This is a genomic window from Thiohalophilus sp. (assembly GCF_034521165.1).
GTDB lineage: Bacteria > Pseudomonadota > Gammaproteobacteria > UBA6429 > Thiohalophilaceae > Thiohalophilus.
Genome location: NZ_JAXHMV010000002.1, coordinates 284,123 through 399,465, shown reverse-complemented (window position 1 = coordinate 399,465; position 115,343 = coordinate 284,123). Strand labels below are relative to the sequence as shown.

Sequence of the window (115,343 nt, the reverse complement as noted above, 5' to 3'; positions counted from 1 at the left end):
AATCCGAAGAGCGGCTCAGAGCATTATATGGATCATCGTCTACTGTTGGCACGATGTTAGTATAGTCTGAGCCACCATATACGCTGGAAGCACGTGGATAGATATAACGGGCAGAGAGCTTGATATATTCTTCGGGCATGACTTCAAAATGCATGGAACCCGAATCGTCGAGCAGATAAGTAATGTTGGGTTTGATCTGTCCCCCCAGGGTCAGGGGAATGTCGGCGATATCGACGGTGGCCGAATGAGCCGGCATCGCCAGCATGAGCATTGAAGTGGTTGCCGTCATTAGCAGGGTTTTGCGTGCAATGCCGGCCATGTTCTTGCAGATGGATAGAATGTATTTGTGCGTAGCTGTAAACATGATTATCTCCGGACTGTTGCCTGTAAAATGACGATGGCAGTGCTACTGCCACCAATCCCGCGGGCCGTGACACGGTAATTTTCAGCATTTTGTGGCGTTCCGGCTTCCAGGCTGCCGTCTGCCGGGGTGGCCGGCATTTCTTCCACATAATAGGCCGGCTGTTCATGGACTTTCGGGATTGTGTTGCTGACCTGTATGACAGCAGTGTTACTGCTCCAGTCGATTGTTTGCCAGAGGGTGGAGTCCGTTTCGTAATAGCCATTGGTATTATTAAAGGGCGGCAGGGATATTACCTTGATTTGCTGCTCGGCCTCGCGCAGGGCGGATTCGGCTGCATAAAAAGCCAGTTGCAAATCGCGCATATTCCCGGCCATTCGCTCATCCAGCGTGGTGTTGCGCATACCACTGACACCCAGAAGGGTAATGACGACCAGTAACATCAGGCTGACAATGAGCACCACGCCCTGCTGCCTGCAAGGTGGATTAGGCTGTATGGCGTCTTGATTTTGTGCATTGACTGTCATCGTTATTGGACCCGATTTCTGATGGTGGTGGTGAAGCGAAAATCACGCTGAAGGCGATTGTCAGTCAGGCTTGCCCCGTTATAGTTATAAGTAATCGGCTGTTCGGTGACACCATCTTGCATTGACCGCGTGAATAGCGTGGTGTTCACAGTTACCACCCCTTCCCAGTTGCCGACGTCAGTTTCTGAAACATAGCGATTTGATACACCATCTCCGTTGGTATCCACCCCGTAGAGAATATCCATATCATAAACCCCTTCGACCAGTTCCTCGGTGACAAAGCTGTCCCCCACGAGGCGACGACGGAACAGCGCCGGCTCATTGTCGGGATTGAAGCCGATGTAATAGACCATGGCTGTCATCTTGTACATGCTGGAGCCGGGCCCATAAGTATTGTTCAGTTTTGGCGTTTTATTGAGATTGGCAGCGTGTGCAATATTTACCGTTCCGGTGCTGCCGGGGCTGTTGGTCACGCCATGTATATCCGCATTGGCGCAGTCCGAAAGTAGCACGACATCGTTCTGCTGTATCTGACATTGCGAGTTATCCGCAATTTTATACTGAGCGCTGGTCTGGTTATGATCGAGGATGTCGCCGCCGGGGCAACTACTGGCCCGTTGAATAAAAACAACATCTGTGCCCTGTACGACGTCACTGGATGTGAGATCGAAATTGCCAAGATCGGTTGGAAAGGTGGTGTCGTAGGTATAGCCTATGATTGAATTGGTGCCATCAAAATTGGCGACTGAATTGTCGACGTCGTCACTTGTTTTCGTGACATCCACATTGTTGGTCAAATTAACATTGTTAGCACTGGCACAGCCCATATATCCGGCCATTCGAATGTCCTTGACCAGAAACTCCATGCCAAAACGTCCGGTTTCCTGCACATTAGAGGAGGCTTGCAACAGACGATAAGAGTCCCGGTTACCAAGAAAGACCTGCGCCACTCCGCCGAGTATGATCAGGCTGATAACGGCGGCAACCATAATCTCAATCAGAGTGAAGCCCTGTTGCTGTTTGTATGAAATTGTCTTCATATTGATTTCACATCGTTGTCGTAATAGAGAAGGAGGTCAGCTTATCTGCTGCGGCCGCTTCGGAACGATTATCCTCCCACTGGATGGTAACGGTAATCTCGGTACTATTAAGCTCAATGGAACCATCGCCCTTGGGTAGCTTGCCGGTCATGCCCAGCGCCTGACAGGAAGCATGGCTGTTCCAGTCGCCCAGACTGCATTTCCACTGGTTGACATCGTATTGTGCCAGTTGCGTTATACTGCAATTGGAGCCGCTTCCCCGACAGTCTGTTGCTGTCGGGGCGTCGGTCAGATTGGTATCGTAATCACCATTGAGGGCACTGTCGCGATTGGCACGCATCCGGTCGATAATGTCATAGGCCAGTATTGACGCCTGTGAGCGTTCATAAGCACTGTTATTGTTACGCAGCGCTGATAGCTGTAACCCAGCCAGGCCGAGGAAACCAATGGCCAGGATTAAAACAGTGACCAGGACCTCGATTAATGTAATGCCGGATTGTTTATCTCGCGTCAGCATATGAAAATTTTTTCCTGAAATTGATACATCATGGGCATGCGACATCATCTATGCTGACCCGCCCGGTACTGGTGATGGTGATCTGTCGTCCATTTTCTCCAGTTCGATCATCACACAGTATTAGCGTGTCACCGTTGTCAATCATCCCCGTTGCCTGGTACTGATAACTGCCTAGATCATTGCTGCTGTCCAGCGTCAGGGTCGCATCCAGACCGTCTGACTCGAAGAGCACATCGCCTCCCGAGTTTGTCACTTTCCAACCTGGACCCCATTCATTGCCGCTGTCGGAGTCATCGGCGGCGGTGATATTGATGACATCACCGCGTTTTACTGCTTCGCTTCGGGCGACGTTTAATGTTGAAATAAACTCGTTCGTCTGGGTACTCAGACGATTGCTTTTGATCATCTGGGTGAAACTCGGGGTAGCCAGGGCGAGCATGATGCTCAAAACCCCCAGAGTGATCACCAACTCGGTAATTGTGAAACCATTGTGTGTTTTCATATGTGAGTTTTAGCTCATTCTTTTCCAGATATCAGTGACTTATGGATAAACGTGTCAAAATTCCTGATAAGCGGTTATCCCGGTGCATCAGGTGTGAACGCAATCACATGACTGTTTCGTCGTCAGGACTTGCCTGATCGGTGGCATAATACCGGATTTGGTGGATGACAGGGTGTACGCCATCACGGGAGAGGGAATGTACGAGGTGATTATCATCGGCGGCGGGCTGCTGGGCATGCTGTCGGCCCGGGAGCTGGCGCGGGCCGGGCGCAGTGTTGCCCTGTTCGATCGGGGCCAAACCGGCCGCGAGTCGACCTGGGCCGGCGGCGGGATTCTCTCGCCGCTGTATCCGTGGCGGTTTGACGATGCCGTGAACGCGCTGGCCCGCTGGGGGCAGCCGCGCTACGCGGATTTTGCCGAGCAATTGCGGCAGGAGAGCGGCATCGATCCCGAGTACGAGCCCAGCGGGCTGCTGATTCTCGACAGCGACGAGCGCGAAGTGGCCCTGGCCTGGGCGCGGGACTGGGGAGTGAATCTACAGGTGCTCAGCAGGGAGGCGATCCGCGATGTGGAGCCGCAGTTGGTCAATCCGCCGGAACAGGCCCTGTGGCTCCCCGAAGTCGGCCAGTTGCGCAATCCGCGGCTGGGTCGCGCGGCGCGCGGCAGTCTCGATGCCCTGGGCGTGGCGGTGTACGAGCAACAGCCGGTGGAGGAATTGCTGATCGAGGCCGGCCGCTGCCGGGGCGTGGTCAGTGGCGGGACGGCTTTCCACGCGGAGCAGGTGGTCATCGCCGGCGGGGCCTGGAGTGCCGGCTTGCTGCAGTCGTTGGGTATCGCCTTGCCGGTGAGGCCGGTACGGGGGCAGATGATCCTCTACCGGGGCGAACCGGGGGCGTTGCGGCGTATCGTGCTCAGCCAGGATCGCTATATCATCCCGCGCCGGGACGGCCGGGTGCTGGTGGGCAGCACCATTGAGGAGGTGGGTTTCGACAAGTCGACTACCGACGAGGCCCTGGCAACCCTGCGCGAGGCGGGCGAACGGCTGATGCCGGCACTGGCCGACTGGCCCCTCGAACACCAGTGGGCCGGCCTGCGCCCCGGTTCCCCCAACGGCATTCCTTATATATGTGAGGTACCCGGCGTCGCGGGGCTCTATCTCAACACCGGCCATTTTCGCAACGGCGTGGTCCTCGGGCTCGCCTCGGCCCGACTGCTGGCGGATTTGATGCTGGGACGGGAACCCATCGTCCCGCCGGGGCCTTATGCGCCCGCGGCGGGAGGGCCGAGGGACGAGTAACGAGGGACGAGGTAACGCGCCGGTTTCAGCTGCTAATCTCCCCATGCAATTCACCACGAAGACCCGAAGCCGCGAAGTCGTTATTTATTGACCCTTCGAGTCTTCGTGCCTTCGTGGTTTACCTCGTTACTCGTCCCTCGGCCCTCGTCACTGTTTTGTCTATATCCCTGAATTCTCAGCGGTTTTGTTCCTGGCGATTGCGCAGAGGCTAGACTTCGTCTAAAAGTGTGGTCTATACTTGGCCCATGATGGATAAAAAACCGACACATTCGCTCAGTGATGCCGAGGTGAGCAGCCAGTTGCGGGCGCACGGTGTGACGCCCACCCAGCAACGGGTCGATATTGCCCGCATTCTGTTTGCCCAGCCGCAACACCTGTCGGCCGAGCAGGTGCTGTCCGTCGTCAACTGTGACGGTCAGGTGGTCTCCAAGGCGACCATCTATAACACGCTCAACCTGTTTGCCCGCAAGGGGCTGGTGCGCGAGGTGATCGTCGATCCGAGCAAGGTGTTTTACGACTCCAACGTCAGCGACCACCATCATTTCTATAACGTCGATTCCGGCGAGTTGATGGACATCGACTCGCAAGAGCTCAAACTGGATCAGCTGCCAACGCTGCCCGACGGGACCGAAGCCGACGGCGTGGATATCATCATCCGGGTCCGTAGTCGGGCCTGAAACCCCCTTCCCGCCGGTGTAGCTCAGTCGGTAGAGCAACGCATTCGTAATGCGCAGGTCGGGGGTTCGACTCCTCTCACCGGCACCATCTTCCGGGCAGAATTTCACACTTTTGATGTCAATCCGAATACGCTGAAATATCCTTTCATGACCCGGCGAGTTCGATCTGCCTGGATAACGTGAACTTCCCCCGGTTTAACGGATAGTGATTTTCTGCTGCTTCAAGCTATGACAGTCAAACTCAATCAAAAAACAGTGCCGGGCTGATATTAAAGCGCGGGGATAACAATTGAATGTACCGGATGGTCAACTGGCGCTCGCCTGAGAGGATTTTCGAGATCAGGGTCGCCGATTTCCGGGAAGTCGGTCAGTTTCAGTCCATGCTGTGCGATCAACACTCGCAGCGTGGCAATGCTGGCGCTACCTTCTTGCACGCTGTCCAGGAACTGATGGATATCCGGCTGCCGGTTTTCGTATTCTTCCACGGCATGCGCAAGACTTGAGATGATGGAATTAATGACATCATTGGGATCATCCTCGGCCAGCTGCATCAAGGCATCGATATAACCCAGCACTTCTTGATACTTTTCTTCGTTATCAACGTGCATTAACGGTTTTGCGGCTTGTGCGACGTCACAAACACGGTCTATAAATGCGGCCTGATTCATTACAACTCACCCTTGCGGTATCGTTCGGTCAACTTGTCATAGTCGGCGTGCGAGACGATATGTTTGACATAAACCATGCCAGGCGTTCAGGCGGACTCCTCGGCTGCCGCCCTGGTTCCGGGCCGGGCGGGGTTGCCATAAACCGCGCCCACGCAACGTAAAATCCCGTAGTTGAACTCACCCTCGAGGGCATCGAAGACATCCTTGAGTCGGCCGCTGGCGCCGGCCAGATCGAACGCCGCGCGGATGGTGTTCAGTTGTTCTTCGCTGAGTCTGATGACGTCGTGCAGTTGCACGTCGCCCTGTTCCAGGGCGCGGGCGAAGTGGGTGTAGATGGTGCTTTCGGTCAGGCCGCGCTGGCGGGCGATTTCGGCGGCGTCGTGGCCCTCGCGCAGCAGGCGCAGGGTTTCGTCCACGGTGTCGGATCGCTCGCTCGGTGGGTTGCGATGTTGCGCCAGCAGATCCAGCACCGCCTGGCCGTAGGCGGCGATCTTGCGCTCGCCCAGGCCGGCGATGTCAGCCAGTTGTTCCAGGGTTTGCGGTCGCCGTTCGACCAGTTCCATTAGCGTGGCGTCGTGGAACACGACGTAGGGCGGCACGCCCTGGGTTTCGGCCAGTTGCCGGCGCAGGGCGCGCAGGGCTTCGAACAGTTGTTTGTCGGGATCGCTGGCCGGTTCGCTGCCGCCCCGTGCGGCGCGGCGTTTACGCGTGGATTTTTGTTCGACACGCAAGTGCAGGCTCTGTTCGCCACGCAGTAACGGCCGGCAGCTCTCGGCCAGGCGCAGACTGCCGTGGCCGCCGACATCGACCTGCAGATAACCGAGCGCGATGAGCTGGCGGAAGATGCCGCGCCATTCGGTGACATTGCGTTCCTTGCCGGCGCCGAACAGCTGGAGTTGATCGTGGCCGTGGCGTTCGATGCGGGGATCGCTTTTGCCCAGCAGGATATCGATCTGGTAGGTCACGCCGAAGCGCTGGCCGGTGCGATAGACGCAGGAAAGGGCCTTGCGCGCGGTCTCGGTGGCATCCACCGTTTGCGGCGGGGTGAGGCAGGTGTCGCAGTTGCCGCAGGGTTCGTCGCGGGGTTCGTCGAAATAGCGCAACAGCGCCTGGCGGCGGCAGGCGGTGGTTTCGCACAGGCCGAGCATGGCTTCGAGTTTGTGCCGTTCGATCCGCTTGCGCGCCTCGTTGGCCTCGGACTGCTCGACCATCTGGCGCAGGGTGATCACATCCTCCAGCCCGTAGGCCATCCAGGCATCGGCGGGCAGGCCGTCGCGTCCGGCGCGGCCAGTCTCCTGATAATAAGCTTCGATACTCTTTGGCAGATTCAGATGCGCGACAAAGCGCACATCCGGTTTGTCGATGCCCATACCAAAGGCGATGGTAGCGACGATGATCACCGCCTCCTCGTTTTGAAAGCGGTGCTGGTGATGCTGACGTAACTCACTGCCGAGCCCGGCATGATAGGGCAGCGCGGTCAGGCCCCGATTGCCGAGCCATTCGGCGGTGGCCTCGACCTTCTTGCGGCTCAGGCAATAGACAATGCCCGATTGACCGGGATGCTGTTCCTGGATAAACCGCAACAGTTCCTCACGGGCATTGCCGCGCTGATTGATGCGATAGCGGATATTGGGTCGATCGAAACTGCTGATGAACTGCCTTGCCTGTTGCAGTTGCAGGCGGCTGACGATCTCCTGGCGGGTCAGCTCATCGGCGGTAGCGGTCAGGGCGATGCGCGGAATGGTGGGATAGCGTTCGGCCAGCAAGGATAACTGGATGTATTCGGGCCGAAAGTCATGACCCCATTGCGACACACAATGCGCCTCGTCGATGGCGAACAGCGCCAGCGGAGTCTGATCGAGTCGGGCCAGAAAGCGCTCGGTCAGCAGCCGTTCGGGCGCGACATACACCAGATCCAGTTCCCCGCGTTGCATCTGCGCCTCGACCCGGGCGGCCTCTTCCGCGCTCAGGCTGGAGTTGACATAGGCCGCGCACACCCCGGCCTGGGTTAATGCCGCGACCTGATCCTGCATCAGGGCGATGAGCGGGGAGACGATAATACCCACCCCGGGACGGGCGATGGCCGGGATCTGGTAACAGAGGGATTTACCCCCGCCGGTGGGCATCAGCACCAGTGCATCGCGCCCCGCAATCAGGGTCTCGATGACCTCGTCCTGCGGCGGGCGAAACTGTTCGTAGCCGAAGATCGTCCTGAGTATGTCGGCCGGGTCGTCCATGTTGTCCGTATTTGTTGTTTGCGGGGTGGATGACATTTTGCCACTCGCCCCGGAGGACCACAAGGTCCTCCCGGGCTCAGGGCCGAGTGACGAGGGACGAGGAAAAATATGTGGTTCCCTTCGTAACTCGTCCCTCGTCACTCGGCCCTGCCGGTGCGGCTGCACCGGTCAGGTGTAGGCCGGACATAGTGCAACGGTGTCCGGCAATCCAGGTGTGCCCGATACCGCTTTGCTATATCGGACCTACGATCCCGTAAAGAACAAATCATGTTCCATGGATTGCAGGTGCGCCTTTGGCGCGACAGGTCGTGTAACCGGCGAGGTCTGTCGCGGCGCAGCCGCTCCTACAGAGTTTTGCGAGGTCGGGTAAGGAGTAGGCCGGACATAGTGTAGCGGTGTCCGGCAATTCGGATGGTGCCCGATACCGCTTTGCTATATCGGGCCTACGCCTGCCGGTTCGTCGGGGGATAAGAGCAAAACCACCAAGACACGAAGACACCAGGGTAAAAATTACTCTTTGTGTCCTGGTGGTTAAGGGGTTTCCTGGCCCGCCGATAGGGGCGGAATTTTTTGCTATCGTCATCCCGGTACCGGCTTGCTCCGGCACACGCTCCGGCGGGGATCCGGTCTTTCCGATCACGGCACGCATCCCTGGATTCCGGCTTTTGCCGGAATGACAATCTACCCAGAAGGTAGGCCGGACATAGTGTAAAGGTGTCCGGCAATTCGGATGGTACCCGATACCGCTTTTCTATATCGGACCTGCGATCCCGTAAAGAACAAATCATGTTTCGTGGATTGCAGGTGCGCCTTTGGCGCGACAGGTCGTGTAACCGGCGAGGTCTGTCGCGGCGCAGCCGCTCCTACAGAGTTTTGTGAGGTCGGATAAGGAGTAGGCCGGACATGTAACGGTGTCCGGCAATTCGGATGGTGCCCGATACCGCTTTGCTATATCGGGCCTACGCCAGCCGGTTCGTCGGGGGATAAGAGCAAAACCACCAAGACACGAAGACACCAGGGTAAAAATTACTCTTTGTGTCCTGGTGGTTAAGGGGTTTCCTCGTCCCTCGTTACTCGTCCCCCGGCCCTGGCGGCGCGACCGCGCCAGCCAATGGATCGTCTTCTTCTCCGCACAAGGGCAGATCGGGATGCCGCCGGTCGGCGTTGAGCTGGCGGCGGATACCTTGCAACGCCGAGCGCAATCCTTCTTCCAGAACCGGGTGGTAATAGGGCAGTTGCAGCGCGGTTTCGACATCGAGGTTTTGCTGGATCAGCCAGGCCAGTTCGTGGGCGAGGTGTTCGGCGCCGGGGATGGCCATTTGCGCGCCGAGCAATTGGCCGTTGGCATCGGCATAGACCCGCAACAGGCCGTGATCCTGAGCCAGGATCAGCGCGCGACCCTGATCGCTGAAATCGGCTTCACCGATCAGGGCATCGTCGGGGAGTTCGTCAAAGCCGACACCGACCTGGGCGATCTGCGGTTCGGTGAAGACGATGCCCAGCGCGGTGCGCCGTTGCAGGCACTCGGTGTCGGGATGCAGGGCGTGGTACACGGCAATCCGTCCCTCGTCGGCGGCTTCGTGCATCAGCGGCCGGATGCCGTTGACGTCGCCGGCGAAATAGACCGGCGTGTCGCCCGCGCGCAGGCGTTGCGGATCGATCGCCGGCAGGCCGTTGTCCTGCAGGGGCAGGCCCAGGGCGTCGAGGTTCAGATCCTCGATATTGGGCCGGCGGCCGACGGCGGCCAGCAGGGCGTCGAATTCATACTGCTGTTCGCCAAAGCTGAGTAACACGCCGCTGTTCGTCGCTTCGACCTCGACATCGTGCCCGGTATGCAGGGTCATCGATTGACCGAGTGCCTCGAAGGCGGTCTGGTTGACGGGCTCATCGTCCAGTCCCGCCACACGGTCGTCACGGCCGAAGGCATGGACCTCGACACCGAGCCAGGCCAGCGCCTGCCCCAGTTCGGTGCCGATGGCACCCAGCCCCACCACCGCCAGGCGTTTGGGCAGGGTCTCAAGATCAAAGATCGTGTCGCTGGTGATGAGTCGCTCGCCCAGTGCCTGCCAGGGTTCGGGGGCGACCGGGCGGGTGCCGGTGGCGACGATAATGGTATCGGCGCTGAGCTGCCGACCGTCCACTTCCAGGGTATCGGGAGCAATAAAGCGGGGCTGGCCTTCTATGTAACGCTCGCCCAGTTTCTCGACCAGGTTGATCGGGCCGCGGGTGAAACGATCCCGCAGGCGGCGGACATATTGCATCACCGCCGCGCCGTCGGGGACCGGCGGCGTATCCCGGGTTAATCCGCGTTCGGCCAGGCGACGCCCGGTATGAAACTCCCTGGCCACCTGCAACAGCACCTTGGAGGGCATGCAGCCGACCCGGGCGCAGGTGGTGCCCAGCGGACCGGGATCAATGAGCAGCAGTTGATCGGTATGGCGGCTGGCTTCCTTCCAGGCCACCAGCCCGGCGGTGCCGGCGCCGAGGATGATCAGGCGATAATGTTCGGCCATGGGATTTCCACTTATATAATGGTGTCATCCGATAGTAACGGGATGCGAGGCCCGGAACAATCCGGCGGGCGGCTCTGTTACACTTCGCCCATGCTGAACTTCTCCCATCTTTCCCTGCGCCGCGGCAAGCACGAGCTGTTGCACGATGTCACCTGCACCGTACAGGCGGGCCAGAAAGTGGGCATTACCGGCGCCAACGGCGTCGGCAAGTCCAGCCTGTTCGCGCTGATTTTAAACGAGTTGCAGCCGGATGCCGGCGAATTCTCCCTGCCGCCGAACACGGTCATCGCCCATGTCGCCCAGGAGATGCCGGCGACGGACAAAAGCGCGCTGGAGTATGTCATCGACGGCGATACCCGTCTGCGCGAGATCGAACAGCAGATCCGCGACGCCGAACAGCAGAACCGCGGCGAACAACTGGCCCGGTTGCACAGTGAACTGGAACATATCGACGGCTACAGCGCCGCCAGTCGTGCCGGCAAGTTAATGCACGGGCTGGGTTTTTCCGCCGAACAGGAATCGGTGCCGGTGCGCGAATTTTCCGGCGGCTGGCGCATGCGCCTGAACCTGGCCCAGGCGCTGATGTGCCGCTCGGATCTGTTGTTGCTCGATGAGCCGACCAACCATCTGGATCTGGAAGCCGTGGTCTGGCTGGAAGAGTGGTTGCGTGCCTATCCCGGCACGTTGTTGCTGATCTCCCACGATCGCGATTTTCTGGATCGGGTGACCACCCACATCGCGCATATCGAGCAACAGAGAATGACGCTGTATACGGGCAACTACTCCGCTTTTGAAGTCCTGCGCGCGCAGCACCTGGCCAACCAGCAATCGGCGTATGAAAAACAGCAACGCGAAATCGCCCATATCCAGAAATTTATCGATCGCTTCCGGGTGCAGGCCAACAAGGCGCGCCAGGCGCAAAGCCGGATCAAGGCGCTGGAGCGCATGGAGGTGATCAGCCAGGCGCACGTCGACTCGCCTTTTCATTTCCGGTTCTACAATCCCGACCAGTTACCCAACCCGTTATTGCAACTGGATGAAGTCGATATCGGTTATGCACAGGAACCGGTACTGAACCAGGTTAAGCTGACCATCGCCCCGGGGGATCGCATCGGCTTGCTGGGTTACAACGGGGCCGGCAAGTCGACCCTGATCAAGTCACTGGCCGGGGAATTGAAGCCGCTTGGCGGTGACACGACACCCGCCAAAGGACTGGAGGTGGGTTATTTTGCCCAGCATCAGCTGGAGCAACTGGATCCGCAGGCCAGCCCCTTGCTGCATTTGCAACGGATCGATCCGAAGGCGAGTGAACAGGCCCTGCGCAATTATCTGGGCGGTTTCGGCTTTGGCAACGAGATGGCCCTGTCGCCGGTGGCGCCGTTCTCCGGCGGGGAAAAATCGCGCCTGGTGCTGGCCATGCTGGTTTATCAAAAACCCAATTTGTTATTACTCGACGAGCCCACCAACCACCTGGATCTGGAAATGCGTCATGCCCTGACCCTGGCGTTGCAGGAATTCGACGGCGCCATGGTGGTGGTCTCGCATGATCGCTATCTGCTGCGCAGTGTCGCCGATACCCTGCTGCTGGTCGCTGATGGCAAGGTGTCATCCTTTGACGGCGATCTGGACGATTATCGCCAGTGGGTACAGGAACAGGAAAAAGCCTTCGCGGCGAATTCCCGCGGCAAAACCGCGCCCGGGCTTAACAAAAAACAACAACGCCAGCAGGCCGCGGAACAACGTCGCCAGATACAGCCGCTACGTAACAAAATCAAGAAACTCGAGCAGCGGCTGGATATCCTGGCCAAACGTCAGGAAGAATTACATGTCGAGCTGGCTGATAACAGCCTGTATGAAGAGCAAAATAAAGCCGAACTGCAGGAACTGCTCGCCAAACAGGCCGATCTGCAACAGCAACAACAGGCCACCGAGGCCGAGTGGCTGGAAGTCACCGAACAAATTGAGGCGTTCGAGCCGCTATAAAGATTCACCACGAAGACACCAAGACACGAAGAAGTAATTATGAAAAACATGATTCCCGGGTGTCTTGGTGGCGAAAGGTTCTCTGTACAAGGCAGGCCGGACAGAACAACACGGTGTCCGGCAATTCGGGGGCGGTGCCCGATACCGCGTTGCTATATTGGGCCTACGAAGAAAATCGATTCCATTGATTGTAGGAGCGCCTCTGGCGCGCGACAGGTTGTGCCGACAGTGAGGTCTATCGCGGCGCAGCCGCTCCTACAGCGCTTGATGGGTCGGTAAGGTAGGCCGGACATAGCCAGGCGGTGTCCGGCAATCCGGAGGTGTGCCCGATACCGCTTTGCTATATCGGGCCTATGATTGGAAAGAAAATCCATTCCATTGATTGTAGGAGCGCCTCTGGCGCGACAGGTTGTGCCGACGGTGAGGTCTATCGCGGCGCAGCCGCTCCTACAGCGCTTGATGGGTCGGTAAGGTAGGCCGGACAGAGCAATGCGCTGTCCGGCAATCCGGGGGTGTGCCCGATACCGCGGAGTTTATGCCCGCAGGGTGCTATATCGGGCCGACGATTGGAAAGAAAAAATCGGTTCCATTGATTGTAAGAACGCCTCTGGCGCGACAGGTTGTGCCGGCCGTGAAGTCTATCGCGGCGCAGCCGCTCCTACCTCATCGTTTCACTGCCAACTCAGCACTCAGCACTCAGCAGTATCTCAGGGTTTACCCTGAGAATATAATGGTGTCAGGGATTGCAGGAAAGAAGAATTGTTATATGATTAGGGTGGAAAATAACCGCTGCTCGGACACGGAGGCCGGCACCTGTCGACATAACAGAACCGACGCGATGCTGTTTACAACAAAATCCAAAACCGACAAACCGGCGCCTGACCTCGACAGCAGCCAGTTTGGCTATTTCGGTAATCTTACCCGGCCTTACAGGGATGCCGAGCGCAAGGACCTCGACAGGGAGCGTTATCTGCAGACGCTGACCAATTACCAGCGGGCGCCGGTGCGGCTGCTGGAAGAAGCTGTGCGCATCCAGGCCAATCTCAACCGTCTGAAAATGAAACCGGAAAAACGCGAGCAGCTGACCCAGGCGGTACTGGGGCAGGTTTATCCGGTGGTGGCCATGTGGTATGAGAAATTCCAGGCGGAGCAAAGCAGCCTGCCGGAGAGTAACGAACGGCGTAATGCGCTGGAATCCAGTATCAGGGCCGTTGACCAGGTGGCGATCAGTTACAAATTGCTGTTTCACGCCGATTACAGTGCCAGCCCGTCAACGTTCGCGCGTAACCAACAGCCACTGTATGCCCGGGGCCTGCGGATTATCGAGCTGCTGCGGTTGATTCAGCGGCTAAAGGCCCTGCGTTATCAGAAGATGAGTAAAACCGACTGGCTGGATGTCAATCAGGTGTTTTTCTCCATGTTGTTGCACAACGCCGTGAACGAACAGCTGGATCTGCTGGGTACGGTCGGGGTCCGAAGCCGGCAGGAGAAATCTGAGCGCAGCAATGCCCCGAAGGGTTCCATGCAGGAGATTTATCTGTCTATCCAGTTGTTTGGGTTGCTGGAAACCAACAGCTGGCCGACCGGCATGTTGTATGTTCCCGACGCCTATCTTGCCAGCCTCGGCTCGGAGAGTTTTCAGATCAAGGCCGACAATCGCGACCCGTTGCAACCGGGCACGCTGGTGACTTATCTGCATAGCAACGGTCCTCCGCAGTTTCAGCGCCGGGAGGATATTGGTGGCCCGAGCATTCTGATCGACTATACCGGTTTATATAACACCCTGGTCAGGGAACACGAGACCATTGGCAAGATGAAGTTTCTCGGTAATTATGATCCCGGAAAACTCAGCAAACCCTTGCAGGCAGTCAAAGAAGAGGAACGCCTGCCGGTACTCGAATCGATGCTGATCGGACTTCGGCAGCGGAGCCGACAGCAAAAACGTCATCGGGTGCATACCTATGATGCGCTGCGGGTCTACTTCGGGCGTGATGAGGTGATGCGCCTGCTGCGCGATATCTCTTCAAGGGATCTGCAGAGAATCCTGGATTCCCGCCAGTTCGTCGACAAGCTGGCACGTCAGTCTTCGCTGCTGGCCGAAGATGATAAATCACACATGATTACCCAGTGGGCCATGATTAATTTCAGTTCGGGGGGGCTGTTGATTGGCACCGAAGAGACGGCGTTCAGTACACCGATTAAAATCGGCCAGCTGGTGGCGTTCGGTCCGGTCGATGCCGAGTTGCACCGGGTGACTCTCGGATATATCAATCGTTTGCATCGTACCGATGATCACCGGGTGGAGGTGGCTATCGTTCGCCTCTCCACACATGCCGAGGTGGTTGTGATCCAGAACGAGCAGGATCTCCAGGAAAAGTCCGGTCATGCGGCCATCCTGGTCAAGGATCTGGATAATCAGTGGAAACTCATCGTCAGTCCGGGTCTGGAGATAAAAAGCGGTGATCCGCTCAAATTGATCCGTAACGACGGCATACGCTTGCCTGTCAGGCTGGGTGAAGTCTGGCTGGTAAAAAAAGAATTCATGCAATACGAACTGCGCTCGCCGGGATTGAAATGAGTACTGAGTTCTTAGTTCTTAGAACTTAGAACTTAGAACTTAGAACTTAGAACTTAGAACTTAGAACTTAGAACTAATTTTCTTTGATTCGCATCGACAGATCCACGGCCTGAACATCCTTGGTCAGGGCGCCGACGGAGATGAAATCGACGCCGGTTTCAGCAACCTCGCGAATATTGTCAAAGGTGATACCACCGGAAGCTTCCAGTCTGGCCCGGCCGCTATTGAGCGTGACGGCCTGTTTGAGTGTCCTGAGACTCATGTTGTCGAGCAGGATGCGCTCGACACCGGCCTGCAGTGCCTGGTCGAGCTGTTTTAGGTTTTCGATTTCCACTTCGACCTCAAGTTTCGGTGACAGGCGCCGGGCGGTTTTCACCGCGTCGAGTATGGAGCCGGCGGCGGTAATGTGGTTCTCCTTGATCAACACCATGTCATACAGCCCGATGCGATGGTTGCTGCCGCCACCGCAACTGACTGCGTATTTTTGTGCCAGGCGCAGTCCCGGCAGGGTTTTACGGGTATCGAGCACCTGCGCGCCGGTCCCGGTAATGCGGTCCACATAACGGCGGGTAGTGGTGGCGGTGCCGGAGAGGGTTTGTAAAAAGTTGAGCGCGGTTCGCTCGCCGGTGACCACCGGGCGCACCGGCCCCTGTAATTCGCAAATTATCTGATCCTCTTCAATACGGTCACCGTCGGCACACTGCCAGCGGATCCCGACAGAGGGGTCGAGCTGCCGAAAGACCTCCTCGAACCAGTCACAGCCGGCGATCACGGCATTCTGTCGACTGATCACGGTTGCATTGATCGGTTTATCCTCGGGCAACAACGCCGCCGTGACATCACCGCTGCCGATATCCTCGGTCAGGGCCTGTTCGACCTGTTGTTGAATCAGTTGCAAAGAGACAGCAAAGGGCATAAACGGCCTTTATTGGGTGTCGGCAAAGCCGATGATAATGTTGCGCAACTCACGGTTGAGTCGTTCATTGAGGTTGTCCAGTGCCCGTTGACGGGCCAGCAAGGGACGACTGGCGGCTTGCTTGACTTCCCAGCGATGGCTGCCCTGCACGGTGTCATCACTCAGCGAGGTCAAGACGATCTGCAAGGTGCCATGAATCCAGTGCCAGTTCTGCTCGGGAAACGTCGACAGGTCAAGATAGGCATCGAGTCGGAAGTTGGCATTGTCACTGACCTGACTGAAACCGGCTTCGGCCAGGGCCCCGTCAATGAGAACCGCTAATTGTCCGCTGGAATCTTGCCGGATACGGGGCTGGATGCGGATGCGCTGGGCCAGTTCGTGGCGATCCTGCAGCAGCTGGCCGAGATCATAGCGGTTACGCACCCCGACACCGGCCGGATCGATGACCTGTAATTGCCGCTGCAGGGCACGACGTTGCAACAGGGTCTCCACCGCCCGGTTGGCCTCGCCCAGTTGGCGCAGAATATTGTCTTGCTGGCGGGCTGCGTCGATGGCGCCGGCCGTCAGGCTGTCCAGATGCTGGATCTCTTCGCGTAACTGTTGCCCCGCCCTGAGTCGATCCAGCACGGCGAGGGCATAATGATGGCCGGTGTCGGGATCCTGCCAGATCTCAGCGATTTCGATATGCGACAGGGTCTGATCGGTCCGGGTGCTGATCTGGCGTGAGACGGCGGATTCCAGGCTGGCCCGGGTCTGCTTGCCGCTGCCCGTGGTGCGGCTGTACTCGGTAATATCCTGGCTCTGTTCGCTGATGCTGACTTCAAATACCTTGGCCAGATCGGCCCGGGCCCGATCCCGGGCGACGGCGGCGTGATCGGCTTCACCGCGACCGATCAGATACTGTTCGGCGGGCCAGGCCGGGCTGTTGCCGCTGATCCATGCCGGCTTGCCCGAGTCCGCATCCGGCGAGGCACACCCGCCGAGCACAGCGAGCAGTATTGTGAGGATAAAAGGATAAATCACACGGGCAGGGTTATGCATATTAACGCCTCGTTGTTGAATAAGCCGGGAACCACAAATAGGAGAGATACTGCTTGCCGCCAGGGCTCAGATTGACCCGCCCCAGTTGCCGGCTGTGCGTTACCTGGCCGCTCATGCCGATCAGCTCCAGGCTCACATTATAGTCTCCTGGCGGGAGTGTGACACGTGCCATCTGGATCTCGCCGGGCAAGGTGAGCCAGCTGCGCGTATCGGCCTGCTCGGAGACGACGCCGGCGATATTCATCAACAGTCCGGCCAGGCCGTCGTTTTCACCGGCCTGGCGCGACATCTTGTATTTGACCACCGCCCGCGCCAGTGCCCGGGCGGTAATCGCGGACATATTCTCCTGCAGGGTTCGCAGGGCAATGGCGCTGATATCTTCCATCGGTTCGGTACGAGTCCGTTGTCCGGCAACCACGACCCGGGCATGACTCAGATGACTGTGGCGCGGTTCATACACGGGCAGGGCAAAATGGACCAGATAACCGGTGGTGGGGTCCACCTGGGCGATACGCTGCGAGCGTTTGATCGGTGCCAGATCCTTGTGAAACAGGACGATCAACTCGCTCTGTTCGCGGTCGCGTTGCCGATCCTCGACGTCAAAGCGCGCCTGGTACTCATTGTATTCTTCGGTCAGGCCCAGTTGCCGACTGACACGTAGCAGATCCTGTTTAAGTATACGGGGGACGTTGATACCGTAGACTTTCTGATGTTCCAGATAAGCGTTGTAGGCCTTGCGCCAGGCGATCATGGCATTGTCGATCTCGCCCAGTTGCTCGTAAATCAGCCCGGTGAGATAGCGGACAAAGGGGTCGATGCTCAATATGGAGTCGGGATCGGCTTCCTGGAGCTGACGCAGGCGCACATCGATCTGCAATGCCTCCACCCGCGCCGCGTCCACCTGATTCTGTAACAGATAGTTGATGGCCGCGTAGACATGCAGCATCAGTTGTTCCAGGGATGAGCCGGTGTAGGTTCGGGTGCCGTCGTTAATGAAAAAGGCCGCGCTTTCCTCACTGATGCTGGTGGCCTGGTATTGTTCGATAACGTTCTTGGCCTGTTCGAACTCGTCATTGCTGGCGGCATAGTCGCCGAGCATGTGCAGCAGCATGGCCCGGTTCAGATGATAGAGCACCCGGTTGCGTTCGGGATGGTGTTGCTTATCCAGTGCAGCCAGGGCGGCGGCGGGATCCTGGCTGGCAAGGGTCTGGATTTCCTGCTCGAAGTGGCGGCTGTAACTGGCGCAGCCGGCCTGCAGCAAAAGCAGAACGCCGGCCAATAGACAGCCGGCGTACTGGAGTGGGCGCTGTAACACGCGCGAAAACATGGGTCAGCCCTGACCGCGTCATTTAAAACCGCAGTTTGCTGTTGACGACCTCTTTTTTGATCTTCTTTTGACCGACCCAGACCTTGCGGTTGTCCGTCAGACTGATCAGGGTGAGATCCACCTGGTAATAACGCACCTGGGTGCGGCCTTCCATGTCGATGATAGTATTGATCTGGCCGCTGAGCATGTAATCGGCACCGTATTCCTGACCCATGGCCTTGCGGGTTTCGGCGCTGGCGTGAATATCCTGATCCAGGCGTTCGTCGCGGATATCCTGACGTTCATCGCGCGAGGCGACGAACGTCACGCGTCCCGAGTTGGTCAGCTCACGCTGGATGTCATTGACGAAGGTATTGGTGTTGATGTGTTCGTGGCTCAGGTTACGCACGCTGCCGACGATGACTACCGGCTGTTTGCCGGTGCGGCGTTTGAAATCATCCACCCAGGGGCGCGCCAACATGTCGCTGATCATTTCTTCGGAGACCAGACGTGAGTCGGTGTCGTTCCAGGCGCCGCTGAGATCGCGCACCTCGTCTGCTTCCAGTCGCTCGACTCTGGTGCCGCAACCGGTCAATCCCGCCACCAGTGTCATACCGGCAAGTAAAAGTGAAAGGGTTCGAATCGTGCGATACGGCATGCTCAGTTCTCCTGCGCCAGATTATCGAAAATATTACCGCCCTGATCGCTGATATAGCGTTTCAGATCGGCGTTCATGTTATTGACCTTCTCCAGCGTGTCCTGCATCTGTTCCATATCCAGTTCGGCAATGGACCAGACATCGCCGCTTTCTTCATCTTTCCAGCGGCCGATGATTTTTACGCCGGTGAGGTTCACTTTGGTCAGGTTATCGATTTGCCGCGAGACGGTTTGCCGGTTTACCGAGCGGCCGGCACTGGCGGCGTGATCGCTGTAATCGCGGCTGACCACATCCATGTAAGAGCTGAGGATCCGCGCCACCTCGGCCCGGGCCCGGTTGTCGGCGGTGGACAGTTGCAGGGCGTTGTCACCCATCGGCGGGGCGTGACCGACTCCGTGAAACAGACGCCCGTCACGATCATTCAGATACTGGGTGCCTTCGTTGACCCAGTCGGGGGCGTCGCGTATGCCCAGATCGCTTTCCACCTGGGTCTTGCCGCCGCAGGCCGCCAGCCCCACGACGAGGCTGAGGAGCAATCCCTGTTTCAGGAGCTGCAATTTGTTCATAGGTTGATCTCCTTGTCGATAGGTGCCACAGCAGGCCGGGTTCATGCTTTCATTCTAGCGTGTTCAGCCCGGCATGCGACTGAAATAATCGTCGGACAGTTTTTTCGCCAGCCCGGCCAGCAGGATCAGACTGATCAGATTGGGCGCGGCCATCAGAATATTGGCGATATCGGCAAAGTTCCAGACCAGTTGCAGCGGCACATAGGCACCGACCACCACCAGCACGGTAAATACAATACGATAGGGCAGTATCGCCCGTTCACCAAACAGGAACTCGGCGCTGCGATCGCCGTAATAGGACCAGGCGATCATGGTCGAATAGGCGAAAAAGACCAGCCCGATGCCGACCACCCAGCTGCCGATCGTGCCCAGCCCCTGTTCGAAGGCGTAGGCCGACAGGGCGGCGCCTTCCAGCCCGTCGGGACGGGCATCGCCCCAGGCGCCCATGATCACGATCACCAGCGCGGTCATGGTGCAGATGACAATGGTATCGATAAACGGCCCCATCATTGCCACCAGTCCCTCGCGGGCCGGCTCACTGGTGCGTGCCGCGGCATGGGCCATGGGGGCGGAGCCCAGCCCCGCCTCGTTGGAGAAGACACCGCGTGCCACCCCGTACTGAATGGCCGCGCCGATGGCACCGCCGCCGGCGGCCCAGGGATTCAACGCCAGATTGAAGATGGTGGCAAAGGCCGCGGGAATTTTATCGAGGTGCAAAAACAGCACCAGCAAGGCCGCACCGCAATAGAAAACGGCCATAAACGGCACGATACGCGAAGTGACGCGGGCGATGCGTTTGATTCCGCCGATGATCACCAGGCCGACCAGAATGGCGATGATGACGCCGATCCCGAGCCGGTAGTCGATGATCCCGGGAAAGACATAGGCCAGCCCGTCCACCACCGAATTGGCCTGCACCATGTTGCCGATGCCGAACGAGGCGATCAGGGTGAAGGCAGCAAACAGGACCGCCAGGGTTTTGAAGTTCAGGCCGTACAGCAGGGTATACATTGGCCCGCCGGAGACCGTGCCGTCGGGGTGAAAACGGCGAAACTTGAGCGCCAGCGAGCAGGAGGCAAATTTGGTCGCCATGCCCACCAGCGCGGTGATCCACATCCAGAACACCGCGCCGGGGCCGCCGAAGGCAATGGCGGTGGCCACCCCGGCGATATTGCCAGTCCCGACGGTCGCCGACAGGGCGGTGGACAGCGCCTGAAAGTGGGTGACCTCGCCGGGATCCACCGGTTTGTCGTATTTGCCGCGAATGATGCCCCAAGAGTGTTTGAAGCCGCGGATTTGTACAAAACGCAGTCGAATCGTCAGATAGAGGCCGGTGCCCACCAGCAGGACGATCGAGGGAATGCCCCAGGCATATCCCGACACGATGCCGGTCCACTCGGTCAATCGGGCCAACAGGTTATCCATGCGGTGTCTCCCGTGATTATTGTTTTATTGGCTCAGGACAGGGGGTGAATCCGCCTCTGATATTAACAGCCCGCGGACAATGGTGTAATGTAAAGCGCACAAATTTGCCCTGTCCGGGACAAACATCGCCCGCTACAGGACTCAGGAAGGACAACGGATTATCCCATGCAGATCGATCCCCATACCGGGCTGCTACAGGGCGCGCGCCAGTGCCCCTCGCCCAATTACAATGCCCGGCCCGATCCCGGGGATATCTCCCTGCTGGTGATTCATGGCATCAGCCTGCCGCCACAGCAGTTTGGCGGGGATGCCATTGACCGTTTTTTCACCAACTGCCTGGATCCGGCCCAGCATCCCTATTTTCGGGAAATCTGCGATCTGCAGGTATCCGCGCATCTGCTGATACGCCGTAACGGCGAGCTGGTCCAGTACGTCCCCTTTGGCGAGCGGGCCTGGCACGCCGGCGATTCACAATTTGCCGGGCGGACCAATTGCAACGATTTTTCCATCGGCATCGAACTGGAAGGCAGCGATGAACTGCCCTACGAGCCCGTTCAGTATCAACAGCTGCAGGCGGTAACCCGCCTGGTGCAACAGGCCTATCCGGCGATCACCCGCGAGCGGATCGTCGGCCACTGCGATATCGCCCCGGGACGCAAGACCGATCCCGGCCCGGCGTTCGACTGGGCGCGTCTGATGGCGGCGTTATAGCGTGCCACAAAGCTTGATATTTACACCTTTTATATAGACACTTGGCATCATGAATCTGATAAGTATATTACTGGCACTGGCGGTGGAGTTCTTCTACAAGCCGGTGTCCGACCTGCGCCGTTTCGACTGGTTCGATCGCTACCACGAAACCCTCTATCACAAACTCGAGGGCCAGCCCCTGCGCGACGGACCGGTGGGCGTGATCCTGCTGATCGGGCTGGTGGCACTGGCAGTCTGGATCGTACTGGCGGCACTGGGCGCCCTGACCGGCCTGCTGGCCTTTTTATTCGGACTGGTGGTGCTGATTTTTACCCTGGGTCCGCGCGATCTGGACGCGGATGTTCAGCCGGTGCTGGATGCCCTGGAACGGGACGATCCCGAAGCGGCCATGCTGTGTGCCCGCCAGCTGGGTGACGAGACGGAAATCACCGCCGAATCCACCGCCGAGCTGGTCCAGCAGGTGCGCGATCGGATTCTGGTGGAGGCCAACACGCGGATGTTCGGCGTGCTGTTCTGGTTTTTGATTCTCGGGCCGATCGGGGCGGTACTGTTTCGACTCAGTTGTCATGTCCGTCAGCAAGCCTCGGTCACGGACGAGTATCGCAATGCCAGCCGCGATCTGTATCAGATTCTCGCCTGGATACCCGCCCGGCTCACCGTATTGTGTTATGCCCTGGCCGGCAATTTTGTCGACACCCTCAGTCGCTGGCAGAGCCCCAAAGACCTCTGGGAACAGGATAGCGACACCTTCTTGATTGTCAGCGGTAACGGGGCGATACAGGGTGAATATACCGGGTCCGACGATGAAGCCGCGATCAATATTGCCCCGGCTCAACATGCGCTGGCACTGGTCAAACGGGCGCTGGTCGTCTGGGTGGTTCTGCTCGCGTTGTTGACCCTGATGGGTCTGATTTTCTGATTCCTGTTCCAACCCATGCAGCAATTAATCCTCGGCGGTATCCGTTCCGGTAAAAGTCGCTATGCCCAGCAATTGGCCCAGGACAGCGGCAAACCGGTCACCCTGATTGCAACGGCCACGGCCGGCGATGCCGAGATGGCCGAGCGCATTCGACGTCATCAACAGGAGCGTCCCGCCAACTGGCAGGTCATTGAAGAGCCGCTGGCGCTGGGCGAGGCCCTGCACAACAGCGATGATCCCGAAGCGATCATGCTGATCGACTGTCTGACCCTGTGGCTGACCAACCTGTTACTCGATAGCGATCCGCAACGGCTGGAACAGGAACAGAACAAACTGCTGGCCTGCCTGCCCTCAATGCAGGCCGATCTGTTGCTGGTCAGTAACGAAGTGGGTCAGGGCATCATTCCCGCCGATCCGCTGTCGCGCCGCTTTGCCGACGAGACCGGCCGCCTGCATCAGCGTCTCGCCCGGGTGTGTGATCGGGTGACGCTGATCACCGCCGGATTGCCGCAAATACTCAAAGGATAAGTTATGCCCTCACCCTGGTGGCAACAGCCCGTGCAGGCGATCGATGAAAATGCATGCCACGCCGCGCAGCAACGTCAGAGCCAGCTGACCAAACCGCCCGGTTCACTGGGTAAACTGGAATCCCTGGCAATCCAACTGGCCGGCCTGCAGGCGAATGCCACGCCCGTGATCCAACAGTGCTGGGTGGCGGTCTTTGCCGCCGATCACGGCATCGCCCATCAGGGCGTATCCGCCTTTCCGCAGATCGTCACCACCGAGATGGTGCGCAACTTCGCCCGTGGCGGTGCCGCGATCAGCGTCCTGGCAGCGCAACAGAACGCCCGGCTGGAAGTGGTCAATGTCGGCACCGCCCACGATCCCGGTGAACTGCCGGGGGTGGTCGACCAGCGCATTGGCGAAGGCACGGCCGACTTCAGTCAGCAACCGGCCATGACACAGCAACAGGCCGAGCAGGCACTGAAGGCGGGCCGCGATTCGGTACAACGCGCGCTGGAAGACGGAAGCCAGATCTATATCGGTGGGGAGATGGGCATTGCCAACACCACCTCGGCCGCGGCGCTGGGCTGTGTATTGTTGCAGCAACCGGCCCGGGAACTGGTCGGCCCGGGCACCGGGCTGGACGATAGCGGGGTCCGGCACAAGGCAGCAGTAATCGACGCGGCCATCGTCCGACACGCGCTCGATCCCGATGATGTACAGCAGGTGCTCCGCTGTTTCGGCGGCTTTGAAATCGCGGCTCTGAGCGGGGCGTTTATGCATGCCGCCCAGCGTGGCCTGCCGGTACTGGTGGACGGGTTTATCTGCAGTGTCGCGGCGCTGATCGCCGAGCGATTGTTACCCGGAAGCAAGCAATGGTTTATCTACAGCCACCGCTCCGCCGAGCCCGGTCATCGGGCGATCCTGGATGCGCTGGGGGCCGAGCCGTTACTCGATCTCGGCATGCGCCTGGGCGAGGGCAGCGGGGCGGCCGTGGCCCTGTCACTCCTGCGCCATGCCTGCGCGTTGCATAACAACATGGCCACATTCGAAGAGGCGGCGGTTTCAAACAAAGAGGCAGGTGACGGGTGATTGTCGTGCCTCTTCTCTGGTTTTTTGGAAATTAACGCAGAGGCAGAAAAATAATTTTGAATTTTTAATGTTGAATGCTGAATTAACATCAATGCTGGATATTTCCGAAGTTGCGTAGATCAGGTTGCGCACAGCGCTACCTGACAACCTCGCTATTCGCAGGGTGTCACGCAGGCTACCGCTGAGTACGAAAATTCAAAATTAAACATTCAACATTAAAAATTTATAACCAAACCCTGGCGTCCTCTGTGGTAAAAAACGAACTTGATTATGGCTGAAAAATCTGTAGTAACAACGGTTGACCTGCTGCGCCACGGCGAGCCGGTGGGCGGCAAGCGTTATCGCGGGCAGATCGATGATCCGTTAAGCGAGCTGGGCTGGCGGCAGATGCGCGAGGCGGTGGCCGATCACTGCCCCTGGGATCGCATTGTGACTTCCAGTTTATGCCGATGTCATGACTTTGCCCGGGAGCTGGCCGAACGTCATAGTTTGCCGCTGCGGACGGAACCGCGATTGATGGAGATCGGCTTCGGTGAATGGGAAGGGCGTAGCGCCGAAGAGTTGATGGCCGAGGATCAACAGCGGTTGTTCCGTTTCTGGTCCGATCCGCTTAACAACACGCCGCCCGGCGCCGAGACCCTGCACGAGTTCGAGCAGAGGGTGACAGGCGCCTGGGAAGACCTGTTGCAACAACATGCTGGCGAACATCTGCTGGTGGTCGGGCATGCCGGGATGATTCGGATGATCCTGCGTCATGTGCTGGATATGCCGTTGTCGAGCATGTTTCGTTTGCGCGTGGATCTGGCCGGGATTACCCGTATCGAGATCGAATCCCACCAGGGTCAACAACTGCCCCGGCTGATCTTCCACGGCGGCCAGCTCAAATGAGCGCGCTGCAGGCCCTGATCACCGCGCTGCAATTGCTCACGCGTATTCCCCTGCGTCTGCCCCGATATTCTACCGCCAATCAGGCGGCGGTCGCCGGCTGGTCGGTGCTGTTCTATCCCGTGGTGGGATTGCTGATCGGAGGCCTGTTGCTACTGGTGTGGTGGCTGCTGCAGGTTGTCGCAAACAGCGAGGTGTCTTTGCTGCTGGCCGGGTTACTGTTGTTGTGCTGGGTGAGCATCACCGGCGCCCTGCATCTGGACGGGCTGGCCGACAGCGCCGATGCCTGGCTGGGCGGGTTCGGCGATCGCGAACGGACCCTGGCGATCATGAAAGACCCTTACGCCGGACCGGCCGGGGTAACGGCGATCGTCGTGATCCTGCTGCTCAAATTCGCCGCGCTGGGTGAGATGACCTGGGCATTCTGGCCGCAGTTGCTGGTCATTCCGGTGCTGGCACGCTTGCAGGTGATGTTGCTATTTCTGACCACGTCCTATGTTCGCTCCGGCGGCATGGGCTCGGCGGCCACCGAACACCTGCCGCGTAAGACAGCGTGGGTGTGGCTGCTCTTGATCGCCGCTGCCGTGATCGTTTTTATCGACACAGGCTGGGTATTGATCATCGGTACGGTCGTGGTCTTTATCGTGTTGCGCGCGATCATGCAACAGCGGCTCGGCGGCACCACCGGCGATACCGCCGGGGCCCTGATCGAAATTACCGAAGCGGTGTTGCTGTGTGTAATAGTTCTGAGTTCTGAGTTCTGAGTTCTGAGATGAGTTGGCAGTTGGCAGTCATCAGTTGGCAGAAAAACAAGGCTAGAGCTTCGCGCAACCTACAGTATTGGTCAGATCAACAATGTTGCCTCTTCTTGGAAGTTAATGGAAATAACGCAAAGGGCGCAAAGACGCAAAGACGCAAAGACGCAAAGAACGCAGAGAAAACAGATTTTATATTAACTCAATGGTAAACCAGGCACTGCATATATGCCATAAGGAAAATCATTTCTCACAAACAAATCGACATAAAGAATTAGTATCCTCCGCGTCCTTTGCGTCTTTGCGTTCTCCGCGTTAATTTCCAGTAACCTCGAAAAGTGGCACCTGCCGAATTATTCCTCGAGCCCGATGATGGCCAAAAGCTTCGGCATATCCAGGTGCTGTTCGAGTGTGGCGGCGAGTCGGTCGATGGCCGTTTCCTGCAGTTGTTGATAGTCCGGTTGTGGTTCCGATTGCCGGGCAAGTCCGGCCCATTCCAGCAGGGCCTGGCAGGCCCGGGGTTCGTCGAACAGGCCGTGTAAATAGGTGCCCATGACGTTGTTATCGTTCGAGATGGCCCCGTCGTGGCGATCGTCGAGGATCACGGCCGGTGATTCGCAGGCGGGGCCTTGCGTGTGGCCCATATGAATTTCATAACCGCTGACCGGCGCATCGGTGAATGCCAATCGGCCTCGCACATTATGCAATTGTTTGACCGGTTCCAGGGCGGTCTCCATGGACAGATAACCGAGTCCGGTCGTCGAACCGGGCGGCCCTTCCAGTCCCTGCGGATCGTGTAGCTGCTCGCCCAGCATCTGAAAGCCGCCGCAGATGCCGATCAGCTTGCCGCCGTAACGCAGATGGCGGGCGATGGCGGCGTCCCAGCCGTGCTCGCTCAGCCACTGGCGATCGGCGCGCACGTTCTTGCTGCCGGGCAGGAGGATCAGATCCGCCGCCGGGATCGGATCGCCTTCGCCGATATAGCGAAAGTTGATACGCGGGTCCACGCGCAGGGGATTGAAGTCGGTGTGGTTGCTGATCCGCGGCAGCAACGGGACGATCACCTCAAAAGGCCGGTCAGTGTCGCACTGCTGTTCAAGATTCAGGCTGTCCTCGGCGTCGATCTGCAGATTCATCAGATAGGGAATCACCCCCAGCACCGGGATGCCGGTCTCCCGCTCCAGCCAGTCGAGGCCCGGTTGCAGCAGGCTGACGTCGCCGCGAAAGCGGTTGATGATAAAGCCCCTGATTCGTTCGCGTTCGGTGGGGCTGAGCAGTTGCACGGTACCGACCAGCTGGGCGAAGACGCCGCCGCGATCGATATCGGCCACCAGCACTACCGGGCAGTCCACCGCCTCGGCGAAGCCCATGTTGGCGATATCGTGCTCGCGCAGATTGATTTCGGCGGGGCTGCCGGCGCCCTCGACAAATAACAGCTCATACTGGTCCGCCAGCCGCTGCCAGGAGTCCAGCATCGCGGTTTTCGCGGTCTGTTTGTATTGGTGGTATTCTACCGCGTCCATGTTTCCCAGCGCCCGGCCCTGAATGATGATCTGCGCCCCGGTGTCGCTGGCGGGTTTGATCAGTACCGGGTTCATGTCCGTGTGCGGGGCCAGCCGCGCGGCCTGCGCCTGCACCGCCTGGGCCCGGCCGATCTCGCCGCCGTCCGCGGAGACCGCGCTGTTGAGCGCCATATTCTGTGGCTTGAACGGCGCGACGCGCTGGCCGCGATTGGCAAACAGCCGGCACAGGCCGGTGACCATGATGCTTTTGCCGGCATCGGAGGTGGTGCCCTGGATCATCAGGGCGCGAGAGGTTCTCAAAATAACATCCGGTATCCAGTGAAACGAATCCGCTATTTTAATACAGAATGCCCCCCTGCCGGGTTACAAACCCGATGCTGAGCATCGCGATCGTGCTGGCGGCCGTAATGCTGGACCAGTGGCTGGGCGATCCCCGGCGTTATCATCCGCTGGCCGGGTTTGGTCGCCTGGTTCTCTGGTTGGAAGCCCGGGTTTACGGGCCACCTTCGGTGAGTGCCGCGCGGCGGCGCTGGCGCGGCCTGCTCGGTTGGCTGTTGCTGGTGGCGCCGCCGGTGGGGCTGACCGCCTGGCTGGTGATGGTTCTGCCGCTGTGGGGCGGGGCCGTGCTCGAGTTGCTGTTGCTTTATCTGGCCCTGGGCGGCCGCTCGCTGGCGCAACATGCGCGGCGGGTCGCCCGCAAGCTGGAGCAGGCGGATCTGGACGGGGCGCGCCACGCCGTGGCGATGCTGGTCAGTCGGGATACCGCCACACTGGATGCCTCGCAGATCAGCGCCGCCACGGTGGAGTCGGTGCTGGAGAACGGCAATGACGCGGTGTTCGCCACCCTGTTCTGGTTCCTGCTGCTCGGCGCGCCGGGAGTAGTGCTCTTCCGGCTGGCCAACACCCTGGACGCGATGTGGGGCTACCGCAACGACCGCTACCGGGATTTCGGCACCCTGGCGGCGCGCCTGGACGATGGGCTGAACTGGCTGCCGGCGCGGCTGACTGCCCTGAGCTATGCCCTGCTGGGCCACACTCGCCAGGCCCTGCGCTGCTGGCGGACCCAGGCGCCGCACTGGGAAGGCATCAATCCCGGGGTGGTGATGGCCAGCGGCGCCGGGGCGCTGAACCGGACGCTGGGGGGACCGGTCAATTATCATGGTGCGCTGCGCGAGCGGCCGCCGCTGGGCGCCGGCCCCCCTGCCAGGGTGGGTGATATCCCCCGGGCGGTGCGTCTCGTACAATACACGCTGATTTTATGGCTGGTGATCATCGCGATCGCAGGAGGTCTGTTTGCCACAACATGGGGGTAATCTGCTGGAAGCGGCACGCCGTTACGGGCGGGCGCCGGAGGCGTGGCTGGATCTGTCGACCGGGATCAATCCCGGGGCGTATCCCGTGCCGTCGCTGCCGCCCCGGGTCTGGCAGCAGTTGCCCCAGCAGGACGATGGCCTGATCGACGTCGCTCTCGATTATTACGCTGCCCCCGCGCTGCTGCCGGTGGCCGGCTCACAGCAGGCCATCCAGCTGTTGCCGGGCCTGCGCGCCCCCGGCCGCGTCGGGGTGCTCTCTCCCAGCTACAACGAACACGCGTATCGCTGGCAGCAGGGCGGCCATACGCTGGTACCACTGCGCCTGAATACCCACGGAGATACCCTCGAGGACAGCATCGATTCGCAGATCGACTCCCAGATCGACTCGGTGGATGTGCTGGTGGTGGTCAATCCCAATAACCCCACCGGCCACCGCTTTGGGCCCGAACAACTGCTCGACTGGCACCGGCGCCTGCAGGCCCGCGGCGGCTGGCTGGTGGTGGACGAGGCCTTTATCGATGCGACGCCCGAACAGAGTCTGGCTGCCCACAGCCACTTGCCGGGGCTGGTCGTGCTGCGTTCGATCGGCAAGTTCTTCGGCCTGCCCGGGCTACGCGGGGGCTTCGTGCTGGCCGAGACCGGGCTGCTCGCGGCACTGTCCGAGCGGCTAGGCCCCTGGGCCGTTGCCGGCCCGGCCCGCTTCATCATGCAGACGGCGCTGGCGGATGACACCTGGCAGCAGCGGATGCGCGAGCAACTGCCCCGGGCCAGCGAACGACTGGTGCACTTGCTCAGCGAATACGGTTTGCCGGTCGGCGGTCATTCGGCGCTGTTTGCCTGGTTGCCGACATCGACGGCACACGCGCTGCACGAGCAGCTGGCCCATGCAGGGATCTGGAGCCGCTATTTTGACCCGGCCGCCGGCGGTCCCGGTCTGCGGTTGGGGTTGCCGGGCGAGGAGGCCGACTGGCAGCGACTCGGGATCGCGCTGGCACAAATTCATCAATCGAAATGCAACCAGGCGGTGCAGGCATGAAATATCGTTGGATCGCAACAGGCTGGCTCTGTCTGCTCGCCGGGCTGGCGAGCGCCGGGACCCTCAGCGTCACTGATTATACCGGGCAGAAGATCCAGCTGGATCAGCCGGCCCGGCGCATCGTCAGCCTGGCGCCGCACATTACCGAGTTGCTGTTCAGCATCGGCGCCGGCGAGCGCGTGGTGGGGGCGGTTAATTACAGCGACTATCCGGAGGCGGCCAACGCTATTCCGCGCGTGGGCGGCTACAACGCGGTGGATCTGGAGCGCATCGTGGCCCTGGAGCCGGATCTCGTCGTTGGCTGGCAAAGCGGCAATAACCCGGCTGATCTGGAAAAGCTGCGCCGCTTCGATCTGCCGCTGTTCATCAATGAGCCCCGCCGCCTGAGGGATATTCCCGATACCCTGCGGCGCCTGGCGATATTGACCGGTAATCAACAACAAGCCGAGACGGTGATCGTCGAGTTCAAGAATCGCCTCGAACATTTGCAGCGTTTCCGCGACCGGCAACCGGTCAAAGTCTTTTACCAGATCTGGGATCGGCCGCTGATGACGGTCAATGATGAACACCTGATCGGCGATGTGATCCGTTTGTGCGGCGGACATAATGTCTTCGGCGAGACGGTCAGTCTGACCCCGCAGGTGTCGGAAGAGTCGGTGATCGCAAAGGCGCCGCAGGCGATCGTCATCGGTGGCATGGGCGAGCAACATGCCGAATGGATCGAGCGCTGGCAGCGCTGGAAATCGATTCCGGCGGTGGCGCACGATCACCTCTTTATGATCCAGCCCGATCATCTGCAACGCCACACCGTGCGCATCCTGCAGGGTGCCGACACCCTGTGTGGCCAGCTGCAACAGGTTCGCGATGCACAAAAGTAGTGCCCGAAAAGTAAAGAATTCCCGTTTTGTGACGCTAACCCTGTATAGGGAAAACCCTGAGTTTGTAGTAGTTTTAAGTTTTTATGTAATGAGTTGATTGATAAGCAGTATTCAAGAGAAGGCCTCGTATGAAAAAGAATTATCCCGTCACCAACGTTGAAAAGGAATACAGCGAAGACCTCCGGATTATTACGACCACTAATACAAAGGGTATTATCACTTACGCCAATGACGGGTTTGTCGAGGTCAGTGGTTTCTCGCGCGAAGAGCTGGTAGGCAAAAACCACAATATGGTGCGCCACCCCGACATGCCGCCGGCAGCGTTCGAGGATATGTGGGAGACCATCAAGGCCGGCAAGCAGTGGATGGGGATTATCAAAAACCGCTGCAAAAACGGCGACCATTACTGGGTTCAGGCCCATGTCACGCCGGTATACAGCCATGGCGAGATGAAAGGCTACCAGTCGGTGCGGATCTTGCCCAAACGGGAGTGGATCCAGCGCGCCGAGCAGGTCTACGCGCGGCTCAATGCCGGCAAAAAGCCGTTTTCCTGGACAATGAAACTGGCCTGTGCCGCACGACGGACCGGCAAATATCTGTTGATCCTGTTGCCGCTGGTGATCGCCGCCGGTCTGCTGGGCCAACTGGCCTGGCCCTACCTGCTGGGCGGCATGTTAGCCTCTCTGCCGGTGGCCGCGTTGCTGGCCAACGTCGAGGGGCGCATTATGAACAAGCGGTCCCGGCTGGCCCGGGAGGTGTTTGATAATCCGCTGGCCCAATGGATCTTCACCGGTCGGCTCAGCGGGGTCGGTGTCTACGAACTGGGGCTGATCACCCAGCAGGCGATGCTGCGCACCATCCTGGGCACGGTCGAAGATTCGGCCATTAATCTCGGAGATGTGGCCAATGACAATGCCGGCGTGGTGGAACAGACCCGCCAGGGTGTGCAGCGCCAGCGGGACGAGATCGATCAGGTGGCCACGGCCATGAATGAAATGGCGGCCACGGTACAGGAAGTGGCCCAGAACACCCAGAGCGCCATGAACGCCGCCAACGAAGCGACCGAACAGGCCCGTTCCGGCGCGTTGACCGTGACCGAGGCGATCGGGGTGATCGAGAATCTCTCGGCAAGCGTCAAGCAGGCCCAGGAAGTGATCCAGAAACTCTCCGAAGACAGTACCTCCATCGGTAGTGTGCTGGAAGTGATTACCGGCATAGCCGAGCAGACCAATCTGCTGGCGCTTAATGCCGCGATCGAGGCGGCCCGGGCCGGCGAACAGGGCCGCGGGTTTGCTGTGGTGGCCGATGAAGTCCGGACCCTGGCACAACGGACCCAGGAGTCCACCAAAGAGATTCATGCGATCGTCGAACGTATTCAGGGCGGCGTGCAGCACGTGGTCAACGAAATGGGCGAGGTGACCGAAAAGGCCGAGCATGGGGTCGAGCAGGTGGAAGGGTCTGCCATGGCGCTGTCGGAGATTTCCGGCGCAGTGAACTCCATCAACGACATGAACACCCAGATTGCCAGTTCCGCCGAGGAACAGAGCGCGGTGGCCGAGGAGATCAACCGCAACATCATCAACATTAACCAGGTCTCACAGGAGACCGCCGACGGCGCCGCGGTTACCGCAGAAAGCAGCCAGCGCCTCTCCGAGATGGTCGCGGAGCTGCGCTCCATGGTGCATCAGTTCAGTAAATAATAAATAACAGGGACGAGTAACGAGGCGCTTTGAATTTCTGGATCGTAGGAGCGGCTGCGCCGCGATAGATCTTCGCCAGCCGCACGGTCCATCGCGCCGAAGGCGCTCCTACAGAGTTCGATTACAGGTTTTTCCTCGTCCCTCGTTACTGCGTCCGCAGGCCGCTCTGGATTTCCCGTAGTTTGGGCACGTTGAGGTCGGCTTCGTCGGCGAACTTGATGGCCCGGGCCAGGCGTTTGGGCGCGCTGCGGCCGGTGCACTGGTGGTGCAGGTCGCCCTCGATCGCCTCGACCATGCCCTCGATCAATTTTTCCCGCTCCAGGTGATGACCGACCAGCCAGGCCTGGATATCCATCACTTCATCCGCGACATGGCGGGCCAGGTCCCGGTGTTGTTCCCACAGTTGTGCCACATCGCCGCCGGTGATTAAGCCGGCGATATTGGTGGTGAGGATGTAGACATTCTTGCGCACCAGCTCGAACTCTATTGCTTCGGGCGTAGCGACTTCCCAGGTCGGAATCTCGAGCGTCCCCAGGGCATTTTCCAGCAGCGGCGCCTGCGGGCCGTAGGTGGGAGAGGGGATCAGCACCTTGTAGTCCTGGCCTTTTTTCTTTTCGAACCAGACAGAGATCACCGTGGGGTTGGCGATGTCGTGCTGCTTCCAGTCACCCGGCAGCAGTTCGTTTTGCAGCAGGCCGAGATGATTTTTCCAGGCATCTGGCAGGCCCTCGAGTGTGGGGTGCAGATCGTCCTCGCCGACGGAGACCAGCACCAGGCGGGGATCGGGCACCGCGGCGGCGATCCTGTCCATGTCCGAGTGGCGGGTGACCGGGAAGACCGGGTGGCCCAGGCGCAACAGGCCGCGGGTAAATACGCCGCCCATCTCTCCGATGCCGACGACAATAACAGGATCATTCATGAGACAGATTCCTTGATTAGATTCCGGGTATAGAACAGCAATGGGTCATTGTAACGATCCGCCGGACGGGTGCGCCAGCGGCGGAGGGGTTTGAGGGCTGGCAGTTTGGCTGCGGGTGGTTAAAATGGCTGCAAGGCTGCCGCTATATAAAATAGAGATAAGCAGGCAGGTCGTTGGGTTCTGTCCGACATATCGGGCGTGAATGGACCGGGGCCGGGACAGGAATCAGTATCCGGTCTATCGTCCACAACGCTGTATTAAAATAATACTTTACTGGCGGTCAGATTTGCAGGATACGCGTTTAATCAAACTCCCCTCCCTTGGCGGCTCGGCCCTGCGGGTTGCGATCTATTACGGGATCTTCGGGGTTCTCTGGATTCTGTTCAGTGACTGGTTTGTGCGGCTGATTGCCGTGGATATCGAGGCCTATCACACCCTGCAAAGCGCCAAGGGGCTGATCTTCGTCGGCCTGTCGGTGACACTGATTTTTGGTCTGATCTATCGCGAGAATCTGCGCACCCGCCTCGCGGTGGGAAAACTGGCGGAGGAACGCCGTCGACTGGCCGGCATCCTGGAAGGGACCCGGGCCGGAACCTGGGAATGGCACATCCCCAGTGGCCATACAGTGTTCAACGAGCGCTGGGCCGGGTTGATCGGGTATACCCTCGAGGAACTGGCACCCCTCTCTATCGAAACCTGGATGCAACATACCCATCCCGATGATTTGCGTCGAGTTAATGAACTGTTGCAACGCCATTTCGACGGTCAGCTGGCCTATTTCGAGTGTGAATATCGCATGCGTCACAAGGACGGCCACTGGGTGTGGATCCTGGATCGGGGGCGCCTGATCGAACGCACGCCGGACGGCAAGCCGTTGTTGATGCTGGGAACCCACATCGATATCAGCCGGCGCAAGGAGTCCGAGACCGAAATACAGCGCATGAACCGGCTCTACGCCACTCTCAGTGAAACCAACCAGGCGATCGTCAGGGTCACCGAACAGAATGTGTTGTTCCAGCGGATCTGTGATATCGCCGTGGAACATGGCGGTTTCAGCCTGGCCTGGATTGGCCTGCCCAACCCGGAAGATGATCGTGTCGAGATCGCCGCGGCGAGCGGCCAGACCGGTTATCTGGAAGGCATTCGTATTGTGACCGAACCCGATCAACCCGAAGGGCATGGCCCGACCGCGCAGGCCTATCGAAGCGGCGAGCGTCGGGTGATCAATGATTTTGCCCGGCATCCGGTGACCCGGCCCTGGCACGAACAGGCCGCCCGGTTCAATATCCGGGCTTCGGGCGCCTTCCCCCTGCGCCGGAATGGGCAGATATTTGGTGTATTGAATATCTATGCCCGGGAGACCGATTTTTTCCAGTCCAAGGAGATCGAACTGCTTGAAGAGATGGCGGCGGATATCGGATTCGGCGTGGAAAATTATTGGCGAGTGATCGAACTGGCCGCCAGCGAGGCGCGCTTTCATGCCATTGCCGACGGTATTACCGATGCCATTATCATGGCCAATCCAAAACGGGAGATTCAATGGTGCAACCCGGGATTTGTGCAGATATTCGGCTATACGCTGGATGAGCTGCAGGGATGGCAAATCGGTATCATCTATGCCAATTCAGACGAATATGAGCGCCAGGGACAACTGCGTTATAACCAGGAGGCTGCCGATCACGGAGAACGTTTTGAGGTTACTTACCAGCGTAAAAGCGGCGAGACATTTATCGGTGAAACGATCGGGACCGCACTGAGGGATGCGGCCGATGAATTGATCGGTTATGTCGCTGTGATTCGGGATGTGACCGAACAACGTAAAACCGAAGATCAATTGCGAATTGCCGCGGCTGCCTTCGAGGTGGAAAACGGCATCATGATCACGGATCGGGAACTGCGCATCGAGCGGGTGAACCGGGCCTTCACCCGAATTACCGGTTACGAACCCGATGAGGTGATCGGCGAGGGTCCCGGGATTCTGCAATCCGGTCAGCACAGCAAAGCGTTTTACCGAAAAATGTGGCAGAAAATCACCGCAGAGGGCTTCTGGGAAGGCGAGATCTGGAACCGCAAAAAGGATGGCGAGATCTTTCCCGAGTGGTTGACTATCAGCGTGGTGCGGAACGAACGTGGTGAAGTGACCCATTATATCGCCTCATTTTCGGATATTACCGAACGCAAGGCCGCCGAACAGCGTATTCATCAGCTGGCTTTTTTTGATCCCCTGACGCAGCTGGCCAACCGGCGATTGTTTATTGACCGGGTTGAACACGCACACCTGACCAGCGAGCGCAGTAACCAGTACGGTGCGATTCTGATGCTCGACATGGATCATTTTAAAGTACTCAATGACACCCAGGGTCATCATTCGGGCGATCAACTCTTGATTGAAGTGGGACGTCGCCTGGAAACAAAGGTGCGGGACGCCGATACGGTGGCCCGGATCGGGGGGGATGAATTCGTCGTATTGCTCGAAAGTCTTGGTAGCGACAATGACGTGGCGGTCAATATCGCCAGCGAGATTGCCGATAAGATACAGCACACCTTGGCTCAACCTTATAAGCTGGATGAGGTTGACGACTACCGCATTACACCGAGCGTGGGGGTTGTCCTGTTCCATGGCCAGGAAACGAGTGTTGAGGAATTACTCAAGCAGGCGGATGTCGCGCTTTACGAGGCCAAGGCGGCCGGGCGTAACACGGCGCGGTTTTTTAATCCGGACATGCAGGACAAGGTGAACGAGCGGGCGCGTCTCGAAGGTGCCCTGTCCAAGGCACTGGAGCAGGATGAGTTTATACTCCACTATCAGCCGCAGATGGACCGGGACAGCTATCTTGTCGGTGCCGAAGCCCTGCTGCGCTGGAAGCCCAGAGGGAGCGATAGCCTGGTCTCGCCCGCCGGGTTTATTCCGCTGGCTGAGGAGAGCGGGCTGATCGTGCCGATCGGTTACTGGGTGCTGGAAACCGCCTGTCGGCAACTTTATCAGTGGCAGCAACAGCGTCCCGGGACAACGTTTAATCTGGCCGTGAACATCAGCGCCCGGCAATTCCATCAGTCTGATTTTGTTGCGCGTTTGCAGGAGATTATCGCATCGACCGGTGCCAATCCCACGGGGTTGAAACTGGAGCTGACCGAAAGCGTGGTGCTGGACGATATTGGTTATGTCATTGAGCGCCTGCAGGGGCTGCAGGAACTGGGCATCGGGACTTCGATGGATGACTTTGGTACCGGTTATTCCTCGCTCTCTTATCTCAAACGCTTGCCCTTTGAGCAGCTCAAGATCGATACCTCTTTTGTGCAGGATGTTGCCCATTCGAGTAACGACTCGGCGATCGTTCGGGCCATTATCGCCATGGGGCATTCCCTGGGCTTGCAAATCGTGGCCGAAGGGGTCGAGACCGAGGAGCAAAAAGCCTATCTGCACAACTATGAGTGCGATCTGTATCAGGGCTACCTGTTTGGCCGGCCTGTGTCGGTCGAGGAGTTTGAGAAAGCATATTTTTGAGTACCAGCACTGCTTTTCCTTCACTGTGCGCTAATCCAGGCCCCCTTTAGACGACTTGATCCTCATCAAGGCGGACTTCCCGGCCGACACGGTCTGATACTCCACTGTTGATCCGGATCGGATTTTGGTCTAAAACCTACTACTATTATCCGGGGTATTCAGCCGAATAAGAATTTAAAAAGCCTTCTGGTATTCCGCCAGGATTAAAAAACAACTTGCAAAAAAGGGAGGGGATCGAATGTCGGGTGAATTGGTATTTGCCTTGCTGTGCGCGGCAGGGGCGATCGGTTATGGGATATTTTCCATTTTTCGAATACTCGCGTTGCCCGCGGGTAGCGCGGAGGTGCAGAAGATCGCCCTGGCCATCCAGGAAGGGGCCGCGGCCTACCTCAAACGACAGTACATCACCATCGGTGTCGTTGGTGTGCTGCTGCTGGTTGTCATGTGGTTTGCGCTCGGCGGAATGAGTGCGCTGGGTTTCGCCATCGGCGCTGTCTTTTCTGGCCTGGCGGGTTTTATCGGCATGCATGTTTCGGTGCGGGCCAACTCGCGCACGGCTGAAGCCGCCAAATCCGGTGTCAATGCCGGTTTACAAGTGGCCTTTCGCGGCGGGGCGGTGACCGGCCTGCTGGTAGTTGGCCTGGGATTGCTCGGGGTCGCCGGGTTTTACGCCTTGCTGGAATTTCTGGCCGGAGAAGGGCAAATCGGCCTGGCGCCGTTGATCGGCCTGGCGTTTGGCGGTTCATTGATCTCGATCTTTGCCCGTCTGGGCGGTGGCATCTTTACCAAGGGCGCCGATGTGGGCGCCGATCTGGTCGGCAAGGTCGAGGCGGGAATCCCCGAGGATGATCCGCGCAACCCGGCGGTGATTGCCGATAACGTCGGTGACAATGTCGGCGATTGTGCCGGCATGGCGGCGGATCTGTTCGAAACCTACGCGGTCACTATTATCGCCACGATGATTCTCGGCAGTTACTGGATGGGCGGCGACAGCCTGCAGGCCACCCTCTACCCGCTGGTCATCGGGGGTGTTTCGATCATCGCTTCCATTATCGGTACCTGGCTGGTACGGGTGCGCGAGGGCGGCAAGGTAATGAATGGTCTTTATAAAGGACTGATTACGGCCGGCATACTTGCGGGGATCGCGTTTTATCCGGTCACCGAAATGATGTTTCCCGGTAGCAGTCAGGAGACGATCAATGGCCTCTATAGCGCGGCACTGGTCGGACTGGGTGTGACCGGGATGTTGGTGCTGATTACCGAATACTACACCGGCACGGACTTTTCCCCCGTACGGCGGGTCGCCGAAGCCTCGGAAACCGGTCACGCGACTAACATTATCGCCGGACTGGCCTTGTCAATGCGATCCACCGCCGGACCGGTACTGGTGGTTTGCCTGGGTATTTTCCTGGCACACTATTTTGCCGGACTTTACGGCATCGCCATCGCCGCCACCTCCATGCTGTCAATGACCGGCATCATCGTGGCGCTGGATGCCTACGGGCCGATCACCGACAATGCCGGTGGCCTGGCGGAAATGTCCGATATGGACGAGAACGTCCGCAAGGTCACCGATGAGCTGGATGCGGTCGGTAACACGACCAAGGCGGTCACCAAAGGCTATGCCATCGGCTCCGCCGGGCTGGCCGCGCTGGTGCTGTTTGCCGATTTCACTCGCGAGCTGTCACATTTCAACGGTGGCGGCATGGCGTTTGATCTCTCCAGCCACAAGGTGATCATCGGACTGTTCATCGGCGGGCTGGTCCCGTATCTGTTCGGTGCCCTGGCGATGGAAGCGGTCGGACGTGCCGCTGGCGCAGTGGTCGTGGACGTGCGTCGCCAGTTCAAGGAGATGCCGGGAATCATGGACGGCACCCAGAAACCGGACTACTCGCTGACCGTGGACATGCTGACCACCGCGGCAATCAAGGAGATGGTTCTGCCCTCATTGCTACCGGTGCTGGTGCCCATCGCGGTCGGCTTTCTGCTCGGCCCGCAGGCGCTGGGAGGCCTGCTGGTGGGTTCCATCGTTACCGGTCTGTTTGTCGCCATCTCCATGACCACCGGTGGTGGCGCCTGGGATAACGCCAAAAAGTTTATCGAGGATGGTAATCATGGCGGCAAGGGATCCGAGGCGCACAAAGCCTCGGTGACCGGCGATACGGTCGGTGATCCCTACAAGGACACCGCCGGGCCGGCGATCAACCCGCTGATCAAGATCATCAACATCGTGGCGTTGTTGATCGTGCCGTTGATCTGAGGAGATAAGGATCTGAGGAGATAAGGAACTGATGAGAAGGGTATGCAGGTAATATCACACTTTTATAGTTCACTGTGAATAACGCGGAGGACGCAGAGGCGCAAAGACGCAGAGAAATAAAGGAAAATTGATTCTGACTAATAGCAGGAACAATCATGATCGTATTCTGCGGCTCAGTGCCTCTGCGAGCTCCGTGTTATAAATTCATCTTTCGCAAAGAATATGTGACGTGGATGGTTCAAGAAGGAATCCAGGCTGTCCCTGATATCTGTTTGGGCCAGTGCGTGGCTGCTTGACACTCTGGTCAGCCTGTTTTAGTTTGGCGGCGTTGCTTTCAGGTGTCCCTGGGTGTTCTGATCCGGGGATGAAACGGGAAGCCGGTGCGTTCCTGACTACCACGGTTGATGAACCATTCCGGCGCTGCCCCCGCAACGGTAGGTGAGTTACGGCGGATCATCCAGCCACTATCCTGCTTAATGTATCGCGCGCGAAATACGCGCATCTTGGCATTAACAGTATGGGAAGGCGATCCGCCCGGGCCTTGTATCCGGCCCGCTCGCAAGCCCGGAGACCGGCCTGAAGTGAATGGTTGGTATTGCGGAGGGCGATGCGACGGCCGGCAGATCATTGACGCTGTTTCCGTCTGAATCACATTCTCCGCTGAACTTGTTATTACTGATACGCGTGGTTTGACGCGAGCGGAGGAAACTTCATGGCTTTTTGTCCCGCACTTTTCATTGCGGCACCGGCTTCCGGACAGGGTAAGACCACGGTGACGGCCGCTCTGGCGAGACATTACCGGGATCGGGGAAATCAGGTCCGGGTGTTCAAGTGTGGACCGGATTTTCTTGATCCCATGATCCTGGAATACGCTTCAGGGGCACCGGTCTATCAACTCGATCTCTGGATGGGCGGGGAGCAACACTGTCGTCAACTTTTGCACGATGCGGCAAAAGAAACCGATCTGATCCTGATCGAAGGGGTGATGGGTCTGTTCGATGGCGAACCGTCCAGCGCCGATCTGGCTATCCTGTTCAATATACCGGTACTTGCGATCATCGATGGCAGCGCCATGGCCCAGACGTTTGGCGCCATCGCGCATGGGCTGTCAACGTATCGCGACGATCTGCCGTTTGCCGGGGTCTTTGCCAATCGGGTGGCGGGTGAGCGCCATTACCAGATGCTCGCCGAGAGTCTGCCGGACGGGATGACCGCCTACGGCTGGCTGGCGCGTGACACCGAACTTGCATTGCCGGAACGCCACCTTGGTCTGGTGCAGGCCATCGAGGTGGGCGATCTGGAATCACGCATTGCCCGGGCTGCCGCCGCACTTGGCGAGATGAATATCCCGTTACCGCCTGCGGTTGAAATTACCGCCCCGGCCCAGGTCTCACTTGAGCCGTTATTGAAGGGCCGGCGTATCGCCGTGGCAAAGGATATGTCTTTTGCCTTTCTCTATCGCGCCAATCTCGAACTTTTACAAACACTCGGCGCCCAACTTGAATTTTTCTCGCCGCTTGATGACAAAGTCGTTCCTGACGCCGATGCCCTGTATCTGCCCGGGGGATACCCCGAGTTACACCTTGAACAACTGGCATCCAATAGCGCCATGAAAAACGCCATTCAGGCATTTCATGATAGTGGCAAGGCCATTGTCGCCGAATGCGGCGGGATGCTGTATCTGCTGGAGTCGCTGACCGATGTCGAAGGTGAACGGGCGGATATGCTGGGCTTGTTGCCGGGGCAGGCCACTATGCAGAAGAAACTGGCCAACCTGGGCCTTCACCATGTCGAATTACCCGAAGGCAGATTACGTGGACATACGTTCCATTATTCACAGGTGGAAAGTTCGCTTGCTCCCGTTGCCTGGAGTGAGGGGCAACGTGCCGGGCGCCGCGGTGAGCCGGTCTATCGCGAGGGCAATCTGGTCGCTTCCTATTTTCACTTCTACTTTCCCTCCAACCCTCACGCCGTCGCGAAACTGTTTGCACCGTCGCTTTAATACTCTTGCAGTCGTAGGCCCGATAAAGCGCAGCGGTATCGGGCAACACCGCCAATTGCCGGACACCGCGTTGCTATGTCCGGCCTACCACTGCGAGAGATAAGCTTTTTTTAATTAACTTACCTTCGTGTCCTTTGTGGTTTGAAGTAGTATTAATCCGCTGACCAGTGGTTTTCGAAAACGAGATCATCCAGGCTGGCGCGTTGCGCCCAGTTTTCCTGTTCCAGCATGGGCTTGTCATAGAATGCTTTTACATGGCCCAGGCAGAGTATGGCGACAGGCTCCGCCCCCTCGGGGATATTTAACAGCCGTGCCAGCGCGTCGGGATCGAACAGCGACACCCAGCCCAGGCCCAGCCCTTCGGCCCGGGCGGCCAGCCACAGGTTCTGAATGGCGCAGGCGGCCGAGGCGAGATCCATGTGCGGCATGGTGCGCCGGCCAAATACATGCTTCTCGCGCCGGTCCATCAGCGACACCACCAGCAACTCGCCGCAATCGAGAATACCTTCGACCTTGAGCCGCATGAATTCTTCCTGCCGCTTGCCGAGCGCCTCGGCAGTGGCGATTCGTTCCTGTTCGACCAGTTGATGAATGCGTTGTCGGAGATTGTGGTCGGTAATGCGAATAAAGCGCCACGGCTGCATATAACCCACGCTGGGAGCATGGTGCGCCGCCTGCAGCAACTGTTGTAATAAAACCGGATCGATCGGTGCCGGGACAAAATGGCGCATGTCGCGGCGTTCTTCTATCACGCGATAAACCGCGTCGATCTCCGCTTGTGAATAGCGATGCGAACGGTCCATTATAGTTCGACGCCCTGCTGGGCGCGGATCCCGGCCTTGAAGGCGTGCTTGATCTCTTTCATTTCCGTCACCGTATCGGCGATCTCGATCAGTTCCGGTTTCGCGCCGCGGCCGGTGAGGATGACGTGTTGCATGGCCGGTTTGTTGGCCAGCGCGTCAATTACTTCATCCATCGGGATATATTTGTATTTGAGGGCGATGTTGATCTCGTCCAGCAGTATCAGGTTGATCTCGGGATCGCGTAACATTGCCAGCGCTTTTTGCCAGGCATGGTAGGCCATCTCGGTATCCCGCTCCCGATCCCGGGTCTCCCAGGTGAAGCCTTCTCCCATGACATGATATTGCACCTCGGGAAAACGACGGAAAAAAGTCTCCTCGCCGGTGGAAAAGCTGCCCTTGATAAATTGCACCACACCAACCCGCATGTCGTGGCCCAGGGCGCGCGCCAGCATGCCGAAGCCCGCGCTGCTTTTGCCCTTGCCGTTGCCGGTATGTACCAGGATCAGGCCCTTGTCCTGGTCAGCCCGGGCGACTTTCTCGTCCACCACGGCTTTTTTACGTTCCATGCGCCGTTGATAACGTTGTTCTGCGGTTTCTTCATTGCTCATGTTCTTCTCCAATCAAAATCAGCTTGCCGGTTTTGCGATCGCGATAGACTTTGCCGACGGACTCATAGCCGGCGCCGGCTTCACCGGCGACGCTCGGCATCTCCGGTATCTCTTTGCCCTGTTCAATGGTTTGACCGCCGGCCCGGGTATAATCGGCCAGGCCGTCCTGGCTGGCGGCCAGCGCGGCGATCAGCCCGCAGGCGAAGACCAGCATAATATCCACCAGATTGGCCAGCGGGCCCAGCGGCTCCTGATCCGGCGGATCGAAGCGGCTGCTGTCGAGGCGATGTCGGGACTCTCCGTGCATAGTGGTCTCCTCCTTATACCGCGCTGGGGATGGGGGTCTGCGTGCGGATTAACAGGATACTCATGCGTTGACCTCATTGCGGGTTTGTGGATTGCGGGATGCCAGGGTGTCGAGAAGCTGGTCGTACCAGCGGCGGCGCAGGCGGCCCAGGACAAAACCGGCGATGCCGACCAGCAAACCCAGGACAGTCGTATCAAAGGCGACGGTGACGGCGCGGGCCAGGGTCTGCAGATCCCCCTGGCCGAGCGCCGCCAGTCCCGGGCCCAGGGGGATCAGCGTGCCCATCAGGCCGAGCATGGGACCGATACGGGCCAGCAGATCGGCCCGTTCGATCCGTCGGCGTCCCTGTGCGGCGCTGCGATCAGGATTGTTCTGTTGCAACAGTTTATTCAACCCGCCGAAACGTTCGCTCAGGGCGATACCGCTCTCCCACAGGGCGGCCAACACCACGAACAGCAGGCAATAGATGACCGGTTGTAACAACCAGTCCACGGCATAATGCATCATCTGAATGGATTGTTGGGTAAACATACTCATCGACCTCGGTTTGTTGTCAGCCGGCGCCCCGACAAATAACGCTCATACAGGGCACCGCCGGTAATGATCAGCAGGGCAATGGCCAGGATCAGCCACTTTTCCTTGCCCGGTTCATGGGGTTCGGACGGTTTCGCTTCGCTCTCACTGGCGGGCGATTCGGTTTGCGTCGTGCTGGATTCAGGTTTGATTTCACTGATGGTGGTGGTCACGGTGTCCGGTTTAGCCGGCTGTTGAGGGCCGGCGGCCGCCGCCAGCACGTTTTCGAACGTCCGGCGGGTCGGTTCGTCCAGCAGGGGCTTGATCCCCTGCAGCATGGGATGGTCCGGTCGGGTATGCCCGCTGCCGGGCAGGCCGTGGCGGTTGACCAGTTGCGCAAAGGCCCGGGCCAGTTCCTGTCGCGTCTGCGCGTCGACCTCCCAGAATTCCTTGTGCGCGGCGACCAGCATGATCGCCAGCATGTTGGTTTTCACATGCACGTTCCGGCCCTGTTCCAGAAACTCGTCCAGGCCAAGTTGGTGACGATCGTCGATGTAGACCTCTTTGACCTCATCCCAGACCCAGGACTTGATGATCTCCGGGTTGGTGACCTGCCAGCCCCACAGGTATTCCATAAATTCACTGCCCATGGTCCGCGCCCCGGCATAGTCGTGTTGCATCAATGCCTTGAGCCAGACGGGATTGAGAAACCGGCCGCGCAGTTCCTGCAACAGGGCGCTGTCCAGGGGCTGGATACCGGCATTGTTTGGATCGGCGTGCTGGATGACGTGATTATCCGGTGCCGCGCCGGCGGTGTGTTCCACCGCCATGCTCAGGCCGCCGAGATAATCAAAGGCATCGTTGTTATCCATCAGGCCGTACAGGTTGCTGGCGCGGCCGAGATAGGTGTGCCGGACCTTGCCCAATGATGCCCTGAAGCTGTCATGGGCGGGCAGGCCGTCAAGATCGGCGCCGTAGGCATGCCCCATGCGATGGATATAGGTCTGGCTCAGTTGCCGCCGATCCGACCAGGCGCCGGAACGCTCGGCGAGCCGGTTTACGCCGGCACCGTAGGATCCCGGCGCATCGCCGAACAGGCGCAATGACGCCAGTCGGCCGGCCAGTGCCGCGTTTTTATTCTTATTAATAAGCGCCTGTGCCTGCTGGACCCAGTTGGCGGCGACGTGATTTTGGGCCAGGGATTCGTTGCCGGGATCGCGCTCGTCGCCCAGCGGGGCCAGCGCATGCTGCAGGGCCTCGGCCAGTTGCGGATGCTCGCGGCGGATGGTTTCGCTGGCGCCATCCAGGGCCAGCAGTACCGCCTTGTCCAGCCAGACCAGCAGGTTGCCGTAGAGATCGCGAAACAGGCCCGAGGTAGTGAACACCATATCATGACGCTGGCGACCCGCTTTCAGTTCGAGCCGTTCGATCCCCTTGAAGATGCCGCGACTGTTCCAGATTGGCTTGATCCCCAGCATGTCCATCCCGAAGGCGACCATCGCCCCTTCGTCGCGCACCGTATCGGAGGCCCACAACACCAGCGCCTCGCTGCCCGGTGCCTCATCGTCATTCTGCTGCCGGGCCTCGCGGGCCAGTTGCACGCCCAGGTCGTACCCAATCCGGGTGGGCAGCACGCTGCCGTCCAGCGCGTGAAAATTTCGGCCGGTCGGCAGGGCCTCGGGAGTACGGATCGGATCGTTACCCTTGCCGGGTTTGACGAAGCGGCCATCCAGCCCGGCGAGCAGGGCGCGGATCTCCTGCGCCGGTGAGCTTTCCAGCGCCGCGCGGATCCCGGCGCCGGATCGGCTCTCTTCGGATCGCTGCGTCCCGGATTGATCCATCATGGAAGCGAGCATGGTGTCGACGGCCTCGCTGTCCCAGTCGCGGCCGAACACATGCAGTCCCAGCGGCATGAAGCGTTCCTGCATCTCGGTCAGATAATGCCCCACTTCGTGGACCAGCAGATCGTCGTCGACCTGTTCGAAATCGAGTTGGCGCACGGCCAGCTCGTCCTGCATCACCGCCTCGAGTTCCTCGCGCAGGTTGAGTTCGTCGATCAGCGCGCGAATTCTTTCCACGGCCTGCGTGCGAGTCGGGCTGTTATCACGCGAGGCTTCGAAGCTTTCGACCAGTTGGCGTAGCTGCAACAGATCATCGTACAGCGGCGTGGTCTTCAGCGGCGGCGTCAGGTGATCGACGATCACCGCCAGACCGCGTCGTTTGGCCTGAATGCCTTCGCCGACGCCGTCGACGATATAGGGATATACCCCGGGGAGGTCGCCGGCCATCAGGGTCGGATAATCCTCGCCGGTCAGCCCGACCCGGCGTCGCGGCAGGAACTCATACGTCGAGTGGCGGCCCAGATGCACCAGGGCATCGGCCTTGAATTCATTTTGCAGCCAGCGATAGAAGGCCAGATATTGATGCGGCGGCGGAAAGGCGAGGTTGGCATGCAGCAGCTCCTCGTTTACCTCCCAGCCGCGCGGCGGTTGCGGGCCGATAAAGACATTACCGAAACGGATGCCGGGCAACAGGAAGTGGTTATCGTGCACCATCACCTTGCCCGGCGGCTCGCCCCAGCCGCGCAGCCCCTCGATGCCCGTGTTTCGCAGCGCCCGGTTCAGGCGCCGGATCGCGTCGTTTCGATCCTCGCCGGCCAGCGACGCCCGGTGGGCCGTCTGCAACTGCTCGAGCAGATCCAGCGCCCGTTGCCGGGCCGGGTGATCGACACTCTCCAGCAGATGACGGATATCGTTGATCGTCCGTTCGAGTAGCGCCTTGCCGATCCGCGGTTGCTGGCGCTCGCGCGCCTGTTTCAACATGGCGGTGAGATAGGCCAGCGGTCCGTGGCTGACCTCATCGCGCACCGCCTCGGGCAGGGTGTCGAACCAGTCTTGATAGTCCGCCAGGCTGAGCCGGCTTGTCTTGCTTGCCATCTGGCTCAGGGCCGCATGATCCTCGGGCAGGTTGAGCCCCTGATCCTGGATCCGCTCCAGCAGGGCTTCGGGGTCTTTGGGGAGCGGCCCGGTGCGGTAACCGGCCTTTTTTAAATGCTGCAACAGATCCCACAGGGAGGCGGGCACATCGAGGTTATCGGCGCCGACGTTGTGCCGTCCCGGCGGATGATTGTAGTAAATAACGGCAATGCGCTTCTCACTGTTGGGTTTGCGTTGCAGCCGGTGCCAGTTGGCCAGGCGCGCAACGATCCGATCCACCTGACGGGATGCCGGTTCGAGCGGCGCAATCTCCAGGCCGGTCAGCGGATCGATAAAGGGTTCGCGGCGGGTGGCCAGCACCAGCGGCTGGCTGCTGCCCTGGATCTCCGGCATGGCAACCTTGTAATGGACGTCATTCCAGGGAACGCCGTCTTCGGAGAGTTGCCACTGATCCGCCGTGCGCTCGGCCAGGCGGATGCCTTTTAATACCGGGACATCGATCTGTTCCAGCAAACGGGTCGCCTCGCGGCGATGTTCCCCGCCACCGACGGCGAAATCCTGCAAGTTGATGATGGCGACCGGTTTGCCGCCGGGGATCCCCTGTGACAATTGCCGCAGTGCCTGAACACTGGCCTGGCCCCAGCGGGCGAGGATACCCAGGCATTGAAAACGTCGTTGTTCAAGCCGCTCGCACAACATCTCCAGCAAGTCGATATCCCCGGCCCGATCGCCGGTGTGGTAGTCGAGAATGGCGATCAGCGGTTTGTCGGGATCAAGCTCGAGTTTATCCGCTGACGTCATTCGCTCATCATTGTAATAACGCACGGCGGCCTGCGGGTTCAGTGGCGGCACGCTGATAGCGGGATCGGCCTTTTGTAAAAGACTGGCGATCAACCCGGCCACATTGTCGCTGCCGCGGTTTTGCCAGTAGGCGCGCAATTCCAGCCAGCGTTGTTGCGCCGGGTAGGCGTCGATCAGGTTTGCCAGATGCGCCCGGTACGCTTCGTCGTGCGCCGGGTTCTCGTTGATCGCATTCAGTTGCTTGTCATCAAGGTCTTGCAGTACGCGCTTGCCACCAAGACGGGAGAGGCGAATCAGTCGTCGGTCGCTGTGGGTGATGAACAGCGGGATATCTTTCGCCAGCGCGGTTTCGCCAAGCAGCCGCTGCAGACGGGGAACCGGCTCGGAAAAGATCGCGGCGATCAGGATGGCATCGGCCTGTTGCAGTTGTTCCACAAGCTGCTTGTCCGAATAAGCGGCGATCTGCGAGGGCGTGCGCAGCTTGAGCGTGTGTCCGGGGTGGCTTTCAGCGAATTGTCTGGCGCCGGCGACCAGGTCCTGGGCGGAGCGCTCCGAGACAATACCAAACAGCGTGGCGCTGCTTGCCGTGCCGGAGGCGAACAGCCCGGCGCAAAGCAGCAGCACCTGGAGGATTCTTATTATATGTGCATTCATCGGCATCGCCTGTGAGTTGGCCGCGCGGGGAGGCGTTCCCCGCCTGTCGGGAAGGTGAGATCGTTATCGGTTCTTGCCCGGTTGCCACAACACTTCCTCGCCGTTTTCAAACCGCGCCAGGACTCGGGCGACGACAAACAGCAGATCGGAAAGCCGGTTCAGGTAGATGAGTCCCGCCGGGTTGATTGCTTCGCTGGCGGCCAGGGCCACAGCGTCGCGTTCGGCCCGGCGGCAGACCGCGCGGGCCAGATGGCAGGTGGAAGTGGCGATGCCCCCGGCGGGAAGGATGAATTCCTTGAGGGCCGGCAACGTGTCGTTGAATTTGTCCAGCTCGGTTTCCAGTCGTTCGGCATAACTCGTATCGACGGCTTCATAACCGGGCACGCTCAGCTCACCGCCGAGATCGAACAGATCGTGCTGAACCGCCACCAGGCAGTCGCGCACGGCCTGCGGCAGCTCATGTGCCAGGATCATGCCGATCAGGCTGTTGAGTTCATCGACGGTGCCGAAGGTTTCCACGCGCGGGTGAGTTTTGCTGACCCGGCTGCCGTCGCCCAGGCCGGTTTCGCCCTGATCGCCGGTGCGGGTGTAGATTTTCGATAAGCGGTGTCCCATGTTCAGCCCTCCGTGAGGATGTATTGGATGGGTAATTTGATTTTGACGCTGGGCTCATGCACCAGTTGGTTCGCCCAACCGACCGCCATGCGACTGGCCGCCTCCCTGGCGGCCAGATCGAGGATCCGGTAGCCGGAACTTTTCAGGATCTGAATCTTGGCGATATAACCTTGCCGATGCAGCTCGATTCCCAGGGTGACCGTGCCCTGGTAGCCCTGACGACGTGCCAGGCGCGGATAATAGAAATGATTGGGCATTTCCTGTTGCAAACGCTGCTGTACCAGCGCCCTGTCGGTGGTCGGTTCTGCCGGTGTTGGTTCAGCGTGTAAGGTCTTGGTCTTTTTTATCTGCCTGTTCTGTTTTTGAATGGGTGTCTCAATCGTTTCGGATTGGAATTGCTGTTCCTTTTTCTGAGAATCCTTGTCCTGTTGCTCAGGTGTTGGTTCTGGCTTGTGATTTACCGGTTCTGGTTCCGGTTTTGTTTCAGATGGCGTTTTTTGCCTGGCGACGGTTTTTGTCTCGGAGTCGTCCGCGGTCCGGTTGTGTGTGGAACTCGCCGCGATCCGTACCGAAATGCCCGGCGCCGAGTCAGCGACGGGCAGGATCAGCGGTGCGGTAAAATAGACGAGCAGGGGCAGGTGGAGCGCCAGCGAGAGTGGCAGCAGCAAGACAAGGCGTCGCCGTGACTGTGGTTGCCAGCGCTCTGCCATGGCCTATTTCCGGTTATCGAAATAGTAGATAAAGTCGATAAACATGCTGCGTCCGATAGTGTTGTAGTCTCCGCTGAAGCTGCTGGAGAGCACATACTCCTCGTCAAACAGATTCTCGAAACGAATCCGGCCGGTTGCCTGTTTGGCATAATCCCACTGATAGTTGAGATTGAATACATGATAGCCGTCCAGCTCGACACTGCCATCCCGGTCATTGCGGGCGCCCGCGCCAAGCAGCTCCATGGTCAATTTTTTATCATTTTTATTCCACAACGCCTGAAGTTTTATTTTTTCCCTGGGTCGGTTATCCAATTGTACGGCTGTTGCATCGTTTTTGGCCGACAGCAAGGTGAAAGAACCGGATAGTTCCCAGTTTGCCAGGCGGGTAGCGGCAATCAGTTCCAGACCGTGAATCGTCGCGTTTTCTATGTTGCTGGGGGTAGTAGTGAATTCGTTGGCGCCGGTCTGGATGGTTTGCCAGTCGATCAGGTTATCGAGGTTGGTCTGGTAGATGGAAACCTCGTAGCGGCTAGCGGAAGTCAGCTGGTGACGTAACCCCAGTTCCAGGGTATCGCTTTCTTCCGGTTCGAGATCCGGATTGCCTTCGCTGATATAGGTGGTCCCCAGAAAAGTACTGGTACTGTTGGGCCAGTAGAGATCATTGATCGAAGGCGCTTTAAAAGCCGTGCCGTAAGAGGCCAGATAACGCAGATTCCCAACCTTTTTACTCCAGCCCAGGCTCCAGGTTTCATTCGTGCCGGCATCGCTGTGATCGTCGAACCGTGCACTGGCGGTCAGCTCCCCGAATCCTGTGGGATTTGTCTGATGCTGAATAAACAGCGCTTTGTTATCAATACTTTCATCGATGATGCCGCTGTCGTCCTTGGTGGCATTGTCCTGCCAGAAATCGACGCCGACGGAGGTCAATCCTTCGGACCAATCAAGATCATTTTGCCAGCCGGCGCTGTAGCGTTTGGTGGTGATGGTGGAAGGTATGGTCGGACTGAAGGATTCACTTCGGTCCAGGGTATAGCCCAGCAGGAATTGCTGCATCCAGTTGGGGTTACTGGTGTGGGTCAGTTTGCTGCTGACGGTCTGGTTAGTGTAGCGGCTGTCACCCGTACTGGGATCCAGTTCATTTTTGCCCTCATTATGATTGATCCGCAAATCTAACCGGTTGGCCTCGGAAAGGTTGCCCTGGAGTGTCAGGCCGGCATGGCTGTTGGTGAAGCCATGATTTTCCGTTAATGACTGGTTAGTCGGTATGCTGTCGGTAATACTGCGCCCGGCTTCAAGGCTATAACGCCACTCTTCTCCCCCGGCCGTCGTAAAGCTGGCTTCGCGGGTGCGATGACTGCCGCCGGTGATTTTAAGCGAGGTCCGTTCGGCCTCGCGGGTAAAAATTTGGATTACACCACCGATGGCATCGGATCCGTAGAGTGCGGCACGAGGGCCACGTACCACCTCGATCCGTTCAATATTATCCAGGGAAAAATTGGCCCAGGCGAAGCTGCCCAGGGTAGCGGAGGCGGCGCGCACACCGTCGATTAATACCAGCACGTGATCGGATTCAGTACCGCGCATGAATACCGACGTATTTTTGCCATAGCCCCCGTTTCGGGTGATGTCGATCCCCGGAACGGTGCGTAGTAGTTCGTCTACGCTCTGGGCGGGGCTGCTGTCGATTTGTTTGCGATCAATGACGGTGACCGAGGCCTGGCTCTCGTCAGCGGTCTGGGCGGTGCGCGTCGCGGTAACCTGAATGGTGTTTGCGCTTTCGGCCCCCTGTACCAGTGGAGTACCTGTAAATAAGATGACAGCCGCGCTGATTGCACGGCGGCAGGATATAACTTGCATGCTAATTTCCCCTGTTGGACGCTCACCCGCGTCGTGGTTTTTGTGTGGTGGCGCAGAGGGGCATTCGGAAGGAGAAAAATACAGCACGCCTTCGGCGTCGCCCTCCGCGACACATCCGTTCGCTTTCAGGCCGGTCTCCGGGCTTATGAGCGGAAGAAATATTCCGGGGTCGTCGCCTTCCCACATAAATATGCAGTGGCGCAGTGACGACCCTTGACTCAATCACCGTTGCGGGGGCAGCGCCGGGCTTGTCGCGAGCGACTCACCGGCTTCCCGTTTCACCCCAGTACGACTTTACTGGGGCACCTGAAAGTGTGCGCACATTATCTGGGTATTGAAGTTAGTGTCAACCACAAGATATAGATTACTTTTAAAACAATGATTTATATTGATTTGTTATATAAACTTATCAAAGTTCAGCGGAAAATTGAGCCGCGAAACGTGAAGCAGAACACACCGCGATCGGCATTGCTTGACTGGTTAATGACTGACCGCTGGTGTAGTCTGATAAAGACAAGCAACGGAATCCGAAGATGCAACGAATCCTGGTCCTCAACTCCAAGGGCGGCTGTGGCAAGACGACGATTGCCACCAATCTCGCCAGCCTGTATGCCGGCTATGGCTTTGCCACGGCGTTGATGGACTACGATCCGCAGGGCTCCAGCACGCGCTGGCACAGCCTGCGGCCGCAGGACAAGCCGGCCATCCACGGGGTAAGCGCCTGGCAGCGGGCCGGCGGTGGCCAGACCAGCGCCTGGCAGTTTCGCCTGCCGCCACAGACCGAACGGGTGATTCTGGATGCCCCCGCCGCCGTCAGCGGCCAGCAGCTGGTCAACTATGTGCAGCGGGTCGATACCATCCTGGTGCCGGTGTTGCCGTCGCCGATCGATATTCATGCCGCGACCCACTTCATCAAGGACCTGCTGTTGATCGGCAAGGTGCGCAGCGCCGGGGTGCGGGTCGGCGTGATCGCCAACCGCGCCAAAAAGAACACGCTGGTCTATCAATCTCTGGAACGTTTCCTCAAGACCCTGCACCTGCCCCTGCTCGCGACCCTGCGCGATACCCAGCATTACGTACACGCGGTCGAACGGGGTATCGGCGTGCACGAAATGTGGGACAAGCGGGCCGAGGAAGATCGCCTGCAGTGGATCAACGTGTTTGAATGGCTGGAAGATCGGCGTGCCGCCGTGACGGTACAGCAGCGGCATGCGCCGTGAAACCAGGTGCTAGTTTCTAGGGGCTAGTTGCTAGGGACTGATAGCTAATAGGTGCGTGGCACGCATCTGGTTGACACGCAAATATTTAATACCTTCTTTCTTTACTTACTTATGTCTGTTTTCCTGAAACGTGCCTACGAACCTTAGTACTCAGTACTCAGTACTCAGTACTCAGTACTCAGTATTCAGTAAGTAGCATTGCATGTCACTCCGGCCTTGAGCCGGAATCCAGCGGTGCGCCCCCATTCGAGACTGGATGCCGGGGCAGGCTTTTCGCCGGCATGACGGGGAGAGTCGGCGGTGGTCTATCCTGCCAACTGAGAACTGCCTACTGCCAACTTTCTCTTCAGCACTTTTTTTACCCCGCCACGAATATCGTTTGTTGTTCGGATTCAACCGGTTTGATCGGGTAGCCGTACAACGTGCTCAACCTCTCCGGCGTCATCAGTGCTACGCTCGGCCCGCCTTCGACGTGGCCATCTTCATGCATCAGCAAGACATGATCGCAATAGCGCGCGGCGAGGTTGGGATCGTGCAGGACCATGACCACGCTTTTTTGTTGGTCATGGGTGAGCCGTTGTAACAGGCCGAGGATCTGATGCTGATGGCGCAGATCGAGATGGTTGGCGGGTTCATCCAGCAGATAGAGCTGTGGCTGCTGGGCCAGCAGGGTGGCGATATACAAGCGGCGGCGTTCGCCGCCGGAAAGTGTCAGCAGATCGCGTTGCTCGAAACCGGCCAGGTCCACCTGTTGTAAGGTCTCGCGCGCCAGGGCGAGATCCTGTTCGCTTTCCCACTGCCAGGCCTTGAGATGGGGATGGCGGCCGGTGAGGATGGTTTCGATGGCGCTGCCGGGAAATGCCTCCTCGTTGGTTTGCAGTAACAGGCCCACCTGGCGGGCGAACTGCTTGCGCGGGATCTGATCGAGGATCGTGCCGCTCAGCTCGATACGGCCGGTGTAATCGTGATGCAACCCGGCAAGGGTGTGCAGCAACGTGGTCTTGCCGCTGCCGTTGCTGCCCAGAATCCCCCAGCACTGGCCATCTTCGATGCGCAGATCAAATGGCTGACAAAGTCGCCGCTGGCTGCGCTGCAGTTGCAGTTGCTCGAGTTGCAGCTTCACTGGCGCGATCCCCGATAGAGCAGATACAAGAACAGCGGTACGCCGATAAAGGCGGTGAGGATCCCGACCGGCAGTTGCTGTGGCGCCAGCAGGGTGCGGGCAACCGTGTCGGCCAGCAGCAGCAGGCTGGCGCCGAGCAGGGCGGCGGCGGGCAGCAGGATGCGGTGATCGTGATAGCCCAGCAGGCGAATCAGGTGCGGGACCACCAGTCCGACGAAGCCGATACTGCCGGCCTGGGTCACGGCAGTAGCGGTCAGCAGGGAGGCGATCACATAGATGGCCAGATGCAGCAGATCGGTGCGGATGCCCAGCGAGCCGGCCACCAGTTCGCCGCGGGTCAGTACATTGAGCTGGCGGGCCAGCAGCAGGCTGGCGAGCAGACCGACCAGCAACACGATCGAGGGCAGCGCATTGGCGCGGGCGAAACCCATGTCGCCCATCAGCCAGAACATCATGCGTTGCAGATTGCTGTCCGGTGACAGGTTGAGAATAAAGCCGATGGCCGCGCCCCAGCCGGCGGCCAGCACCACGCCGGTCAGCAGCAGGCGATTGCTGTTCCACTGGCCGTGGCCGCGTGACAGCACGAACACCAGCAGCATGGCCACCAGGGCTCCGACGAAGGCGCTGCCGGTCAGTAAGTTACCGCTCACCCCCGCCAGCATGGCCAGCAGGGCCGCCACCGAGGCCCCGCCGGAGATACCTAATATATAGGGATCGGCCAGCGGGTTGCGGACCAGCACCTGCATCAGGCAACCGGCTACCGCCAGCAGGGCGCCGGTGGTCAGGGCGGCCAGGCTGCGCGGCAGGCGCAGCTCCCATACCAGCTGGCTGGCAAGATCCGCGTCCGGACGCCAGAGGGCGCTCCATACCTGCGCGGCCTCCAGGGCCACGCTGCCACTGGTCAGGGAGATGCCCAGACTGATAAGGCAGAGTCCCCCCAGCCCCAGCAACAACCCCCATGGATGGCGCGCGGACATCGGGCCGGCTTACTCGCGCAGGCTCAGGATGGGCCAGCCGCGGGCGCTGGCGTGATCGGCCAGGGTCTCGTCGGGATCCACCGCGACCGGGTGGGGCACCCGCTCCAGCAGCGGCAGGTCGTTGTGCGAGTCGCTGTAAAACCAGCTGTCGGCCAGATTCAGGCCGGTCTGTTTCAGCCACTGCTCCAGCCGCTGGACCTTGCCTTCGCGAAAACAGGGGATGCCGCTGACCTGGCCGGTGTAGCGACCGTCGACCTGCTCGGGATCGGTGGCCAGCAGATCATCGACGCCCAGTTCCTCGGCAATCGGCCCGGTGATAAAGCGGTTGGTGGCGGTAATGATCAGCAGAAAATCGTCCCGGGCCCGGTGTTTGTCCAGCAGGGCCCGGGCAGCGGGGGTAATGCGCGGGCGGATTTCCCGGGCCATGAACTGGCGGTGTAATTCATTCAATTGTGACGGTGGGATCTCGCTTAACGGGCGCAGGCTGAAGGCCAGAAACTCCCGGATATCGAGCTGGCCGCTTTTGTATTCCTCGTAAAAGCGGTGGTTTTCGCGCTCGTAGGTCTCGCCGTCGACCCGCCCCTGTTCGGCCAGAAAGCGGCCCCACAGATAATCGCTGTCGCCGTTGAGCAGGGTATTGTCGAGATCGAAGATTGCCAGGGCCACGCGTGTTCCTCCCGCTTGCACAAAAGGGGGCATGATAACCCAAAAGGCGGGGTGAAAAGCAGCCGGGCGAGTCGGGCGGCTGGCGCCGGTCGGGTATATGAGTGGCTGCTGAATTACTTAACTAACTGAAATATATGATATTATCAGCCTTGCCAATGGAAAATTTGCGAGCGCCCGGGGGCTGTGAAAGAATCTGGTGCAGGGCTTTAAAAGGATGCGGCAAGTGATTGATTCGGAAGGATACAGAGCCAATGTCGGCATTATTTTATGTAACCCGGAAGGCAAACTGTTCTGGGCCCGGCGGATTGGTCAGCAGGCCTGGCAGTTTCCCCAGGGCGGCATTCGCCGCGATGAAAGCCCGGAGCAGGCGCTGTTCCGCGAGCTGGCGGAGGAGATCGGCCTGGCGCAAAACGATGTGGAACTCATTGGCGCCACCCGGCAATGGTTGCGCTATCGTCTGCCGCAAAAACTGATTCGCTATCACCGCGAACCCGTCTGTATTGGCCAGAAACAGCGCTGGTTTTTGCTGCGCCTGCTCGCGCCGGAGAGTAAAGTGAGTCTGGATGCCAGTGAGACGCCCGAATTCGATTGCTGGCGCTGGGTGACCCCGGCGGAGCCGGTGCGGGAAGTGGTCCCGTTCAAGCGCCAGGTATACCGACGCGCGCTGGCGGAGCTGGGCCCGTTATTAAAAAAAGCGAGCGGTAAACTGGTTTACGGCCAGCTTGCCTGATAGCGGCAGCATCATCACCCTGTGTTATTCTGCCTGAGACAGGTCAAATCCTGATCCCACTGTATGGACTCTTATGCTTGATACCTTACGTCGATTAATCGAAGAGGTGAATCTGGCGCGCAATCTGGAGCAGGCGCTGGAGATCATCGTGCGCCGTGTCAAACAGGCCATGCAGGTGGATGTCTGCTCGGTGTATCTCACCGATCAGGACAACGAATACTATGTCCTCAAGGCGACCGATGGCCTGAACCAGAGCAGTGTCGGCAAGGTGCGCCTGAGCCAGGAGCGCGGTCTGGTCGGGCTGGTGGCCAAGCGCGCCGAGCCGGTCAATCTGGATAATGCGCCCGAGCATCCCCGTTTTTGTTATTTCCCCGAGTCCGGCGAGGAGCCGTATCACGCCTTTCTCGGCGTGCCGATCATCCATCACCGCAAGGTGGTCGGGGTGCTGGTGGTCCAGCAGCACGGCACCGAAAAATTCGATGAAAACAGCGTCACTTTTTTGATCACCATCGCCGCGCAGCTGGCCGGGGCGATTGCGCATGCCGAGGCCAGCGGCGAGGTGGATCTGATCGGTCAGGTGACACCGGACCACCCGCATGACAGCCGGCCCATCAGCGGCTTGCCCGGCGCGCCGGGGGTGGCTATTGGGACGGCCAAAGTGGTTTATACCCTGGCGGATATCGACGCGGTGCCGGATCGGCGTGTTGACGACGTGGCGGCCGAGATCGAGGCCTTCAATGCCGCGCTGGAGGCCGTCAAAAAAGACATCAAGAATCTGTCGGCCCAGTTTGTCGACAAGTTGCCGGCCGAGGATCACGCCCTGTTCGACGTGTATATGCTGATGCTCGACAGCGACAGTCTGGCCGGCCAGACCCGACAGCGCATCGAAGGCGGCAACTGGGCGCAGGGCGCGTTACGCCAGACTATTCAGGATCACGAACGCATCTTCCGTGAAATGGAAGACAGTTACATGCGTGAGCGCGTGGACGATGTGCGCGATCTGGGCCGGCGGATTCTCTCGCACCTGCAGCAGGATACCCAGAAGTCACTGGCGTACCCGGATAAGACCGTGCTGGTGGGCGAGGAGATCAGCGCCGCCATGCTGGCGGAAGTGCCGCCGGAGAAGCTGGCGGGGGTCATCTCGGTGCGCGGTTCGCGAACCTCGCACGTGGCGATCCTGGCCCGGGCGCTGGGCGTCCCGGCCGTGATGGGGGCGACCGATCTGCCGGTCTCGCGCATGGATGGTACCGAAGTGATCGCCGACGGGTACAGCGGCCGGGTCTATGTGGCGCCGGCCCATCCCATTCTGGAAGAGTATCGCCGGCTGGTCGATCAGGAGGTCGAGCTTTCCGAGGAACTCAAGGCGCTGCTCGAGCTGCCCTCCGAAACCCTGGATGGTGAACATATTCCCCTGTACGCCAACACCGGTTTGATCTCGGATATGACCCCGACCCGGGAAAGCGGTGCCGAGGGGATCGGTCTGTACCGCACCGAGTTTCCGTTCATGATCCGCCAGCGCTTCCCCGGCGAGGACGAACAGCGCGCCAACTATCGACAGGTTCTGGAAGCCTTCGCGCCGCGGCCGGTGGTGTTGCGCACCCTGGATGTGGGGGGGGACAAGGCGTTGCCCTATTTTCCGATTGAAGAGGAAAACCCGTTTCTGGGCTGGCGCGGCATTCGTATTACGCTGGATCACCCGGAAATCTTTCTGGTGCAGATTCGTGCCATGCTGCTGGCCAGCGCCGGGCTGGATAATCTGAATATTCTGCTGCCGATGATCAGCGATGTCAGTGAGCTGATCGACAGCCTGAGCCTGATTCATCAGGCCTATGAAGAGTTGCTCGAAGAGGGACAGGCCATTCGCATGCCCAGGATCGGCGTGATGATCGAAGTCCCCTCGGCGGTGTATCAGGCGGGTAATCTGGCCAAGCGGGTCGATTTTCTCTCCATCGGTACCAACGATCTGACCCAGTACCTGCTGGCGGTGGATCGCAACAACTCGCGGGTTGCCGAACTGTATGATTCCCTGCACCCGGCGGTGATTCGCGCCATCCTGCAAGTGGTGGACAGTGCCCGGGTTCACGGCAAGCCGGTCAGTGTCTGTGGTGAAATGGCCGGCGATCCGGCGGCGGCGATCCTGTTGCTCGGCATGGGCATTCACAGTCTGAGCATGAGCGTCTCCAGTCTGTTGCGGGTCAAATGGGTCATTCGGAACCTGAGTCAGGAGCGTGCCTCGGAAATCCTCAGCGAAGTGCTGGTGATGGAAAACGTGCACGAGATTCGCCATTACCTCAACGAGTGTCTGGAAGAGGCTGGCATGGGCGGACTGATTCGTGCCGGGAAATGACGTTTCTCTCGCAGAGACGCAAAGGCGCAGAGAAAAATATCCTGTTTTTTCTCTGCGAGCCCGGCGCTTCTGCAAGAGTCAATTAACACTTAACAGGTGATGAATACAATGCAACAGCCGTAGGTAGGTTGTGCGCAGCGCTACCTGACTGTCACGCAGGCTAATGCCAGCGTGACCTACGTAAGTGGACCGCTCGGGAAATAATATTTAACTCTCGCGGAGCCGCAAAGGCGCGGAGAAAGATACGCTATTTTACCCCTGGCGAACTCGGCGCCTCTGCGAGAGTCAATTAATACTTACAGGCGATGAACACGATGCAACAGCAAGCCCGGGTTATCGGCGGTGATCGACATCTGAATCTGCATGAACTGATCCATGCGCTGGTGGAAGATGGCCGGCTGGACAAACAGATCTCGGACGAGTTTCTGATTCCGGCGCGTACCGGTCGACTGGAAATCCATCCGCTGGTGATCATCTCGCAACAGGAATGGGATGATCTGGTCCGCCCCGGCAAGAAGCTGACGCTGGAAGTGCTGACCCAGTGGTTGGCCGAGCGTGCCGGGCTACCCTATATGCGTATCGATCCGCTCAAGGTTGATGTGACGGCGGTGACGGCGGTGACCTCGTCGGCCTATGCCGGCAAGCATCGTATCCTGCCGGTCAAAGTGGATAAACACAAAGCCGTTATCGCCACGGCAGAGCCGGATATTCGCAGCTGGGAAGATGAGCTGGCGCATGTCACCGGGCTGCAGATCGAGCGGGTGATTGCCAATCCGCTGGACATCTCCCGTTATCTCAACGAGTTCTATTCGGTCAGTCACTCCATTCGCCGTGCCACCTCGGACAAGGATTCGGTCAATATCCCCGGGGTCTCCAACCTGGAACAACTGGTGGAGCTGGGCAAGACGGGCAATCTGGATGCCAATGACAAGGATGTGGTGCAGATCGTCGACTGGTTGCTGCAATACGCCTTCGATCAGCGCGCCAGCGATATTCACATGGAACCGCGTCGCGAGCAGGGGCACATCCGCTTTCGCATCGACGGCGTCATGCACCATGTTTACGATATGCCTACCCCGGTGATGACCGCGGTCTCCAGTCGCATCAAGGTCCTGGGGCGCATGGACGTGGTGGAAAAACGCCGCCCGCAGGACGGACGCATCAAGACCCTGTTACCCGAAGGCGGCGAGATTGAACTGCGCCTGTCGACCATGCCGACCGCCTTCGGTGAAAAACTGGTGCTGCGGATTTTCAACCCGGATGTGCTGGTCAAGGATTTCGCCGCGCTGGGCTTCTCCGCGAAGGAAATTACCGGCTGGAACCAGATGGTCAACCAGCCCAACGGCATTATTCTGGTGACCGGCCCGACCGGCTCGGGCAAGACCACCACGCTCTACTCCACGCTCAAGCAACTGGCCCAGCCCGAGGTGAATGTCTGCACGGTGGAAGATCCGATCGAAATGGTCGAGCCGGCCTTTAACCAGATGCAGGTGCAACACAACATCGGGCTCGATTTCGCCAGCGGGGTACGCACCCTGTTGCGCCAGGATCCCGATATCATCATGGTCGGCGAGATTCGCGATAAAGAAACCGCCGAGATGGCGATCCAGGCGGCGTTAACCGGCCATCTGGTGCTCTCCACCCTGCATACCAACGACTCGTCCTCGGCCGTGACCCGTCTGCGCGAGATCGGCGTGCCCTCTTATTTGATCAACGCCACCTTGCTGGGGGTCCTCGCCCAGCGACTGGTGCGCACCCTCTGTCCGCATTGCAAGGCCCCCACCGAGGTGGATCCGGATCTGTGGCAGGCGCTGACCCGGCCCTGGAAAATGAGCGGCGAGCCGACTTTCTACGGCCCGGTCGGTTGCGACGAATGCCGCAACACCGGCTACATGGGCCGCATCGGGATTTACGAAATGTTGCGCATGAGTCCCGCCATTCGCCACCAGCTGGGCCCGGACAGCGATGCGGCGGAGATCCGCCGCACGGCGATTAACGAAGGCATGATCAAACTGCGCATCTCCGGCGCCCAGAAAATCGCTCAGGGCCTGACCACCATGGAAGAAGTCCTCAACGTCGTGCCGCCGGATAGTGAAAGCGGATAGCCAGGTATGTCGCGGTCGATGCCCGCTCCCACACAAGACGCCGGGATGCCGGGCACCTGCTGACAACCCTGTGGGAGCGCCCCACGGGCGCGATAGTCGGGTAAGCCGGACAAAGCGCAGCGGTGTCCGGCAATTACTGACAGAACAGGGCCGAGTTACGAGGGACGAGTGACGAGGAACACTAAATCCCTGAATATGCGAGCCAACAGGGTTTTTACGCTTGTATTCAGCGTGAACCGGCAAACGCTTTTTCCCGGCCCTCGTTACTCGTCCCTCGTAACTCGCGTCTGACACCGGGGCGAATTACGCCCCGGTGTCAGGCGCGATGGAGTTTTAACGAGTAGCGCTGGATCTGGGTGAGCAGTTCGGCGTGGTTGAAGGGCTGGACGATATAATCGTCGGCCCCGGCCTGCAGGCCGTGACTGACATGTTCCATGGTATAGTGCTCGGCCAGCAGCAGGACCGGCGTGCTGCGCCAGCCGGGCATTTTGCGCAGGGTCTCCATGAACCGGCACTGGTTGTCGCTGATATAGGCGACATCCAGAAAGATGAGTTCGGCCGGTGGCATTTTGGCCAGCAGGCGGGAGGCGATTTCGCAGTTGGTGGTGCTGACCACGTTGTAGCCTTCACGACTCAGCAGATAGTCCAGCAGATAAGCGGTGTGCACGTCTTTTTCGAGTATCAGGAGTGTTCCCTGACGATGGATTCGTGCTTTGGCCATTAACAAAATACCCGGTTTGTCTGACACTGGTGAAGCCCTGTGGCCTCATCTTCTTGGGATATACATCGGCAGCGCGGCAGGGCGGCTTTAATCCCGCTTTGAATCTGTGATTCAGGCACGGATTTTCAGCGGCCGGTCGTAAGTGAGTGATTATTAAGTGGTAAATACCCGATGGATACACTGACACATGGCCTGAGCAGCGTCCTGCTGGCACGGGCCACGGCCTCCGAGACCCCGGATCGGGAAGCCATCTCGGCCGGGCGGGTCCTGTCGCTGCGCAGCCGCCTGATGGCCGGGTTTCTGGCCGGCATTTTTCCCGACAGTGATTTTCTGGTGCGCTTGATCGATGGACCGTTGAGTTATCTCAAATACCACCGGGGGATCACCCATTCGGTTGTGATGTTGCCCTTGTGGGCCGGACTGTTATCACTGTTGTTTGTCCTGTTGTGGCGCGGTCAGTATCACTGGAAAGCGTTCTATGCCGTGTGTGCCATGAGCCTGGGGATTCATATCTTCGGGGATGTGATCACTTCCTTCGGTACGATGATCCTGGCGCCATTCAGCCACGCCAAGTTTTCCCTGCCTTCAACCTTTATTATCGATTTCTGGTTCAGCGGAATCATTGTCCTGGCCCTGCTGGCGGCGTGGGCCTGGCGCCGACAGGGACAACAGGTGGCGCTGGTTGGTCTGGCCACGCTGGCGTTGTATATCGGTTTGCAACACTTTCAGGCCTGGCAGGCGCGTGATATTGGACGGGAGTATGCCCGGCAGCAGGGGCTGGAACAGGCCGAAGTCCATGCCCTGCCGCAACCCCTGTCGCCGTTTAACTGGAAGATCGTGATCGAGCAACCGCAGCACTATCATGTGAGCTATGTGAACCTGCATCGCCAACAGGTGACACTGGCGCCGCAGGAACAGGCGGGTATGCTCGAGCGCATCAATGCGATCTATCGACCGATGAACCAGCTTAACTGGCAGACCTTACCCCGTTATGGTGAAGGCGCGGCGCATGATCTGGCGCAGAATGTCTGGCAACAGGATGTACTGAAGGATATTCGGGATTTCATGTTGTTCCCGGCTCTCTATCGTATCGAGCAGCGCGAGCAGGGGCTGTGTGCCTGGTTCCAGGATCACCGCTTCATTCTGGGGGATACCCGCAACGTGCCGTTTCGCTTCGGCGCCTGTCGCAACGGCGACAGTGACTGGCAGCTTTACCGCCATCAGGGTGATCGTGTTATTCCGCTATCGCCCTGAGCGGTTATTTGAACAGCGCGAGGATCTCGCCGGCGCTGTTGCGCTTTTTGCCGTTACAGCTGATATAGCGCTGCACCTTGAAACGTTTGTTTTTATTGGCCTGTTGATAGATTTTGCGGGTGTAGGCGGTGTTGTGATTGGAGATCAATACCGGGATGTGCCGTTTCGCGCAGCTTTGGGCAAGATCGGCGAGGTGTTGTTGATCGTCCAGACTGAAGCCGCCGGCGCTGTAGGTGGTGAAGTTGGCGGAAGTCGATAGCGGCACATAGGGTGGATCGCAATAGATCACATCGCCCGCTCTGGCCTGTTGCATGGTCTGTTCAAAATCTGCCAGCAGAAACTCGGCGCGCTGTGCCCGGTGATGAAAGGCGAGCATCTCCTTTTGCGGGAAGTAGGGACGCTTGTAGCGGCCGAAGGGGACGTTGAAGCCGCCGCTGGCATTATAGCGGCACAGGCCGTTGTAGCCATGGCGGTTGAGATAGACGAACAGGGCGGCGCGCAAACGTGGTTCGTCACATTCGTTGAACTGTTCGCGCAGCCGGTAATAGCGTTTTTCCTGGTTGTTGCGCGCAATGAAATATTGCGCGCAATAGTCGATGAATTCGGCACCTTCCTGCTTGAGCAGGTTGTACAGGCTGATCAAATCGGCATTGCGATCGCTGAGCAGATAGCGGTCGTAATCGCTGTTGAGAAACAGCGCGGCGGAGCCGGCAAACGGTTCCACCAGGCGTTTGCCCTCCGGCAGCATCGGGATGATGTGTTCCAGGATCCGGAATTTGTTACCGGCCCACTTGAGAAACGGTCGCCGGGGTGTCGGTCGTGCGGTTCGACCGGTTTTGCGCAGGGGGGCCATGGCGGCGGAGCTGACAGCCATCAGTCCAGCTCCTTGATGAACACCTTGGACTGGCGCTGATAGTTATACAGTTGCTGGCGTTTGACCGGCAGGTTTTTGATATCCCCCGACTTGAAGCCGCGCTCGCGGAACCAGTGCGCCGTGCGGGTGGTCAACACGAACAGTTGCCGCACGCCGAGCTGACGACAGGTCTTCTCCAGGTACTGTAACAGGGCATCCCCCCGGCCCTGGTTACGATAATCAGGATGCACCGCCAGGCAGGCCAGTTCACCCACCTGTTCATCGATGAACGGATACAGGGCGGCGCAGCCGATGATCATGCCGTCGCGTTCGACCACGGTGAAATGATCCACCTCGGTTTCCAGCCGTTCGCGCGAGCGGCGCACCAGGATATCGTCCGTCTCCAGCGGTTTGATCAATTCCAGAATCCCACCGATGTCGTCAATAGTGGCGCGGCGCAGGTCCTCGTAGGGATCGTTGCTGAGAAGGGTACCGCAACCGTCGCGGGTGAACAGCTCCAGCAACAGCGCGCCGTCGGTATGGCGGTTGATAATATGCGCACGCTTGACGTCGTGCCGACAGGCATGCGTGGCACTGCGCAGGGCCTGTTGTTGTTCACTGTTGAGTTTGTTGCTTCCCGCCAGCAGGGTCTCGGCCTTGTCAGGCGTCAGTTCCCGTAACAGCCGTTTGCGGTTGTCGGTAATGCCCTTGCCGTCGATCAGCAGGATCAGTTTGTCGGCCTGTAACTGGCTGGCGGCGGCGGTGGCCACATCCTCGGCACTGAGGTTGAAGACCTCGCCGGTGGGCGAATAACCGATGGGCGAGAGCAGGACCAGATCGTTGTTATCCAGATGCTGGCGAATGGCATCCCGGTCCACCCGGCGGACCTCGCCGGTGTGGCCGTAGTCCACGCCATCGCGCACCCCTAGCGGCTGGGCGGTGACAAAATTGCCCGACACCAGCCGGATGCGCGCCCCGGCCATGGGCGAGTTGGCCACACCCATGGAGAGCAGCGCCTCGATATCCACCCGTACGCTGCCGGCGGCCTGCTTGACGCAATTGAGCGCCGTGGTGTCGGTGATCCGCAGGCCGTTGACATAGACCAGTTCGGCATCCCGTGCCTTGAGACAGGTTTCGATTTGCGGGCGGGTACCGTGCACCAGCACCAGCTTGACCCCCAGGCTGTTGAGCAGGGCCAGATCGTGCACCAGCGGCGCAAACTGCTCATCCGCCAGCATCTCACCGCCAAAGGCGATCACGAACACCTTGCCGCGAAAGGCATTGATATAGGGCGAAGAGTCGCGAAACCAGCGGACAAAATCGGTGTCGGTGGGGGCGGTTTTGGAAGTCATCTGCCGTGTCGGGTCAGGGGTTATTATCTGACGGTAGTATGACATATCGGACAGATACTAGGTACTGGGAACCAGGGCGATGAGCAGTGGGAGTAGTAAAACTCTTCTCCGGCTTTGGGAAGGGCCGAGGGCCGAGTGACGAGGTACGAGGTACGAGGTAGATCCAAACCTGAAGGATGGCAGGCGCTGCTTCGAGGTACGAGTCAGATCAAATCCCGAAGGCGGGCAGGAGCGGCTGCGTCACGAAGGGTCTTGTGTCAGCGCAGGAAATGTCGCGCCAGAGGCGCTTCTACATTGGAATGGCCCAGGGAGAGTTACGAAGTACGGGATGATTCGGCAGGTTGTCGCCAGCGAGACCGATGTTGTTCCTCGTCACTCGTCACTCGTCCCTCGGCCCTGTGTTGTCACCAACTGCTCTGCTTGCGCCAGCGGATGCGCGGGATGAGCAGGCCGAGCAGCAGGCCGCCGAGCAGGACGCCGGCGCCGGCGATGAACCATTCGCGTTTGGCGCGATCCTTGAGCGCCTGGTTTTCCTGGTTGAGGATCTGCAGTTCTTTTTCCAGGGCCACGTTTTTCTGTTGCAGTTCCCGGTTTTCCTTGTCCAGCACGATCGGGCGGGCGGCGACTTCGTTGAGATGATCGAGCCGGGATTCGGCGTCTTCGAGTTTGCCGAGCAGTTCATCGCGCTGGGTGGCCAGTTGGGCGCGTTCGGCCTGTACTTCACTCAGGGCGCTGCGCAGCTTCTCGGTTTCCTCCTGCAGGTTGTTCAGTTTGCGGGTGGCTTCATCCAGTTGCATGGCGGCGGTGGGCTCGCCCATCAGGTACTGGCTGCGGACCCAGCCTTCGGTGCCGTCGCTGGTGCGGACCCGGCTGTAGCCCTCGTCGGTGCTCTCCAGCACTTCCAGTCGGGTGCCGGTCGGGAGGGTCTTGAGGATCTGGTGCGAGTTTCCCTGACCGTTACGCAGAGTAATAACCAGTTTGTCCGACACATACTGATACTCAGCGGCGTGGACGGCGGAAGCGGCGGCACCAAGCAGCGCCAGGGCGATGAAGAACTGTCTCATAGTCGTTTTCTGTCCTGCAGCGGTCTGTATTCTATTTTATTATGGAAGGCATCCCGGATCACGGCCGTCCGGATGGCAATTGTATAGTCTAGCGCGAATTGCCCGGTGCGCGCCAAATCACATTTTGCCGGCCCGGGGAGAGGGGCCTGTCCCGGGGTGGCGGGTGCCGGGCTTGTCATATGGTTGTCATATTGGTCGGCTGTAATGCGTCCATTATGCAAGTACAAATGGTTATTGTCACCGGAGTGTCACGAATCCCATGAGTCAGGATATTACCATCTTGGTCGTCGAGGACGAGGAAGCCATTCGGGAAATGCTCGGGTTTACGCTGCAGCGGGCCGGTTTCACGGTGATCGAGGCCGGTGATGCCCGTGAGGCGAGCGAACGACTGAGCGAGCAGCCGCCGGATCTGGTATTGCTGGACTGGATGCTGCCCGGCATCAGCGGGGTTGAATTTGCCAAACGCCTGCGTCGGGACGAGTCCACACGGGATTTGCCGGTGATCATGCTCACCGCCCGCGGCGAGGAAGAGAGCAAATTGCGCGGCTATGAAGCCGGCATTGACGATTATGTAACCAAACCGTTTTCCACCCAGGAACTGGTGGCGCGGATTCGCGCGGTCCTGCGCCGCAGCAGTGCCGGCCAGGAAGCGTCCGAAACAATCGAGATTGCCGGTTTGACCCTGGATACCGCCAGTCACCGGGTAAGCCTCAATGGCGAAGCCATCAATCTGGGGCCCACGGAATTTCGCCTGCTGCACTTTTTCATGACCCATCCTGAACGGGTCTACAGCCGCGATCAACTGCTCGATCAGATCTGGGGCAATCAGGTGTATATTGAGGATCGGACCGTGGACGTGCATATTCGCCGCCTGCGCAAGGCGCTGGCCCCGCATGGCTTTGACCGGCATGTGCAGACCGTGCGCGGTGCCGGCTACCGGTTCTCAAAACAGGTCTGAGCTATGCATTACAACTGGATCAGCGAACTGTGGCGGATTCTGGCGAGTCTGGCTCTGGCACTGTTTTTTGGCTGGATATTCGACCAGATATTGCTGGCACTTTTACTGGCGGTTTCGCTCTGGTTTGTTATCTATTTTCTGCGTTTGAAGAAGCTGGATCACTGGCTGCGTTTCGATCGCAAACAGGCGCCGCCGCTCTCCAGCGGATTATGGGGTGAGGTTTTCACCGCGATTTACCGTTTGCAGCAACGGGCCCGCAAGCGAAATAAACGCCTGGTCAAGGCGATCAACCGTTTTCGTGAGACCACCGCGGCCTTACCCGACGGGGCGGTGGTACTGCGCGAGGAAGGTGAAATCGAATGGTGGAACGCCGAGGCCGGGCGGCTGTTACGCCTCAACTATCCGCAGGACGTGGGACTGCGACTGGCCAACCTGCTGCGTCACCCGGATGTCTCCGCTTACTGGCAGGGTGAATGGCCGGATGAGCAGGTGACCATTAATTCACCGTATGATGAGTCAATACGACTCAGTATCCGGATGGTCGAGTACGGCAAGAACCAGACCCTGGTGATCGTGCGCGACGTTACCCTGTTCGAGCAGGTCGAGCAGATGCGGCGTGATTTCATCAGCAACATTTCCCATGAATTGCGCACGCCCCTGACGGTGCTAAGCGGTTATATGGAAAGCCTGCTGGAAGAGAACGCCGACGACGAACAAGTGCAACATACCTTCAAGGTGATGCAACAGCAGACCCGACGAATGCAGCAGCTGACCGAAGATCTGATGTTGTTGTCCAGTTACGAGAACCGGCACCGGGAACGCAAGCAGGTCGTGGTTGATGTGCCGCAAATGCTGAGCAGCCTCAGGGAGCAGGCCGAAATCCTCAGCGCCGAACGTAATCACACTATCCTGCTGGAAGCCGAGCCCCGGCTTTGTCTGCTGGGCGAGCAGCGTGAACTGGACAGTATTTTTACCAACCTGGTTGTCAACGCCGTCAATTACACGCCCAGCGGTGGTGCGATTCGCATTCGCTGGTTCGAGGACGACAAGGGCGCCCATTTCGAAGTCAATGACACCGGCATCGGCATCCCCCAGCACCATATTCCACGCCTGACCGAACGCTTCTATCGCGTGGACGAGGGCCGCTCGCGCCATACCGGCGGTTCCGGCCTGGGCCTGGCCATCGTCAAACACGCTATGCAGTGCAATAACGGCAGTTTACGAATCGATAGTGACGTGGGGCGGGGCAGTACCTTTATCTGCGATTTCCCTCCCGAAATTGTTCGTCATGCTGACGAACAGGGACGAGGTACGAGTGACGAAGCCAAAGTATAGTGTGCGTTCTACGCACCATTAACCCGGTCGATACGCACTGATATGCAGGAATAAATCAAAACAGGCGAGGCACCCTATATCTTCACTTATATCGGTAAGGGGCCGGAAGGGGCGACAGTCACCGTCGTGCGCAATCCCCGAGGTCATCAATATGATGTGGTCAGCCCGCGCCCTGGAGCGTATTGGCGATCGTTCCCGGAACATCTGTGAATATGTTATTTACCTGGTCAAGGGCAAGGATGTGCGTCACATCAGCCTGGAGCAGGTCGAGCGGGATGCGAGGAAGGGCTAACTAAGTTAGCAGTTGGCAGTCGGCAGTCGGCAGAAGTCGGCCGGACAAAGCGTCGCGGTGTCCGGCTGTTTTCACCGTTCTGGTGGGAGCGCCCCACGGGCGCGATGCTGGCCGATGGTGGGGTCGCGGTCGTCGCCCGCTCCCACAGCCTCGTCACTCGTCCCTGTTCTATACCGGAAATGCCACCATGTGGTCCAGCGCCAGGCTGACCGTGACCTGTTCACCGATAGCAAAATCATGATGGCTGGGGAACAGGGAGAGTACCTCGGTTTCGTCTTCCAGTTGCAGGGTATACAGAATCTCCGCGCCCTTGAAGGCCCGTTGCAATACCTTGCCCTGTAACGGCCCTTCCGGGTCATAGAGGATATCATCCGGACGCAGCAGCAATTCCACCTCCGTGCCGGGATCCCATTCATAGGCGCGATCGCCGCTGATCGTCCCAAGCGGTGTTTTGACCGTGTCCGGGCTCACCAGCGTTCCCCGAACAAACACCCCCTGGCCGATAAAATCGGCGACAAAACGATTGGCCGGGGAGTGATACAGGTTATAGGCCGTATCCCGTTGCAGGATATGGCCCTCGCTCATGACGCCGATCTGATCGCCCATGGCAAAGGCCTCGTGCTGGTCGTGCGTCACCAGAATACCGCTGGTCCCCTGTTGCTTGAGAATCTGACGCACTTCGTTGCTCAGACGCTCGCGCATATCAATATCGAGATTGGAGAAGGGCTCATCCATCAGGATCAGCTCGGGACGCGGCGCCAGTGCCCGAGCCAGGGCAACCCGCTGTTGCTGGCCGCCGGACAGCTCGTGGATATAGCGATCGCCCATACCCGCGAGGCCGACCACTTCCAGCATTTCATTCGCCAGACGTTTGTACTCGGATTTGCCCAGGTTACGCAGACCGAAAGTAATGTTGGCGCAGACATCCAGGTGCGGGAACAGGGCGTAATCCTGAAACACCATGCCGATATGGCGTTTTTCCGGGGCCAGCGTATAACCGGGGTACGAGATCCGTTGATCGCGCAGACGGACTTCCCCCGCATGCAATGGCTGAAAGCCGGCGATGGCACGCAGGGCCGTGGTTTTGCCACAGCCGCTGGGGCCCAGCAGACAGACCAGATCCCCCTGGTTGACATGCAGGTTCAGGTTTTCAACGGCAGTCACGCCGCGATGACGGCATTCGACATTTTTCAGTTCGAGCAGCGGATGGTCCACGTAACACCCTGATATTCCAACATTTCAGGGGCGCATCATAGCAGATTCATCGGCCCGGGTAAGCCTGCAAACCGGCCATTGGCACCGAATCCGGCCGAAGTGTCATAAAAACTTCATCCTTTGTTAACGCGGCTGTAAGAGATGACCAACAAACTCATCCCCGTTCATTTGCACACAACACGTGTTGCGTTGTTACAACAAAACTTTTGGGGAAGAGACATGAAAAAGAAACTGATTTCACTCGCAGTTGCAAGCGCGTTGCTTACGCCGATTCTGGCGCATGCGGATGGCCCGCAGGTCTATGGCCGGGTTCACCTGTCTTACGGCAGCGTTGATAATACTGCGGATAAATCCACTGCTACACCGAGTACCACAGACAATATTCAGCTGCGCAGTCATGCCTCGCGTTTCGGCGTCAAGGGTTCTCGCGATTTCGGTAACGGCCTGTCCGGTATCTACAAGCTGGAATGGCAAGTGAACCCGGACAGTGATGGCGCTGATGATGATGGTATCGAACGTCGCAACCAGTATGTCGGTCTGAAGGGCGACTGGGGGCAGTTCCGATTTGGTCGTCATGATACGCCGATGAAAATGGCCAACGGCGAATTCGATCTGTTCAGCGATACCGATGCGGATGTCAAGAAGGCCGGCGATCAGGACGGTCAAAATCGCGTCGACAACGTCGTGGCTTACCTCGGCAAGTCCGGTAATTTGAAATACGCCATCGCGCTGGTACCTGGCGAAGGCGACGGTGTCACTGCCGGTGATAGCGCGGCGGATACCATTTCCGCTTCACTGACCTACGAATCCGGTCCCCTGTTCGTTGCCCTGGCCCAGGATTCCCATGACGACACTGCTGGTCAGGCTGAGAACAGCATGACCAGTCTGACCGGTATCTACAAGATGGGTAACATGCAGGTTGGCGTGCTGTGGCAATCCGGTGTCGAAGGAGCCGCAGCTACTGGCGAGGATGAAGACTGGCTGGGCGTGCACTTCAGCAGCAAGTTTGCAGGCAGCAACAAATTCAAACTGCAATATATCATGGTTGAAGATAACGCAACTACAGCGCGTGAAGGCACGTTGATGGCAGTGGGTGTCGATCACAAGTTCGACAAGAAAACCACCGGCTATGTGATGTATTCCAGTCTTGAAGAGGATCTGGGCGGTGTCAGCGATGTTGAGAACAACTTCCTGGGTGCTGGCCTGAAACTCAAGTTCTGAGCCGGACTGATGGATAAAGAAAAAATCTGAGCAGGGATAAGGTTGAGACAGGGACGTCTCCGTCGCTCAAAAGTGAGAGTAGTTGTGCTTAAGTACCCTGACGTGTGAGAGCGTCAGGGTTTTTTATGTCTGTTTTTCGTAAAAAGAGAAAAACGCAGAGGGTCGCTCTCGGCGTCCTGCCTCCCACGACACTTGTACATCCGTGTACATCGCGCAAAGACGCAGAGGATCGCAGAGAATCAAAATTAATTTGGCCCGATCGTACAGACCATGCCAGAAAAATGATTTAACCACCGAAACACGGAAGTGGTAGGCCGGACATAGCAACGCGGTGTCCGGCAATCGGCGGTGTTGCCCGATACCGCTTCGCTTTATCGGGCCTACGACTGTTTGAAAAAGGCGCTTGTTCAATTGTCTTTCAGTAACCGCCGCCATTTCTGTGCCTGTTCGGGATCGGCGGCAATACCGAACTTGCCCTGCTCGTAAGTCATGGCCAGCGCGCGAATGGCGTCCGGGTTTCCCTGCCGGGCCGCTTTTTCCCACCAGGTGAGGGCTTCGCTGACCTGACGGGCGGTACCTCTGCCGTAGGCGAGCATGACGCCGAGGTTGTATTGCGATTCGGCATGGCCCACCTCGGCCGCCTGGCGCCACCAGTAGATTGCATCCTTGGGGCTGGGATAAATGCCACGGCCTTCGGCATACAGCAGGCCCAGGTTGTAAGCGGCATCGACACTGCCATACTGGGCCGCGCGCTTGAACCAGTCCATCGCCGTGCGGCCGTCCTGTTCCACACCCTTGCCCTGCATGTACAGCAGGCCAATGTTAAACAGCGCGTCGGGATCGTTCTTTGCCGCCAGGGGTTCCCACAGTTCACGCGCCTGCTCGTAATCGCCCGCCTCGTAGGCCTGCCGACCCTCCTCCAGCGGCCCGGCGCTGGCCACCGAGACAAACAGGCCAAGCAGGCAGGGAAGAAGACATCGAATCGACAATAACCGCATGCACCGTCTCCTGAATACAGATACTTTATTATAGCGACCATGGGAAGGGGGAACTTTATAGTATTTCACCACAGAGGACGCCGAGGTCACAGAGAAATCACTATCTTCCATTTCGTGGAGGTCATGGTGCGTGGAACGCACCCTGCATAGTGTATAGCGTTTGGCAGGTTTGTATCAGATTCTCGGTAGGAGCGGCTTTGCCGCGATAAGTATGAGTCGCGCTGGAAGCGCTCCTACAATGTGCATTATCCATGTGACCGACAAACAGTCTGGCAGGGTGCGTTCATGTAAACTATTCTGCTTTACGTCCTGCGCGTTATTTCCAGTGCCGTTGATAAATACTTCAACCTTAACGCCGCTGCGGCTCCAGCTCGGTCGGTACGGCCAGCAGATGCTCGAGCAGGGCCTTCTGGCTGTGCAGGCGGTTTTCCGCCTCTTCCCAGACCACGCTGTGCGGGCTGTCCATGATCTCGGCGGTGACTTCCTCGCCGCGATGAGCCGGCAGACAATGCATGAAAATGGCATCCTTGTTGGCCAGTGACATCAGCTGACTGTTGACCTGGAAGGCTTCGAACTGTTGCTTGCGCAATTCCTGTTCCTCTTCCTGACCCATGCTGGCCCAGACATCGGTGGTGATCAGAGCCGCGCCCCGGGCGGCGGCTTCGGGATCATTGCTGATCGTGATCCGATCGCCCGCGGCGGCGACGATCTCGGGATCCGGCTCGTATCCGGCGGGAGTGGCGATCTGCAACTGAAAATCGAACTGGCGCGCGGCATTGATATAGGAATGGCACATGTTGTTGCCGTCCCCGATCCAGGCCACGGTCTTGCCCCGGATGGCCCCGCGATGCTCGCGAAACGTCTGCATATCGGCCAGCAGCTGGCAGGGATGATAGAGATCGGTCAGGGCATTGATCACCGGGACCTGCGAGAATTCGGCAAAGCGCTGCACGGTATCGTGGGCGTAGGTGCGGAGCATGATGATATCCACCATGCGCGACAGGACCCGGGCGCTGTCTTCCACCGGCTCACCGCGACCGAGCTGGGTGTCGCGCGGCGACAAGAAGATCGCGTGGCCGCCGAACTGGGCCATGCCGGTTTCGAACGAGACGCGGGTGCGGGTGGAGGATTTATCAAAGATCATCCCCAGCACCTTGTTCTTCAGCGGTTCGTACACGGCACCGCGGTGCTGCATCTGTTTGAGTTCGATGGCCCGATCGATGATCTGATCGAGCACATGGCCTTCAATATCCAGCAGGGTCAAAAAGTGTTTCACCATCATTGCTTTTCCTCTTGCGGCGCGATCTCAGGCCAGAAAGCCCTGAATCAGTTCACTCACGCCATTGATAATCTGTTCGGCTTCTTCATCGCTGAGTATCAGCGGCGGCAGCAGGCGCAGCACGTTGCCGGCGGTGACATTGATCAGCAGCCCCTTGTCCAGAGCCTGTTGCATCAGTTCCCCGCAGGGCCGATCCAGTTCCACGGCCAGCATCAGGCCCTTGCCCCGGCACTCGACAACCCCCGGGGTTTTCGCCAGCGATTCGTACAGCCGGTTCAGCATGTGCTGCCCCAGCCAGCCGGCCCGCGCGGCCAGATGTTCGCGTTCGATTGTTTCGATCACCGCCAGGGCCGCGGCACAGACCAGTGGGTTACCGCCGTAGGTACTGCCGTGCTGACCGGGCTGGAACAAATCGGCCGCCCGGCCCCGGGCCAGGCAGGCCCCGATGGGCACGCCGTTACCCAGGCCCTTGGCCAGGGTGATGATATCCGGCTGAATCCCGCTATGCTGAAAGGCGAACCACTGGCCGGTGCGGCCCATGCCGGTCTGGATTTCGTCGGCGATCAGCAGCCAGTCGTGCGCATCGCACAGACCGCGTAACTGCGGCAGGTAGTCGTCGGTGGGAATCCGGATCCCCCCTTCACCGGTGATCGGCTCGACCATGATCGCGACGATGTCATCCCGTTGCGCGGCCAGCTGTTCGATGGCGCTCACATCGTTATAGGGGACATGCACAAAGCCGGGCACCAGCGGCTCAAAGCCGGCCTGCACTTTCGGGTTGCCGGTGGCGGTCAGGGTCGCCATGGTGCGGCCGTGGAAGCTGCCGTCCATGACCACGATGGTCGGCGTCTCGATCTGTTTTTGCCGCCCGTGCAGACGCGCCAGCTTGATCGCCGCCTCATTGGCCTCGGCGCCGGAATTGCAGAAAAAGGCGTTGTCCATCCCGGCAATCGCGGTCAGCTTCGCGGCCAGCGCCTCCTGTCGGGCGATGTGATACCAGTTAGAGGTATGCACCAGCGTGCGCGCCTGCTCGGCGATGGCGTCGGCAATCGCCGGATGCGCGTGCCCCAGCCCGCAGACCGCGACCCCGCTCAGCGCGTCGAGATAAGCGCGCTCCTCGGTATCCCACAGCCACGCCCCTTCACCCCGGACAAAGGTGACAGGCAGCGGCGCATAATTGTGCATCAGATGATCGGCCATTTTTCAGGTTCCGCTAATTTACCGGTTCAGGAAAATAAAACGGCAGCCCTGCGCGGACTGCCGGAAAACCGTTAATTCTAGTGCGACTCTGCCCGAAGTCAAACGATACTGTCTTGTGGGAATATAATTGGTACAGTTTTTGTGTAGCTTTATTGCGGTAGAGGGGATCGGCGATAAGCGCTCGGCCGGGTTACTATATCCTGTCAGGCGAGGCAGAACGGGACTAGAACCGTTCAGGTACGGTCTGAGAGTGCCAGCTACTGTCTGCTGATTACAGTTGAGGTGGCGACATTATCCACATTTCCAATCGGGCTCTGCAAATTCGGATACACCGGTCGGAGTTGTATGGCCGGATACTGTCATCTGTCGGGTGTTGTGGGGTCGTTACCCAAAAGATTATAAAAAGGACGGCCCTGTTGCAGGACCGCCCCTGTCAACCCGATGTTGTGTTGATATCGGGTTCAGCCGCTGAAGTTCTGGTTCACGAAATCCCAGGTTACCAGGTTCCAGAAGTTCTCAAGGTACTTCGGACGGGCGTTGCGGTAGTCGATGTAATAGGCATGCTCCCATACATCCGCGGTTAACAGCGGTGTTTTGCCGTCAGTCATAGGGTTGCCGGCATTGGAGGTATTGACGATCTCGACGGAACCGTCAGGGTTTTTGACCAGCCAGGTCCAGCCGGAACCAAAGTTACCCACACCTGAGGCATTGAACTTCTCCTTGAAGGCCTCAAATGAGCCGAAGGCCTGGTTAATGGCATCGGCGATCGCACCGGTAGGTTCGCCGCCACCATTGGGGCTCAGGCAGTTCCAGTAGAAGGTGTGGTTCCATACCTGGGCGGCCTGGTTAAAGATACCGCCGCTGGCCTTCTTGACGATGTCCTCCAGGGACATGTCTTCGAATTCGGTTCCGGGGATCAGTTCATTAAGTTTATTCACATAGGCGGCATGGTGCTTGCCATGATGGTATTCGAGAGTCTCGGCCGAGATGTGCGGTTCGAGGGCATTCTTGGGATAGGGGAGATCGGGCAGTTCATGTTTCATCAATAGCACTCCTTTTCGCGCTTTCTGGTTCGGATAAATGCCAGGGTTGGATTAAGTGTAGACCTTCTGCGTGGACCGCTTAGGCCTATTCAGAATATTCCGTAGTATTTTAGTAAATAATCTTGGACAAAGTCTAACTCTTGCAAGCCCTCTCCATCAATGGCTCTGGTACCATCGTGCGTATGGATCCGATCAGCCTCAGTATTTTTTCCAGTCGGCTCAATGCCGTCAGCGATGAGATGGGTGCCGTGCTGCAACGTGCGGCGTTTTCACCCAATATTCGCGATCGGCTTGATTTCTCCTGCGCCATTTTTGATGCCGGTGGACAGTTGTGCGCCCAGGCGGCGCATATTCCGGTGCACCTGGGCAGCATGGCCTATGCCATGGCCGATATCGTGCGCCGGATCGATTGGCAGCCGGGCGATATGGTGATCGTCAACGACCCCTATCTGGGCGGCACCCATCTGCCCGATGTGACGGTCATCGCGCCCCTGTTCGTGGCCGATGAGCTGCTGGCCTTTGTCGCCAACCGCGCGCATCATGCCGACATCGGCGCCGAATCGCCGGGGTCCATGCCGATCTCCGGCTCCCTGGAGGAAGAGGGGATGGTACTGGCCCCGACCAAACTGGTCAGAGCGGGGCAGCTGGATAGCGCGTTTCTGGACAGTATTCTGCGCCGGGTACGCAACGGCACGGCCGGACGCGGCGATTTCGCCGCCCAGATGAGCGCCAACCGCGTCGGCCTGGCACGGCTTGCCGAACGGGTTGAGGCGCTGGGGCCGGCGGCGTTTGCCCGCGGACTGGTCGAGCTGAACGAGTATGCCGAACGCCTCGCCAGCGAGGCCCTGCGGGTGATCCCCGACGGCGAATACCGGTTTGTCGATTATCTGGACGATGACGGGCTGGGGCATCGCGATCTGGCCATCGCCGTCACACTGCAGGTGAACAACGGGACCGTCGCGGTCGATTTTGCCGGCACCGCGCCGCAGACACCCGGCAATGTGAACTGCCCCCTGTCGGTGGCGGCTGCTGCGGTCTATTACGTCTTCCGTTGCCTGATGCCGGAGTACACCCCGGCCTGTGCCGGGAGTTTCCGCCCGATCAGACTCGATGCGCCCGAAGGCTGTCTGGTCAATGCCCGGCGCCCGGCTGCCGTGGCCGCCGGCAACGTGGAGACCAGCAGCCGTATCGTGGATGTCGTCATGGGGGCCCTGGCCGAAGCCCTGCCGGAGCAGATCCCCGCCGCCAGCCACGGCAGCATGAACAACCTGGCCATGGGATATGCGGGGGGCCATGCCGGCGAGCTCGGAACACCGGGCTGGGACTATTACGAAACCATCGGCGGCGGCATGGGCGCGGGGCGCCACGGCGGCGGCCTGTCCGGCATCCAGACCCACATGACCAACACCCGCAATACGCCGCTGGAAGTGCTCGAATCCAACTATCCCCTGCGCCTGCGCCGCTACGCCCTGCGCACCGGCTCCGGCGGCGCGGGAGCGCGCCGCGGCGGCGACGGCCTGATCCGCGAATTCGAATTCCTCGCCCCGGCCTCGGTCACGCTGTTAACCGAACGACGCACCCACGCCCCCTGGGGTCTCGAAGGCGGCGAGCCCGGGCAGCCGGGCATCAATCGCCTCAACGGACAGCCGTTGCCCGGCAAGATCAATATCAGCGTCAAGGCTGGAGATATTCTCACCATTGAGACGGCCGGCGGGGGCGGATATGGGCAACGCAGGGCCGAGGGACGAGTGACGAGGGACGAGGAAAAGCAGTAACGATAAGGGCGGGAGAAACAATCAGGCTGTAGTGGTATTTCTCCGAATATTTATGACAAAGTAATTTAATTCAAACTTTGAAGGATGAATGAGGGGTTTCCTCGTCACTCGTCCCTCGGACCTGTTTTTTTTGAGGGACGAGGTAAAATATTAACCACCAAGTCACGAAGACACGAAGAATAACAAGCTTTTTGAAACTTTGTGGAATGGTACGATGCGCAGCTTCGTGCCGTGTTAGTCTCTGGCAGTTGTTTATGGTGACAAGGCACTGACTTTAATTTGAGCAGGGCGTGAATGAGTTTTCCTCGTCACTCGTCCCTCGTAACTCGGACCTGTTTTTTGAGTGACGAGGAAAAACATTAACCACCAAGACGCGAAGACACGAAGGAAAACAAATTGTTCTCTATATCCACGAGCTTTCGGATTTTCTGATCATGTGTGAGTAGAAGAGACATACTGTTATTCTGGCAGATGGTCTTTGGGAAGCGTCTCTGATAAAAAGATATTGATTTTAATTGAGGGTCGGGAATGTGGTGTTTCCTCGTCACTCGTCCCTCGTAACTCGGACCTGTTTTTATATGTGTGGCATTTGCGGCGAATTAAGACTCGACGGTCAACCGGCGCAACCAGAGACGGTCAAGCGGATGCTGCCGGCGTTGGTGCGGCGCGGGCCGGATTTTGAAAATCACTGGTCGAATGAGCAGATCGCTCTCGGTCATCGGCGGCTGGCGATCATCGATCTGTCCGAACGCTCCAACCAGCCGCTGGTGGATCGCGAACTGGGGATGGTGCTGGTGTTCAACGGCGCCATCTATAACTACCGCGAGCTGCGCGCCGAGTTTATCCGTGAAGGGTATTCATTTTCTTCCGACGGTGATTCGGAAGTCATCCTCAAGGCGTATCACAAGTGGGGCGAACGTTGTCCCGAGTATCTGCATGGCATGTTCGCCTTCGCCATCTGGGATTTGAATCACCGGACGTTGTTCCTGGCCCGGGATCGCATGGGCATCAAGCCGCTCTATTATTCACTGGACAAGCACCGTCTGCTGTTTGCCTCCAACCTGCAGGCGATTCTGGCGGCCGGTGGCGTGGATACCGACGTGGATCCGGTGGCGCTGCATCACCAGTTTACCCTGCACGGCGTGGTCCCGGCGCCGCACACTATATTAAAGGGCGTGCGCAAGCTGGTGCCCGGGACTTCCATCACCTTCACCCATGGCGAATCACCACGCGAGCGCCGTTACTGGCATTTAAAAGCCCGGCGGCCGGCGCAAGCGTTGAGCGAAGCCGAGTGGACCGGCGCGATTCACGATGCGCTGCGCGATGCCGTGCGCAAGCGGCTGGACGTGGCCGATGTGCCGGTCGGGGTGTTGCTCTCCGGCGGGCTGGATTCCAGTTTGCTGGTGGCCTTGCTGGCCGAGGCGGGGGTGAAGGATCTGCGCACCTTTTCCATTGGTTTCGAGGACCAGCCCGAAGAGAAGGGCAGCGAGTTCGAATACTCGGATCAGGTGGTGGAACGCTACCGGACCCGGCACCAGAAATATCATATTCCCAACGAAGAGGTCCTGCCGCGCCTGCCCGAGGCGGTGGCACAAATGGCCGAGCCGATGTTCGGCCAGGATGCGGTAGCCTTCTACCTGCTGGGCGAACGGGTCTCGCAGGAAGTGAAGGTGGTGCAGAGCGGCCAGGGCGCGGACGAGGTGTTCGCTGGCTATTTCTGGTATGGGCAGATGCAGCAGGATACCGAAGGCAGCGACGTGGAGCGCTTTGCCCGCTATTACTTCGATCGACCGCACAGCGAGTTCAACGAGATGGTCACCGAGTCCTGTCGCGGGACGGATGTCACCTCGCAGACCATTGCCGCGTTGCTGGGCAAGCCACAGGCCGACGAGTTCATCGATCGGGTGCTGCGCATGGATGTCACCACGTTAATCGTCGACGATCCGGTCAAGCGGGTGGACAACATGACCATGGCCTGGGGGCTGGAGGCGCGGGTGCCGTTTCTGGATCACCAGCTGGTGGAACTGGCCGCGCAGATGCCGCCGGAGCTCAAGCTGGGTAACGGCCCGGGTGGCGAGGGGCCCAAGCATATTCTCAAGCGGGTGGCCCGCGGCCTGGTGCCCGACAGTGTGATCGACCGGCCCAAGGGCTATTTCCCCATGCCGGCGCTCAAATACGTGCGCGGCGAATTCCTCGATTTCATGCGCGAACTGGTCAATTCCGACGCCTGCCGGGCACGGGGAATCTACCAGCGGGAGTACGTGGACAAGCTGCTGGCGGCGCCGGATCAACACTTTACGGCGCTGCGCGGCAGCAAGCTCTGGCATATGGCCCTGCTGGAACTGTGGTTTCAGATCCACGTCGATCCCTTGAAAAACGGCTGAGCCGGCAGCATGTGTAAAAACACAGGCCGCTTTTATACCAGAGTATTTTGCTATGGTATTTTCGCGGCAAACCGGTTATATTAGGTAACACTGATTTTAGTGGCGCGTCCCAGGCGGCGTGGCCGACCACAAATGCCAATATCGAGGTGCGAGTAATGGATGCATTGGAACGAATCGACGACATCGTCAAAAAGAACCCGGTTGTGATCTTTATGAAAGGCACACCCACCATGCCCCAGTGCGGCTTCTCCAGCCGGGCGGCCCAGGCGCTGATGGAATGCGGCAAGGAATTTGCCCACGTCAATATCCTGACCGATCCGGAAATCATGGAAAACCTGCCCAAGTACCAGAACTGGCCGACCTTCCCGCAGATCTACATCAACGGCGAACTGATCGGCGGCTGCGACATCACCCTGGAAATGTACCAGAAGGGTGACCTGCAGAAGGCGGTGGGTGAAGCCGTCCAGTAACGGCCAACGCCGTGCGCACGACCCCAAACCCGGCCCCGGCCGGGTTTTTTTTATCCAGCACTTTTTGGCGTTTCTGGAAAAGAAACGCAAAGGACGCAAAGACGCGGAGTTCGCAAAGGAAATACATAAATTGGTCCGCTATAAATCGTAGGTCGGATCAAGCGAAACGGATCCGGCAATTTCTTGGCTGTAAGAGGTCTTGCTGTACAAGGTGGCTCCGCTAACGCTTGAGCCACCCTACAACTCCATAATAAATAACTTTGCGTTCTTCGCGTCTTTGCGTCCTTTGCGTTATTTTCAGCAATCTATCTATTCATTTTCAGCCTGGTTTCAGCTTGACCGCCTAGACTGTGTCCCCAGAGTCAGGAGGTGGTTTTGATGAATACAGAGAAAGAAGTCCGGGTCTGGGACGTTTTTGTGCGGTTTTTTCACTGGGCGCTGGTGCTGAGTTTTATGCTCGCCTATCTCAGCGAGGATGAGTGGCTGGGGTTGCATACTTTTGCCGGCTATAGCGTGCTGCTGTTGATCGGCTTGCGACTGATCTGGGGGCTGATCGGCACGCGCCATGCCCGCTTCAGTGATTTTGTCAAACGCCCCGCCGAGATCAAGCAGTATCTCAAAGAGGTGTTCCTGTTGCGACCCAAACGTTACCTGGGCCACAACCCGGCCGGCGGCGCTATGATCGTGTTGATGCTGATCGCGTTGCTGGTGACAACATTGAGCGGGCTGGCAACCTATGCGGTGGAAGAGGGCGCGGGGCCGTTGTCTGGCTGGATCGCGCACGAAGCCGCAGGCTGGAAAGCCGTTGAGGATGTCCACGAGTTTTTCGCCAACTTCACCCTGTTGCTGGCATTGATCCATGTGGCGGGTGTATTACTGGAAAGTCTGCTGCATCGGGAGAACCTGGTGCGGGCGATGTTCACCGGCAAGAAATCATTGCATATCGATCAATAGAGTAAGGAGAGTCATCATGCGTTATAAATCAATAGTATTCAGCCTGCTGGCCGCCGGCGGGATTGGTATCCTTGCCAGCCAGGGAATGGATACCATGGACGCCGCCCGGGCGGATGATAAACTGGATTACAGAGAGGCCCGGGAATTGCGTCAGCAGGGTAAAATTCTCTCTCTGCAGGAAATTTTGAAGCAAGTCGAAAAAGACTATCCCGGTCAGGTTATCGAGACCGAGCTGGAGCGTGAAGACGGCAGCTATATCTATGAGCTGGAGATTCTGACCGAAAAGGATCGGGTCATCGAATTGAAAGTGGATGCCGCCAGCGGCGAGATTCTGAAAATCGAGGAAGAGGACTGAGACTTGCGACTGTTACTGGTCGAGGATGAAACGCAACTGGCCGAGTCGCTCAAGGCGAAGCTGGTCGACGCCGGATATGTCGTCGACCTGGCCCATGACGGGGTCGAGGGTGAATACCTGGGCCGGGAGTTTGAGTACGACACCATCATTCTCGATCTGGGCCTGCCGCAGCGCAGCGGCCTGGATGTCTTGCAAAACTGGCGCGAGGCCAGAATCACCACGCCGGTGTTGATCCTGACCGCGCGGGACAGCTGGCAGGACAAGGTGACCGGACTGCAGAACGGTGCGGATGATTATCTGACCAAGCCGTTTCACGGCGAAGAGTTACTGGCCCGGGTACAGGCCCTGATCCGCCGACGCTATCAGTCGGCTGGCGCCCAACTCGAAGGCCAGGGCTGGCTGCTGGATGAAGAGACCCAGACCGTGAGTAACGGTGAACAGAACTTCCAGTTAACCGGTACCGAATACCGCCTGCTACGTTATTTCATGCTCAATCCGGGCAAGGTGCTGTCCAAGACGCGACTCACCGAACACGTGTATGAAATGGATGCGGATCGGGACAGCAATGTCATCGAGGTTTATGTCCGTCGCCTGCGGGATCGACTGGGCAAGGACATTATTCAGACCCGGCGTGGCCAGGGCTATATCTTCGCGCCATGATATTCCGTTCCCTGCGTGCCAATCTCAATCTCGGTCTGCTGGTGACCATCATTGTGCTGGCTGTTGTGCTCTGGGCCCTGATTGGTCTCGCGGCTGAAAAGATTACGGGTGAATATATCCAGAGCCGGTTGAAACATGATGCCGAAAGCCTGCTGGTTGCCTGTCATTTCGATAACGACGGGCAACTGGTACTGGATGAGAAAAAAATCCAGAATATCTATCATCAACCTTTTTCAGGCCACTATTTCATCATTCAGGCCGGCAATAAAACGCACTATTCCCGTTCGCTGTGGGATGAAACATTAACCGTCCCGGATATCGGTAATACGAACAAGGTGGCAATCAGTCAGCAGAGCGGTCCACGTAATCAATCATTGCTCGTTCGCCAGCAGCGTTATGAAAAACAGGGTCAGGATTTATTGATTGTGACCGCCGAGGATGTCTCGCACATCTACGCGGAAATACACGGGTTTCAGAAACAGTTCGGCGCCTCGATTCTGCTGATTATTGTCGTCTTGCTCGCGGCACAGAGCGCGATTATCCATTTTGTCATGCGACCGGTTCGCCAGGCGCAACAGGCCATTGGCCAGCTTGAATCCGGGCAGGCCAGCCAGCTGCCCGAGAATGTCCCCACCGAAGTGTTGCCGCTGGTCAGGGAAGTCAACCGGCTGTTGCAGCGTCAGCAACAGCGACTGGAACGTTCCCGGCATGCCATGGGCGATGTGGCGCATGCCATCAAAACACCCCTGGCCCTGATCCATCAGTGGTATGAATCCCTCGATGATTCGGAACAACAACGCCATGCACGGGTGTTGCAGCAGATCCGGCAAATCCAGCAACGGGTCGACAGCGAACTCAAACGGGCCCGTCTGGCCGGTGACAGGCGTAGCCACAAACGATTTGACCTGCAACAGGATCTGCCACCGCTACTTGATACGCTGCAGCGCCTGTATCAGGACAAACCGGTCGAACTCGAGCTACAGAACGCCGAGGATGCTCTGCTGCCGCTGGAGAAGGAAGATGCCACCGAACTGCTGGGTAACCTGCTGGACAATGCCTGGAAGTGGACCCATAGCCGCATTCGTCTTGAATTTTCCGAACAGGATAACAGCCTGCGTATCAGCGTCGAAGACGACGGCCCCGGCATCGAACCGCAACAGGCCACCAGCCTGCTGCAACGCGGCCAACGCCAGGACGAAACCGTCAGCGGCCACGGCATCGGCCTGTCCATCGTCAAACAAATCGTCGAAAGCTACCACGGCACCCTGCAACTGGATCGCAGCGAACAGCTCGGCGGGTTGCGGGTTCTCGTACAGGTGCCACTTTTAGACATTTCTGATCAGTAACGCAAAGGGCGCAAAGACGCGGAGGACGCAAAGGAAATATATTAATTGGTCCGCTTTAAACCGTAGGCCGGATCAAGCGAAGCGGATCCGGCAACTTCTTGGTCTAACAGGTTTTGCTTTATAAAGGTGGCTCCGCTAATGCTTGAGCCACCCTACAACTTTATAATAAATAACTTTGCGTCCTCCGCGTCTTTGCGTTCTTGGCGTTATTTCCACCACCCTGAAGAAGTGGTCACTCTGGCTGGCTTAAGCTATCCCAGCGGTTGACGATGTCGCAGAACAGTTCGGCGGTGCGTTCGGCATCGTAAACGGCGGAGTGGGCTTCGTTGTTGTCCCATTCGATCCCGGCGGCTTTGGCGGCGCGGGCCAGGACGGTCTGGCCGAAGGCGAGTCCGCCCAGGGTGGCGGTGTCGAAGGTGCTGAACTGGTGAAAGGGGATTCTCTTGAAACCCTGGCGGTTGGCGGCCGCCTTGATGAAGCCGAGATCGAAAAACGGGTTGTGCCCGACCAGAATCGCCCGGCTGCATTGCTGAATCCGGATTATCTCGGCGATGGGCTCAAAAATCAGCTCCAGGGCCTCGGCTTCCGGTTTGGCCATGCGAAACGGATGGTAGGGATCGATGCCGGTGAACTCCAGCGCCTTGGGATCCAGCTGTGCGCCTTCAAAGGGCTCAACATGACAGGCAATGGTTTCGGCCGGCTCGACCTTGCCCTCGCGATTCATGATGATGGGCACAGCGGCGACCTCGAGCAGGGCGTGGCTGTGACAATCGAATCCGGCGGTTTCCACGTCGACCACGACGGGTAGAAAACCACGAAAGCGTTTGGAAATACGGGACATCGGACAGCCTTGAACATTGCAGGGTAATAGCGGCAGTGCGTATTATCACAGTTTCGTTGCAGCCAGGAAAGAGACGGGGCGGGTTTTTCATGAAACAGGTCTATTTCGGTATTTCGCGTATTGTCACGGCGGCTTTGCTGTTGTTGACACTTGGTGTTGCTCAGGCCGGGGAACAGCAGGGTATATTGTGGGAAATCACTCCCGAATCGGGCCAGGCGAGCTATCTGCTCGGCACTATTCACAGCGAGGATCCCCGCGTAACCCGGTTACCTCCACCGGTACAGAAGCGCTTTGATCAGTCGGACATCTTTTGTGCCGAAATGAAAATGGACGCGGCCACGCAGATCCGGATGAGTCAGGGCATGATGTATCTCGATGGCCAGAAACTGGACGAGCAGATCGATCGTGAACTGTATAACAAAACGGAGTCCTTGATCGCGAAGTACGGAATTCCAGGGCAAATGGTGCCCATGCTCAAACCCTGGGCGGCCGGCTTGCTGCTGAGTGTTCCCAAACCCGAATCGGGCAGGTTTCTCGATTATGTGTTGTATCAAACCGCGCAGGAACAGGGTAAGCAATTGTGTGGTCTGGAAGCCCCGGAAGAAGTCATCGAGCTGTTTGACAACACGCCGCTGAAAACCCAGATCAATCTGTTGCGGGTCGCGGTTCGCGAACACCGCCATCTGGAAGAAATGGTCGAGGAAATGCTGCAGATTTACCTGGCGCGCGATCTCGATGGCCTGCTGGAATACAGCGAACGGGAACTGGAAAAATCAGGCAAGGACGTCAGCGCGCTGGTCAACGACAGTCTGATCGAACAACGTAACCGCAACATGCTGGAAACCATGCAGGCGCAGCTGGCAAAAGGTAACGCCTTTATCGCCGTCGGCGCCCTGCACCTGCCCGGCGACGTCGGCCTGTTACGCATGCTCGAAGCACAGGGTTATCGGGTCAAGGCCGTCTATTAACTGCAGTTCTTAGTTCTTAGTTCTTATAACTCAGAGTGTAGGCCGGACATAGCGCGAGCGGTGTCCGGCAGCTTGAGGTTGCCCGATACCGCTGCGCTTTATCGGGCCTACGACTTAGACCCTGGTCCCGGTTTTTATCAGATTGGTGGGAGCGCCCCACGGGCGCGATTGCCGGGCGATGGTGGGGTCGCGGTCGTCGTCGCTCCCGGCGTCCTGCCTACCGCGACATTAGCACTTCCCTGTGCGTCGCCCGCTCCCACAGGTAAAGGCAGTTCTTGGTACTTAGTACTTAGTACTTAGAACTAAGTACTAAGAACTAAGAACTTAGAACTTAGAACTCAGCACTCAGCACTCAGCACTCAGCACTAATCTTTCATCCGCCAGTGAACCGTTTGTCCGGCACGCAGCGGAATCAACTCTTCCTCGCCAAATTTCATGCTGCTGGCCACTGTCCAGTCTTCGCGGATCAGGGTGATGCGATTGCTGTTGCGCGGCAGGCCGTAAAAATCGGCGCCGTAGTGGCTGGCAAAGCCTTCCAGCTTGTCCAGTGCACCGGCTTCCTCGAAGGCTTCGGCATACAGCTCCAGCGCGGCATGCGCGGAGTAGATCCCGGCGCAACCGCAACCCGATTCCTTGGCATGGCGCGGATGCGGGGCGCTGTCGGTGCCGAGGAAGAACTTGCCCGTGTCGCTGATGGCCGCCTTGAGCAACGCCTGGCGGTGTTGTTCGCGCTTGAGAATCGGCAGGCAGAAGTGGTGTGGATTCATGCCGCCGCGGAACATGGCATTGCGGTTCATCAACAGATGGTGCGGGGTGATGGTGGCGCCCAGGTTATCGGGACCGGCATGGACGAACTCGGCGGCCTGGCGGGTGGTGATGTGTTCCAGCACCACCTTGAGTGTCGGGAACCGCTCGAGTAACGGCCGCAGGGTGCGATCGATATACACCGCCTCGCGATCGAAGATATCGATGTCCGGTTCGGTGGCCTCGCCATGAATCAGTAACGGCAGCCCGGTTTGCGCCATTGCCTCGATGGCGTCCCAGGTTTTCTCGACCGCCGTGACACCCGCCGCCGAGTTGGTGGTGGCACCCGCGGGATAGAGCTTCACGGCATGCACATCCGGATGTCCGGCGGCTTTGCGGATTTCCTCCGCCGTGGTGTCATCGGTGAGGTACAGGGTCATCAACGGATTGAACGACGTCCCTTGCGGCAACGCAGCCAGAATCCGTTGCCGGTAAGCCAGGGCCTGATCGACCGTGGTCACCGGGGGCTTGAGATTGGGCATGATAATCGCACGGGCGAAGCGCCGGGCGGTATCGCCCAGCACGTCGGCTAAAACCGCGCCATCGCGCACATGCAGATGCCAGTCGTCCGGGCGGGTAAGGGTAATCTGATCCATCACGCTATTATGCATCTTATCCGGTTGGCGTTCTAGCAAAAGGCCGGGCCGGGTAATAAAGATATTCAAACCCTGTATTCCCCGATCCGTAGGAGCGGCTCGGCCGCGATAGCTCTATCCATGCGGCAAGGCCTGTCGCGCCGAAGGCGCTCCCGCCTTTCAGGCATTTCACGAAGCGGCGCGCAGGACGTCGAGACGCCGGGTCAAAAGGGGAGAGATCATCTTATCGTGGTGGAAAAACGCTGATGGTCCCGACGTTCTTTACCGGTGTCCCATCGCCACCCGCAGGACCATTCTTTTGTGTCCCCGCACACATTCATGCGCGGACTCATTGGTGCATCGACTGAATATGCCGGCGCTTTGCGGGTTTACGACCCCGGTTCGGATTCGATGGTCCCGCCGGGGCGAACCCAGTGGTCGCCCTGCTGCTCGACTTCGAAGCGTGCCCAGACGGCAAACTCCTCGCGGGTACAGGTGCCAGTGTTGTAACGGTCCTGACCGGCGACGATCTTGTAGATGACCTTGTCGCGAGCGGGATCCTCATGCGGGGACTCGTCGATAATGTGGCGTATCTGCCATTGATTACCGTGTTGCCCGTTGCTGTAGTAGCGATCGAGCTGGATGTCTTCCGGTCGCAGGCATTTGCTTTCGGAATAGTCGGAGGCCAGTGAATAAAGGCGCTTCAGATCGTCGGCGGTGATGTCCACCAGCAGATCCATCTTGCGCATGGCGTAATCCAGATCATCCTGCGAGAGGTGGGGTTCACGCTCTTCATTTTTTGTTTGTGCCGGGCTGCTTTGCGCTGCAGATTTCATCAGGCTGGCGGGATAACGGCGCCACGGAAAAAGATAATTGAATCCGATGGCGACCAGAAAGATGATAAATGAGTTCAGCAGAACGGGTGTCAGGACATACTGGTAACCGAGCGCATGAATGGCGTCGCCGCCAATCACCGCAGCCAGCGCGGAAGCCCCGCCCGGTGGATGAATGCAGGACATGTAATGCATCAGGGTGATCGCGATACCCACCGCCAGGGCGGCGGCAAGAAAGACATCGGGAACATACAGGTAACAGGTCATTCCGACCAGGGCGGAAATACCATTGCCGCCCAGTACGTTCCAGGGCTGGGACAACTTGCCGTGTGGTACCGCGAAGACCAGCACTGCCGAGGCACCCATGGACGGTACGATCATGGCGGCGCCTTCAAAGCCGGTGAAATAGTAACTGACGACCGCGATTAAAAAGATACCGACAAAGCCGCCGGCGCCGGAGGCAAGACGCTCCGCATGGCTGATCTGTTCGAAATCCAGACCGAAAAACGCTCTGACACTCATAGTGATTTTCCCAGTTTTAAAACTTCATTGTGCCGATAGCAGGCGGTGACATGGTCATTAACCATGCCGACAGCCTGCATGTAGGCATAACAAATTGTCGGGCCGACAAAGCGGAACCCGCGTTGCTTGAGATCCCGGCTCATGATTTGTGATGTTGTTGTCGAGGAAGGGACCTGTTGATCGGTTTTCCAGTGATTCTGGACGGGTTGGCCGTCGACAAATTGCCAGATATAACTGCTGAAATTTTCGTATTGTTCTTTGACGTGTAAAAATGCACGCGCATTGTTGACCGTGGCTTCTATCTTCAGGCGGTTACGAATAATATCGGGGTTTTGCAACAAACGTTCGATTTTACTGCTTGAAAAGCGGGCGATCTTTTCCGCATCGAAGTTGTGGAACAGGCGTCGATAAGCATCGCGTTTTTTCAGAACGGTGATCCAGCTCAGCCCGGCCTGGGCGCCTTCCAGAATCAGAAACTCGAATAACGTCCGATCATCGAAGACCGGCACACCCCATTCATGGTCGTGGTAGTCCAGATAAATTTGTTCGGGGCCGGCCCAGCCACAGCGTTTGGTCATGTTTCCCGCTTTTGTTCTAAATTTGCAAGGACGAACGGTTCAATACCGGGTCATGGATTCAAAAAAATGCTTCGCCCTCTGTTCCATCACGGCCGCTGGCTGGGCCGTGGCAAGCGCAGGATGACGAAGCAATCCACTATAAATTGAACTGGTATTCAAAATACTTGTTTAGAATAACAGAAAGCACGAGGTGGAGGTACTGCGGCATATCTTCGAGCGGGACATCACTGTTGTCGATAGTTTATATCGAAGTTAATGAATTATAGATGAGACAGGAACTGGCAGAATGCCAGGACGGGCTTTTATTCTTGTGCGTTTTAAAAGGGATTTGAACCGGAAGCGGGTTGTGCCATGACGACTTATCGTCGTCACGCACAGGCGGCTGCTGGATGCCACACAGTGCGGTGCCGAAGACGTCAGTCGTGAATGCCGCCCTGGGTCAATGTTGCCGGATCCAGCAGTTTTTTCAGTTCATCTTCGCTCAGATCGGTCATTTCCATAGCCACCTCGATCACCGGGCGGTTCTCGGCATAGGCGCGCTTGGCAATCGCCGCACCTTTTTCGTAACCGATGACCGGATTGAGGGCGGTGACCAGGATCGGGTTGCGATCCAGTGCGCTTTTAATCTGTTGTTCGTTGACCTTGAAGCCGGCAATGGCGCGATCGGCCAGCAGGCGGGCGGTGTTGCCCAGCAGCTGGATACTCTGTAACAGGTTAAAGGCGATCACCGGCAGCATGACATTCAGCTGAAAATTACCGGACTGGCCCGCGACGGTGATGGTGGTGTCGTTGCCCATCACCTGGGCGCTGACCATGGCGGCGGATTCGGGAATTACCGGGTTGATCTTGCCCGGCATGATCGAGCTGCCCGGTTGTAACGCCGGTAATTCGATCTCGCCCAGCCCGGCCAGCGGGCCGCTGTTCATCCAGCGCAGATCGTTGGCGATCTTCATGATGCTGACGGCAACGGTCTTGAGCTGGCCGCTGACTTCCACGGCCGTGTCCTGACTGGCCAGTCCGACAAACGGGTTGGCCATGGCACTGAAGTCGATGGCGGTCCGGGTTTTCAGTTCGCCGGCCACCGCCGGGCCAAAATCGGTATGGGCGTTAATGCCGGTGCCGACCGCGGTGCCGCCCTGCGGCAAGGCCTGCAGGCGGGGCAGGCTGTTTTGCAGGCGGGCGATGCCGTCGTGGATCTGATCCCGCCAGGCATTGAGTTCCTGTTGCAGGGTGACGGGCATGGCATCCATCAGGTGGGTGCGGCCGGTCTTGACCACGTCCTTGAGTTCGTTGCCCTTGTGATCGAGGGTTTCCGCCAGGTGCTGTAATGCCGGTAACAGTTGTTCGTGAAGTTCCAGCGCGGCACTGACCTGCAGGGCCGTGGGGATCACATCGTTAGAGCTCTGGCTCATGTTGACGTGATCGTTGGGGTGCACGGTCAGACTGTCGTCGCTGGCCAGGTGCGCGATCACCTCGTTGGCGTTCATGTTGGTGCTGGTGCCCGACCCGGTCTGAAAGACATCGATGGGAAACTGATCGTCAAACTCGCCGGCGGCCACACGCAGGGCCGCCTTTTTTATGGCCTCGGCCCGGGCGCTGTCCAGCAAGCCGAGTTGCCGGTTGGCTTCGGCGCAGGCGTGCTTGACCAGCCCCAGCGCGCGAATAAAGGCGCGCGGCAGGGGCAGGCCGCTGACGGGGAAGTTATCCACCGCGCGCTGGGTCTGCGCGCCGTACAGGGCCTCGGCCGGGACCCGCAGTTCACCCAGGCTGTCTTTTTCGGTTCGGTATTCCTGGCTCATCGATTTTCCTGTCAGGCTGATTCGCGAACTTCCCAGTCGCGGATTTTCTCTTCCACGACACGCCATTTTTCATCCTGTTCCAGCTCCAGCATGATGTCCTTGTTCAACACCACCGATTTGCCGTTGCGGGCGGACAGGGTTTCCTCGACCTCGAAAGCGAGTCGGCGCAGGGCCTGGGTCTTGATTCTAACCACTTTATAGGTCAGGCGGGCGAGCAGGTCGTGCTCGAACTCGTTTTTGCGCCGCTGGCGCCAGCCGTCATAGTCGATGGTCTCGTGGCCGGGAACGCCGTAGACCCGGACATAGGGCGAGACCAGGGCCATATGTTTTTCCAGATCCTGCATGGCCACGGACTTGCTCATGTTGTCGAGCCACTGATAGATCGCTTCTTCCTGAGACATGCTAAAACCCGATTTGTCTGACTGTGTGAGTGTCTGTTCGGGTCGGGTCATTCCCCTTGCGGGATGCCAACCGGTCCACAGTTTTTAATTTTAGTTGCTGATTTTAAAGGATAATTACGCTTTTGTAATCCGCCCGTAGACGGGATTTTTCTTGACCTTGTCGTTTAAAACGTCGATCATACGCGGCTTTGAATTGGGGGATGGGGTAGAATACCCGTAACATCTTCATTTAGCTGCAAAAAAATAGACAAGGATCCCTATGAAAGACGCGGACAAAAAACGCCTGCTGCGGGAAATGATGTTCTTCCGCCGCTTCGAGGATCGCACGTTCGAAGCCTATATGGAACGCAAGGTCGGTGGCTTTTTGCATCTCTATTCCGGCCAGGAAGCGGTGGCCACCGGGGTACTGGAGATGGCCAATGTCGGCAAGGGCCAGGAAAACGATTACGTCATCACCGGCTATCGTGACCACATTCACGCCATCAAGACTGGCGCCCAGCCGCGCGAAGTGATGGCGGAACTCTACGGCAAGGAGACCGGTTCCTCCAAGGGCCGCGGCGGCTCCATGCACATCTTCGATGCCAGCCAGAATTTCATGGGCGGTTACGCGCTGGTGGGGCAGCCGTTTCCGCTGGCCGCCGGCCTGGCGCTGGGCGCCAAGCACAAGGGCACCGACCAGATCGCCATCTGTTTTCTGGGCGACGGCGCTAACAACCAGGGCACCTTCCACGAGACCCTGAACATGGCCTCGGTCTGGGAACTGCCGGTGCTGTTCGTGTGCGAGAACAACCTGTACGCCATCGGCACCCACATCGATCGCTCCACCGCCGTGCGCGATCAGTACAAGCGCATCTGCGCCTATGACATGAAAGCCAGCCAGCACGACGGCATGGACATCGACACCGTGATGGAAGCGGCCAAAGAAGCCATCGATTACGTGCGCAAGGAACAAAAACCCTATTTCATTGAATTTATGACCTACCGCTATCGCGGCCACTCCATGTCCGACGCCAAGGGCTATCGCACCAAGGACGAGGAAGAAGAGTGGATGCAGCGCGATCCCATCCGTCTCTATAGTGAGCGGCTGATCGAGGCCGGTATCGTTAGCGATGATGAGATCAAGGCGATGGACAAGGCGATCGATGACGAGATCGAAAACGACATCATCAAGTTCGCCGAAGAGAGTCCGGAACCGAAGGTCGAGGATCTGAACAAATACGTACTGGACGATAACCCGGATCCGCGCTGGGTCGGGCCACTGCATAAATAAGAGGATAGACAAGAATGGCAGAAACGGCATATTGGGAAGCGATCCGCCGGGCCCACGATGAAGAGATGGCGAACGATCCGATGGTCATCGCCATGGGCGAGGACATCGGCGTCGTTGGCGGCACCTACAAGGCCACCTTCGGCCTGTACGACAAGTACGGTCCGCAGCGCATCATCGATACCCCCATTTCCGAAAACTCCTACACCGGCATCGGCATCGGCGCCTCCATGGTCGGCATGCGTCCTGTGATCGAGATCATGTCCATCAACTTCGCACTGCTGGCGCTGGATACCCTGATCAACGCGGCCGCCAAGATCCGCTACATGTCCGGCGGCCAGATCGCCTGTCCCATCGTCATGCGGACCCCGGGCGGCACCGCGCACCAGCTGGCGGCCCAGCACTCGGCCCGCCTGGCGCGCATGTTCATGTCCACTTCCGGCCTGCGCGTGGTCACCCCGCGCGGCCCGCTGGACGCCTACGGCATGCTCAAGTCCGCGATTCGCTCCAACGACCCGGTGATCATCATCGAGCACGAGCAGATGTATAACCTCAAAGAAGAGATTCCCGACGAGGAATACTTCCGTCCGCTGGAAGGCGCCGAGGTGGTGCGCGAGGGCAGCGATATCACCTTAATCGGTTACAACTTCAGCGTGCACCTGTGCCTGGAAGCGGCCAAGCGCCTGGAAGCCGACGGCATCAGCGCCGAGGTCGTCGACCTGCGCGCCCTCAAGCCGATCGATCGCGAAACCATCCGCACCTCGGTGGAGAAGACCCACCGCGCGGTCGTGGCCGAGGAAGACGAAGCCCCGGTCGGTGTCGGTTCGGAGATCATCACCGGCATCATCGAGGACTGCTTCTTCGCGCTCGATTCCCAGCCCGTGCGGATCCACGCCGCCGACGTCCCGGTGCCGTACAACGCCAAACTGGAAAAAGCCGCGATCCCGAGCGCCGACGACGTCTACCACGGCGCCCTCAAGGCCCTCGGCAAGATCTAAAAATGTAGGCCGGGTCGCGACCCGGCGGTCGGCCGGCCCGGTGGCCGGCCCACAGCTTAAAGAATACGGAAAATCATGGCTGAAGCTTATACGATTAAAATGCCCCAGCTCTCCGACACCATGACCGAAGGCGTGGTGGTCAGCTGGGAGAAGAACATCGGCGACAAGGTCGAGCGCGGCGACATCGTCGCCACGGTCGAGACCGACAAGGCGATCATGGACGTGGAAGTGTTCCGCGCGGGTTACCTGTCCGGGCCGCTGCAGCCGGTGGATGCCACCATCCCGGTGGGCGAGGCGATGGGTTACCTGGTCGCCAGCGAAGACGAGGTCCAGGCCGAAGGCGCCGCCGCCCCGGCCGCCAGTAGCGGTGGCGAAGCCGCCCCGGCCGGGGAAGCCGCCGCCCCCGAGACCGAACAGGCCGCCGCGCCCGCCGAAGCTGCGAATGTTGAAGTGGCCCCGGCCGAGGACGCCTACACCATTAAAATGCCCCAGCTCTCCGACACCATGACCGAGGGCGTCATGGTCAGCTGGGAGAAATCGATCGGCGACAAGGTCGAGCGCGGCGATATCGTCGCCCAGGTCGAGACCGACAAGGCGATCATGGACGTGGAGGTGTTCCGCGAGGGCTACCTCTCCGGCCCCATGGCCGAGACCGACGCCACCATCCCGGTGGGCGAGGCCATCGCCTACCTGGTCAGCGACGCCGCTCACGTGCTCGACAGCAAGAAAGCCGCCAGCAGCAGCGCCCCGGCGGCGGCCGCCGCCGCGAGACCCAAATCCGAGCCGGCCGGTACCGCCAAGCCCAAGACCCGCATCGCGGCCCAGCCGCACGGCGCCACCCCCGCGCCGCGGCCGATGAACAAGAACGCGACCCCGTACGCCCGCCAGCTGGCCGGTGCCCACGGCATCGATCTCAACAGCGTGCCGGGCACCGGGCCGGGCGGCGCCATCGTCGCCGCCGACGTACTCAACAGCAACATCCAGAAGTCGACCACCCAGCGCATCTACCAGGTGCCGGGCGAAGGCCGGCCGATGACCGCGATGGAAAAGGCCGTGGCGCACAACATGGAATATTCGGTTTCCATGCCGCTGTTCCGCGTCACCAGCCACATCGATCCGAGCGCGCTGAAGACCACCTCCAAGGCCAAGGGCTTCTCGCTGACCGTGACCCTGGCCAAGGCCGCCGCGCTGGCCATCGACAAGCATCCGGTGATCAACGCCGTCTACCAGCATGAAGATCGCATTGTCGAGCGCGAGCAGATCGACATCGGCCTGGCGGTGGAAACCGAGGGCATGGGTCTGGTGGTACCGGTGCTGCGCGATGCCGGCAACCGCGAGGTGGCCGACCTGGCCGCCGGCTGGAAGGACCTGGTGGACCGCGCCCGCGCCCGCCGCCTCAAACCGGACGAATACTCCAACCCGACCTTCACCATCTCCAACATGGGGATGCTGGGCGTCAGCCAGTTTGACGCGATTCCCTCGCCGGGGACCTCGGCGATCTTCGCGATTGCCACCGTCGGCCCGCAGGGCATGCCGGTGACCATCACCGCCGACCATCGCATCGTCAACGGCGCCGACGCCGCCAAGTTCCTCGGCACCTTCAAGGAACTGGTCGAGAACCCGACCTGGCTGGATGCCGCCGCCGCGCCGGCAGCGGGTATGGCGGCCAGTACCGGCAGCGCCAGCACGACCGCCGCCGCCCCGGCCAGTGAACCGAGCTTCAAGCTGCCCGAGGGCGACTGGGATTACGACGTGGTCGTCATCGGCGGCGGCCCCGGCGGCGAAGATTGCGCCCGGGATCTGAAAGACCACGGCTACAAGGTCGCCATGATCAACGACTCGCCGTTCCCCGGCGGTGAATGCCTGTGGCGCGGTTGCATCCCCTCCAAGGCGTGGCGCGCGGCGGCGGACAAGATTCGCGATCGCGCCCACGACAAGCTGCTCGGCATCAAGGGCACCGCCAAACCCGAGCTGGAATGGACTAGCCTGGAAAAACACCGTCGCGGCGTGCTCGAAGAGCGCGGCAAGATGGCGCTCAACACCGACAAGGGTGTGAAGATCGACGTCATCCAGGGCTTCGCCCGCTTCGAGGACGATCACACCGTCAGTGTCGACACCGGCGGCAACCAGAAAGACCCGCACACCCGCGCCCCGATGGGCGACGGCAGCAAGACCAGGAAGATCACCTTCGGCGCGGCGGTCATCGCCACCGGCGCCCCGCCGTTCGTGCCGCCGATCCCCGGCGCCGACACCGGCGTGGATAACGGCGGCGTGCTCACCTCCGACACCGTCTGGGGCCTCAAAGACGCGCCCAAACGCCTGGGCGTGATCGGCGGCGGCGCCATCGGCGTCGAGATGGCGCAGATCTTCCAGGACTTCGGCGCCAAAGTGCTGCTGCTCGAAGGCAACGACCGCATTTTGGCCGAAGTCGAGCCGGAAGTAGCCAAAAACCTCACCGCCGTATTGAATGACGACCCGCGCCTCACGATCGAGACCTCCGCGAAAGTGAAGGAACTCAAGGGCGAGCCGGGCAAGATGAAGATCGTCTACGAGGGCAGTGACGGCAAGGACCACACCTACAGCTGCGACTACGTGATCATGGCCACCGGCAAACGCCCGGTGCTGGATCCGCTGCAGCTGGACAAGGCCGGCGTCGAAACCGACAAGGGTGTCATCAGCGCCGATGCCCAGTGCCGCACGAATGTGCCGCACATCTTCGCCGTGGGCGATGTCATCGGTGGGTTAATGCTCGCTCACACCGCCGGCCAGCAGGGCCGCGTCGCCGCCATGACGATGGCGGGTGAATCTGCTGCCTACGACCAGGCCAAAGACTCGGGCGTCATCTTCACCCGCCCGCAGGCCGCGTTCGTCGGGCTGTCTTCCGACCAGGCCAAAGAGCAGGGCATCGACGCCGCCGAGATCAAGGTGCCGATGAGCGTCGACGCCAAGGCCATGATCACCGGCGAGACCCAGGGGCTGATCAAGATCGTCGCCGAGAAGACCAGCCACCGGGTCATCGGTGTGCACTTCCTGGCCGATCACGCCGACACCCTGATCGGCGAGGGCGTGATGATGGTCGCCGGCGACCTGACCCTGGAACAGGTCGGCCAGGCCATCCACCCGCACCCGACCCAGACCGAGCTGTTCGGGGACCTGGCGCGGCGGCTGTCTTCACGGCTCAAGCGGGCTGAGAAAAGGGCGGCGAAGAAGAAATAACTCTCCTTCTATCCCCTCTCCCCTTCGGGGAGAGGGTTAGGGAGAGGGGTCGATATTCCAACCCCCCGCAACCTGCAGTACAAAGGGACGCTTCGGCGTCCCTTTTGTTTTTGCGTGCCTCGAAAATCCGTGACGACCGTCTAGACTAGGGGAATTCCCTCATTTAAATCGTGGATTGGGTGGGGTAGGGTTGGTAGGTAGTGAATAGTTACTCAGTATATTTAGTGGCAGCACTTTGGTCGTTTGATTTTTCTGATAGCAACAATAAATATTGTGGACTTCGACAAGGAAGTAGATAAGAACAAGATCATGCAGAATATTAATTTCGAATATGGTTTAGATATCATGCTGGATTCCCTGCTTAACGATAGGCTAGCACTATTGGCTGGAGCAGGTTTGTCAATGGCGCCTCCAAGTTGTTTACCATCTGCGGCACATATTGCAGCTGAAGCAAAACGGAGATATGACGCGACATATGGAGCAACTAGAGCCCCATTAGCGGAAGGAATTGAAGAACAAGCAGAGTTTTTCTTTCAGCGTGGGGAGCTTGATACTATTTTTATTGGTTCCTCTCGCGGATCGGTGCACGGAGAAACGCGTAAATCAGTTGAAAAGCATGAGCCTCATCAGGTACTTAGAAGTTGCGAAGCTAACTAGGTATCTGGGAGGAGACTCATGCTTGTTGAAAGTTTGATTAAAGAGACGGTGGAATTGCAAGGATTTCGTGTGGTGATGGTACAGAAAACAGGGCATGGACTGGAGGCGACGCTGACCGCTGACAGGCGTTTTACGCCTTGCTGCGGCGCCTGTGGCAAGCCCGCCGCCTACCGCGACACTCGCGCTGTTCGTCGTTTTCGCCACGTGCCGCTGTGGGGTATTGATGTACAGCTGCTCTATGCCCCGCGCCGCGTGAGCTGCAAGCAATGTGATGGGATCCATGTCGAAGCGATGCCCTGGGTCTCGGGGCAGCGGCGCTTTACCCGAGCGCTGATGGTGACATTGGCTACATGGGCACGGGTGTTGACCTGGAAGCAGGTGGCGGCTCTGTTTCGCTGTTCGTGGTGCACCGTGGAAGCGGCGGTTGATGAGGCGGTCGCCTATGGCCTTGCCCACCGAGACCTTTCGCAGGTGACCCACATTGGCATTGATGAGATCTCTCGCAAGCGTGGGCATGTGTATGTCACTAACGTCTATGACCTTAAGAGCCGACAGTTGCTGTGGAGCGGTGAGGGCCGCGCCAAAGAAACGCTGGAAGGCTTCTTTGACTGGTTCGGCGAGGAGCGCACCGCACAGCTTGAGGGTGTTTGCTGCGATATGTGGCAGCCTTACGCTGATGTGGTCAAGACCAAGGCGCCCAAGGCGATTCTGGTGTTCGACAAGTTTCATATCGTTCAGCATTTGACCAAGGCCGTGGACCAGGTAAGACGTGATGAGATCCGGGAAAAGGGCCAGGAGCACAAAGCTCTGATGAGCAAGACCCGGTACATCTGGTTGAAGAATCCCTGGAACCTCACCGACAAGCAGCAGGCTCGGTTATCGGAACTCGAACATCTGAATCTCAAGATCAATCGTGCCTACCTGCTCAAAGAGAGCTTTCGTGAATTCTGGACCTACACCTACGCCGGTTGGGCTGAACGCTACCTGAACAATTGGTTCTGGTGGGCAACCCATTCACGCCTCAAGCCGATGCGTGAATTTGCCTGGATGCTTCGGCGCCATCAGGATGACCTGATGAATTATTTCAGGATGCCCATCCACAACGGCACTGTGGAAGGGCTGAATAACAAGGCAAAGGTGATAAGCCATAAGGCTTATGGATTTCGTTCAGCAAAGAGCTATATTCGGAATCTATATCACTGCATGGCAGGGCTATCCTTACCCAAAACCGTGCATACATTTGCGTGACGAACCTTATTTTAGCAAGCTTATTGATAAACATGCTTTCAGTAGTCAACCTAATAATGGTCATTACGCTGTTGCTGACATGCTTCTCGTAAGTTGTATAAAGACAGCAATAACTACAAATGTTGATACGCTTATTGAAACAGCTGGTGAGTATATTTTTGGAACAATTGAAGCGGGAATTGACGGGTATGAGGTTGCTGCATTATCCCCAGATGTCTCTCCACTACTAAAGATACATGGATGCAGATCTCGAGATTGGAAGAACATGATTTGGGCTCCGGGGCAATTAGAAGTTGATCCTGTAAAACAACGAATATTAAACAGTGAAACATGGCTTAGGGCGAATCTGTTAAATAAAGATATTTTGGTTGTTGGGTTTTGGACAGATTGGGACTATCTCAATCAAGTGCTAGCTGCAACACTAGGCGCTATAAGTCCTTCGCGCATTGTGGTGGTGGATCCCTCAGATACTGGGACATTCATAGAAAAGGCTCCAGAGCTTTTCGATCTGGGTGATCGTGCGACAGATATATTTGCACATGTACAAGCATCAGGATCAGATTTTCTTGATTCACTAAGGCGGAAGTTTTCACAGACATACATACGAAAAGTTTTATATTCAGGTAAAGATGATTACTATGCTGATACTGGATATGAACCAGATCCGGGCTGGCTTGAACCACAAACTGATGATAATTACACATTATGGAGTATAAGACGAGATTTAGAAGGTTGTGGACCGAACGTACCTGCAACTAGGAAACAGCCGCATCCAGGTGAAACACTTTTGGGGTTGACACTTCTAAAACTTCAAGCTGGGGTGCTGTTCAGGATGGACCTTACTGGTCAATAAAACAACAGAAAGTGAGAATAATTAGCAGCAGTTAATAAGTATCTACATAAAGTCGAAGGAGAGTTCGAGCATGAAACAGCACCTACAATTGCGCCTGATATTATAATTGCTGTTGGTGCAGAAGGTACGGAGCTGCCAAGTAATATAGCCAGAGCGGAAAACAATTCGACGATTATCAGAGGCGAAAAGAGTAGATGGATGACAAGATATGATGCTTTGCAGGAATTAGGCTTATGATTGATATATTAACTGATAGTTCAAATATCCTTAGAGAATATGGGTACAAAATAGATAGATTATTTGTGGATGAGAAAGAAGTACTTGCTTTCGAAGATGCAACAGTAATTGGGTTTTTATTTGCATATGATAGTTCTGATCAGTTGATCAACAATTGGGAGAAAGATTCTGATCGGGTTATAGTCAATCAGCAGCTTGGTTACGTCGTGCTGGTAAAAAGCATGGAATACATATACAATTTTTCTTGCTACAGAAGGTGACGACATTAAAAAATATTCTATTCTATCAGCAATAGAAGAGAATCTTTCAGCTACACGTAAAATAGCGCGCACGCGGATACACGATAATTTAGATTTAAGAGAAGCGCTGCTGGTGCTGCTTCCTATTCAGGCCGCCCCTAAGTTAGAAGCGATAGACATGAAGGAAGAAATACATCAGCGTGCAACTGAATTGCCTTCACGTGTAATTGATGCTTTCCTCGTCTGAGGATGAGTCAACTATTCTTCATATTCTTGAGGAGGAGGCATGCAGCTATATCCTATTTAGAATTGAATGGATTTCGAGGTTATAACAAAAAGCTGAGAATAGATTTTGCAGAATCCTTTACAATAATTGACGGGCGGAATGGTGTTGGAAAGAGTTCAATATTTGATGCGATAGAGTTTGCGCTGACAGGTAATTTGAGAAGTATGATTCTCAAAAAGCAGCAGGTGAAACTTCTTCTGATTATATTTGGTGGAGAGGGGAGGGTGAGAGCCCAAAAGAAAGGTACGTTACTCTCGGTTTTATTGATAGAGATGAAGAGATAAGTGTTACTCGTAAAGAATTCGAGAAACCTGACGAAAAGACTCTAAACTATTTAGTTTATAAACTTTGCGATCAATTCCATTCGCCTGAAAACCCAATAAGCCAATTATGTTCAAATGCAATTATTCGAGACGAACAGATTACCAAGCTTAGCCTTGACCTAAAAGAGACAGATAGGTATGCGTTATTAAGAAATACATTTGGGTGCTAATAACGCTGATGCATGGACTGAACGTGGCTCGAAATTAGTTACGAAAGCTAAGCAGAAAACAAGCTCTATCCAACAAGAGATCGCCCAAGTCAACTTGAAGTTGACTGCTGAACTACGTCGTCTCGATGAGGTTAGAGCTAGCGCGTTGTCACGAGAGCGCTTTAAGTGAGGTTGTCGAACGTTTGAGGGGGTTTTTAGATTGCTGATGTCGCTCCAGATGAATTGGTGGAGCGTGTTCGCGAAGAGATTACAGCTGTAACAGATAAGTTAAGTGTTTTACATACGTTGTCTCAAAATTGGGCGACAATTGATGAAGAGCGAAAACGAATAATTCAAATTGAAAAAGATTTTGAGAAAGCGAATTCAGAAAAGAAAAATGCAACAGATGAATTAGAAAAACTTATTTCAAATCCTCCTGAAATTTCTGCATCTAAATATGAAGAAGATGCTAAAAATCTCTTTTACGTTTAGCAACGCTTGGGCGCCACAATTGGTTTTGCATGATGGTAAATGTCCTTTGTGTGCTAAAGGACAGTCACATGAGGAGTTTTCTTATGGGATCGAAAATGCTGAAAATCTTGCCAAGAAACTAAGTGAAAATGCAGAGGCAGTAAGCCAGTACGAACAAGAAAAAAATCTGCTGAAAAGAGATTGAAGTCGGCTAATCAGTTAGTTGAAGAATTAGAGTATCTTCGTAAAGAAGCAAACAATAAAATAATAAGTTTCGATGAGGTGTTGAGATCGCAAAATATTTCAGCCGAAGCAACTACGTGAATCAAGTTCTGGACGATGGAGGAAGATTTACAAGAAAAGTTAACTAGGCAAAAAAAGAACTATGCTGGTAAAAACCTACAATCAGAACCGAATTAGAGCGAGCTCAACATGTAGTGGAAAATACAAAGACTAGATTATCAACTTTTTAAGAAAGAAATGCTGGCCGTGCAATGTGGAAAATGGCGCGGGTTTCTACGATGCTGCGCGACGAGCGGCTAGTGAAACATTAAATCGAGCGCTTGGATAAAGTGCTCCCATTAATGTCAGAGCTCTATAGTAGTTTGCGCCCACATCCAATTTGGTATGATATGGAATATTTCTATAAGAGGAGATGTTAGGCGTTTTATGACCTTTAGAGTCGGTGATGAATTAAACCCACAATTTGAGACTGTAAATAATTCTGTGTAACTGCCCGGTTAGAACTGCTCCGGCATTCTATCCGGAAACTCAATCATAAAACGATTCAAGGCGTCCTTCCAATGGTGAATGGGCATGGTCCATTTCTTGGAGGCCGCCTGCATGGCCAGATAGACGACCTTGAGTGCCGCGTCGTCATTCGGAAAGACCTTACGGTTGTTGACGGCCTTACGGATAACGCTATTGAGGGATTCGATAGCGTTGGTGGTGTAAATTACTTTACGAATATCATCCGGGTAGTTAAACAGGGTGATGAGATTCGGCCAGTGTTTGCGCCAGGCCGTGCTGATGGACGGAAACTTCTCATCCCAGCGCTCGGCAAAGGCGGCCAGCTCTCGCTCGGCCTCCTCGACAGTGAGGGAGGCGTAGATCTTTTTCAGGTCAGCGGCAACGGTCTTGCGTTCTTTCCAGGAGACGAATTTTAGCGAGTTGCGCACCATATGCACGATGCATAGCTGGATCTGGGTCTTCGGGTAAACGGTGTTAATGGCTTCCGGGAAGCCTGTCAGCCCATCCACCGAGGCGATGAAAATGTCCTTCAGGCCCCGTTGTTGCAGTTCGGTGAGCACGGACAGCCAGAACTTGGCGCCCTCGTTTTCCGCGAGCCACAGCCCCAGCAGTTCTTTCTGGCCGTCCAGGTTGATGCCCAGCGCCAGGTAAATGGCTTTGTTGATGACGCGTTTGTCCTGACGGATCTTCACCCGGATGCAGTCGAGATAGACGATGGGATAGACCTCATCCAGGGGTCGGGATTGCCATTGCTGGACCTGTTCCAGCACCTGCTCGGTGACCCGTGAAATCAGCGTAAGTGAGACCTCAACGCCGTACAGTTCCAACAAGGTGGAAGCTATGTCCCGCGTGCTCATGCCCTTGCTGTAGAGCATGATGATCTTGTCGTTGAAAATCGGTAGCCGGGTCTGGTTTTTGGAGATAATGAGCGGCTCAAATTCCCCGTTGCGGTCCCGGGGAATGGCAATTGGCAGCTCGCCAAGCTCGCCCTTCAAGGTTTTACTGCTGTAACCGTTACGGCTGTTGCCGCTATGCTGACCGGCTTTGTCATGCTTGGGATAGCCAAGGTGGTCATCCATCTCGCCTTCGAGCATAGCTTCAAAGGTTTTTTGGCGCAGCAAGCGGGTGAGGTCCTCGAGTTCCTCCGGTGTTTTGATGCTGTTCACCAGGGCTTCAAGCTGCGGGTCGATATCGGTTTTGGTTTTTGTTCTTCTGCTCATGTGTCTTTTCCTTTATTATCAAGGGTATGGGACTTTGAGCAGTTACACAATTTAATTTACAGTCTCCACAATTTCTTTCTCTAGTGGCAAGTTAGGCAACCGGCTTAGCCTTTCTATTATCTGTGAATCTTTCTTTGGCGTGGAGTAAGTCAAAATATCATGTTTGATGATCCTGTACAACATGTGGATGATTTTCGTACTGTACATTTGGCAGAATTAGCTGCTCAACTAGTTATGAGTGGGAAACAAGTTATATGTGCGAGTTGAAGACCCTGCGCTTGCTGAACTCCTTTGCGAGAACGACTTCCAGCTAAATCGAAAGTGTCTGCGAAGAGAGTTACTTTGGGTCCAGGCGAGGATGGCGCCTTAGTTCAAACTATCAGAAAAAACAATTACACCTCATCTGATAAACTCATTGATAGTTACAAGTGATAGCGCACCTCATACTAACTAGTGAAACGATATTTGGGGTCAGAGTGAACCTCCCCCGGTTTCACGAATAAAAATTAAAGGGGTCAAAGCCCTTTACAGGTGGCCTCGGTTCAGCCCCACCCGCCCAGCGGAAGAAGGCGGGGCCCGGGATAGACAGGGCGGGGCGTGAATTAAAGGGGTCAAAGCTCTTTACAGGTGGCCTGGGTTCAGCCCCACCGCCCAGCGAAAGGCGGGGCCAGGGATCGACGGGCGTGGTCATGGGACACAAGGATCTGTCCGCTGCGGGATCTCCGGTGAAGGGAAAGCAGAGGCGCGAGTCAGAGAGCTTCCCGGCCAGCAGCAGAGAAAGCGGCGCCGCGAATCAGCTTCTCGAGCGTGGCCGGCATTCAGGCGGCGGTTCATCAGGCGGGCGCCCAGGTATCCGCCCACCACTGCGGCGACGCCGACGGCGGCAAGAAGCGCCCAGTCCATCGCGACGAATTGCAAATAGGTAGGGAACCCGCCCGCCGAGGAAAACGGGATAGCGAAGCTGACGGGGTGCGGGCGGCGGACTTCACCTCATGTCCCAGCAGCACCAGCGCCAAAATTAAAGGGGTCAAAGCCCTTGCCGGTGGCCTGGGTTCAGCCCCACCGCCCAGCGAAAGGCGGGGCCGGGATAAAGACGGGCGGGGCGTGGTCGTGGGACACGAATCTGTCCGCTGCGGAATCTCAGGTGAAAAGGGAAAGCAGAGGCGCGGTAGGAAGCTTCCCGCAGCAGCAGAAGCAGCACCGAATTAAAGGGGTCAAAGCCCTTGCAGGTGGCCTGGGTTCAGCCCCACCGCCCAGCGGAAGGCGGGGCCAGGGATCGACGGGCGGGGCGTGGTCGTGGGACACGAATCTGTCCGCTGCGGGATCTCAGGTGAAGGGGAAAGCAGAGGCGCGGTCAGAAGCTTCCCGGCCAGCAGCAGAAGCAGCACCGCGATCAGCTTCTTGACGTGGCCGGCATTCAGGCGGCGGTTCATCAGGCGGGCGCCCAGGTATCCGCCCACCACTGCGGCGACGCCGACGGCGGCAAGCAGCGCCCAGTCCATCGCGACGAGAATCGCAGATCGGTCAGGAACCCGCCCGCCAGCGAAAAACGGGATCACGGAGCTGACGGTGCGGGCGGCGGGGATCTCACCTCATGTCCCAGCAGCACCAGCGCCGGCACCATCAACATGCCGCCGCCCACGCCCACCAGCCCCGAGAGCGCCCCGATCGACCCGCCGATCAGCAACAGCGGCGCCGCGCCGTGGCTGCGGGCGATGACGGGACGGTGCGATACCAGGATCAGGAGTGACGCCGCGATCAGAAAGGCCGCCAGCACCGCGCGCACGATGTCGGGGGCGACAAACTGGCTGGCCCAGGCCCCGGCTGGCGTTGCCACCAGAACCGAGACCACGAGCGGCCAGGCGTGGCGCAGTTTCAGCAGGCCGCTGCGCAGGTGTACGCCGGCGGCGACGATCGTTGAGGTGGTGTTCACGAACAGCCCCAGCGCCCGCGCCAGCGCCAGCGGCAGGCCGGCGGTCTCCAGCACCGGCACCAGCCCGATGGCCGAGCCGACGCCACCGGCCGCAAACAGGGTCGAGAGAGTCAGCGTGAGCCCGAAATAAAGACCGTAGTCGAAAAGGCTCACGCGCCCGGATCCGACCGGAGGGATTCCGAGGTCTTGCCCTTCGAGAGCGTCTGCCAGCCCGAGAAGGCCGCCCATCAGGTATTTCGCGTCGAAGCCTTTTACGGCCAGATAGCTGCGCACGATGCCCGAGCGGTCGGTGTTGGGGCAGGCGAGCACCAGCAGCTTGTCACGCGGCAACTCGTCGAGGCGCCCGGCGATTTCGTCGGCGGGGATGGCCAGGCCGAAGCCCATCTTCCACACACGGGTCTCGGCGGCCACGCGGATATCCAGCAATTCGCAGCTGCCCGCCTGCCACTTTTCGATGAAGGCTTCCGCGCTGATGCGCACCTCGCTCATGCGGGCAGGAACGGCCTGGGCCGGCAGAAGGTCAAGATCGGTCATGTCGGGGTTCCTCAGAGTCTTGCCAGGTAATCGCGGGCCTTGTCGCCACGCAGATAGTCGACGAGTTTCAGCATGCCGGCCGTGAAATAGCGTGCTGATAGCCCCGCAGCGTGAGGTAGAGCCGCGCGATCTCGGCCCGGTCGTAATGCGGGCACATGGTGACGATGGTCTTGTTCGGGTCCAGTTCGTCCAGCCGGTCGGGCAACTCGTTGAGCGGAATGTGGCGGCCGAGACCCACCGACCAGGCGGCATGCTCCTCGGGAAAGCGGATGTCGATCACCTCGATCTCGCCCCGGGCGTAGCGCTCCAGCAGCTCGTCGAGGCCGATCTTCATGGCCAGCCGTTCGTCATAGTCGACCCTGCGAAGATAATCGGAGAAGTCGGTTACGGGCGGGGTCATTGTCTATGCCTCCTCTGGTAATTTGCGCCGGGGTCAGGGAGAATCTTAACACCCGGCGGCGATCTCGCCACCGAGGTTTTACAAAATGATGGAGATTTAAAGGGGTTTGCGCGAATTCTTCTGGGATGCGCATTCTCTAATTAAAGGGGTCAAAGCCCTTTCCAGAGACGACTCGAGTGGCTTAATTTTTAGGTTCGTCACGCAAATGTATGCACGGTTTTGGGTAAGGATAGCCCTGCCATGCAGTGATATAGATTCCGAATATAGCTCTTTGCTGAACGAAATCCATAAGCCTTATGGCTTATCACCTTTGCCTTGTTATTCAGCCCTTCCACAGTGCCGTTGTGGATGGGCATCCTGAAATAATTCATCAGGTCATCCTGATGGCGCCGAAGCATCCAGGCAAATTCACGCATCGGCTTGAGGCGTGAATGGGTTGCCCACCAGAACCAATTGTTCAGGTAGCGTTCAGCCCAACCGGCGTAGGTGTAGGTCCAGAATTCACGAAAGCTCTCTTTGAGCAGGTAGGCACGATTGATCTTGAGATTCAGATGTTCGAGTTCCGATAACCGAGCCTGCTGCTTGTCGGTGAGGTTCCAGGGATTCTTCAACCAGATGTACCGGGTCTTGCTCATCAGAGCTTTGTGCTCCTGGCCCTTTTCCCGGATCTCATCACGTCTTACCTGGTCCACGGCCTTGGTCAAATGCTGAACGATATGAAACTTGTCGAACACCAGAATCGCCTTGGGCGCCTTGGTCTTGACCACATCAGCGTAAGGCTGCCACATATCGCAGCAAACACCCTCAAGCTGTGCGGTGCGCTCCTCGCCGAACCAGTCAAAGAAGCCTTCCAGCGTTTCTTTGGCGCGGCCCTCACCGCTCCACAGCAACTGTCGGCTCTTAAGGTCATAGACGTTAGTGACATACACATGCCCACGCTTGCGAGAGATCTCATCAATGCCAATGTGGGTCACCTGCGAAAGGTCTCGGTGGGCAAGGCCATAGGCGACCGCCTCATCAACCGCCGCTTCCACGGTGCACCACGAACAGCGAAACAGAGCCGCCACCTGCTTCCAGGTCAACACCCGTGCCCATGTAGCCAATGTCACCATCAGCGCTCGGGTAAAGCGCCGCTGCCCCGAGACCCAGGGCATCGCTTCGACATGGATCCCATCACATTGCTTGCAGCTCACGCGGCGCGGGGCATAGAGCAGCTGTACATCAATACCCCACAGCGGCACGTGGCGAAAACGACGAACAGCGCGAGTGTCGCGGTAGGCGGCGGGCTTGCCACAGGCGCCGCAGCAAGGCGTAAAACGCCTGTCAGCGGTCAGCGTCGCCTCCAGTCCATGCCCTGTTTTCTGTACCATCACCACACGAAATCCTTGCAATTCCACCGTCTCTTTAATCAAACTTTCAACAAGCATGAGTCTCCTCCCAGATACCTAGTTAGCTTCGCAACTTCTAAGTACCTGATGAGGCTCATGCTTTTCAACTATTTACGCGTTTCTCCGTGCACCGATCCGCGAGAGGAACCGATTTATTTCTAACTATTGAAGGAGGCACGGATGCCCTGCAAACCTCGGTTTTTTCTACCCGATGTTCCCGTTCATGTTGTGCAGCGCGGCGACAGTCGTGAGCCGGTCTTTTTCGAGGATGGGGATTCTCTTTGCCTGATCGTCATTGGCTGATTGAGGCGGCCCAGCGATATGATTGTGCTGTCCATGCCTATGTGCTGATGACCAACCATGTGCATATCCTTGTCACGCCACAGGATAAGGCGGGGGTAAGCCGGTTGATGCAGTACATGGTGGCGTTATGTGCCCTATATCAATTACTCGATGGCACCAGCGGCAGTATCTGGGAAGGTCGATTCAAGGCCTCGCTGATCCATGACGAAGAATACCTGTTGACCTGTATGCGTTATATCGAGCTGAATCCGGTTCGGGCCAATATGGTCAATGCGCCAGGCCAATATCGCTGGAGCAGTTACCGGGCAAATGCCCTGGGAAAGCCTAATAAACTGATTACACCCATTCACTGTATCTGCGTTTTGAAGACGCCAACCAGTCGGCTGGCGGCCTACCAAGGCCTTGTTTCAGGCGCATATCGATGATGATGCACTGAAGGATATTCGTGCCGCCTGGCAGACGGGGGACGCCGCTGGGCAATGCCTATTTCAAGGAAAAGATTGAGCGTAAATTGAAGACCAAAGTGGGGCAGGCGCGACGCGGACGACCAAAAAGGGCTTTGACACCCTTAAAAAGTGCATTTCATTCAAGAGGCGCGTAACGATGGATGGTCGCGACTGAAGCAGAGTATCGTCCATGAAGGCCGGTATGTGGCGGAGGTTGATGTTGACTTGCTGGAAGACGATACGGGGTGGTCGCCGTATCTCAGCGTTGAAGATGCCTGCAAACTGGACGATGTACGGGGTGCACTGCGACACGAGGATTTGGAATCAGCAGTCAAATATGGACGGATTTATGAACTCCGGCCGCTCGCAAAAAGGGGATGGGGCGATTAAATTTTGACCAACCCGGATTTCTGCTGCTAATCTTATTTGAATACTCGCGCAAATCCGGGAACAGTATATCTATTTAAATATAGGCCGGGAGCGACAGGGTAAATTATTTATACTGTCCCCGGAATCCCGACCATGCGAGTTAAGTGTTTCATTATCAGACATAAAGGGGAGCGCTGATGCCGCACCGTGATGTCCTGGAGGCGCTCAATGCGCAGCAACCTATAAAAGATAAGCTCGTTATTGCGCATGATTCCATCAGAAAACAGTTCCATTTTATAGAGCGTATTGCTGTCGCAATTTATGATCCGGAGACATCGGTTCTCAAAACCTATTTGCACAGCTCTGAAGACGAAAATCCACTCGTAAATTATCAGGCATTACTGCAGGATGCTCCCTCTCTCAGAGATATTCTCGATAAGGGGCTGCCACGGGTCATTAATAATATGGTGACATTTGATGATGGCGAGCATGAACATACGCGCCGTATCGGGCGATCCGGATATGCTGCAAGTTACACCATGCCGATGTTTGATGATGGTGCGTTTTTCGGGTTTATCTTCTTCAACTCTACAGAAAAAGATGTTTTTGACGAAAAAGTGCTCGCTCAATTGGATCTCTACGGGCATCTGATTTCATTGATGTTGATTAATGAGTTCAGTGTAATTAAAACACTTGCAAATGCTGTTAAGGCCACAGGTTCTATCACCCATTATCGCGATCCGGAAACAGGAAGTCATCTTGACAGGATGTCGCGTTACAGTCTCTTGATCGCACATAACCTGGCGGAGAGTCATGAGCTGGACGATGCCTATCTTCAGCATCTTTTCATGTTTGCCCCGTTACATGATATCGGGAAAATTGCCATCCCTGACAACATTCTTCTCAAGCCCGGGCCGCTTGAGGGTGAAGAAATGAAAATTATGCAATCGCACGCAACGAAAGGGCGCGAGATGATTGATGGAATCATTTCAAATTTCAGTCTGGGACAATCCGAATACATTGATCTGTTGCGCAATATCGCCACCTACCACCACGAAATGATGAATGGCAGCGGTTATCCCGAAGGTAAAAAAGGCGATGAAATCCCCATTGAGGCACGTATTGTTGCCGTTGCCGATATTTTTGATGCTTTGACCAGCGAGCGCTCGTATAAACCGGCCTGGAGTAATGAGAAGGCCATGGCTTTGCTGAAAGAGATGGCGGGTGAAAAGCTGGATAAGGATTGCGTCCAGGCATTGATTAATAACCTGGAGCAGATAATTGAAATTCAAGAGCAGTTTGCCGATAGAAAGCTCTGAAACGGAAAATCAAAAACAACCGGATTGAGAGAATAAAATGGGGCGGTAATAAAAGTGGTCGGTGATACATGGTAGTACGAATAATTCTCGTTTGTTGCCGAACTTTTTAATTATTTATGGATGCTGTGTCCTTACAATGCAATGAAGGAATTTTACTGTGTCGAATACACGATACGCCTTGCTGATCCTCGTCCTGTCTTTCCCGGTCCTCGCCCATGCGACCAACGGCTACTTTAGCCACGGGGCGGGTACCAAAAGCAAGGCAATGGCCGGTGCCGGGAGCGCCATTCCCGAAGACGCATTAAATGCCGCGATCAATCCGGCCAACCTGGTCCTGGTCGGACCGCGCGTGGATGCCGGTGCCAGCCTGTTCCTGCCGGTCCGTGGCTTCAGGGCGAATGACGATGCCACAGCCGGCACCCCGCAGATTCCTCCCGGCCAGTACGACAGCGAGCAGAGCTGGTTTCTGATCCCGCAGTTCGCCTGGGCCCACAAGCTTTCGGAGGATAGCGCGACCGGCGTGGTGATTTCCGCCAACGGATTGAGCACCAGGTATGATGCACCGTTATTTCGCTTTTTCGAGCAACCCGGTGCACCCGACGAACAGCGTGCCAGCGCACCGGTCGGTGCCGATCTCTATCAGCTATTTGTCCATGTGCCCTACTCGATCCGGCTGGGCCCGAATTTCACCGCCGGGATAGGCCCGATTATGGCTGTACAGGCCTTTCGCGCCCGCGGGATGGAACCCTTCCGGGCTGTATCTATCGCTCCGGATGCGGTTACCAATAATGGTTTCGACTATTCCTATGGTATCGGCCTAAGCCTGGGTCTGAATTACCGCCCTACCGAGTGGGTAGCTCTGGCCTTTGGCTTGCAGCCACGCATCGACATGACGCCCTTCGACAAGTACCAGGGTGCTTTTGCGGAGCAGGGCGATTTTGACATCCCCCTTGCCTTTCAATTCGGTGTGAGCTTTGAGCCACACGACGATCTAACGCTGTCGATCGATTACCAGGAGATTCGTTACAGTGAGATCGCGGCGATTGGCAATACGAATAATCGTCCTCTGACCACGGTGGAGCTCGGCAGCGACGAGGGTATTGGTGGCGGCTGGGATGACGCTCAGGTCCTCAAGCTGGGAGCACGCTGGCATTATGCGCACGATCTTGTGCTACGCGCAGGCTACAGTCGTATGAACCAGATAATCCCCAGGACCCAGGCCATGATCAATATCGTTGCGCCAGCTGTAAGCCGGGAACATTTCTCGATCGGATTTACCAAGCAGCTCGACCCTGGCCATGAATGGAGTGCGGCACTTACCTGGTCGCCGGAAGAAAGCGTACGCGGTCTGAATCCCAATACCGGCGACCAGACCGGTGACCTGCAGATGCAGCAGACAGAACTGGAAATCATCTATAGTTGGCGCTTCTGATTTCACCGCGTAAAAAATTAACGGAGTCAAAGCCCTTAAATTCTTAAATTAAAGCGCCCGAAAAGGGCTTTGACCCCTTAAAGGCCAAAGCGCCCGAAAAGGGCTTTGACCCCTTAAAGTGCCTTAAAGGCCTGAGATTCATGCGGGCTGAGATCCGTCAGGGCCAGAGAACAATTGTTGCTAATATTTGAGAAAACTGTTCTTTGAACCCGATTTTTTCTGCCCCCGGATTTTGCCGGTTTTTTTGTGCAGGGGTTTTCGGCTAAGCTCTTAACAGGTGGGGCCCCGCCAGGATACGGAGAGAGCATGTTGCGAAATCTTGTTGAAACATACCCGGAGCTGGCGGCTGTTCTGGTACTCGTACTGGGTGTGATTGTCGGCAAGCTGGCAGAGCTGGCTGTCCGGCGATTGTTCCTGGTCGGCGACAGGATGATCAGCCGGTTTTCCGGTCGCAGCCACTATGTGGTTTCCCCTCTTTTTCAGCAGGGTTTAGCCTTGCTGGTCTTTGCCACGGTGCTGGTGCTGGCGGCGGTGATTGCCGTGCGGTTGCTGAATATTCCCCAGCTTACGGCCTGGCTGGACATGTTGTTTGATTATCTGCCGCGTTTTGTCCTGGGCCTGGTGATCATTGGCATGGGGAATGTCGTCGGTGTCCTGTTGCGCAACCTTACCGCCGGGATGATAGCCCAGGGTGACGGCAATGCCCTGTTGCCTCGGCTGGTGCATGCCGCTGTCGTGGCGGTGGCGGTGATTACCGGCCTGCAGCAACTGGGCATTGATATCTCGTTTATTACCCAGCTTTCATTGATCATCCTGGCTTCGCTGCTGGGTGGCCTGTCAATCGCCTTTGCCCTCGGTGCACGGCAATATGTCGCGAACCTGGTGGCCCAGCCGGAAATGACCCGCTATGCCAGCGGTGACCGCCTGCGCATCGACGATGACGAAGGCGTGATTGTCGAGATTTACCGGACCGGGCTGACACTGGAGACGGATGAAGGCCTGGTCTCCATTCCCGCTGCCCGCCTGGCCAGCGGCCGGGTCGTCCGGATTACCCCCCGATCGGCGTCACAAAGCTGAGATCATGACCACGACTCACCCATTGAAACTGGCCTATGCACGCGACTACCCGGGCGAACTGGCGACCTTTCTCGCCACCCGGGGTACCGAGGCCGTATTGCAGACACTGGACGATCTGCCAGCGGAAACGGCCGCGCCGCTGGTGGCCATGCTGCCCCATCGCCAGGCTCTCGAGGTGCAGGACAAACAGGATGATGAAACCCTGATCCGCTGGCTGAACGCGGCGGGGGTCGATCATGCCCTCACCCTGCTGCTGCACATTGAGGAATCCCGACGAGCGCGAATACTGCAAGGGCTACCGAGCCGGCGCATGCGGCGCACACTGGAAAAGCTGGTCATTTACCCGCCGGACAAGGTCGGCGCGCTGGCGGACCCGTCCGCCATGCAACTGAACGCGGGGATGCTGGTACCCGACGCCGTGGCCCTGTTACACGAGCATGCTCCCGACCCGGAGCAACCGGTCTGGCTGGTGGATGACGGCGGCGGTTATCTCGGCCGGCTGGATCTCGGCGGGGTATTGATGGCAAAAACCGAGACCGCGAAATTGTCCGCGTTCCTGATGCCGGTCGAGGCGCTGCGGGCGGAAACCCGCCTCGCCAATGCCCGTGATTTCCCGGAGTGGCTCCGGCACACGACGCTGCCGGTCACCGATCATCTTAATCACCTGCTCGGCAGCCTGTCCCGGGAAGCGCTGATGGTGGCGCTGAGGGGCGGCAACGCCGCCGAAAACAGCCTTGGCCAAAGTATGAACGAGCTGACCGGACAGTACTTTCGCGTTATGGGGATCTGTCTCGAGGCGCTGTTCGGTGTACGGGGGAAATGACCAGAGTGGCTACGCCCGATATCGAAAACAGTATCCCGAACGAATACCTGCGCCGCCACCCGGTCGCCGCCGCCGGACAGATAGAAGATCTGTCGGACAGGGCGCTTGGCGACGTGCTGCACGGTGTAGACAGCGCGGCCCTGACCGTGGCCATGGAATACCTCAGCCCGGTCAAGGCGTTGACGGTGTTCTCCCTGTTGCCCCGTTCGCAGCAACTCGATGTGCTCGACCGGGCCCCGCCCCGACTCGCTGTCACCCTGCTGATCCAGTTACCGGAAGCGGATCGCGACAGTCTGCTCGCGGAACTGCGCCCGGTCAGCCGCGACGACCTGAAACGGTTGCTGTCGTTTCCCGAAGACTCCGCCGGTCGGCTGATGAGCACCGCCTTTGTGGCGGCCCAGGCTGACATGACGGTCGGGCAGGCGCTGAAACGGCTGCAGCAATCGGCCATTCGCGGCGCCCGCTCCCTGTTCGTGGTCACCGGCGACGGCCGCCTCGATGGCCGGGTGGACATTCAGGACCTGGCACTGGCCGCCCCGGAACAGACCCTTTCCACCCTGGTGGCGCCGGTCCATGAAGCCGTCGATACCCGGACCAGCCGGGAGGAACTGGTGGAGCTGCTGGATCGATCCCGCCAGGATTCTGTCCCCGTGGTGGATGCCGATGGGCGCTTGATGGGTGTGGTTCGTTATCGCAGTTTGTTTCATGCCATTGAGGATGTCGCCACCGCCGATTTGCAGAAAATGGTCGGTGTCAGCCCGGAAGAACGCGCCCTGTCGACACCCGGGTTCGCCATTCGTCGCCGCTTACCCTGGTTGCATATCAATTTGCTGACCGCCTTCCTTGCGGCCGCCGTAGTCGGCCTGTTCGAGAACCTCATTGCCCAGTTCACTGCCCTGGCGGTGCTTTTGCCGGTGGTCGCCGGTCAGTCCGGCAATGCCGGCGCCCAGGCGTTGGCGGTCACCATGCGCGGGCTGTTTCTGCGGGAGGTGGGAATACGCCAATGGCGCTCCGTTTTGGGCAAGGAAGTGATGGTCGGCCTGATCAACGGCCTGGTACTGGCCATCACCTGCGGCCTGGCTGTCTTCGTCTGGAGCAGCAACTTCGGCCTGGCGCTGGTGATCGGCGTCGCCATGGTCATGTCCATGCTCGCCGCCGGCATCGCCGGCTCGCTGGTGCCGATCATCCTGACCCGTCTTGGTCAGGATCCGGCCACGGCCTCCTCGATCATTCTCACCACCATTACTGATGTCGCCGGTTTCTTCTCCTTCCTGGGTACTGCCTTGTTGCTTTCGTTTATGCTTTAGCTGATCCCCATGCCGATATTCAGGGTCAGAGTAAAACCCCGGGAAAAAGGAACGTAGAAATTAATTTTTGACCAGGAGAGAAGGGAGAAAGGCGAGGGAGATAGTCAACGAAAAGAGCTTTGACTCTTTAAAACATTCCCCGGCCCCTTTTCCCATTAACTTTCGTTTTCGTTGCCCGGGTTTGGCAGGCCGGCCAGCTTGGACAATTTTTGTATTGGTCCGTGGGGGAACATATCGTAAAGAAAATTCTTGTATTTTTCAGCCTCGGTGAAATTATCGTCCTCTCGCTTGGCCAGCTCTCTGAGAAGATGATTCATGGTCGGGTGTGTTTTATTCTTTTGGTAATACTGATTAAAATATTCAACCAGACCAATAGCCGTCTCGGATAGTGGTTTGTGGCCATCCGCTTCATGTTGCTTTATCAGCTCATGCATCACTGATTCATTCCAGTCATCCATATTGAGTAAATATCCTTCTTCATCCGTTGAAAGCATTTTACCATTAACTTCTATATTCATTTATTTATTCCTCCAGGGTTTCAAACAGCACAGCCAGAGAGGTGAGAAAAATGGCTCAACAATAATTGAGATAATCGCTTTTCGCACCAAAACTATACATCACAAAACACATACAGTCGGTGATTCTATCGCGCACCAACTGTTTGATAGTATAGTCAATATTACAAGGTTCATCAGCTGATGTCCCGGTTATTTTGACAGCACGATCAGCACCGCCACCAGGATCCCCGCGGCGAGTGCCAACAGGCTGGACTTGCGCCGTTCCTTCTCCGCCTGTGGCAACAGGTGCGTGGCACCGACATAGACCAGGGCACCGGCGGACAGGGAGAGCAGGGTGCCAAGCAGCGGTTGATCGATCTGGCTGATGTAGGGCCAGGAGACCAGCATGCCCAGCGGCGTGGACAGCGAGGCGGCAATGACCGCCAGGATCAGCGCGGCCTTCTCGCTGAAACCGCCGCGCAACAATAATAAATAGGTGATGATGCCCTCGGGAAATTCATGCAATACCATGCCGGTGGCAGCGAGCACGCCGGTAAAGATACTGACGCTAAAGGTGATGGAATAGACGAAGCCGTCGATGAACGAATGCAGCCCGATGCCGACCATGGGTACCAGGCCGATGCCGTAATCTGGATTCGGTCCGCGCTCGCAGACAAAGGCGGTGATGAAGCGGTTGAACAGGTGCATGATCACAAAACCGCCGAGCAGATACGCCGGCGCGAGGGGACTCAGCTCGAAGGACCTGGGGATGATGTGCAAAAAGGACACCGAGATCAGCACGCCGGCGGCGAAGCACACGAAATAGATGCTGTACCTGCGGCCCCAGGCCTCGAAATGACGAATGGTGTAGATGCCAATGCCCGTCACCACCGCCGCCAGCACGCTGGCACCGAACGCCGTCCAGAAGGTGTTCTCCATAAACCTCGTATCCTTATTGGTTTGCTACGGCCGTCTGGCCCGCACCGCGACAAACGCTCCCTGTCCGTAACCGCTGCGCAAGGGCTCGATCTCGCGGGTCTCTTCCAGTGTCTTCGACAGGGTCTGCACCCAGCGCGGTTCAACAAAACCGCTGTCATACAGCAGCTGTTCCACTTCGGCGGCGGAGAAGAAGGTCGCATCGTGATAGAACACATTTTCGGCCTGGTGCGCCAGGTAGTGCTGGCCGAGGGCACTGTCGCGATCGATAAAACCGATCACCAGCACGCCGACAGGTTGCAGGACGCGAAACGTCTCGCGCAGCATCGCGCAGGCGTCATCCACGAAGCAGATGGTGGTCACACACAGCGCGTGATCGAAGCAGTTGTCCGCAAAGGGCAGCGCCTCGGCCACCGCCTGCACGCTGGCGATGCCGCGCTGTGCCGCGTAGCCCAGCACTCCGTGTGCCGGGTCGATGCCGATCTGGATGCCCATGGGCGCGGCGAAGCGCCCGGTCCCCACGCCGATGGACAGGCCGAGGCCGACGCACGGCAACTGGGCGCGCACTGCCAGCAGCTCCGAATGGTAGGCCGCGGCATGGCGCACGAACCAGTCGTCATAACGCTGATGATAGGTCTCAAACGGGGCAGTGCGCGGCATGGTTATAACAACTCCCGCAACGCCGTCAGCACACGCGCATTGTCCTCGGGCAGTGCCGTGGTTACGCGCATGAAGCCGGGGCCGAGCACGGCATCGTTCAGGGGCTTGATGTAAATACCCCGTTCGCGCAGCTTGCCGGCCAGCTCGTCTGCCTCGTGCGGTGTGAAGT

At 58.0% G+C, this 115,343-nt stretch carries 100 protein-coding genes, 1 tRNA gene, 1 pseudogene and 2 riboswitches (2 of these 104 running past the window's edge); of the genes and pseudogenes, 51 read left to right on the top strand and 51 right to left on the bottom strand.

What is annotated here, in order from left to right:
• The 5 genes from U5K34_RS03630 to U5K34_RS03610 all read right to left on the bottom strand — a co-directional run.
• Positions 1-364, bottom strand: partial view of a pilus assembly protein gene (locus U5K34_RS03630; RefSeq protein WP_322567161.1) — the beginning only. 3,215 nt of this gene lie to the left of the window's left edge; only the first 364 of its 3,579 coding nucleotides appear in the window; its start codon is at positions 362-364; its stop codon lies off the left edge, out of view.
• Between the two features lie 2 nt (positions 365-366).
• Complete coding sequence (locus U5K34_RS03625) at positions 367-822, bottom strand: pilus assembly PilX family protein (RefSeq protein WP_322567160.1); 456 nt, start codon at positions 820-822, stop codon at positions 367-369.
• 68 nt (positions 823-890) lie between these two features.
• Entirely contained in the window at positions 891-1,928 is a 1,038-nt protein-coding gene (locus U5K34_RS03620) for a PilW family protein (protein ID WP_322567159.1), read from the bottom strand.
• A gap of 7 nt (positions 1,929-1,935) precedes the next feature.
• Positions 1,936-2,493 (bottom strand): type IV pilus modification protein PilV, encoded by a 558-nt coding sequence (gene pilV / locus U5K34_RS03615; RefSeq protein ID WP_322567158.1) that lies wholly within the window; start codon positions 2,491-2,493, stop codon positions 1,936-1,938.
• Complete coding sequence (locus U5K34_RS03610) at positions 2,474-2,947, bottom strand: GspH/FimT family pseudopilin (RefSeq protein ID WP_322567157.1); 474 nt, start codon at positions 2,945-2,947, stop codon at positions 2,474-2,476. The genes pilV and U5K34_RS03610 overlap by 20 nt, the downstream gene beginning before the upstream one ends.
• A 196-nt stretch (positions 2,948-3,143) precedes the next feature.
• On the opposite strand from U5K34_RS03610, the gene thiO reads away from it, so the two are divergent.
• The 3 genes from thiO (at position 3,144) to U5K34_RS03595 (ending at position 5,009) form a co-directional block, all read left to right on the top strand.
• Positions 3,144-4,244, top strand: a complete 1,101-nt coding sequence (gene thiO / locus U5K34_RS03605; protein ID WP_322567156.1) for a glycine oxidase ThiO — start codon at positions 3,144-3,146, stop codon at positions 4,242-4,244.
• 248 nt (positions 4,245-4,492) lie between these two features.
• Positions 4,493-4,921, top strand: a complete 429-nt coding sequence (locus tag U5K34_RS03600) for a Fur family transcriptional regulator (protein WP_416224013.1) — start codon at positions 4,493-4,495, stop codon at positions 4,919-4,921.
• A gap of 12 nt (positions 4,922-4,933) precedes the next feature.
• Positions 4,934-5,009, top strand: a tRNA-Thr gene (locus U5K34_RS03595).
• A gap of 181 nt (positions 5,010-5,190) precedes the next feature.
• On the opposite strand, the gene U5K34_RS03590 is transcribed toward U5K34_RS03595, so the two are convergent.
• The 3 genes from U5K34_RS03590 to U5K34_RS03580 form a co-directional block, all read right to left on the bottom strand.
• Positions 5,191-5,589, bottom strand: a complete 399-nt coding sequence (locus tag U5K34_RS03590; protein WP_322567154.1) for a hypothetical protein — start codon at positions 5,587-5,589, stop codon at positions 5,191-5,193.
• Positions 5,590-5,675: 86 nt separating this feature from the next.
• The gene (gene recQ / locus U5K34_RS03585) at positions 5,676-7,862 is read right to left on the bottom strand and encodes a DNA helicase RecQ (RefSeq protein WP_322567153.1); all 2,187 of its coding nucleotides are present in this window, start codon (positions 7,860-7,862) and stop codon (positions 5,676-5,678) included.
• Positions 7,863-8,896: 1,034 nt separating this feature from the next.
• The gene (locus U5K34_RS03580; protein WP_322567152.1) at positions 8,897-10,339 is read right to left on the bottom strand and encodes a dihydrolipoyl dehydrogenase; all 1,443 of its coding nucleotides are present in this window, start codon (positions 10,337-10,339) and stop codon (positions 8,897-8,899) included.
• Between the two features lie 90 nt (positions 10,340-10,429).
• Between U5K34_RS03580 and U5K34_RS03575 the strand changes: the two genes are divergently transcribed.
• On the top strand, positions 10,430-12,322 hold the full coding sequence (locus tag U5K34_RS03575) for an ATP-binding cassette domain-containing protein (RefSeq protein WP_416224012.1): 1,893 nt from the start codon (positions 10,430-10,432) through the stop codon (positions 12,320-12,322).
• Between the two features lie 838 nt (positions 12,323-13,160).
• Positions 13,161-14,900 (top strand): hypothetical protein, encoded by a 1,740-nt coding sequence (locus U5K34_RS03570; protein WP_322567150.1) that lies wholly within the window; start codon positions 13,161-13,163, stop codon positions 14,898-14,900.
• 73 nt (positions 14,901-14,973) lie between these two features.
• Here the strand turns inward: U5K34_RS03570 and nadC are convergent, their stop codons facing one another.
• From nadC to U5K34_RS03540, 6 genes are all read right to left on the bottom strand, one after another.
• Entirely contained in the window at positions 14,974-15,816 is an 843-nt protein-coding gene (gene nadC, locus U5K34_RS03565; protein WP_322567149.1) for a carboxylating nicotinate-nucleotide diphosphorylase, read from the bottom strand.
• Positions 15,817-15,825: 9 nt separating this feature from the next.
• Positions 15,826-16,857, bottom strand: a complete 1,032-nt coding sequence (locus tag U5K34_RS03560; protein WP_322567148.1) for an LPP20 family lipoprotein — start codon at positions 16,855-16,857, stop codon at positions 15,826-15,828.
• Between the two features lies 1 nt (position 16,858).
• A complete protein-coding gene (locus U5K34_RS03555) occupies positions 16,859-18,136 on the bottom strand; it encodes a hypothetical protein (protein ID WP_322567147.1) in 1,278 nt (425 codons plus the stop codon).
• A 70-nt stretch (positions 18,137-18,206) separates the two neighbouring features.
• On the bottom strand, positions 18,207-18,821 hold the full coding sequence (locus tag U5K34_RS03550) for a penicillin-binding protein activator LpoB (RefSeq protein ID WP_322567146.1): 615 nt from the start codon (positions 18,819-18,821) through the stop codon (positions 18,207-18,209).
• A 2-nt stretch (positions 18,822-18,823) separates the two neighbouring features.
• Positions 18,824-19,387, bottom strand: a complete 564-nt coding sequence (locus tag U5K34_RS03545) for an LPP20 family lipoprotein (protein WP_322567145.1) — start codon at positions 19,385-19,387, stop codon at positions 18,824-18,826.
• 63 nt (positions 19,388-19,450) lie between these two features.
• Entirely contained in the window at positions 19,451-20,803 is a 1,353-nt protein-coding gene (locus U5K34_RS03540; RefSeq protein ID WP_416224011.1) for an alanine/glycine:cation symporter family protein, read from the bottom strand.
• A gap of 174 nt (positions 20,804-20,977) precedes the next feature.
• Here U5K34_RS03540 and ampD point away from each other — a divergent pair, with 174 nt between their 5' ends.
• The 6 genes from ampD to U5K34_RS03510 all read left to right on the top strand — a co-directional run bounded on the left by ampD (position 20,978) and on the right by U5K34_RS03510 (position 25,687).
• Positions 20,978-21,523, top strand: coding sequence for a 1,6-anhydro-N-acetylmuramyl-L-alanine amidase AmpD (gene ampD, locus U5K34_RS03535; protein WP_322567143.1), 546 nt, complete (start codon positions 20,978-20,980; stop codon positions 21,521-21,523).
• A gap of 49 nt (positions 21,524-21,572) precedes the next feature.
• Positions 21,573-22,442, top strand: a complete 870-nt coding sequence (gene ampE, locus U5K34_RS03530; RefSeq protein ID WP_322567142.1) for a regulatory signaling modulator protein AmpE — start codon at positions 21,573-21,575, stop codon at positions 22,440-22,442.
• A gap of 15 nt (positions 22,443-22,457) precedes the next feature.
• Positions 22,458-22,970, top strand: coding sequence for a bifunctional adenosylcobinamide kinase/adenosylcobinamide-phosphate guanylyltransferase (gene cobU / locus U5K34_RS03525; RefSeq protein ID WP_322567141.1), 513 nt, complete (start codon positions 22,458-22,460; stop codon positions 22,968-22,970).
• 3 nt (positions 22,971-22,973) lie between these two features.
• Positions 22,974-24,038: a nicotinate-nucleotide--dimethylbenzimidazole phosphoribosyltransferase gene (cobT, locus tag U5K34_RS03520; RefSeq protein WP_322567140.1), complete on the top strand. Its 1,065-nt coding sequence runs from the start codon at positions 22,974-22,976 to the stop codon at positions 24,036-24,038.
• Between the two features lie 270 nt (positions 24,039-24,308).
• Positions 24,309-24,926: an alpha-ribazole phosphatase family protein gene (locus tag U5K34_RS03515; RefSeq protein ID WP_322567139.1), complete on the top strand. Its 618-nt coding sequence runs from the start codon at positions 24,309-24,311 to the stop codon at positions 24,924-24,926.
• On the top strand, positions 24,923-25,687 hold the full coding sequence (locus U5K34_RS03510) for an adenosylcobinamide-GDP ribazoletransferase (RefSeq protein ID WP_322567138.1): 765 nt from the start codon (positions 24,923-24,925) through the stop codon (positions 25,685-25,687). The genes U5K34_RS03515 and U5K34_RS03510 overlap by 4 nt, the downstream gene beginning before the upstream one ends.
• A gap of 344 nt (positions 25,688-26,031) precedes the next feature.
• Here U5K34_RS03510 and U5K34_RS03505 read toward each other — a convergent pair whose 3' ends face one another.
• Positions 26,032-27,480: a cobyric acid synthase gene (locus tag U5K34_RS03505; RefSeq protein ID WP_416224010.1), complete on the bottom strand. Its 1,449-nt coding sequence runs from the start codon at positions 27,478-27,480 to the stop codon at positions 26,032-26,034.
• A gap of 95 nt (positions 27,481-27,575) precedes the next feature.
• Between U5K34_RS03505 and cbiB the strand changes: the two genes are divergently transcribed.
• The 4 genes from cbiB (at position 27,576) to U5K34_RS03485 (ending at position 32,128) form a co-directional block, all read left to right on the top strand.
• A complete protein-coding gene (gene cbiB / locus U5K34_RS03500; RefSeq protein ID WP_322567136.1) occupies positions 27,576-28,514 on the top strand; it encodes an adenosylcobinamide-phosphate synthase CbiB in 939 nt (312 codons plus the stop codon).
• Positions 28,495-29,550 (top strand): threonine-phosphate decarboxylase CobD, encoded by a 1,056-nt coding sequence (gene cobD / locus U5K34_RS03495; protein ID WP_322567135.1) that lies wholly within the window; start codon positions 28,495-28,497, stop codon positions 29,548-29,550. Before cbiB ends, cobD begins: the two co-directional genes overlap by 20 nt.
• On the top strand, positions 29,547-30,428 hold the full coding sequence (locus U5K34_RS03490; protein WP_322567134.1) for a cobalamin-binding protein: 882 nt from the start codon (positions 29,547-29,549) through the stop codon (positions 30,426-30,428). Before cobD ends, U5K34_RS03490 begins: the two co-directional genes overlap by 4 nt.
• A gap of 128 nt (positions 30,429-30,556) precedes the next feature.
• Positions 30,557-32,128: a PAS domain-containing methyl-accepting chemotaxis protein gene (locus U5K34_RS03485; protein ID WP_322567133.1), complete on the top strand. Its 1,572-nt coding sequence runs from the start codon at positions 30,557-30,559 to the stop codon at positions 32,126-32,128.
• Positions 32,129-32,273: 145 nt separating this feature from the next.
• Here the strand turns inward: U5K34_RS03485 and U5K34_RS03480 are convergent, their stop codons facing one another.
• Positions 32,274-33,047, bottom strand: a complete 774-nt coding sequence (locus U5K34_RS03480) for a hypothetical protein (protein ID WP_322567132.1) — start codon at positions 33,045-33,047, stop codon at positions 32,274-32,276.
• A 286-nt stretch (positions 33,048-33,333) separates the two neighbouring features.
• Here U5K34_RS03480 and U5K34_RS03475 point away from each other — a divergent pair, with 286 nt between their 5' ends.
• The 3 genes from U5K34_RS03475 to U5K34_RS03465 all read left to right on the top strand — a co-directional run bounded on the left by U5K34_RS03475 (position 33,334) and on the right by U5K34_RS03465 (position 40,814).
• The gene (locus tag U5K34_RS03475; RefSeq protein WP_322567131.1) at positions 33,334-36,552 is read left to right on the top strand and encodes an EAL domain-containing protein; all 3,219 of its coding nucleotides are present in this window, start codon (positions 33,334-33,336) and stop codon (positions 36,550-36,552) included.
• Positions 36,553-36,790: 238 nt separating this feature from the next.
• Positions 36,791-38,812 carry a sodium-translocating pyrophosphatase gene (locus tag U5K34_RS03470; protein ID WP_322567130.1) on the top strand — a complete coding sequence of 674 codons (2,022 nt, stop codon included), beginning with the start codon at positions 36,791-36,793 and terminating at the stop codon, positions 38,810-38,812.
• 319 nt (positions 38,813-39,131) lie between these two features.
• Positions 39,132-39,407, top strand: a riboswitch (cobalamin riboswitch).
• A 117-nt stretch (positions 39,408-39,524) separates the two neighbouring features.
• The gene (locus U5K34_RS03465; protein WP_322567129.1) at positions 39,525-40,814 is read left to right on the top strand and encodes a cobyrinate a,c-diamide synthase; all 1,290 of its coding nucleotides are present in this window, start codon (positions 39,525-39,527) and stop codon (positions 40,812-40,814) included.
• A 152-nt stretch (positions 40,815-40,966) separates the two neighbouring features.
• Here the strand turns inward: U5K34_RS03465 and bluB are convergent, their stop codons facing one another.
• The 8 genes from bluB to U5K34_RS03425 all read right to left on the bottom strand — a co-directional run bounded on the left by bluB (position 40,967) and on the right by U5K34_RS03425 (position 50,618).
• Positions 40,967-41,617: a 5,6-dimethylbenzimidazole synthase gene (gene bluB, locus U5K34_RS03460; protein WP_322567128.1), complete on the bottom strand. Its 651-nt coding sequence runs from the start codon at positions 41,615-41,617 to the stop codon at positions 40,967-40,969.
• Positions 41,617-42,225, bottom strand: coding sequence for a cob(I)yrinic acid a,c-diamide adenosyltransferase (gene cobO, locus U5K34_RS03455; RefSeq protein WP_322567127.1), 609 nt, complete (start codon positions 42,223-42,225; stop codon positions 41,617-41,619). The genes bluB and cobO overlap by 1 nt, the downstream gene beginning before the upstream one ends.
• Entirely contained in the window at positions 42,215-42,532 is a 318-nt protein-coding gene (locus U5K34_RS03450) for a DUF2149 domain-containing protein (protein WP_322567126.1), read from the bottom strand. Before U5K34_RS03450 ends, cobO begins: the two co-directional genes overlap by 11 nt.
• A gap of 60 nt (positions 42,533-42,592) precedes the next feature.
• Positions 42,593-43,063: a MotA/TolQ/ExbB proton channel family protein gene (locus tag U5K34_RS03445; RefSeq protein WP_416224009.1), complete on the bottom strand. Its 471-nt coding sequence runs from the start codon at positions 43,061-43,063 to the stop codon at positions 42,593-42,595.
• 2 nt (positions 43,064-43,065) lie between these two features.
• Positions 43,066-47,436 (bottom strand): cobaltochelatase subunit CobN, encoded by a 4,371-nt coding sequence (locus U5K34_RS03440; protein WP_322567124.1) that lies wholly within the window; start codon positions 47,434-47,436, stop codon positions 43,066-43,068.
• 63 nt (positions 47,437-47,499) lie between these two features.
• Positions 47,500-48,051: a cob(I)yrinic acid a,c-diamide adenosyltransferase gene (locus U5K34_RS03435; RefSeq protein ID WP_322567123.1), complete on the bottom strand. Its 552-nt coding sequence runs from the start codon at positions 48,049-48,051 to the stop codon at positions 47,500-47,502.
• Between the two features lie 2 nt (positions 48,052-48,053).
• Positions 48,054-48,761: a TonB family protein gene (locus tag U5K34_RS03430; protein ID WP_322567122.1), complete on the bottom strand. Its 708-nt coding sequence runs from the start codon at positions 48,759-48,761 to the stop codon at positions 48,054-48,056.
• Positions 48,762-48,764: 3 nt separating this feature from the next.
• Positions 48,765-50,618, bottom strand: coding sequence for a TonB-dependent receptor domain-containing protein (locus U5K34_RS03425; protein ID WP_322567121.1), 1,854 nt, complete (start codon positions 50,616-50,618; stop codon positions 48,765-48,767).
• A 110-nt stretch (positions 50,619-50,728) separates the two neighbouring features.
• A riboswitch (cobalamin riboswitch) is annotated at positions 50,729-50,943 on the bottom strand.
• Positions 50,944-51,151: 208 nt separating this feature from the next.
• Here U5K34_RS03425 and U5K34_RS03420 point away from each other — a divergent pair.
• Positions 51,152-51,838, top strand: coding sequence for an AAA family ATPase (locus U5K34_RS03420; RefSeq protein WP_322567120.1), 687 nt, complete (start codon positions 51,152-51,154; stop codon positions 51,836-51,838).
• Positions 51,839-52,196: 358 nt separating this feature from the next.
• Here the strand turns inward: U5K34_RS03420 and U5K34_RS03415 are convergent, their stop codons facing one another.
• From U5K34_RS03415 to U5K34_RS03405, 3 genes are read right to left on the bottom strand one after another with little or no spacing between them, the layout of a single operon-like run.
• A complete protein-coding gene (locus U5K34_RS03415; protein ID WP_322567119.1) occupies positions 52,197-52,961 on the bottom strand; it encodes an ABC transporter ATP-binding protein in 765 nt (254 codons plus the stop codon).
• Positions 52,958-53,938 carry an iron ABC transporter permease gene (locus tag U5K34_RS03410; protein ID WP_322567118.1) on the bottom strand — a complete coding sequence of 327 codons (981 nt, stop codon included), beginning with the start codon at positions 53,936-53,938 and terminating at the stop codon, positions 52,958-52,960. The genes U5K34_RS03415 and U5K34_RS03410 overlap by 4 nt, the downstream gene beginning before the upstream one ends.
• Before the next feature lie 9 nt (positions 53,939-53,947).
• Entirely contained in the window at positions 53,948-54,604 is a 657-nt protein-coding gene (locus U5K34_RS03405; RefSeq protein WP_322567117.1) for an HAD family hydrolase, read from the bottom strand.
• A gap of 214 nt (positions 54,605-54,818) precedes the next feature.
• Between U5K34_RS03405 and U5K34_RS03400 the strand changes: the two genes are divergently transcribed.
• The 3 genes from U5K34_RS03400 (at position 54,819) to U5K34_RS03390 (ending at position 59,786) form a co-directional block, all read left to right on the top strand.
• Positions 54,819-55,334 (top strand): RNA pyrophosphohydrolase, encoded by a 516-nt coding sequence (locus U5K34_RS03400; RefSeq protein WP_416223998.1) that lies wholly within the window; start codon positions 54,819-54,821, stop codon positions 55,332-55,334.
• A 73-nt stretch (positions 55,335-55,407) separates the two neighbouring features.
• Positions 55,408-57,681, top strand: a complete 2,274-nt coding sequence (ptsP, locus tag U5K34_RS03395; protein WP_322567115.1) for a phosphoenolpyruvate--protein phosphotransferase — start codon at positions 55,408-55,410, stop codon at positions 57,679-57,681.
• A 314-nt stretch (positions 57,682-57,995) separates the two neighbouring features.
• Entirely contained in the window at positions 57,996-59,786 is a 1,791-nt protein-coding gene (locus tag U5K34_RS03390; protein WP_322567114.1) for a GspE/PulE family protein, read from the top strand.
• A gap of 316 nt (positions 59,787-60,102) precedes the next feature.
• On the opposite strand, the gene U5K34_RS03385 is transcribed toward U5K34_RS03390, so the two are convergent.
• A complete protein-coding gene (locus U5K34_RS03385; RefSeq protein ID WP_322567113.1) occupies positions 60,103-60,507 on the bottom strand; it encodes a response regulator in 405 nt (134 codons plus the stop codon).
• 171 nt (positions 60,508-60,678) lie between these two features.
• Here U5K34_RS03385 and U5K34_RS03380 point away from each other — a divergent pair, with 171 nt between their 5' ends.
• Positions 60,679-61,761 carry a metal-dependent hydrolase gene (locus U5K34_RS03380; protein WP_322567112.1) on the top strand — a complete coding sequence of 361 codons (1,083 nt, stop codon included), beginning with the start codon at positions 60,679-60,681 and terminating at the stop codon, positions 61,759-61,761.
• Between the two features lie 4 nt (positions 61,762-61,765).
• Here U5K34_RS03380 and U5K34_RS03375 read toward each other — a convergent pair whose 3' ends face one another.
• The 3 genes from U5K34_RS03375 to U5K34_RS03365 form a co-directional block, all read right to left on the bottom strand.
• Positions 61,766-62,614, bottom strand: a complete 849-nt coding sequence (locus tag U5K34_RS03375; protein WP_416224008.1) for a Dam family site-specific DNA-(adenine-N6)-methyltransferase — start codon at positions 62,612-62,614, stop codon at positions 61,766-61,768.
• A 20-nt stretch (positions 62,615-62,634) separates the two neighbouring features.
• A complete protein-coding gene (gene argA, locus U5K34_RS03370) occupies positions 62,635-63,966 on the bottom strand; it encodes an amino-acid N-acetyltransferase (RefSeq protein WP_322567110.1) in 1,332 nt (443 codons plus the stop codon).
• Between the two features lie 404 nt (positions 63,967-64,370).
• Complete coding sequence (locus U5K34_RS03365; protein WP_322567109.1) at positions 64,371-65,030, bottom strand: TIGR04211 family SH3 domain-containing protein; 660 nt, start codon at positions 65,028-65,030, stop codon at positions 64,371-64,373.
• Between the two features lie 259 nt (positions 65,031-65,289).
• Between U5K34_RS03365 and phoB the strand changes: the two genes are divergently transcribed.
• The 3 genes and pseudogenes from phoB to U5K34_RS16000 form a co-directional block, all read left to right on the top strand.
• Positions 65,290-65,988 (top strand): phosphate regulon transcriptional regulator PhoB, encoded by a 699-nt coding sequence (phoB, locus tag U5K34_RS03360; protein WP_322567108.1) that lies wholly within the window; start codon positions 65,290-65,292, stop codon positions 65,986-65,988.
• 3 nt (positions 65,989-65,991) lie between these two features.
• Complete coding sequence (phoR, locus tag U5K34_RS03355; RefSeq protein WP_322567107.1) at positions 65,992-67,323, top strand: phosphate regulon sensor histidine kinase PhoR; 1,332 nt, start codon at positions 65,992-65,994, stop codon at positions 67,321-67,323.
• A gap of 130 nt (positions 67,324-67,453) precedes the next feature.
• Positions 67,454-67,615: pseudogene (locus U5K34_RS16000) on the top strand (PhoU domain-containing protein); the annotation flags it as partial.
• Between the two features lie 168 nt (positions 67,616-67,783).
• Here the strand turns inward: U5K34_RS16000 and U5K34_RS03345 are convergent.
• A complete protein-coding gene (locus U5K34_RS03345) occupies positions 67,784-68,830 on the bottom strand; it encodes an ABC transporter ATP-binding protein (RefSeq protein ID WP_322567106.1) in 1,047 nt (348 codons plus the stop codon).
• Positions 68,831-68,971: 141 nt separating this feature from the next.
• Between U5K34_RS03345 and U5K34_RS03340 the strand changes: the two genes are divergently transcribed.
• Positions 68,972-70,051 carry a porin gene (locus U5K34_RS03340; RefSeq protein WP_322567105.1) on the top strand — a complete coding sequence of 360 codons (1,080 nt, stop codon included), beginning with the start codon at positions 68,972-68,974 and terminating at the stop codon, positions 70,049-70,051.
• A 407-nt stretch (positions 70,052-70,458) separates the two neighbouring features.
• Here the strand turns inward: U5K34_RS03340 and U5K34_RS03335 are convergent, their stop codons facing one another.
• The 4 genes from U5K34_RS03335 to U5K34_RS03320 form a co-directional block, all read right to left on the bottom strand.
• On the bottom strand, positions 70,459-71,049 hold the full coding sequence (locus tag U5K34_RS03335) for a tetratricopeptide repeat protein (protein ID WP_322567104.1): 591 nt from the start codon (positions 71,047-71,049) through the stop codon (positions 70,459-70,461).
• Between the two features lie 349 nt (positions 71,050-71,398).
• Entirely contained in the window at positions 71,399-72,331 is a 933-nt protein-coding gene (gene argF / locus U5K34_RS03330) for an ornithine carbamoyltransferase (protein WP_322567103.1), read from the bottom strand.
• Positions 72,332-72,355: 24 nt separating this feature from the next.
• Positions 72,356-73,528 (bottom strand): acetylornithine transaminase, encoded by a 1,173-nt coding sequence (locus tag U5K34_RS03325; RefSeq protein WP_322567102.1) that lies wholly within the window; start codon positions 73,526-73,528, stop codon positions 72,356-72,358.
• Positions 73,529-73,989: 461 nt separating this feature from the next.
• On the bottom strand, positions 73,990-74,571 hold the full coding sequence (locus U5K34_RS03320) for a superoxide dismutase (RefSeq protein ID WP_322567101.1): 582 nt from the start codon (positions 74,569-74,571) through the stop codon (positions 73,990-73,992).
• 182 nt (positions 74,572-74,753) lie between these two features.
• Between U5K34_RS03320 and U5K34_RS03315 the strand changes: the two genes are divergently transcribed.
• The 7 genes from U5K34_RS03315 (at position 74,754) to U5K34_RS03285 (ending at position 82,515) form a co-directional block, all read left to right on the top strand.
• Positions 74,754-76,346, top strand: a complete 1,593-nt coding sequence (locus U5K34_RS03315) for a hydantoinase B/oxoprolinase family protein (protein ID WP_416224007.1) — start codon at positions 74,754-74,756, stop codon at positions 76,344-76,346.
• Between the two features lie 578 nt (positions 76,347-76,924).
• On the top strand, positions 76,925-78,730 hold the full coding sequence (locus U5K34_RS03310) for an N-acetylglutaminylglutamine amidotransferase (RefSeq protein ID WP_322567099.1): 1,806 nt from the start codon (positions 76,925-76,927) through the stop codon (positions 78,728-78,730).
• A gap of 155 nt (positions 78,731-78,885) precedes the next feature.
• Positions 78,886-79,200 carry a Grx4 family monothiol glutaredoxin gene (gene grxD / locus U5K34_RS03305; protein ID WP_322567098.1) on the top strand — a complete coding sequence of 105 codons (315 nt, stop codon included), beginning with the start codon at positions 78,886-78,888 and terminating at the stop codon, positions 79,198-79,200.
• 378 nt (positions 79,201-79,578) lie between these two features.
• Positions 79,579-80,154, top strand: coding sequence for a cytochrome b/b6 domain-containing protein (locus tag U5K34_RS03300; protein WP_322567097.1), 576 nt, complete (start codon positions 79,579-79,581; stop codon positions 80,152-80,154).
• 16 nt (positions 80,155-80,170) lie between these two features.
• On the top strand, positions 80,171-80,509 hold the full coding sequence (locus tag U5K34_RS03295; RefSeq protein WP_322567096.1) for a PepSY domain-containing protein: 339 nt from the start codon (positions 80,171-80,173) through the stop codon (positions 80,507-80,509).
• Positions 80,510-80,512: 3 nt separating this feature from the next.
• On the top strand, positions 80,513-81,169 hold the full coding sequence (locus U5K34_RS03290; RefSeq protein ID WP_322567095.1) for a response regulator transcription factor: 657 nt from the start codon (positions 80,513-80,515) through the stop codon (positions 81,167-81,169).
• Complete coding sequence (locus U5K34_RS03285) at positions 81,166-82,515, top strand: ATP-binding protein (protein WP_322567094.1); 1,350 nt, start codon at positions 81,166-81,168, stop codon at positions 82,513-82,515. The genes U5K34_RS03290 and U5K34_RS03285 overlap by 4 nt, the downstream gene beginning before the upstream one ends.
• 232 nt (positions 82,516-82,747) lie before the next feature.
• Here the strand turns inward: U5K34_RS03285 and rnt are convergent, their stop codons facing one another.
• Positions 82,748-83,356, bottom strand: coding sequence for a ribonuclease T (gene rnt / locus U5K34_RS03280; protein ID WP_322567093.1), 609 nt, complete (start codon positions 83,354-83,356; stop codon positions 82,748-82,750).
• A gap of 89 nt (positions 83,357-83,445) precedes the next feature.
• Between rnt and U5K34_RS03275 the strand changes: the two genes are divergently transcribed.
• Entirely contained in the window at positions 83,446-84,324 is an 879-nt protein-coding gene (locus U5K34_RS03275; RefSeq protein WP_322567092.1) for a TraB/GumN family protein, read from the top strand.
• A 365-nt stretch (positions 84,325-84,689) separates the two neighbouring features.
• Here the strand turns inward: U5K34_RS03275 and pyrC are convergent, their stop codons facing one another.
• The 5 genes from pyrC to U5K34_RS03250 form a co-directional block, all read right to left on the bottom strand.
• The gene (gene pyrC / locus U5K34_RS03270; protein ID WP_416224006.1) at positions 84,690-85,724 is read right to left on the bottom strand and encodes a dihydroorotase; all 1,035 of its coding nucleotides are present in this window, start codon (positions 85,722-85,724) and stop codon (positions 84,690-84,692) included.
• Positions 85,725-86,092: 368 nt separating this feature from the next.
• On the bottom strand, positions 86,093-87,058 hold the full coding sequence (locus U5K34_RS03265; protein ID WP_322567090.1) for an HPP family protein: 966 nt from the start codon (positions 87,056-87,058) through the stop codon (positions 86,093-86,095).
• Positions 87,055-87,636: a DNA-3-methyladenine glycosylase I gene (locus tag U5K34_RS03260; protein WP_322567089.1), complete on the bottom strand. Its 582-nt coding sequence runs from the start codon at positions 87,634-87,636 to the stop codon at positions 87,055-87,057. Before U5K34_RS03260 ends, U5K34_RS03265 begins: the two co-directional genes overlap by 4 nt.
• Before the next feature lie 416 nt (positions 87,637-88,052).
• Positions 88,053-89,435 (bottom strand): class II fumarate hydratase, encoded by a 1,383-nt coding sequence (locus U5K34_RS03255; protein WP_322567088.1) that lies wholly within the window; start codon positions 89,433-89,435, stop codon positions 88,053-88,055.
• An 11-nt stretch (positions 89,436-89,446) separates the two neighbouring features.
• Positions 89,447-89,836, bottom strand: a complete 390-nt coding sequence (locus U5K34_RS03250; protein WP_322567087.1) for a hypothetical protein — start codon at positions 89,834-89,836, stop codon at positions 89,447-89,449.
• 259 nt (positions 89,837-90,095) lie between these two features.
• Between U5K34_RS03250 and pdhA the strand changes: the two genes are divergently transcribed.
• The 10 genes from pdhA (at position 90,096) to U5K34_RS03200 (ending at position 99,985) form a co-directional block, all read left to right on the top strand.
• Positions 90,096-91,106 carry a pyruvate dehydrogenase (acetyl-transferring) E1 component subunit alpha gene (pdhA, locus tag U5K34_RS03245; protein WP_322567086.1) on the top strand — a complete coding sequence of 337 codons (1,011 nt, stop codon included), beginning with the start codon at positions 90,096-90,098 and terminating at the stop codon, positions 91,104-91,106.
• Between the two features lie 14 nt (positions 91,107-91,120).
• Positions 91,121-92,101 (top strand): alpha-ketoacid dehydrogenase subunit beta, encoded by a 981-nt coding sequence (locus tag U5K34_RS03240; protein ID WP_322567085.1) that lies wholly within the window; start codon positions 91,121-91,123, stop codon positions 92,099-92,101.
• Between the two features lie 75 nt (positions 92,102-92,176).
• The gene (locus U5K34_RS03235) at positions 92,177-95,317 is read left to right on the top strand and encodes an FAD-dependent oxidoreductase (protein ID WP_322567084.1); all 3,141 of its coding nucleotides are present in this window, start codon (positions 92,177-92,179) and stop codon (positions 95,315-95,317) included.
• A 273-nt stretch (positions 95,318-95,590) separates the two neighbouring features.
• The gene (locus U5K34_RS03230; protein ID WP_322567083.1) at positions 95,591-95,974 is read left to right on the top strand and encodes a hypothetical protein; all 384 of its coding nucleotides are present in this window, start codon (positions 95,591-95,593) and stop codon (positions 95,972-95,974) included.
• A gap of 18 nt (positions 95,975-95,992) precedes the next feature.
• Positions 95,993-97,222 carry an ISL3 family transposase gene (locus U5K34_RS03225; protein ID WP_322567073.1) on the top strand — a complete coding sequence of 410 codons (1,230 nt, stop codon included), beginning with the start codon at positions 95,993-95,995 and terminating at the stop codon, positions 97,220-97,222.
• Entirely contained in the window at positions 97,215-98,075 is an 861-nt protein-coding gene (locus tag U5K34_RS03220; protein ID WP_322567082.1) for an SIR2 family protein, read from the top strand. The genes U5K34_RS03225 and U5K34_RS03220 overlap by 8 nt, the downstream gene beginning before the upstream one ends.
• A 233-nt stretch (positions 98,076-98,308) precedes the next feature.
• Complete coding sequence (locus tag U5K34_RS03215) at positions 98,309-98,572, top strand: hypothetical protein (protein ID WP_322567081.1); 264 nt, start codon at positions 98,309-98,311, stop codon at positions 98,570-98,572.
• Positions 98,573-98,800: 228 nt separating this feature from the next.
• Positions 98,801-99,121 carry an AAA family ATPase gene (locus tag U5K34_RS03210; RefSeq protein ID WP_322567080.1) on the top strand — a complete coding sequence of 107 codons (321 nt, stop codon included), beginning with the start codon at positions 98,801-98,803 and terminating at the stop codon, positions 99,119-99,121.
• 434 nt (positions 99,122-99,555) lie between these two features.
• The gene (locus tag U5K34_RS03205) at positions 99,556-99,801 is read left to right on the top strand and encodes a hypothetical protein (RefSeq protein WP_322567079.1); all 246 of its coding nucleotides are present in this window, start codon (positions 99,556-99,558) and stop codon (positions 99,799-99,801) included.
• Positions 99,767-99,985 carry a hypothetical protein gene (locus U5K34_RS03200; RefSeq protein ID WP_322567078.1) on the top strand — a complete coding sequence of 73 codons (219 nt, stop codon included), beginning with the start codon at positions 99,767-99,769 and terminating at the stop codon, positions 99,983-99,985. The genes U5K34_RS03205 and U5K34_RS03200 overlap by 35 nt, the downstream gene beginning before the upstream one ends.
• Positions 99,986-100,520: 535 nt before the next feature.
• Here the strand turns inward: U5K34_RS03200 and U5K34_RS03195 are convergent.
• The 5 genes from U5K34_RS03195 to U5K34_RS03175 form a co-directional block, all read right to left on the bottom strand.
• On the bottom strand, positions 100,521-101,750 hold the full coding sequence (locus tag U5K34_RS03195; protein WP_322567077.1) for an IS256 family transposase: 1,230 nt from the start codon (positions 101,748-101,750) through the stop codon (positions 100,521-100,523).
• Positions 101,751-102,964: 1,214 nt separating this feature from the next.
• Positions 102,965-103,252, bottom strand: coding sequence for a TSUP family transporter (locus U5K34_RS03190; protein WP_416223997.1), 288 nt, complete (start codon positions 103,250-103,252; stop codon positions 102,965-102,967).
• 53 nt (positions 103,253-103,305) lie between these two features.
• Entirely contained in the window at positions 103,306-104,217 is a 912-nt protein-coding gene (locus tag U5K34_RS03185) for a TSUP family transporter (protein WP_322567075.1), read from the bottom strand.
• A gap of 67 nt (positions 104,218-104,284) precedes the next feature.
• Complete coding sequence (locus tag U5K34_RS03180) at positions 104,285-104,617, bottom strand: rhodanese-like domain-containing protein (RefSeq protein ID WP_322567074.1); 333 nt, start codon at positions 104,615-104,617, stop codon at positions 104,285-104,287.
• Positions 104,618-104,814: 197 nt separating this feature from the next.
• Positions 104,815-106,044, bottom strand: a complete 1,230-nt coding sequence (locus U5K34_RS03175; RefSeq protein WP_322567073.1) for an ISL3 family transposase — start codon at positions 106,042-106,044, stop codon at positions 104,815-104,817.
• Between the two features lie 242 nt (positions 106,045-106,286).
• Here U5K34_RS03175 and U5K34_RS03170 point away from each other — a divergent pair, with 242 nt between their 5' ends.
• From U5K34_RS03170 to U5K34_RS03145, 6 genes are all read left to right on the top strand, one after another.
• Positions 106,287-106,733, top strand: a complete 447-nt coding sequence (locus U5K34_RS03170) for a transposase (protein WP_322567072.1) — start codon at positions 106,287-106,289, stop codon at positions 106,731-106,733.
• Positions 106,734-107,320: 587 nt separating this feature from the next.
• Positions 107,321-108,442: an HD-GYP domain-containing protein gene (locus U5K34_RS03165; RefSeq protein WP_322567071.1), complete on the top strand. Its 1,122-nt coding sequence runs from the start codon at positions 107,321-107,323 to the stop codon at positions 108,440-108,442.
• Positions 108,443-108,599: 157 nt separating this feature from the next.
• Positions 108,600-109,874 carry an OmpP1/FadL family transporter gene (locus U5K34_RS03160; protein WP_322567070.1) on the top strand — a complete coding sequence of 425 codons (1,275 nt, stop codon included), beginning with the start codon at positions 108,600-108,602 and terminating at the stop codon, positions 109,872-109,874.
• A 306-nt stretch (positions 109,875-110,180) separates the two neighbouring features.
• Entirely contained in the window at positions 110,181-110,951 is a 771-nt protein-coding gene (locus tag U5K34_RS03155; protein WP_322567069.1) for a hypothetical protein, read from the top strand.
• A gap of 4 nt (positions 110,952-110,955) precedes the next feature.
• On the top strand, positions 110,956-111,774 hold the full coding sequence (locus U5K34_RS03150) for a magnesium transporter MgtE N-terminal domain-containing protein (RefSeq protein ID WP_322567068.1): 819 nt from the start codon (positions 110,956-110,958) through the stop codon (positions 111,772-111,774).
• On the top strand, positions 111,771-113,081 hold the full coding sequence (locus U5K34_RS03145; protein WP_322567067.1) for a magnesium transporter: 1,311 nt from the start codon (positions 111,771-111,773) through the stop codon (positions 113,079-113,081). The genes U5K34_RS03150 and U5K34_RS03145 overlap by 4 nt, the downstream gene beginning before the upstream one ends.
• Positions 113,082-113,236: 155 nt before the next feature.
• On the opposite strand, the gene U5K34_RS03140 is transcribed toward U5K34_RS03145, so the two are convergent.
• The 4 genes from U5K34_RS03140 to U5K34_RS03125 all read right to left on the bottom strand — a co-directional run.
• Positions 113,237-113,599 carry a TusE/DsrC/DsvC family sulfur relay protein gene (locus tag U5K34_RS03140; RefSeq protein WP_322567066.1) on the bottom strand — a complete coding sequence of 121 codons (363 nt, stop codon included), beginning with the start codon at positions 113,597-113,599 and terminating at the stop codon, positions 113,237-113,239.
• Positions 113,600-113,788: 189 nt separating this feature from the next.
• A complete protein-coding gene (locus U5K34_RS03135) occupies positions 113,789-114,517 on the bottom strand; it encodes a ZIP family metal transporter (protein WP_322567065.1) in 729 nt (242 codons plus the stop codon).
• A 24-nt stretch (positions 114,518-114,541) separates the two neighbouring features.
• Positions 114,542-115,174: a methyltransferase domain-containing protein gene (locus U5K34_RS03130; RefSeq protein WP_322567064.1), complete on the bottom strand. Its 633-nt coding sequence runs from the start codon at positions 115,172-115,174 to the stop codon at positions 114,542-114,544.
• Positions 115,175-115,176: 2 nt separating this feature from the next.
• Positions 115,177-115,343, bottom strand: the 3' end of a protein-coding gene (locus U5K34_RS03125; protein ID WP_322567063.1) for a histidinol-phosphate transaminase. The gene runs 835 nt beyond the window's last position; 167 of the gene's 1,002 nt are visible here — the last part of the coding sequence; its start codon lies off the right edge, out of view; it ends in the stop codon at positions 115,177-115,179.

Bases quoted from the DNA above. Each gene is read 5' to 3' on its own strand.
- ampE (WP_322567142.1), top strand. From the start codon at position 21,573: ATGAATCTGATAAGTATATTACTGGCACTGGCGGTGGAGTTCTTCTAC.
- U5K34_RS03485 (WP_322567133.1), top strand. From the start codon at position 30,557: ATGAAAAAGAATTATCCCGTCACCAACGTTGAAAAGGAATACAGCGAA.
- cobT (WP_322567140.1), top strand. From the start codon at position 22,974: ATGCCCTCACCCTGGTGGCAACAGCCCGTGCAGGCGATCGATGAAAAT.
- recQ (WP_322567153.1), bottom strand. From the start codon at position 7,862: ATGTCATCCACCCCGCAAACAACAAATACGGACAACATGGACGACCCG.
- U5K34_RS03130 (WP_322567064.1), bottom strand. From the start codon at position 115,174: ATGCCGCGCACTGCCCCGTTTGAGACCTATCATCAGCGTTATGACGAC.
- U5K34_RS03390 (WP_322567114.1), top strand. From the start codon at position 57,996: ATGCAACAGCAAGCCCGGGTTATCGGCGGTGATCGACATCTGAATCTG.
- U5K34_RS03550 (WP_322567146.1), bottom strand. From the start codon at position 18,821: ATGCCGTATCGCACGATTCGAACCCTTTCACTTTTACTTGCCGGTATG.
- U5K34_RS03450 (WP_322567126.1), bottom strand. From the start codon at position 42,532: ATGCACGGAGAGTCCCGACATCGCCTCGACAGCAGCCGCTTCGATCCG.
- pdhA (WP_322567086.1), top strand. From the start codon at position 90,096: ATGAAAGACGCGGACAAAAAACGCCTGCTGCGGGAAATGATGTTCTTC.
- ampD (WP_322567143.1), top strand. From the start codon at position 20,978: ATGCAGATCGATCCCCATACCGGGCTGCTACAGGGCGCGCGCCAGTGC.
- pyrC (WP_416224006.1), bottom strand. From the start codon at position 85,724: ATGGATCAGATTACCCTTACCCGCCCGGACGACTGGCATCTGCATGTG.
- U5K34_RS03515 (WP_322567139.1), top strand. From the start codon at position 24,309: ATGGCTGAAAAATCTGTAGTAACAACGGTTGACCTGCTGCGCCACGGC.
- U5K34_RS03175 (WP_322567073.1), bottom strand. From the start codon at position 106,044: ATGCTTGTTGAAAGTTTGATTAAAGAGACGGTGGAATTGCAAGGATTT.
- U5K34_RS03610 (WP_322567157.1), bottom strand. From the start codon at position 2,947: ATGAAAACACACAATGGTTTCACAATTACCGAGTTGGTGATCACTCTG.
- argA (WP_322567110.1), bottom strand. From the start codon at position 63,966: ATGACTTCCAAAACCGCCCCCACCGACACCGATTTTGTCCGCTGGTTT.
- U5K34_RS03600 (WP_416224013.1), top strand. From the start codon at position 4,493: ATGGATAAAAAACCGACACATTCGCTCAGTGATGCCGAGGTGAGCAGC.
- U5K34_RS03465 (WP_322567129.1), top strand. From the start codon at position 39,525: ATGGCTTTTTGTCCCGCACTTTTCATTGCGGCACCGGCTTCCGGACAG.
- U5K34_RS03545 (WP_322567145.1), bottom strand. From the start codon at position 19,387: ATGAACAAATTGCAGCTCCTGAAACAGGGATTGCTCCTCAGCCTCGTC.
- U5K34_RS03150 (WP_322567068.1), top strand. From the start codon at position 110,956: ATGACCACGACTCACCCATTGAAACTGGCCTATGCACGCGACTACCCG.
- U5K34_RS03225 (WP_322567073.1), top strand. From the start codon at position 95,993: ATGCTTGTTGAAAGTTTGATTAAAGAGACGGTGGAATTGCAAGGATTT.
- cobO (WP_322567127.1), bottom strand. From the start codon at position 42,225: ATGAGCAATGAAGAAACCGCAGAACAACGTTATCAACGGCGCATGGAA.
- U5K34_RS03310 (WP_322567099.1), top strand. From the start codon at position 76,925: ATGTGTGGCATTTGCGGCGAATTAAGACTCGACGGTCAACCGGCGCAA.
- U5K34_RS03580 (WP_322567152.1), bottom strand. From the start codon at position 10,339: ATGGCCGAACATTATCGCCTGATCATCCTCGGCGCCGGCACCGCCGGG.
- U5K34_RS03260 (WP_322567089.1), bottom strand. From the start codon at position 87,636: ATGACCAAACGCTGTGGCTGGGCCGGCCCCGAACAAATTTATCTGGAC.
- U5K34_RS03375 (WP_416224008.1), bottom strand. From the start codon at position 62,614: ATGGCCCCCCTGCGCAAAACCGGTCGAACCGCACGACCGACACCCCGG.
- U5K34_RS03210 (WP_322567080.1), top strand. From the start codon at position 98,801: ATGAGTCAACTATTCTTCATATTCTTGAGGAGGAGGCATGCAGCTATA.
- U5K34_RS03505 (WP_416224010.1), bottom strand. From the start codon at position 27,480: ATGATCCAGGGCACCACCTCCGATGCCGGCAAAAGCATCATGGTCACC.
- U5K34_RS03235 (WP_322567084.1), top strand. From the start codon at position 92,177: ATGGCTGAAGCTTATACGATTAAAATGCCCCAGCTCTCCGACACCATG.
- nadC (WP_322567149.1), bottom strand. From the start codon at position 15,816: ATGCCCTTTGCTGTCTCTTTGCAACTGATTCAACAACAGGTCGAACAG.
- U5K34_RS03435 (WP_322567123.1), bottom strand. From the start codon at position 48,051: ATGGGACACCGCTTATCGAAAATCTACACCCGCACCGGCGATCAGGGC.
- argF (WP_322567103.1), bottom strand. From the start codon at position 72,331: ATGATGGTGAAACACTTTTTGACCCTGCTGGATATTGAAGGCCATGTG.
- U5K34_RS03400 (WP_416223998.1), top strand. From the start codon at position 54,819: ATGCGGCAAGTGATTGATTCGGAAGGATACAGAGCCAATGTCGGCATT.
- cbiB (WP_322567136.1), top strand. From the start codon at position 27,576: ATGCTGAGCATCGCGATCGTGCTGGCGGCCGTAATGCTGGACCAGTGG.
- U5K34_RS03215 (WP_322567081.1), top strand. From the start codon at position 98,309: ATGATTGATATATTAACTGATAGTTCAAATATCCTTAGAGAATATGGG.
- U5K34_RS03265 (WP_322567090.1), bottom strand. From the start codon at position 87,058: ATGAGTGTCAGAGCGTTTTTCGGTCTGGATTTCGAACAGATCAGCCAT.
- U5K34_RS03420 (WP_322567120.1), top strand. From the start codon at position 51,152: ATGCAACGAATCCTGGTCCTCAACTCCAAGGGCGGCTGTGGCAAGACG.
- phoB (WP_322567108.1), top strand. From the start codon at position 65,290: ATGAGTCAGGATATTACCATCTTGGTCGTCGAGGACGAGGAAGCCATT.
- pilV (WP_322567158.1), bottom strand. From the start codon at position 2,493: ATGATGTCGCATGCCCATGATGTATCAATTTCAGGAAAAAATTTTCAT.
- U5K34_RS03315 (WP_416224007.1), top strand. From the start codon at position 74,754: ATGGATCCGATCAGCCTCAGTATTTTTTCCAGTCGGCTCAATGCCGTC.
- U5K34_RS03185 (WP_322567075.1), bottom strand. From the start codon at position 104,217: ATGACCGATCTTGACCTTCTGCCGGCCCAGGCCGTTCCTGCCCGCATG.
- U5K34_RS03325 (WP_322567102.1), bottom strand. From the start codon at position 73,528: ATGGCCGATCATCTGATGCACAATTATGCGCCGCTGCCTGTCACCTTT.
- U5K34_RS03480 (WP_322567132.1), bottom strand. From the start codon at position 33,047: ATGAATGATCCTGTTATTGTCGTCGGCATCGGAGAGATGGGCGGCGTA.
- U5K34_RS03490 (WP_322567134.1), top strand. From the start codon at position 29,547: ATGAAATATCGTTGGATCGCAACAGGCTGGCTCTGTCTGCTCGCCGGG.
- U5K34_RS03340 (WP_322567105.1), top strand. From the start codon at position 68,972: ATGACCAACAAACTCATCCCCGTTCATTTGCACACAACACGTGTTGCG.
- U5K34_RS03560 (WP_322567148.1), bottom strand. From the start codon at position 16,857: ATGCATAACCCTGCCCGTGTGATTTATCCTTTTATCCTCACAATACTG.
- U5K34_RS03145 (WP_322567067.1), top strand. From the start codon at position 111,771: ATGACCAGAGTGGCTACGCCCGATATCGAAAACAGTATCCCGAACGAA.
- U5K34_RS03440 (WP_322567124.1), bottom strand. From the start codon at position 47,436: ATGAATGCACATATAATAAGAATCCTCCAGGTGCTGCTGCTTTGCGCC.
- U5K34_RS03255 (WP_322567088.1), bottom strand. From the start codon at position 89,435: ATGAGCCAGGAATACCGAACCGAAAAAGACAGCCTGGGTGAACTGCGG.
- U5K34_RS03240 (WP_322567085.1), top strand. From the start codon at position 91,121: ATGGCAGAAACGGCATATTGGGAAGCGATCCGCCGGGCCCACGATGAA.
- U5K34_RS03200 (WP_322567078.1), top strand. From the start codon at position 99,767: ATGAAGAAGATGCTAAAAATCTCTTTTACGTTTAGCAACGCTTGGGCG.
- U5K34_RS03190 (WP_416223997.1), bottom strand. From the start codon at position 103,252: ATGGACTGGGCGCTGCTTGCCGCCGTCGGCGTCGCCGCAGTGGTGGGC.
- U5K34_RS03275 (WP_322567092.1), top strand. From the start codon at position 83,446: ATGAAACAGGTCTATTTCGGTATTTCGCGTATTGTCACGGCGGCTTTG.
- U5K34_RS03445 (WP_416224009.1), bottom strand. From the start codon at position 43,063: ATGTTTACCCAACAATCCATTCAGATGATGCATTATGCCGTGGACTGG.
- U5K34_RS03570 (WP_322567150.1), top strand. From the start codon at position 13,161: ATGCTGTTTACAACAAAATCCAAAACCGACAAACCGGCGCCTGACCTC.
- U5K34_RS03385 (WP_322567113.1), bottom strand. From the start codon at position 60,507: ATGGCCAAAGCACGAATCCATCGTCAGGGAACACTCCTGATACTCGAA.
- U5K34_RS03195 (WP_322567077.1), bottom strand. From the start codon at position 101,750: ATGAGCAGAAGAACAAAAACCAAAACCGATATCGACCCGCAGCTTGAA.
- bluB (WP_322567128.1), bottom strand. From the start codon at position 41,617: ATGGACCGTTCGCATCGCTATTCACAAGCGGAGATCGACGCGGTTTAT.
- U5K34_RS03410 (WP_322567118.1), bottom strand. From the start codon at position 53,938: ATGTCCGCGCGCCATCCATGGGGGTTGTTGCTGGGGCTGGGGGGACTC.
- U5K34_RS03510 (WP_322567138.1), top strand. From the start codon at position 24,923: ATGAGCGCGCTGCAGGCCCTGATCACCGCGCTGCAATTGCTCACGCGT.
- cobU (WP_322567141.1), top strand. From the start codon at position 22,458: ATGCAGCAATTAATCCTCGGCGGTATCCGTTCCGGTAAAAGTCGCTAT.
- U5K34_RS03590 (WP_322567154.1), bottom strand. From the start codon at position 5,589: ATGAATCAGGCCGCATTTATAGACCGTGTTTGTGACGTCGCACAAGCC.
- U5K34_RS03295 (WP_322567096.1), top strand. From the start codon at position 80,171: ATGCGTTATAAATCAATAGTATTCAGCCTGCTGGCCGCCGGCGGGATT.
- U5K34_RS03430 (WP_322567122.1), bottom strand. From the start codon at position 48,761: ATGGCAGAGCGCTGGCAACCACAGTCACGGCGACGCCTTGTCTTGCTG.
- U5K34_RS03165 (WP_322567071.1), top strand. From the start codon at position 107,321: ATGCCGCACCGTGATGTCCTGGAGGCGCTCAATGCGCAGCAACCTATA.
- U5K34_RS03155 (WP_322567069.1), top strand. From the start codon at position 110,181: ATGTTGCGAAATCTTGTTGAAACATACCCGGAGCTGGCGGCTGTTCTG.
- U5K34_RS03320 (WP_322567101.1), bottom strand. From the start codon at position 74,571: ATGAAACATGAACTGCCCGATCTCCCCTATCCCAAGAATGCCCTCGAA.
- U5K34_RS03135 (WP_322567065.1), bottom strand. From the start codon at position 114,517: ATGGAGAACACCTTCTGGACGGCGTTCGGTGCCAGCGTGCTGGCGGCG.
- rnt (WP_322567093.1), bottom strand. From the start codon at position 83,356: ATGTCCCGTATTTCCAAACGCTTTCGTGGTTTTCTACCCGTCGTGGTC.
- thiO (WP_322567156.1), top strand. From the start codon at position 3,144: ATGTACGAGGTGATTATCATCGGCGGCGGGCTGCTGGGCATGCTGTCG.
- ptsP (WP_322567115.1), top strand. From the start codon at position 55,408: ATGCTTGATACCTTACGTCGATTAATCGAAGAGGTGAATCTGGCGCGC.
- U5K34_RS03365 (WP_322567109.1), bottom strand. From the start codon at position 65,030: ATGAGACAGTTCTTCATCGCCCTGGCGCTGCTTGGTGCCGCCGCTTCC.
- U5K34_RS03620 (WP_322567159.1), bottom strand. From the start codon at position 1,928: ATGAAGACAATTTCATACAAACAGCAACAGGGCTTCACTCTGATTGAG.
- U5K34_RS03575 (WP_416224012.1), top strand. From the start codon at position 10,430: ATGCTGAACTTCTCCCATCTTTCCCTGCGCCGCGGCAAGCACGAGCTG.
- U5K34_RS03335 (WP_322567104.1), bottom strand. From the start codon at position 71,049: ATGCGGTTATTGTCGATTCGATGTCTTCTTCCCTGCCTGCTTGGCCTG.
- U5K34_RS03380 (WP_322567112.1), top strand. From the start codon at position 60,679: ATGGATACACTGACACATGGCCTGAGCAGCGTCCTGCTGGCACGGGCC.
- U5K34_RS03300 (WP_322567097.1), top strand. From the start codon at position 79,579: ATGAATACAGAGAAAGAAGTCCGGGTCTGGGACGTTTTTGTGCGGTTT.
- U5K34_RS03140 (WP_322567066.1), bottom strand. From the start codon at position 113,599: ATGAATATAGAAGTTAATGGTAAAATGCTTTCAACGGATGAAGAAGGA.
- U5K34_RS03425 (WP_322567121.1), bottom strand. From the start codon at position 50,618: ATGCAAGTTATATCCTGCCGCCGTGCAATCAGCGCGGCTGTCATCTTA.
- grxD (WP_322567098.1), top strand. From the start codon at position 78,886: ATGGATGCATTGGAACGAATCGACGACATCGTCAAAAAGAACCCGGTT.
- U5K34_RS03285 (WP_322567094.1), top strand. From the start codon at position 81,166: ATGATATTCCGTTCCCTGCGTGCCAATCTCAATCTCGGTCTGCTGGTG.
- U5K34_RS03250 (WP_322567087.1), bottom strand. From the start codon at position 89,836: ATGTCTCAGGAAGAAGCGATCTATCAGTGGCTCGACAACATGAGCAAG.
- phoR (WP_322567107.1), top strand. From the start codon at position 65,992: ATGCATTACAACTGGATCAGCGAACTGTGGCGGATTCTGGCGAGTCTG.
- U5K34_RS03180 (WP_322567074.1), bottom strand. From the start codon at position 104,617: ATGACCCCGCCCGTAACCGACTTCTCCGATTATCTTCGCAGGGTCGAC.
- U5K34_RS03470 (WP_322567130.1), top strand. From the start codon at position 36,791: ATGTCGGGTGAATTGGTATTTGCCTTGCTGTGCGCGGCAGGGGCGATC.